This window comes from Paenibacillus sp. JT31N11, from assembly GCF_056269285.1.
Map to the genome: position 1 here is coordinate 287,927 of NZ_JBWDNQ010000008.1, position 115,343 is coordinate 403,269.

Here is a 115,343-nt window from a genome sequence, read left to right on the forward strand (position 1 = left end):
GCCGGCCTCCCCAATCTCGAGCTTATACAGCGGCTTCAGTGTATTCGCATCGAATGCCATCCGCGCGTTGGTACAGCCTTGCGTACGGGCGGCAAAACGCTTGATTTCATTAAAATGCGTCGTTGCGGCAACCAGCGAATGCTTGGCCAGAAATTCCTCCAATACGGCAATGGATAACGCGATCCCCTCATCCGGGTTAGTGCCGGCAGCCAGCTCATCGAGGAGGATCAGTGTACGCCCGTTTGCGGTCATCAGCATTTCGCGCAGGCTTTCCATGTGGGCGGAGAAGGTGCTGAGCGACTGCTCTATACTTTGTCCATCGCCCACATCGGCCATGATATGAGCAAAGACGCCAAATTCGCAGCCCTTCCCGGCCGGAATCATTAACCCTGCCTGGACCATCAGTGTGAGCAGCCCGATCGTCTTAAGCGTAACCGTCTTGCCTCCTGTATTCGGCCCAGTGATGATGAGTTGTCTGAAATCCCTGCCAATCTCCACGTTCAGCGGAATGCAATCCGTTCCGAGCAGAGGATGTCTGGCATCTGTCAGCTTGACGAAAGGCCGATCCGTGAGCGCCGGTGCAACGCCTTCATAAGACCGCGACAGCTTTGCCCTGGCGAAAATAAAATCAAGCGACGCCATGGCCTCGACATTCCACCGCAGGCGGTCCGTCTCCTGTTCGGCCAGCTCCGATAGTCCGGATAATATCACTGTCCGCTCGCGCTCCTCCGCACTCTTCCACATTTGCCACTCCGCCTGCAGATCCGCCACGTCAACCGGTTCGACAAAAAGTGTCTGACCGCTTGCTGATTCATCCCACACCGTTCCAGGTACCTGCTTGCGCAAATCCCGCTTGACCGCAATGACATAATGGCCGTTGCGCTTGCTCACGATCTGCTCCTGCAGAGCGTTCTTATATTTGCCCAGGGAATGGTCCAGCTTGCGGCGGGTCCGCTCTTCCGCAGCCTCCAGATGCCGGCGGATATCGGCAAGTCCCGGACTTGCCTGATCTGTCAGCAATCCATGCCTGATGCATCGCTCCAGCTCCTTGCGAAGCTCAGGACAGTCATGCATGGAGTCGGCATAACCGCTAATAGTGGGGGCGGCATCACGCTTGGCATCCATGTACCTTTTCATCTGGGAGACTGCTGTAAGCCACAGCGCCAGCTGCCCCAGCTCAAGCTCGGAGTAGATCTTGCCTTTGCCCAGCAAAGCCATAAACGGTACCATCCCCTCCATGGCTGAGAGTGGAACGCTCGCTCCAGCAGCTAGTAGTCCTGCTGCTTCCTCCGTCTCGCGGAGCCACGACCGGACCTGAGCAGGATTTGTGCTAGGGATATGACGCTGTGCAAGCTCCCTCCCCGAATCGGATACCGTGTAGTGGATCAATTTGTCTTTCATTTTGTTGAATTCCAGTTTGTTCATACTCGTCTCGTTCATCATTGCAGGATACCTCCTATTGGGTAGTGTGAAAATGTGAATAAAAAAAACAGGAACAGAACGCATCCGCGTTCCATTCCTGTTTGTGGTGAACGGCTGTACGAATAAAGCTAGCCCTTCTGGCTTCCTGCTGCATCACTGGAAACAGGAGTATTGGCTTAAGCTTATCGTGACAATGAAAAAGCGTGCTCATAAAGAGCACGCTGATTCGCCGTTTAAGCAGGCGGAAATCGTCATGTTCTTAACTCATGGCGATACCCCACTAAACAAGCATTCAAGAACGAACAAACCTGCCTTTTGATCGGGCACGCCCATTCATGCTCAAAGCTTACTAACTGATAACTGAGCAATTCCATCTGTTATTGCTAACAGTTACAGTTGCTGCTAACCAAGCAATCGAAACACGATTGCTAACGGTTACAGTTACTGCAGCCGAGTCATCGAATACTCGATTCCTAAAGGTTGCAGTGTGAGGTATCAATATCCAATTACGAGTTAAGAATCCCGACCGTCATTAAAATTTCCCCCTGCTATTTGAGATTAGCTTTATCATAACTTCCAGAAATGTGTCCGTCAAGCGCATAAGCCTATCCCTGAAGCGTCAATTTGAGCCCGGTAGTGGCATAGGAAACATGATCAGGCAGGCCATAGTCACGCCTTAAATCGATATCGTGTGACATATGGGTGAAAATCGCCTGCTTCGCTTTCCAATTCCTTACAAGCTCAAGCGCTTCCGTCACATCATAGACCGACCTCGAATCAAACGGAAAAGGCTCATGATAAAAGCTTGTTCCCAGGACCAGCAGATCCAGATTTTGCAGCGGTATGACCTGTTCATCTGTAAGAGCGATGGCATCTGAGCAATACGCCCAGGACGTTCCGCTTCTTCCATGCGTGAACCGGAAGGCATAGGCGTAGCCGTTTTTGCCATGATTGATTTTCCAGCAGTCCACATCCCAGGAGCCGAATTGGAGCCGTGCCGTAATCGGCCGGAAATCTATATTACGATGAATCCAGGGGAAACGCTGATTGATCTCGGCAATCACATCCGGCATTGCATAAGCTTCACCGCGATAGTTTAACCATCGGCACATGTCCGCCCATTCCGCTAAACCGCCGATATGGTCGAAATGAGCATGCGTAATCAGAATGCGGTCTATGCGCTTCAAACCGGCTGATTCCATCTGGGCCCGCCAATCCGGTCCGCAGTCAATCAGCATCGTGCCGTATTCAGAGTCATCCAGATGGACAAGAGAACGATATCTGCGATTTAGTCCGCCCTCCCGGCGGGCTTCGTCGCACACCTCACAGCTGCAATACACGCGAGGGACACCCATGGAATCCCCCGTCCCCCAGAAAGTAATGGTTGTAGACAACGATCGTTTCCTCCTTAGTCACTGCTGGAACGTTAGCTTACTTAAGACCGACGGTTCGTTGGGATCAGAATACTTTCAGAGCAATGGTTTCATGCTTCTTAAGGCCTTCGATCATTTCATGCCAAGAGTCCGGTTTATCCGGAAGCGCGGAATAATAAGTGGTGAGAAAATCAGCGACCAACGAAGAAGGCAGAACACTCAAATCCTCGTCTTTTGGCAAAAAACAAAGATCCAATCCGCCAACCGCTTCCCCGTTCTCCTGCCAGGAAGGATGGAGATAAGAAAAATCAAGCCTCTTGTAACCGACATGTGAGAGTACTTCGCGGCGAATATGCGGATTCATCGGCGCTACGCCGCCAAAATGATAGTCTACAGTCTGCGGATTGTAAATTTCGGCGAACATCCCGATCGGCTCTGTGCCGCTCTCCCTAGCAAGCTGGGCAATATGCTTCTCCCGGCTGCGCAGCAGAAAACGACCAATCCCCAGATTCTCCCGACCAATGATCGTAAAGTCCGTCATCGCAACGCGCATATCGGGATAATAACGGTACTCGGTAGCTCCTACCACATCTTCACCGTCAACGGCGACATACACGTGAATGCCGCCATCCTGAAGCGGTCCCTCCCATTTTTCAAAAGCGTAAACCTCTTCCGGCGGGAACACCACCTGCATGAGCTGATGCATCTTAACAAATAACGGATCTTTGATTGATTGCACGCGAACATAGTCCATCTACGATCACTCCATTCTTCAAGATTTATGGGACATGAACGGATTACGCCACTCCATAAGCGCCGCATAATGGCAGGATTCCTCATCCTCGAGGTAATTCTCCATGATGCCCACAGGAAGACGCCCACAGCGCAGCAGGAAGGAAATCACAGGATCACTGCGAACGCCCGCTGCCACATCTGTCAAATATTGTTCAGCGGACTTCTCAGCGGACACCACATGATAGCCAGGCATGCGGCCGCCGCCAAGCAGCCTTTTCAACTGCAAATGAACAACAACCTCATAAAGAGACTGCATCAGCCATTTTCCTATCCCTGTTTTTCTAAAAATAGGGATAACTCCCAGATCAACCACATACAGGGTATCACCAGAAGAGTCATGGTTGCGAATGTAGCCGCTGTCCGTGATGGACTCCCAGCTGTGTCTGCCTGACAAGGATGCGTCCTGAAGCAGCAGCGAGGTCATTGAACCGATTAATTGGCCGTCCGCCTCCGCACATATCGCTCCTTCGGGAAAACGAGTTACATGCTCTCTAAGCTGCTCTTCATTCCACCACAGGTCCGAAGGAAACGGAGGAGGAAAACAAGCCTTCTGGATAGCGATCATGCCGTCTGTGTCATCCAGCGTATAATTGCGGATCACGACTTTTACCGGACGCCCCGAAGCAAATACGATCAATTCTTTATACATGGCCTCTCCCCCATATATATTAAGGAATTCTAATGATTTTTTAATAAATTCACTGCAACCTTTGGTAACTCTATCCTTTTTCTCTCAATGGTAAAAATTGAGATGTTTTTCATCTGCTATAGTAAGCAAGTGACTTTCAACCAGAGAGATTCGAGAGGTGCAACCAACAAAATGATAAAAGCTATTCTGTTTCGCAAATTGGCTGTCGTAGGTATCAGTGCAGTTATAGGTATTTCTTCTCTGGCAGCGGGTCATGTCCCCAAAGCAGAGGCGGCAACGGCTTCCACCGGAAGCAAAGTAATCAAATTGGGCGACAATTACTTGGGCGTCAAATATAAACTTGGCGCTGCCAGCGGAATCAGCACTGCATTCGATTGTTCATCCTTCACCCAATATGTATTCAAGAAAGTCGGCATTACACTGCCCCGCACTTCATCGGCCCAATCCAAAAAAGGAACGTATGTTGCGCGCAAGAACTTGAAAGTTGGCGATCTTGTTTTCTTCTCCACTCCCAGCTCCGGTAAAAAAGTGGGACATGCGGCTATATACGCCGGCAACAACAAAGTACTTCATACATACGGCACTGGAGGCGTGAAATTTACAAGTCTCAGCAATTCCTACTGGAACTCCCATTATGTAACCGCTAGACGCGTTCTTTAGCCCTCCTGTATTACGTACAAGTGAAAAATAATGCCGGTCAAAACGGGAACGGCTTCGCATTCAGCACATTGAACCTGCGAAGCGGTTGTCGCTTAAAGACCGGCTTATTTTTTTTGCGGTAAAATAATGGTAATCGTGGTCCCCTGCTCATGCTTGCTGGAGACATCGATTTGACCGTCGTGCAGCTCTACAATCCGCTTGGCAATGGATAGTCCGAGTCCGACTCCACCGGTGGAACGGCTTCTTGCTCCATCCACCCGGAAGAAGCGTTCAAATAAATATGGCATTTCTTCCTCGGGTATACCGATCCCTTTGTCGGAAACCGCGATGCGGACGGAGGATTTGGTTAACGTGAAGGTTATGTCTATCGGCTCTTTGCTGTATTTGATGGCATTGTCCAGCAGGATGACCATCAGCTGACGGACTTTCTCCTTATCCGCTGTAATCCTAAGCTCCGGCTTGGGCGAATGCACGCGTATCAGGCGCTGGAAGGTCATATACAGCATATCGGCCGTTTCATCGGCCAGCTGGACCACATTGAAGGTCTCCATGTTCAGCCAGGCCTCCTGCTCCGCCTGTGCCAGCATTAGCATGGATTTTGTCAGGTTTTGCAGCCGCTGGGATTCTTTGCTGATCGCTTCAATCGCTTCGTCGCGGATTTTCTCGTCGTCCCTTCCCCACCGCTTCAGCATGTTTGCATAGCTGCTGATCACCGTAATCGGGGTTTTCAATTCATGGGAGGCATCCGCCACAAACTGCTTCTGATGCTCGAAGGTCCGGTCCAGCCGGTTAATCATCTGGTTAAAGGCTCTGGCAAGCTGCAGCAGCTCCGCCGATTGATCCTTCTGATTCAGTTCAATCAGACGAAGCTTGCCGCTGCGGTCGATCTCCCGCATCGTCTGGACCATATGCTGGATCGGCGAAGTCAGCCTGGAGGTAAACCAGTAGGTCCCCAATATAGCAAACAAAACCGCACCGATGCTGGTAATCGAAAGTGCGATAACCAGAACCTGCAGGTAGCTGTCCAACAATGTAAGCTTGCGGTAAAGCTCGAGTGTCCCGATCACCTGAGACTCCTGGTAAAGCGGAACCTTCATATACAGCGCTCTGCGCCCATCGATAAAAATCATGCCGGTGTCATGCTGTGTGGTAAACACCGGCTTCAAATCCAAAAGCTGCGGGTCGGAGCCCTGTACATTAATGACCTTGCCCTGCGGGTCGACAATGCGGATCAATTCGCTCACATTGTAATAGTCCCGCAGAAGATCATATTCCTTCAGTCTCAGCGGGTCGTTGATCCGCTTGTCCTCCAGCAGAATATTCACTTTGTTCGTCAGCAGCTGATCTTCACTGCGCATCGATATCTTGATCACAAACAGATAGACGAAAATGTTAAACAAAATCAGGATGAAGATTAACCAGAAAATCGTAAAAAATGTGAACCTTCTCCGTAAGGTCATGAGTCCGGCTCCTTAAGCATATAACCTACCCCGCGGACGGTATGAATCAGCTTATGCCGGTAGCCTTTATCGATTTTCTGGCGCAGATATCGGATATACACGTCGACAAGGTTGGTCTCTCCGATAAAATCATATCCCCAAACCTCGGACAGGATGTCCTCCCGCGATTTCTCTTCATTCTTATGCTCGGCCAAATAAACCAGCAGCTCGAACTCCCGCGGCGTCAGTTCAATCGGGATATCTTTGCGGAAGACCTTCCTGGAGCGCAGTTCAATGGAAAGATCCGCAGTCTTGAGAATATCCGGACTTTCCGTCTCCTTCGGCTGCTGTTGAAATATGCGAAGCAAATTACGAACCCGCGCAAGCAATTCCTCCATTGCAAACGGCTTCGTAATATAGTCATTGGCGCCATGCTCGAAGCCGCTGACCTTATCCGGTATCGTGTCCCGTGCGGTCAGCAGGATGATCGGTATCGGATTGCCCGCGTTTCGCAGACGGCGCAATACCTCAATGCCGTTCAGCTCCGGCAGCATGACATCCAGCAGGACCAGGTCCCACTCATTCGATTCCGCTTGTGTTATTCCGCTCCTGCCGTCTGCGGCACGGCCTACGGAATAGCCTTCGTGCTCAAGCTCAAGCTGCAGAATGCGGGCGATGCCATCTTCATCTTCTATAACAAGGATGCGTTCGTTCATCTGGTTGTCCTCCTACTTCTTTGCGATCAATTAGAGGCCATTATTTCCCCTATCATAATGAAGCAAAGCGTTGAATGCAAGTGGGAGTCCATGGTGACCGCAAGCAGCAGTTTACTTGTATATGCAGCGAACAGCATCGCCGGCCGGAGAGCTTCCTGGAATGGAAGGTCCCCAGAATTGATTTATCATCATCAAATTGTGGATATTAGTAAATTATCGTTGACTGCTGCTCTGCATGGACCATGCCTCGACATCCCACACCTTTGTGACCCAATCCTCATAGAATTCCGGTTCATGAGAGACCAGGATGATCGTGCCTTTGAATGCTTTAAGGGCCCGTTTGAGCTCTTCTTTGGCTACTACGTCCAAATGGTTGGTCGGCTCATCAAATGCGATCCAGTTGCTCTCGCGCATCATCAGCTTGCACAGGCGGACTTTCGCCTGCTCGCCGCCGCTAAGATGACTCAGCGCCCGTGTAATATGCTCATTCTTCAGTCCGCATCGGGCCAGCGCGCCCCGTACTTCGCTCTGGGTCATATGGGAAAACTCGTTCCAGACATCATCCAGCGGAGTCAGGCTAGGCGCTTTGGCCTCCTGTTCAAAATAAGCGGGAAACAGGAAATCCCCGCGGTAGGTCTTCCCGTCAAGCGGTGGAATGACCCCAAGTATCGTCTTGAGAAGCGTGGATTTGCCGACGCCGTTGCAGCCGACAATCGCAATCTTGTCTCCTCGCTCAATCAGCATGTTCATCTCCGGCAGCAGCGGCTTGGAGTATCCGATGGCAAGTCCTGTCGCCTCAAATACGGTTTTGCCGCTTGAACGGGATTCCTTGAAGCTGAAGGTCGGCTTCATGGCTTCATCAGGACGGTCAATCCGGTCTATGCGGTCAAGCTGCTTCTCGCGGCTTTTGGCCCGTCCGCTTGTGGAAGCTCGCGCTTTATTGCGTTGAATGAAATCTTCCTGCTTCTTGATGTATTCCTGCTGCTTCTCATAAGCATCTATATGCTGCGCTTTATTCAGATCCGCCATCTGCAGAAACTTCTCGTAGTTCGCCGTGTAGCGGGTGAGCTTGGCAAACTCAAGATGGTAAATGATATTGACGACTTCATTCATAAAGCCCGTTTCGTGGGATATGAGCACAAAGGCGTACGGGTAGTTCTTCAAATAATTTGTCAACCAGGTAATATGCTCTTCGTCCAAATAGTTCGTAGGCTCATCCAATAATAAGACCGTCGGTTTCTCCAGCAGCAGCTTGGCAAGAAGCACCTTCGTTCGCTGGCCCCCGCTTAATGAGGAAACGTCGCGGTCCAGACCTATGGCATTCAGCCCCAGACCGTTTGCCATCTCCTCCACCTTGACATCCAGTAGGTAGAAATCGCCGATTTCCAGCTCCTCCTGAATCTCGCCCATCCGGACAAGCAGCTCTTCCAATTTGTCCGCGTCCGCGTCCGCCATTTGAGCGGCGATTTCATTGAGCTCCTTCTCGAGCTCCAGCAGCGGGAGATATGCGTCCTTCAGCACATCGCGAATGGTTTTGCCCGGCGTCAGCTGGGTGTGCTGATCCAGGTAGCCGTAACGCACCCGCGGCGTCCATTCCACTTTGCCGCTATCCTTCAGCAGCTTGCCTGTCAAAATATTCATCATGGTTGATTTGCCGGTACCATTGGCGCCGACAAGTCCGACATGCTCTCCTGCGAGCAAACGGAAGGAAACGTTTCTAAATAAGGTGCGGTCACCAAAATTATGGGATAAATCTTCAACTGTCAGTAAACTCATGTTCATGTGCTCCGTTTCTGTATGGTCGTTTAACGATCGGCATGCTTCCCGCATCCGTAGAAATAAGCACTGAGCCAAATTGCGGCATTAGTGCATTAACCGGCAGAATATCCATACCGCTCGCGTACCATTGTATCACAGGAGCTTGTCAATTGTGTCAACTTCAAGCAAAAAGGTTGCTTATAAAGGGCTGAAAGGCCTTCTCAAGCGCTTTCATCCAAGACTTGCGGGCGGTTGCCCACCCACCGCTCCACATCAGCTCTGCCCATGCTTCAGCCGGCAGCAGCGGGATGGATATTGCAGGCTTGCCTGGAATCATCGACAGCCACTCTGTGCGGTAATTGAATTTCATATCCTTGTTGGCGATCCACTTCGTCGCAAGACCCAGCTTATCGCGCTCGAAGCATAGGACTTGCGCCGCCTTAATCCGCGAAGGCGTCCATTTGAAGGGAAGAGGGTCCACCACGAACAATAATATATCGGCGCTCAGAAGCTGCTCCTCCGCTTCCCGCTCAGTCCATTTGCTGGATACATCGGTTATGACCACTGACTGGTTGAGAGATTCCATCATCAATCTGTATTTCAGCGCATGATCCGCACTCTCCCGGGGAAGCTCAGGAAGAAGCGTGTGCCAAACGATATGATTCTCGCTGCTTGTTCGCGTCCGCGTAAAGCGTGAATCCAGCGGCCTGTCCGAATCGGGGATGGATGAGGCTGCCTCCAAATTCAACAAGGCATGCCATTCAGGCTCAAGCAGCGGATGCTCCACAGCCGCACAGTCTATACCATGCTGCTGCATCAAACGGGCAAGCGTGATGGACGTGAAGGTGGATCCGGCACCGGGTGACAACGAGGCAACGGTAATATGCAGGACAGCTTTGTCTGCTTTAAGACTATACCGCTGTCCAGCGCGAGCAGACGGTCCGTGAATACTTATGGCCTGCGCGCCGGCCCTGCCGTTCAGGCAGTCTTCCAGTGCGCTCCTAGCTTCGAGCATGGAGGGATAACGGCAGTTGGGTCGCGGATCGACCATCTGACCGATCACACCCCGGACCGAAGCTGAGATATGGGCAAGCATACCGCTTCCCGTCATTCCACTGCTTTGCAGTTTTGTCCCTCCGCTGAGGAGATAGAACAGCAGCGCTCCAAGCCCGAACACATCCGTTCGCGCATCGCTTTGCCTCTCCCCTTCCTGCTCCGGAGCTGCGAAGCCAGGCGTTCCCAGCTTGACTGTGTCGTGCTCCTGACCGGATTTATACCTTCTGGCGATTCCGAAATCAATCAGACGCACGTATCCGCTATGGTCAAGCATCACATTGGTCGGCTTGAGGTCGCGGTGAATAATAGGCGGATTTTGCATATGCAGATAATGAAGGGCGTCACTAAGCTGAATGCCTGTCTCGAGCGCATCTTCTTCAGACATAATCCTCGTTCTGCTGCTTCTTAAACGCGATTGCAGCGTATCGCCGTCAATATAATCCATGACCAGTATTTCCCTCCCCTCACCATCAGGAGGGTAATAATCGACGATCAGCGGAAGTCGCGGATGATTGAGCCTCATCAATAAGGCAGCCTCTTCAGCGCTGTACAAACCATCCGCAGTAGGAGGCTTATTCACTTTCAGGGCGCGCAGCTTTCCCTGCAGCCGGAGATCCTCTGCCGCATATACCTCCCCCATCCCGCCCTGGCCAATCAATCCTACAATCCGATACCGCTCCCCGATCACAGCTCCAATTTCATACCCGTAATTCCCTTCCATGTCCATCTTCCGGTCCTCCCGTTCCTGTCATTTATACAACCCCACCTAACTAAAAAACAAGAAACAAGAAGCAACAGCTGCCTCCATTCCCTGGCGGCAAAAGCAAAGCTTCTCCCCTTGGACCTTATAGACATCTACAGGAGCAAACTTTATTGATATAAGATCAAAAAAAGCACCCCGAAAATACAGACTCTTGGTCTGTACGATCGGGATGCTTTCCCAAAACTTATAGGTTTGTTTACCGTTTAATCAAGTATAACGTAATTTCATCACGGTTGTGAAACAATTGTTTTGCTTTGATCAGCACGAATGCGGACTCCAGCTTGGCAATAACGTCACGGATCGTTTGAAGCGGTTTTTTGTGCATCAGCTTGAGGGTAATGATCGCTGTTGCACCAGGTGAAAGGGCATCGATCTGCTCCAGCACCAGCTTCGCCATTTGCATGGGGCTCCAGCTCATGTCGCAGACCAGCAAATCAAATGTTTCCGGGTTGAACTTTACATCCGAAGCATTTTTCTTCAAATAGGTCAGCCGGTGATAGCTGGCCAGTGAAGGATGCAGATCGGCGGGATCGACAGAAGTGACACGAAGACCGCGGTCAAGCAGCAAGTGGGTCCACCCTCCGGGGGCCGCACCGATGTCGAGAGCTTCGCCATATTCGGCAAAATCAAGCTTGAAGGTACGCTCCGCTTCCAGCAGCTTGAACTTTGCCCTGGAGATCTGGCCATCTTCACGCTGAAATCGGACCGCTCCGCCCGGCCAGTCCGACAGCTGCTCCTCGGGTGTGCCCCATCCGACATAGAACTCCTCCGGACCCGCATAAATGGAAAGAATCAAATCCGGCGACTGCATTGCCGGCTCGCTGCCAAGCTCAGTCAGCACAGCATCCAGCACAGCCTTCGTATCGGCTGCCGAATAAATAAAAGGCGTACGCTCGGCACGCCGCAGATGCACGGCAGCCGAGCGGCCTTCACAGCGAATGCGCGCACTGCGCACCAGATCGGACAGAGCCTCCAGATCATCGGCATTCCCATGAATGGGAAGCGCACGATCGATCGGCTGGATATGGCGCAGAAAAATCGGCTCCTTGGCTTGCAATACGGCCAATACCTCTTCACGGCTTTGCGGGAGCTCCATGCGAAAAATCTCCCCGGCAGCCAGCTGGGTAAATTTAATCCCATCAAATAAACGCCGCAGCTCTTCCATTGCATAACTGGCAAAGCCATGATTAGCCGTTCCGATCCACTGCGTCAACGCTCCATTCCTCCCTGCCTTGCGACAGCCCGAATCCACGGCCTGCCATCTACCCACTCCACTTCAACCGGCCAGTCATAAGCCTGACTAAGCGCCTCCGCGCCCAACACCTGTTCTTTGGGACCCGCTGCCGTCAGCCGTCCTTCATGCAGAAGGGCAACATGGGTGAACAACGGGATAATCTCCTCCAGATGATGGGTCACATAAACCACCATCAAGCCCCGGTCGCTCAATCTGCCCAGATCAACCAGAAGCTTCTCCCGTTCATGCAGATCAAGACCCGCACATGGCTCGTCCATAATGAGAAGCTTGGGATTCGACATCAGAGACCGCGCAAGGAGTATTTTTTTGCGTTCCCCTTGGGATAGCGTTCCAAGCGGCTGATAGGCCATATGCCCAAGTCCTACTTCTTCAACGAGGCGTATCGCCTTCAGGCGGACTTCCTCATCAATAGCCTGATAGAAACGCAAAAATGCGTATTCTCCTGTTGCAACAATTTCCCAAACCGGATCGGTTAGTGAAAGCTTCTCGATAACGGATTGGCTGATATATCCGATTTCCTTGCGCACCTCGCGCACGTCGCAAGCGCCGTAACGGTTGCCCAGCACATCGACCGTACCGGAGGATGGAAACATATAACCGGTCATCATTTCCATCAGCGTCGTTTTGCCCGAGCCATTGCGCCCCAGAATAACCCAGTGCTGACCTTTCTCCATATGTAAATTAACACCGGTCAAGATATCACGCTCTTCACGGCGCAGTGTTATTTCATTCAAATGAATCATTCGTATTCCCCCTGTTATTACACCAGCATTGGTCCATTATGAATTACAATATGGGATGGCGCATGCTGAAGCAGTAATTCCATCATCTGCGCTCGGCCTGCGGGACTGGATGTATGAAAATAAATCGCAAGCGGGTATCGGCCGCTCTCCACGATGTACCTGGCTACTTCAAGGCCTGTGGGCTGACCCCATCCAAGATCGTAGTCAAGCGATAGAATATTCACTTCTTCATGCCCCAGAAGCTGCTTGCAATCCTCGGCATTTTTGACAAGTGTGAAGCCCGCCGGACAAGCCCGGTAATCATCGAGATACACATTAATCATCGGCTTCCTCCCATACTCCGAACAAGCTTGAGCTGTTCCATGTGTGTACCGTCCGCGCCAGACGGCGTCTCCAAAATAAAGGGGATCTGTGCAAGTGCAGGGTGGTTGAGCAGCCATCTGAAGCCTGCTTCGGCGATGTACCCTTCGCCGATAACGGCATGGCGATCACGCTTCTCGCCGGAAGGGTATACCGAATCATTCAAATGGATGGCAATCAGATGCGGGAGAACGCCAAGCTGCCCCGCCTTCTCCATCCATGACGCATCTGGGCTTCCATTCCACATTCCGCTCGCAAACAAATGACAGGTATCGAGGCAAAAGCCGATTTTCTCCTTGTCGGCACATAAGCTTCGCACCTGGGCAAGCTCCTCAATCGTTGTTCCCATAAACGTATGGTCGCCCGCCTGATTCTCGATGAGCAGCTTGGCGCGGCCGCTCCATTGCGTCGTTACGCTGCTTAATGTATGAACGGCATTGCGGTAACCTTCCAGAGGCTCCTTGCCCTTATATACGCCAAAATGAACCACCACGCCAAGCGATCCGCACGCCTCCGCAATGTCCAGGTCATTCAGCAGCGACAGGACCGTACGCTTACGCTGGTCCTCGCTCTCCGCTGCCACATTCGTGGGGTAAGGAGTATGGCCAATGGAGACGATCCCCTGCTTCCGGCAAAATTCCGCACAGCGGGCGCCATCGCTGGCATCAAATGCCTTGATGCTCAAGCTTCTCGGGTTTTTCGGAAAATATTGAAAGGCATTGGCTCCCAGCGCTGCCGCGCGCTTGGCCGCTTCAAGGTAACCGCCTCTTGTCGACACATGAGAACCGGCGAGCATAGGCTTATCGGTCCTTTTGGCAGGATGGGCAATAAAACATTTTGCGGGAGTTGATCTCCCCCTGCTCAATCGTCCCATCGCACCGAACGCACGGCTCCCCGCCACGATCATACACAAGGCAGTGGTCGTTGTAGCCGCCGGTCAATGTATCGTCAGCCGTCAATGGCATTTCCATATATCCGCCGAGGGAGGCGGCATTCAGCAGCACTTTATGCATGGAATGGTACAGATTCTCCCAGGTTGCCGGCTCCAGATCGGATATGTGGGCGTCTGGACGGACAGCGGCGTCGAATACGATTTCGTCGGCATAGCAATTGCCAATACCGGAGACGACCTGCTGATTCACAAGTGCGGTCTTCAGCGATCCTCTTTTTCCGGCAAAACGTTTCTTGAACTGCTCGAGCGTCAATCGTTTATCCAGCGGGTCCGGTCCTAATTTGGCCAGATGAGCTTCCACTTCCTTGACCTTGTATAGGTGGATATAACCGAGCCGGAGACCGATAAAACATAATTCTCCATTCGGGAATTCAAGCGCCACCTGGACACTGCGGTCCGGACGCTCTGCCGGCGGTCCAAAATGAATCAGGCCTCCCAGCATCAAATGAAGCAGCAGCCGCTTGCCGTTGTCCAGATGAAAGAGCAGCATTTTGCCCCTTCGCTCGACAAACAGCACCGTTGCGCCAACCAGCTCCTGGGTAAAAACCTCAACGGGCACATTGATTGATTTCTCGCGGGTGACTTCAACTTTCGTAATCGGCTGCCCCGAAATGCGCTCAGCCAGCATTTTGCGATAAGTTTCCATTTCCGGCCATTCAGGCATCGGGTTCTCTTCCTTTCTCATATGCGGTGCTTTAGGATTCTAGTTTGTCAGAAATGTAAGCCATTAGGGTATGTAAGTCTTCAATTACAGCGCCAGCTTCACAGCCGGCTGCTTGCAGAAGCGCAGCGTAATTCTCCTGAGTGGCAAGTCCTGTGAGTACCAGAATGGTCGGGCAGCCGGCAGCATGACCAGCCGCGATATCCGTTGCCGGGTTATCTCCAATCACCCAGGTCTCTTCGGCTGAAAGCGCCAATCGCTCCAACGCCACATTCATTAATACATCGGACGGCTTGCCGATAAGCACTGGCTCAATTCCTGTCGCAGTTCTCAGCATGGCTGCGATCGTGCCGGCACCCGGCAGCAGCTCGCCATCAGAAGGAAGCAGCACATCCGGATTAGTCAGAACGTAGCCGGCTCCACTCCGGATATGACGGACTGCCGCAGACAGTCGGGCATAAGTAAGCTTGCGGTCGATTCCCTGAACCACAAAATCCGGATTCTCCTCCACAACCTGCAGACCTGCCTCGGCAGCAGCCGACTGAAGACCCTCTTCTCCAAGCACAAATACACGCGCGCCCTGCCTCCGCTCCGCAATATAAGATGCAGCTGCCTGGGCAGATGTGCATACCTCGGAGGATTCTGCAGGAATTCCCATGCCGGTCAGACGGCTGGCAACCACATCAGGTGCTGCTGTTGAATTGTTGGTCACAAAAAGATAAGGAACCTGATTTTCACGAAGCATGCGAATGAAAGCATCAGCGCCTTCAATCATCTTCTGGCCATTATAGAGAGTTCCATCCAGATCAATCAGAAAACCCCGCATGGAGCTTACCGCGCCGGGCATTCAGGTCAACCCCTTATTCTCGGCAAGTACCCGATCTATCCAGTATTCCGCACGCACGCCATCCTCAATCGTCGGAGCCAGACCATTCCAGTTATCTTCTCCGGCATAACGCCGGATAAAGTGATGAAGCGCGGCAAAATGGGTATCAACAGAGATGCCCATGGTCGCTTTTTCATCCGGAAGCAGACTTAAGGAATCAGGTGCAGGCAAAGCGGAACGGCTGCCGCTGAGCAAATGAACGACGGGGACGGAATCGCGCTCCAGATCGCAGGTGATGGAGCCCTTCGTGCCGACGATCTGAATATCATAGGCATCGGATCCAAGAGCAATGCGCGATACCTCCGCCGTTCCGCTTACCCCCGAGGCTGTCGAATACGTCATCATGGCCCAGTCATCCACATCCACGGTCACAATTTCGCCGGTATCCGCGCTTGGACGCTTCTGGACATAAGTATTCGTTCGGCCGCTTACATCCGTAAGCTCGCCAAACCAGTGATGCAGCAGATCTATCACATGCACGCCAAGATCGCTGATGGCGCCGCCGCCGGACATCCCGCTCTGCAGACGCCAGCTTACAGGGCGCTCCGGATTCAGGTAGCCCGAGCGGCGGTAGGATATTTTGCATTGCAGCACATTGCCGATAATCTCCTCCGACAGCCAGTGTTTGATCCGCATGACGGCAGGATGATAACGAAACGTAAAGGCGAGCTGCTGCCTGAGAATCGGCTTCCCTTTCACTTCAGTGAGCAGAGCCCGGGACCGGCTGTAGGATTCTGTTACCGGTTTCTCGCAGTAGATGGATTTGCCGCCCTTGAGGGCAGTCAAAACATCGTCGTAATGGTTCGCATTAGGCGTACAAATATCAAAGATATCCACTCTATCGTCAGCCGCCGCTTCGGCAGAGGATGCAGTCACATGGCGGAACCCAATGGCTTGCGCCTGGGCAAGGTGGAGATCAGGACGTCTGGTTACCAGCGTATCGAGCACCGGTATCAGCGGCGGGTTCTTGATTATAGGCATCGCACGAAGTGCGGTCATATGCGTTTTTGCGATATTTCCAAAGCCAAGCATGGCAAATCGCAGTTCTTTCATCCGTAAAGCCTCCCTGTCTTATTCCTGAGCCGTTCAATACGTTTGCGGATATTGTCGATCTCGGCGCGGCGTTTCGCGTCCAACCGCAGTCCCGAATACCGGTGCTGAACCAGCGATAAAGCCTCTTCGGCCAGAAACAACGCTTCATCAAGCTGCCTGGTCTTATGCTCAAAGTACATGGCAAGCTCGATATGGGCATTCCAATCCGGCCAATCGGAGCGCCGAGCCCCTTGTACAGCCTTCTGCCACAATAACACAGCACGCGGCCAATTTCCACATTTCTTGTCACGCTCTGCCAGCATGCACAGACAGGATGCGGGAGTATGCGATTCCTCTGAAAGCCGGACATACAGCTCTTCGGCATGCTGCAAAGCTCCCATTTTCTCAAGCCATAAGCCCGTTCGGAGAATCTCCTCCGGCTCGGTTGGATGTACAACGTATGTTCCGATCCGCCCTTCCAGGAGATGGCCGAAGCGGATAGCAAGACAAGTCAGGGAAAGCATATCCGATTCATTATGAAGAAACACGCCAAGCAGAGGCTGCGGATCTGCATCAGCGAGGAATTGAAAATAAATGGCCGGGGCCAGGGAACCTGGAACATCGTCCGTCCTCTGTATGCCGAGCCGCTCTTCTTCGACATGGCTTAGCTTGCAGGATACCAGGGTGTTTCGCCAGATGCTTCTCGATGGATGAAGCAAGTCGATATGCACAGGCTCCCATTTGAAGTGCCGGTAACCGTTCAGGATAAATCTGTTCTGCAGAACAGGCCAGTCGAACGTCCGCCCGTTGTAGGTGACCAGATGGGTGAAGCGCGGCAGCAGCTCCTGCAAATAAGCCAGCATCGCCCGTTCTTCAGCAGGATGGCGAATCAGCATTTGTTCAACGACATAAGCTCCCGCTTCCATGTAACCGAGTCCGACCATAAAAGGCACATTTCCTGCTCCGACTCCAAGACCTGTTGTCTCCAGATCGAGAAACAGGAGCCTTTCCGGATCTACAAAGGACGGCTCTGCGCCGCCAAGCGGTATCGTCCCTGGCTTGCCGGCCTTCGCTGCAGCCCTTGATTCCCGCTTGACTTTCACACTGTCAGCCAGCCGTTCAAAAGCGCTCAGACCTGCAGCCGTGTCCTGCAGCTCCGATAAATGGTGTAAACCATGACGATGAGATAAGGGGTAACGGACCTTGCGGATCAGGAAGAAACCCTCTGATGACTCCTGAAGCACGACACCCATGTCATCCCAATCGCCCGAGAGCGAATCGGTATCGAGGGAATCGTCTTCAGACGCAGAAGACTGCTCGTCTAATTCTCCTTGATGGATGGTAGTCGAATCCGGCTGCGCCGTGTGTGCTGGTTCCCCTAATTCAGCCGCTATTTCCCGCTTATTTTCTTCAGATGAGACGGCGCCCGTTTCATCGCCGCCGGCAATCGAAGCTCCGGCTGCAGCGGTGCCTCTAAGCCGCATGATCCGATCCCGTAGTCCGCTCATGAGCGGACTCCCGTTTCTTCAATCAAATCCAGCGCCAGCGATTTGCCGAGCAAGCCGACCTCCTCGATCGGTCCGACGCAGGCTGGACAGCCGCTAATACAGGTACAGGAGCGGATAAGCGACTTGGCATGCTGGAGCAGTTCGTCATGAACCTCATACAATCGCTCGCTCAGCCCGATACCGCCGGGATAGCGGTCATAAAAATAGATGGTGGGCCTTTTGGTATGTACGGCCTTGACCTGCGGCACGACGCGAATATCGAGCGGGTCGCACATCAGATATAGCGGAGCCAAATGGACCAGCACATTGGCAAGGCCCAGCAGCGCCTGCTGCATGTCATTGCTGCTCTTGCGCGCAGCCGCTTCTTCACTGAAGGAGAACCAGTATCCGCTCGTATGAAGCTCCTCCTCTGGCAGATGGATCGGTCCTGAGCCGATGTTCTCATGGGTACGCAGACGGATTTTTTTGAATATGGTCGCTTTGGCGTTGATCGTAACCTCCCCGTACTGGCGCAGCAGCTCTCCGCTTTGGCGCTCTTTGTCAACATGGAGCACCTTCAGCTCCACCGCCATATTGGCGTCGGTATAATAGTCGACATCAATTTCGCGTACAAAAGCCTTCTTCTCCGGATAATCGAGCTTCTCTACCTGGTACTGGACACCCTCATGAATGTATATGGCTTCCTCATGAATAAGCGTAGGCGCACTGAAACGATCCACCTCGCCAAGCACGCGGCTGCCATTGGTCATATCGATAATGATAAAATTCTCCTGCGCCGCTGACCGGAGCGATATGCCATGTGCCGGGAACGACTGCTCCATCCAGTACCACCGGTCCTTCACCCGGTGCAGCACCTTCTCCTCCGTCAGAAATTCAAGCATATGCTCGAGCGGCTCTTCCCCGAATTTCTCGCCGGCTTCGAACGGCAGCTCATAGGCAGCGCATTTGACATGATCAATCAATATCAACAAATTATCGGGATGAATGAGTGCCCGCTCCGGCGGCCGGTTGAAGAAAAAATCCGGATTCTGAATCATATATTGATCCAACGGATTGCTGCTTGCCACGAGGAAGGTTACCGACGTGCCCTGCCGTCTGCCTGCGCGTCCGGATTGCTGCCAGGTACTGGCGATCGTCCCGGGATAGCCGTTCATGACACAGGCCTGCAGCTGCCCGATGTCGATGCCAAGCTCCAGCGCGTTGGTGCTGACAACGCCGCGGATCTCGCCGCTGCGCAGCCCGTGCTCGATCTCTCTCCTGAGCTTGGGCAAATAGCCTCCGCGATATCCTCTGATGGTCTTGGGGCCGAGCTCATCCTTTACGAGTTCCTGCAAATATGTCAGCAGAAGCTCGACTCTTACCCGGCTGCGCGCAAACACGATGGTCTGCACACCCTGACGCAGCAATGAGGCGGCCAGCTTGCGCGATTCCAGGACGCTGCTGCGGCGGATGCCAAGCTGTTTATTCACGATAGGCGGATTGTAGCAGATAAAATGCTTCTCCCCCATCGGCGCACCGTTGTTGTTAACCAGCCGCACACGCTCCCCGATCAGACGCTCGGCATGCTCACCAGGGTTATCGATCGTCGCCGAGGCGCAGATAAACTGCGGATTTGAGCCATAAAACCGGCATATCCGCTTCAAGCGCCGGATCACATTCGATACATGGCTCCCGAATACACCGCGGTAGGAATGCAGCTCATCAATTACAATATATTTGACATTTTCAAACAACTTCACCCATTTGGTATGATGTGGCAGTATGGCCGAATGAAGCATATCCGGATTCGTGACCACGATATGTCCGGCATTGCGAATGACCTGTCTGACAGTCGGCGGCGTATCGCCATCATAGGTGTGTGTCTTCAAATCCACATCCATCGCCGCTGCCAGCTCCTGAAGCTCAGCCACCTGATCCTGCGCCAAGGCCTTTGTTGGAAACAGGTACAGCGCTCTGCCGCTGTCATTCTCAAGCAGCGACTGCAGCACCGGCAGGTTATAGCATAAGGTCTTGCCGGATGCCGTCGGCGTGACCGTAACGACGTTCTGACCATCGCGCACCGCATGGTACGCCTCGGCCTGATGAACAAACAGCTGGCTGATCCCCCGCCCACCCAGCGCTTCCGCAAGCTTGGGATGAATATCCGCCGGCATGGCAGTCGACCGCGCTTCCTTGGGCGGTATGGTATGCCAATGCGTCACATTATCCATGATTTCCGGTTGCTGCGTGAGCAGCTGCAGCCATTCGTCCAAGCTTGAAGCCTTCCCCGTCCACCGGTTCATGTGGAGTTCCCCCTTTGTGTTTCTTAAATATGAATCTATGAAAATGTAAAATTACACAGACATTCCTTATTAGTATGATAAAGATTTAATCGGTCTTGGCAGAACGTAAATTCATGCCATCACTTATATTGTACAGAATGCATGTTCGGTCCGCAATCGCAAATGACAAAGAACCGCCCTATCCCCGAGCGGGTTGAAGGGCGGCTCTATGGAATGCCGGAACCAGGAAATTTTTATGCTAGCCGGCCATTCGTATCAGGTCTTGGCACAAGAATTTCCAGATAGTCGTAAGCGGCAGCGGAGGCTGGAAATATCGACTGCGCGTCGGCAATCAGCCCTTCGACAGCCTCGTCGTCGAAGCGGGAGCTGAAATGAGTCAGCACCAGCTTCCTGGCCCCTGCCCGGGAAGCGATCTGTGCGGCCTGAACCACTGTAGAGTGTCCATAAGCCGCAGCTTTCTCTTCCATTCCAGCTGCGAATGTGGCTTCATGCACGAGCAGGTCAGCTCCCTCTGCCAGATGTACCGCATTCTCGCAAGGCCTCGTGTCCCCAAGTATCGTGATGATTCTTCCAGGGAGGCTCGCGCCGACCACATCCGAGGAGCGGATCACTTCTCCGTTCTCAAGCGTAATATCCTCACCATTCTTGAGTCTTCCGTACAGGGGACCGGGAGGAACGCCCAATTGAGTCAATTTCGCGATATCCAGATGCCCCTGCTGTGCCAGCTCCGTTATACGGTAACCGTAAGAAGGGAGACGATGCTCCAGCTCTTCCGTTTCGACCGAGAACCTTTCATCCTCCGCTACCAGCCCTGCCTCAGCTATCTCAATGATGTCAAGCTCATATTCAAGATGAACACCGCTATGCTCGAAGACACTCTCCAGATATGCGCGCAGTCCGCTCGGCCCATAGATTTGCAACGGCCCCGCCCCATCAAAATAGGAGCGGCTGGTAAGAAGTCCGGGCAGCCCGTAGATATGATCTCCATGCAGATGGGTAATCAGAATACGCTCCAGTCGGTTGAGCTTGAGCTTGCTCCCAAGCAAACGGTGCTGGGTGCCTTCTCCGCAATCAATGAGCCAAAACCCGTTTGAAGGTTCAGGCAGCTTGAGCGCTATCGATGTGACATTGCGTGCCTTGGTCGGTCTTCCTGCGCTTGTTCCCAGAAATACGATCTGCATAGCTGCTTTCCTCCTAGTCCTCTGGCAAGAAGAAACTGCCCCCGTCCATTTCACGGCTCAAGCAAGTTCCTTCCCAATTGAACTTATAGAAAAATTTATTTGGTTCGTGAAGATATAAATCCTATAAGTTTAACAATACCCTTAGCAGGACCGGTATAATACCGTTCTGCCAAGGGTATTTCTTGGGAAGCCGGGGATACTGCTCTGACCAGCTGCGACTCATTCGCATTTCGCTTCGTAATGAGACTTTCGGCAGAGCAGTATCCATTCATATCCAGCCTTCATCCATTACGATTTACAGCTTTTCGACGTTAAAATACTGCGCTTCCGGATGGGCGAATACCATAGCGGAAACGGACGCCTCCGGCTCCATCATAAAGCCTTCCGTCAACTCGACCCCTATATCCTGCGGTTTCATCAGGTCGAATAGCGGCTCCTGGTCCTCCAGGTTCGGGCATGCCGGGTAGCCGAACGAAACACGAATCCCTTGATAACGCGCCCCATGGCGCTGCTTCATCGTGAAATCATGCGGATCCGGGAAGCCCCATGTATCGCGCATCATATGATGTACGCGCTCGGCAAGCCCTTCCGCCACTTCAAGCGCAACGGATTGGTAAGCATGGGAACGCAGATAATCGCCGTTGTCCTTGAGCTGACCGGCCAATTCGCGCACCCCTTCACCGGCGGTCACGACGAGAAAGCCGACATAATCCATAATACCGCTGTCCACCGATTTCAGGAAATCCGCCAGACAGAGAAACGGCGCCACCTGCTGGCGCGGGAACGAGAAGCGTTTGATTTCACGGCCAGGCTCCGCAGGGTCATAGATAATAATATCGTTGCCGGACGACTGTGCCGGGAAGAACCGGTACATGCCATGGGCATGAAGAGTCCCTTTTGCGGCGGCTTCCATCAGAATGGAATCGACCGTTTCCTTCAGCTGGACCGCTTTGCTGTTCTTCTCCGCCAGCAGCTGCTCTACACTGCCCTTGAGGCCCAAATGATGGCCCAGCAGCATCTGCATGTTCACATAAGGAACAATCTGCGGAATCGGGACATTACGCAGCACATGACGATCCAGATCCGGCGGAATGAAAACCGGTTTATCTGTCGACACGTTGGAGCGGGTTGCCCGCGTAAGCTCCGGCAGCGGCTTCTTGACTTCTTCCTCGACGCTTCCGGCTGCCTTGAATGCGGCGAGATCGTCCTCATAAGCCTGCCTGAATTCCGGATTCATCAATTTATTGGCGATGTCCAGACCATCCATGGCATCCTTCGCATACAGCACGAGTCCGTCATATTCCGGGCTGATCCGCGTTCTAGTGAACTTGCGGGTCAATGCCGCGCCTCCGACAAGGATCGGGGCATCAATACCGGCATTTCGCATATCCTGAGCGGTAATCACCATCTGCTGGGCGGATTTGACAAGCAGGCCGGATAATCCGATGGCATCCGCTTTTTCATTGCGGTAAGCTTCGATCAGCTTCTCCGGCGGCACCTTGATGCCGAGGTTTATGATTTTGTACCCATTATTGGACAAAATGATCTCAACCAGATTCTTCCCGATATCGTGGACGTCGCCTTTAACGGTAGCCAAAATGATCTTGCCCTTGACTGCCGTTTCATTCTTCTCCATATGCGGCTCCAGATGGGCAACCGAGGCTTTCATCACTTCGGCGCTTTGCAGCACCTCGGCCACGATGAGCTCATTGTTGTTGAACAGCCGCCCAACCTCTTCCATCCCTTTCATCAAAGGACCGTTGATCACTTCCAGCGGCGAATATTTGCTCAGTGCCTCATCCAGATCAGGAATCAGCCCTTCCTTCGTTCCCTCCACCACATACGAGCCCAGTCGCTCCTCAAGCGGCAAGCTTGACAATTTTTCTTTCTTTTCCACCTTCTTGTTGCGGAAAGCGGCCACGAATTCGGCTAATGTATCATCGTTCGTATTATAAATTAATTCCTCCGCCAATCGGCGCTCTTCTTCCGGAATGGACGCGTAGCGCTCCAGCTTTTCTGTGTTCACAATGGCGTAGTCCAGGCCCGCTTTGGTGGAATGATACAGATAAACAGAGTTGAGCACCTCGCGGCCCGCATCGGGAAGACCAAAGGAAATATTGCTCAAGCCCAGAATAGTCTTGGCTTTGGGGAATTTCTCCTTGATCATTTTGATCCCTTCAAGCGTCTCCACAGCGGAACCGATATACTGCGGATCACCGGAACCAACAGGGAACATATTCGGATCAAAAATAATATCCTCAGGGTTCATCCCGTATTTATTGACCAGCAGGTCGTAGGAGCGTGCCGCCACCTCCATCTTGGCTTCGCGGGATACGGCTTGTCCGCGCTCATCTATTAATATACAGACGACCGATGCGCCGTAACGGTGAATCAGCGGCAGGATTTTTTCAAACTTGGTTTCGCCGTCCTCCAGGTTAATGGAGTTAATGATCGCTTTACCCTGGGAATACTTGAGCCCAAGCTCGATAATATGATCATAGGTGGAGTCAAGCATAAGCGGAACCTTGACTTTCTTGACTACCTCCGGCAGGAACATGTTGACCGCGTAGGCCTCATCGATATCCGTATCCTGGAGATTGATATCAATGACATGCGCTCCGCCTTTCACCTGAGCCCGTGCAACCTCCGACGCTTCTTCAAACTTAGCTTCCTTGATCAGCCGTTTGAATTTGCGCGAGCCGGAAATGTTCGTCCGCTCGCCGATCATAATCGGTCGGTTGTCTTCTTCAACAAAGACCGTCTCAATGCCAGACAAGGCAGCAGGATGATTGCCCATCTGCTGGCGCGGCGTATAATTGGTAAGCGTCTCCGCCATCGCTTTGATGTGGGCAGGCGTGGTTCCACAGCAGCCGCCAGCGATATTAAGCCACCCCTGCTCGGCAAAAGCAGCGATCTTCCCTGCCAGCGAGGTTGGCGATTCGTGATACAGACCGTTCTCATCAGGCAGTCCCGCATTGGGGTAACAGCTTACCGCAGAGCGTGAGATCTCCGACAGCGAACGGATATGATCGCGCATAAACTCCGGACCTGTCGCGCAGTTCAGACCGATCGAAATCGGATTCAAATGCTCCAGAGATATATAGAAGGATTCAATATTTTGTCCAGCAAGCGTCGTCCCCATGGGCTCAATCGTCCCGGAAATCATAATCGGCAGCGTGATGCCTGTGGTTTCAAATGCCTTGCTGATGCCGATTGTTCCCGCCTTTACGTTCAATGTATCCTGTGAGGTTTCAAGCAGAAGAGCGTCTACTTTACCTTCAATAAGGGCTACCGCCTGCTCGTAATAAGTGTCCACCAGACCATCGAAAGTCACCCCGCCTGTGACAGAAAGCGTCTTCGTCGTTGGCCCCATGGCCCCGGCAACAAAACGAGGCCTTTCCGGCGTGGAAAACTTGTCGGCCGCTTGACGCGCTATGGCTGCAGCAGCGAGATTGATTTCCCGCGATTTCTCCGGAATATCATATTCGGCCAGAACCACTCCCGTTGCGCCGAAAGTATTCGTCTCCAGAATGTCGGCGCCTGCTTCCAGATAAGACTCATGTATGGAAAGGATTACATCCGGACGAGTCAGAACGAGCATTTCATTACAGCCGTCCAGCTCTTCGCCACCGAAATCCTCTGGACCCAGATCCTCCTGCTGAATCATCGTTCCCATTGCACCGTCGAGAATGAGAATGCGTTTTTGCAGCATTTGTTGTATAGTTGGTTTTGTCATCGATGCACTTCCCTTCCGCAACTGCAGACCTTCCCAAGCAATAGCAAAGCGAAGGCGCAGCGAAAAATCATTAACTTTTAGTTTATCAGATTCACAACCTGCTGAAAAGGTGTTGTCGACAGTCTTGGCGTTTTGTTTTATAATTAATCTTATCGGAATTAACATCTATAGGAAAGAGGGATTACAACATGGCTGAAATTCGTATCCGCAACACAGAAGAGCGTATTTCGGGCGAAGCAAACGTCCGTGAATTTTTGGAAAAACAAGAAGTCTTGTATGAACACTGGAATCCGGAGAAACTGCCTGCAGAGATACATCAGAAATTCATCCTGACGGATGAGGAGAAACAGCAGATTCTATCCACTTTCGATGCAGAAATCAACGACCTGGCTGCCCGCCGCGGCTACCGGACCTGGGACATTATCGCGCTCTCGGATGCGACACCCAACCTCGACGAACTGCTGAAGAAATTCGAGCAGGTTCACACCCATACGGAAGATGAAGTACGGGCTATCACGGCTGGGCGCGGCATCTTCATCATCAAGGGCAGCGACGATGTGGGCTATTTCGATGTTGAACTCGAAGCGGGAGACGTTATTTCCGTTCCCGAGCATAAACCGCATTTTTTCACCTTGATGGATAACCGCCAGATCGTTGCCGTGCGCCTCTTTATCGAGACCGAGGGCTGGATTGCTCATCCGTTCGCCGATGAATCCTTCCAGAAGGCTTAATGCCCTGACCATTCATAGTCATATAAATAGACCCGCTTCCTGTGATACACGCTTGAATGTGTATCACAGGAAAGCGGGTCTTTATGATTCCAATATCCTTATACAAGCAGAGGCAGCAGTTCCTCCAGATGTTTGATCTCATGTGAAGGGATAATGTCGTCGCTGCGTTTCACGCCATGGCGGTTGATCCAAACCGAGGTCATGCCAACCGTATTTGCACCGAGTATGTCCGTGGTCAGCTTGTCGCCCACCATGATTCCATCCGCCGGTTCGATCCCCAACGATTCAAGTGCATGCTGAAAAATCGGCGCAGCCGGCTTCCCCTGACCAAATTCTCCGGAAATGATGATATGATCAAAATAAGGCGCAAGCTCCGGTACGCCTGCCAGCTTCTCCCGCTGCAAATCAGGAGAGCCATTGGTGAGCAGCAGCAGCTTGTATTGGCCTTTGAGCTTATCCAGCACGCGGAAGGTTTCTTCATAGATCAGCGGGCGCTTGCGGCGCTCTGCGGGAAACATCTCCGCAAGCTCAGCTCCCAGCTGCTCATCAAGGATTCCCAGAGCCTTCAGCCCTCGAGTCCACGCTTCACGCCGGTAAGCGGGAGCCAGCTGCTGCAGCTTTCTGAACTCCTCCTGCTCGCCTTCAAGAAAATTCGCCCACAATCCCTCAAAGGGATTGATCCCGATCATTTTTGTAAAGGCATAGGTGTCATAGGATTCGTACAAAGCCCGGGCTTCGCGCCGGACAGCTTCCTCCAAATCCTGTAGATTGACGCCAGTCTTATCCGCCGCCGCCTGACAAGTAGCTGCGAAAGCTTCGCTTACACTCCGGTCATCCCATAACAGCGTATCATCCAAATCAAATAGTACCGCTTTTTTGCCCATGACGAATTTCCCCACTCCAGTTCTTTATTTCTCCGCAAACGGAATATTGTTGGCTGCTGCAAAGGTCCGGAGCCGTTCGGTCATTTCATCCGTCGGATAACGGTTAAATAATCGCGAGAATACCCAGCTTCCGCCTTTGGGCTGCTCGATAATAACAGAGCCCTTCTGTACGCTGATTCCTTTGATTGAGCTTAAGTAAAGCGTGCGGTCACCGGTAAAGCGCCGCGATCGAACATAGTCTTTTCCGATTGCCAAATAAGGACGCCTCAATATAAACAGCAGCGCCAGAAAGATATAACAGCCGATCGTGATCCAGAACATGTTTCCGGAATCCTTGTAAGTGCCCTGTGCAATGCTGATCGAGGCGTAGACTGCCGTGAAGACCAGAAGAAAGGCAGGCATTAGAAGACTGCGCCCTTTATATGTATCAATCGGACTGCTCGCTGTCTTGCTTGCCATCAGAGGCGCCATGCCCTGCTTCTTGCGCTGTTTGTTAAGTTGACTCTGGTTCTTCTGAACCTTTCGTTCCCAGGATCTTGACAATTACGTTCCTCCTAAAAGTTTTGCGAAGCAAAACTTGCATCGTAAGCAATTTCTTGAATTTTACACCCGTCTGCTGCGTGTATTTGTGCCATTCCTGTTCCATCCATTCGCCTGAATGAATGACATGCATCAAATTAAATATGAGCAAGAATGTTAACAAGTTGGCCGAACGGATCGCGGACATAGAAACGACGTACGCCCCAAGGCTCATCAGTCGGACCATACTCGATCGTAAATCCGGCTCTGTTCATGCGTTCGAATGCAGCATCGACATCATCGACCTCAATGGACAAATTAGGCGTAGGCGTGTTGGAACCCCCGTGCTCGGCGAAACTAATTTGAATGCCCATTTGCTCATCAGAACCATAGGTTCCAATCCATCCATGATCCATCAACAAATCGAGGCCGAGAACATCCTGGTAAAAGCTTTTGGCAGCTGCAATATTCCGGGTATCTATATTGGCGACAATTCGTTTAACCTTCATTGCGCCCCCCAATCACAAGACTTTGTGCAAAACATTCTCATTCTCTTGAAAAAGAATTAAAAAGGCCGGGCGAATTTGGCGATGAAACGATTCGGATACTCGGAAGGAAGCGAGCTAACTTCATCCAGCCGATTCCATATTTCACTTGGCATCGTCCAGCCCACAGTCCCCATATTTTCCGAGAACTGTTCCAATGTGCTGGCTCCGAATATCGGCGATGTGATACCTTTTCTTTGCAGCAGCCAGGCGAGAGCGATTTGTGCAGGTGTCTTGTTCAGTTCATGAGCGGCTGCCTGGACGGCATCCAGGATGGCAAAGTTACGTTCCGTTGCGCGCAGACCCCATGAACTTTCTCCAACCTTTGACGTCAATCTTCCCGATGTGGGCTCTTCCCTGGAATAACGTCCCGTCAGAAATCCTCCACCAAGCGGAGCCCAGGGAATAACGCCGACGTTCTCCTCCAGACAAAGCGACATCATTTCCCGATCCATCTCACGGCTGACCAGACTATACTGCGGTTGAATGGAAATAAACCGGACATAGCGGTTGGCATCGCTAACAGCAAGGGATTTCATCAGCTGCCAGGCAAAAAAATTGGAGCATCCGATATAACGGACCTTGCCCGAAGTGACCAGATCGTCGAGAGCGCGAAGTGTCTCATCTATAGGAGTCAGATGATCCCATACATGAACCTGATACAAATCGATATAGTCAGTCTGCAGACGCTGCAGGCTTTCTTCGACGCTTTGCATAATATGCTTGCGCGAGACGCCCGCCCCGTTGGGATGGTCAGCGGTATTCATCCGCACTTTCGTTGCCAGCACAACCTCTGAGCGAAAATCCTTGATCGCTTCGCCTACGATCTCCTCCGATCGGCCGGAAACATAGACATTCGCCGTATCCAGAAAATTGCCGCCCTGCTCCATAAACTGATGGATCATGCGAATGGAATCGCCTTGACTTGTTGTATTTCCAAAACTCATCGTCCCTAAACAAAGCTCCGAAACGGCAAGTCCACTGCGTCCAAGCAGCTTGATTTGCATCGTTATAACCCCACCCTGCTTATTATTTGGTGAAACCTGGCTTGCCGCAAGCAGTTTTAATGCTTGCCGCCGCTTTCTTCCTCATCTTCCACAAATTTAATCGTTTCGATTTGGTTCTTGAAATTTTGCTTGAAGTTCTCCAGATATTTCTGACGCAGAGCATCGCGCTCGATTGTTTCCTCCGGAGTTAATCCGACAGCTTTATTTTTTCGTGACAACTCATTAATCCTTGCAATAAGCTCTTCCAAACCGATACGCTCCTCTCATGATGCTGTAAACATTCACCCTTTACTTTGACATTTTTAATCCTCTATTGTCAAGAAAATACGACCTTTGTCCTGTAGATGGAAATAAAAAAAGCGGACTGCATCAGTCCGCTGGTATAATCAATGTTTGTCCGGCCATAAGTGTGCTGGAAGTCAGGTTGTTCCGTTCCTTCAAGTCATAAATGATTCGCCGGATATCTTCGCCTTCCTTACGCAAGTCCCCTGCTATTTCCCAAAGTGTCTGGCCCTCACTGATCGAGATGACTTTCTCGCCCGCAGCGGGCTCCGCAGGATGCTCGCTCGTTGCACTTCCATGCATTATAGAAAAACCAACGAATAAGAGGGAGAAAAACAATATTGCCGCTATCATCCGCATCACCAGCTTCTTTGGCCTGCTTTTATCTGATGCAGATTTCACGTAACCTTTATCAGCTTTATTCTCTGAATTCATAGAAGAGTAAGAAGATATTGTTATCATCATTTCTCAGCACCCCAAACGTTTGTTCTGTTTTCGATAAACCGATATTAACACGAACACCCGTTTGTAGTCAACTGTTTTCGGAACATTTGTTCCCCATAAAATACGAACTCTTGTTTCTCGAACTTATGTTTGTACGAACTCCGGTTCTGTGTTATAATTTGACACAAATGAACCTTTGGAGTGATTCTGGTGTCGAAACTATCGAACCGCCAACAGGCGATTCTGGAATTCATCAAGACGGAGGTGCGGGAGAAGGGATATCCCCCATCCGTCCGGGAAATCGGTGAAGCTGTAGGACTTGCTTCAAGTTCAACCGTTCACGGACATTTGGACCGTCTGGAGAAGAAAGGCTTAATCCGCCGTGACCCGACGAAACCGAGAGCGATTGAGATATTGGATCAAGCGGACAATGAGATTCCTTTTCCAATCGCAATCACCAAAGTTCCCATTGTGGGCAAGGTTACTGCAGGGGTGCCAATTACAGCTACCGAGAACATTGAGGATTACTATCCTCTCCCTTCAAGCAAAGTCGGCGATCATAATGTCTTCATACTTAACGTAATGGGAGAGAGCATGATTGACGCAGGCATTCAGGACGGCGATTATGTCATTGTGCGGCAGCAGCAATCCGCTATCAACGGCGACATCGTGGTTGCGATGACGGAAGATGACGAAGCGACGGTGAAAACCTTTTATCGTGAACGCGATCATATCCGGCTGCAGCCGGAGAATCCGACAATGGAGCCGATACGGCTTCGCAATGTAACGATTTTAGGTAAAGTTATCGGACTTTTCCGCGATATTCACTAAGCGAGTTCTCATGAAGCAGAGACTGGCGTTGCCTTTAGGGCTTCGCCAGTCTCTTTTTGTTTTACATATTGGCTAGCTTCAGGTTTACCTCAAAGTACTCAAAAATACATTTAGACCGTCGTTGGCATGACCATTGTCTTTATTGGATGGAGTTTTCCCTTATAGACAAAGGACGCATCCCCGCTTTCTTCCGATACAACCAGTACAAGCGCATCTGTTATTTCGGTCAGTCCGATCGCTGCGCGATGCCGCATTCCAAATTTCTTGTCCACATCCGATGCATTGGATACAGGCAGGACATTAGCGGCGGAAATAATTTGATCGGACTTGATGAGAACAGCCCCGTCATGCAGCGGATTTCCCGGATAAAAGATCGCCTCCAGCAGGGAATAGCTCAATTTGGCCACAAGCGCAACCCCGGAATGGATGATGGCATCCAGGTTATCATTTCTCTCGATAACAATCAAAGCCCCGTGCCGGCGCTCCATAAGGTTCTGAATGCATATGGAAAGATCCAAATAGTTGGATGTAAATGAGGATAGATAACATTGCAGATAGAATGAAGCGGCCAGGGATTCAACTTCTTTAAAAGTTCTGCCAATATTATCAAAGTCACTCAGAAGACAGTGATTTTCAGCATCAATTTGATCCAAAATACGCTGTGATTCATTGACAATAAGGTGGATATGCTGTTTCAGCCGTTCTTTTAAAGGAGTCTCATCGCAATTGCCCTGCCCCATTTCATACACCCCGCACACTTTAATTTTTTACCGCCCAAACCCGTCCATGGTACTTTAGTATTGACGAGAAGCTTCAATTTAATTATGACATTCAACGAACAAATACCCGCCAGCCGAAGCTCGCGGGGAATGAATACCAGTCAAGGAGCAAGCTATAACGCACCGCTGCTTTGGACTATTTTCAACGCTTTGTCATAATCCTTCTCCTCAATGACAACAGTCAATAAAATATCATACCCCGTCACTCTGTTCTCCGGTCCTCCAGAACTGTAACCGCTCGCGCTGACACTTGCTGCAGCCAGAATGCCTGCATCCGGCTCTCCAACATCCTTTCCAAGAGTCAAATAGCCAAGTCCCGGAATACTGCTGGTAACCGGGTTTCCAGAGCGGTTAATCCCATCTCCGGGATATCCATCGATCCGTTCAATCGAACCATCTGCAATCGAAAGAGCCTGAAGCTGCTTCAAAGCTTTTTCCGCTTGCTCCGGACTCTTGAAATAGGCAAGGATGCTTTTTTCTGCCACATTGATAACTCCTTTTCGTCCTGCTGAAATTGTTCATATTCTCATGCTGAAGGCACTTCTTTGAGTTATTAGTCTTAACCAGACAAGCGGCATATTATTACGCCTCGTTCCAAGGAAAGGTGAACAGGATTTGTTCGAGTATTAAACGATCAAGAGGCATTTTGGGGGCACTATGGGGGATGCTATCCTGAGTGAGCTGTCATTTATCTATATACCCCCAAAGAAAAAAATCCCTCAACGCTAATAGCGCCAAGGGATTTCCGGTTTTAGTACAGAGTCAAATATTGATCGCGTTCCCACTGATGAACCTGTGTGCGGTACATGTCCCACTCAATTTCTTTCAGTTCAAAGAAATGAGCAAGTGCATGATCGCCAAGCGCGTCACAGATAATGTCATCGCGCAGCATTTCATCGAGCGCTTCCTTGAGACTCTCAGGCAAGCTTTGAATACCTTCGTCGATACGCTCTTCCTCCGTCATAATATAGACATTACGATCGGTTGGAGCCGGCAGCGGAAGTTTGCTTTTGATACCATCCAGACCGGCTCTGAGCATAACCGCCAGCGCCAGATAAGGGTTGGCAGCGGGATCCGGATTTCTCACTTCAATACGGGTGCTGAGGCCGCGCGACGCCGGAATACGAATCATCGGACTGCGGTTGCTTGCGGACCAAGCTACATAATTTGGCGCCTCGTAACCTGGAACCAGCCGTTTGTAGGAATTGACAGTCGGGTTCGTGATAGCTGCGAATGCGCGGGCATGACGGAGAACACCAGCCATGTAATAACGCGCATCCTGACTTAACCCGACTCTGTCGTTCTCGTCGTAGAACGCATTTTCCTTGCCTTTGAACAGGGATTGGTGGCAGTGCATTCCCGAACCATTTACGCCAAACAGCGGTTTAGGCATAAAGGAAGCATGCAATCCATGCTGACGGGCGATGGTCTTAACAACGAGTTTGAACGTTTGGATCTGGTCAGCCGCTTTAATGGCATTAGCATATTTGAAATCAATCTCATGCTGCCCCGGTGCGACTTCGTGATGGGAAGCTTCAATTTCAAAGCCCATTTCTTCAAGCGTAAGTACGATCTCGCGGCGGCAGTTCTCGCCCAGATCCATCGGCGCAAGGTCGAAATATCCGCCCTGGTCGTTTAATTCGGTGGTGGGTTCACCTTTGTCGTCGGTTTTGAACAGGAAGAACTCCGGCTCTGGCCCAACGTTCATTGCGGAATAGCCCAATTCTGCAGCCTCTTTCAGCGCCCGTTTCAGGATGCCGCGGGGATCTCCGGCGAAAGGTGTTCCGTCAGGCATATAAATGTCGCAGATTAATCGGGCAATCCGATCTTCAGCAACCCAGGGAAAAATCACCCAAGTATCCAGATCGGGGTATAAGTACATATCGGATTCCTCAATACGGACATAACCTTCAATGGAGGAACCGTCAAACATCATTTTATTATCAAGGGCTTTTTCCAGTTGGCTTACAGGAATTTCCACGTTCTTGATCGTTCCCAGAAGATCGGTAAATTGCAGTCGGATAAATCGAACATTCTCTTCTTTGGTCGCACGCAGGATGTCCTCTCTGGTGTAGCTCACTCAATCATCTCCTCTTCGAATAGTAGTGCGTATTTTACTTTTTGTTATAGAATCGAGACAGTTGGCCTTGAATCATGGAGGCTTTGCCCGGTCTCTTCTCCAGCAGCTGCTGCTTCAGCAGACGATGCAGCTGTGCGTCTGACAATTCACGACGCTTCACCTCAGATTGCTCACTCAGGACGGTCGCTTCCTCCGATTCCTTGGAAACGGGATTCATGACCTGCTTGATACCGGCAATATTGACGCCCTTCTCAATGAGTGATTTGATTTCCAGCAGCCTTTCCACATCATTGAACGAAAATAACCGCTGGTTGCCCCCCGTACGTGCGGGAATAATCAGCTCATGCTGCTCGTAATAACGAATTTGCCGAGCAGTCAGATCGGTTAGTTTCATGACGATTCCGATTGGAAAAAGCGCCATATTTCTACGTATATCGTCAGCCATGTCACATCAACCTTCCAGTATCCGAGATATGCCCCTATTGTACCCCTCTCCCAAAAATCTGTCAAGATGTGTGAGGTTTAATTACAATTAACTCTCGTTCTGCAAGAGTCGACAAGGCCTTCAGAACACCGTATTTGACATGGGCATATGTAAGCCCGCCCTGCATATAAGCAATGAATGGCTCACGAATCGGAGCATCTGCCGACAGCTCCAAGCTCCCCCCCTGCATGAACGTTCCCGCTGCCATAATGACGGGATATTCGTAGCCCGGCATGTCCCATGGCTCGGGAACTACATGGGAATCTACCGCAGCAGCGCGCTGAATCCCCTGGACGAATGCGATGAGCTGTTCCGTATTTGTAAAACGCACCGCCTGAATGAGATCAGTACGTCTGGCGTCCCACGATGGATGGGTCTCAAAGCCGATACGCTCGAACATGGCAGCCGCAAACGCGCTGCCTCTCAATGCTTGTCCAACCAGATGCGGCGCCAGAAACAATCCCTGGAACATGGCGCGCAGCGTACCGAGCGTAGCGCCGACTTCCCCGCCGATTCCCGGCGCTGTCAACCGGTAAGCCGTTTTGTCGACCGCATCCTTCGTTCCGGCCACATAACCGCCTGTAGGAGCCAATCCGCCTCCCGGATTCTTGATCAGCGAGCCTGCAAGCAAATCCACTCCAACTTCCGTCGGCTCCAGTTCTTCCGTAAATTCTCCATAGCAGTTATCGACAAAGACAAGAAGCTCCGGCTTAATTGCCTTTACCCGTTTCACCATCTCGGCTATTTCAGCCACCGTGAAGGAGGAACGCCATTCGTATCCGCGGGAGCGTTGAATCCCGATTACTTTGGTTTTCCCGGAAATGCTAGCGGTGACCCGGTCCCAATCAATGGAGCCATCTGCGGTCAAATCCACCTCCGCATACCGAATACCAAAATCCTGAAGAGAACCCGTCCCGTCATCCGGTTTGCCGATCACCTTATGCAGCGTGTCATACGGTCTTCCCGTTATGTACAGCAGCTCGTCACCCGGCCGCAGAAGCCCGAACAAGGCGCAGCTGATCGTATGCGTGCCTGAGACAAAATGCGGACGCACCAGCGCCGCCTCTGCCCCGAAAACATCGGCATACACCAGATCAAGCACTTCACGTCCGTGGTCATTATAGCCATACCCTGTAGATCCATTGAAATGAAAGTCGCTGACGCGGTGTTTTTGAAAGGCCTTAATGACCTTCCATTGATTCCGCTCGGCAATTTTGTCCATCCTGCGAAACACGGGAGCAGCTTGGTCCTCGGCGGCATCCGCCCACTGCTCAAGTGTTCTCCAGTCCTTATTCTCCTGCTCAACCAATTGTTTTGTCGCTCCCCTGATCATATCCGTGCTGTCAGGCTCTTGAAGAACCTCTACTGTTCGGAATAGGCTTCCAGCTTGTACCCATGCACTTCATAATCCTGTTTATTTAATTCAACAGTCAGTCTGAGCAAATCGCCGTCCACTTCCTGCTTCGTAACTTCTCCGGTCCGGTAAGCTAAAGCGATCAGATCGCCGCGTTCCGCCGGAAGCACAAATGTCCGCGTGTCTCCCGTCATATTCTCCTGGATGGCTTCTCGCAAACGAAGCAGATCATCGGCAGAGAATGCGCTGATTTCCAGAGCATCCAGCCCCTTGGTGGGCAGCATCCCCAATTCATCGCGGTTGTATTTGTCAATTTTGTTGAAAATCGTCAGCTGCGGCTTTCCTGCTGCACCCAGGTCCGTAAGGATCTTGTCCACCACAGCCATCTGTTCGTCCCGCATGGGGGATGAGCTGTCGACGACATGCAGCACAAGATCCGCCTCGAGCACCTCTTCAAGCGTGGCCCGGAAGGCCGCGATCAGGTCATGGGGCAGATTCTGAATAAAGCCGACAGTGTCGGTCAGCACTACTTCTTTGCCGCTTGGCAGCTCCAAGCTGCGCGAGGTCGGATCAAGCGTGGCAAACAACTGATCCTCCACATACACATCCGCCTTGGTCAATTCGCGAAGCAGCGTGGACTTTCCCGCATTGGTGTAGCCCACCAAGGCAACCTGCTGGACACCTGACTTGCGGCGGCGTTCCCGGTGCAGGTTGCGATGACGGACAAGCTCATCCAGCACAGACTTCAAATCGTTGATTCGATCGCGTATATGCCGGCGGTCCGTTTCCAGCTTTGTTTCACCGGGACCTCTCGTGCCAATCCCCCCGCCCAGACGCGACAGATTCTTGCCTTGCCCGGACAAACGCGGCAGCAAATAGCTTAGCTGAGCAAGCTCCACCTGGATAATTCCCTCGCGGGTTTTGGCGCGCTGGGCGAAGATATCCAGAATCAGCTGAGTACGGTCAATGATTTTCAGATCAAGCGCCGCTTCCAGGTTTCTCACCTGCGCCCCGGACAGCTCCTGGTCAAAAATCACTGTAGTCGCGCCAAGCTCCTCTGCTACAGCCCTGAGCTCCTCCACTTTCCCTTTGCCGATAAACCACTTCGGGTCTCTTGTTTCCTTGTTCTGCGTCATGGTGGAGAGCACGTCACTTCCAGCCGTCTCCGCCAGGCTCACAAGCTCCTGAAGGGACAGCTCGGGATCGGCGTCCCCTCTCTTTACCTCGGAAGTAACCAGACTGACAAGTATGACGCGGTCGCGCAGCTCATTGTCTGTATCATATGTTGTTTGTCTCATATCAAGCGCCTACCCTTTCCGGCCTTTATTTCTGTTCCCATTTCAAGTCCTCGGGCCTGATAGCCATTAATTCCATTTTACTTGGAGAACCGCTCTGATACTGATTCAACAATCTCACCGCTTGATAACGAAAAGCCTTCTCGATCGAATTGCGGACATAACGGGCATTGCTGAACGAATACAGGGAAGCCGTCTTCTCCTGCATAAGATGCTGCCGAAGCTTGAAGAGCGATTGTGGCATTAAGGTATAGTCCCGCTGGGCGGCCATCAGCTCAGCGATTTGGATCAGCTGATCGATGGAATAATCGGGAAAATCAATTTGGATCGGAAAACGTGACGGCAGGCCTGGATTGGTCATCAGAAAATCCTCAATTTCCAGAGGGTAACCGGCCAGAATCAGCACAAACTGATTGCGGTGATCCTCCATGGCTTTGACAAGTGTATCGATGGCTTCCTTGCCAAAATCCTTTTCTCCGCCCCGGGCCAGACTGTACGCCTCGTCTACAAAAAGCACGCCGCCCAGAGCCTTCCGCACGAGATCACGCGTTTTTTGTGCCGTGTGGCCAATATATTCGCCAACCAGATCAGCCCGCTCCACTTCAATCAAATGTCCTTTTGTAAGAACGCCCATTTTGTTCATTAGTTTGGCTATGATGCGGGCAATGGTCGTTTTTCCCGTTCCGGGATTGCCTTTGAATATCATATGATAAACATGCGATCCCCCGGACAAGCCTACATCGGAGCGCATTCTGCTGATTTGAAGCAGCGCAAAAATTTCATAAACCAGCAGCTTGACATTCTCAAGTCCCACCATAGGATCGAGCTCGCGTTGAATCTCGGCGTACGGGTCGTTGGCAGGAATAGCTTTAAGGGCAGATGCGGCAGGTTCCGTCTCCAGCGTCTGGGCGGAGCTTGCAGCCGCATTAGGCTCCTGGCCGCGCAGCACGACATTGATTTGTCTTGAGGGCCTGGAAGTACCGGACTGCCCTGAAGATACGACACGTTCGTTCATCTATACGATCACCCATCCTTCGCATCCACATAATCGGTCATCATGCGTGCGAGAGGATACAAGGACCGCTTAAAGCTCGCATGCGCCGCTTGATCCATTGTATTCTAGCGAAACCAGCCATATTAACAGTTTCCAAAGACAAGGTCGGGAATGATGTTTAAATGGTGTTTAGAAGGGTGTATCCGGAGACTGAAGACCGAAGCGCAGCAGCAGAGAATCCAGCTTCCACTTGGTGAATGCCAACAATTCACGCGACTGGTTCTTCGCGACGGAAAGCACCTGCGATTTGAAGCCCACTACCACTGCATCAGAATAGCCAACATATTTGGCAATGTCAGCTGCCCTCGCAGAATGATAATCATGCGTAACGATGAGCAGGCTGTCCCAGCCCTTCCCTTCGGCAAGCGGTTTGCTGAACAGTAAATTCTCATAGGTGCTTCTTGCATCCTTTTCAAGGATCAACTGGCCAGCCGGGACTCCTTTTGCGACCAGGTAGTTTTTCATACCTTCCGCTTCTGTAATTGTCGATCCGTTATGGTCATGTCCGCCGGTTAATATAAATTGCTTCGTTATGCCCTGCTTGTACAAGGTTAGCGCATAATCAAGCCGCTCCTTTAGTCCAGGGCTCGGAACATTATCCCACAACGCCGCTCCAAGCACGATCGCAGCATCGGCTTTGGGAATCGGCTTTGGCATTTCATAGCTGTTGATGAGCCAGAACAAGTAACCGAACCAGAACGCAGCAAATGCCGCCACCCAAACAGCGATTCGCAAAATAATTCTGATCATGCGGAATTTTTTGCGGGATCGCTTTTTGGCGCGCGGCTTTGACTTCACAACTTGGGCACTCAAGACTCGCTCACTTCGCCGCTCTGCATGACGAGGGCTTTGCGGTGCTTCAGACTGAGTGTGAAATATCGGAATCGTCCGCTCCGGATGGTGGACAGTACCTTCCCGGCAGTTTTGCGGGCGAGAGCGGCATCCTTATTCGTCACCACTCCCTGCTGCAAAGCCTCTTCAAGTTCGTCCTCGTCGAGCAGAAAAACTTCTCCGCTGGGCAGAACGACAACATCCAGATACAAATCATCGAACCAGGGAACCTGCTGGTCCGTCAGTCCCTGTGTTTTGCAGATATCGATATACCATTGAACGACACGGTTCTTGTCATCAAACATCGTGGTGACGACGAAATGCTCGCCGCGGGGAAAATGCTGCATCCATAGATACCCGCGGTCTGCCAAACAAAGTTTTCGTCCGTTATATTCTTTCCACAGCGGCTCACGCAATTCGTGAATGCGGTATAACGTCACCATTCCTTTAAACTCATCGCCGTCCATATTCATGCTGGTATAGCTTCTGCGGAGAATGCGGCGCCAGTTGGCTCGGTCAGAAAATTTTCGTTTCATACGGAACGACCTTTCCGTTAGGATCACTTAAAGAATTAGGCATCTGCAAAAGAATAGACAGCTCTGAGAAGAAACAAACACCCGCTCCTTGCAGCGGTATGCCGGTCAATTCCCAACTGAAGTATCATAAAAGGTCAAGTGTAAATTCCAACCATTTATAATATTTCAAAAAAAGCTTACCATAACTTCTCAACCATCTCCAGCAGACTTGATAAATAACTCATTTTTGGTTTAAGCAAGGCAGCCGCATATGCAAGGGACTTTCCTGCCCTTATTATATGGCGGGAGGTAACATCTGTTGCTCAACAATAGGTTCTATATAGAACTATTGTGCCTCAATGCGGTGTTACTAAACCAGAAATGTAAATTATTCAGCAGTGTTTGGATCGGTGACGTCCTCTCCTCCATCAGGAGGAATAATACTGTCCGTCCCTTCAACTGCGCCCTGATTCCCGTTTCCCCCGAGATTTAAGCCGTCAAATGTTTGCTGCCCCTCCGTTCCGCTGCCGTCGTCCGGCACATTGCTGTCAGGCGGGTTTCCGTTACCTGGATTCATCGTTCCATTATCCGGATTCTGTCCGGCATTGCCTGGGATTTCCGGATTACCGCTGCCTGGATTGCCGTTGCCGGGTCCGTTATTCCCTGGACCGCCATCGTTGCCCGGATTGCCGGTGCCGTTGCCAGGTCCGCCATTGTCGTTGTTGCCGGTGCCATCATCCGGGATGCCGATACCGCCATTGCCGGGTCCGCCATTACCGTTGTTGCCGGTGCCATCTTCCGGGATGCCGATACCGCCATTGCCATTACCTCCATTACCCGGATTGCCATTGCCCGGATTGGATGGATCTATGGGATCGGTTGGCGCATTGGGATCAAGGGGAGGAACCGGTTCATCCGTGCCCGGGGGATTCAGCTCCTCCGGCGGTATCTCCACCTTCACTGTTGCTGATGGGGCGCTCTCCAGCTCTTCCTTGGCATTATAAGCCGTCACATAATACTCATAGGAAAGTCCAGGGGCAACGCTCATATCATTATTTCCGGCCGCTTCCATCGTGTCCATCAAGCGTGTGAACTGCGGCTCATTGGCTTCTTTGCGATAGATACGGTACGTATTATCCGCGCCATCCAGCGTATCCCAGGATAAGGTGACCGTTACGCTTGCCGGATCGTATACCGCATTCAGGTTCTGAACGGTTGTCGGCGGTTTCGGCTCATCCACCTGAATATCCGGCGGTTTCTTAAAGTCGTTTACCGGCATCCCTTTCATTGCCGGCTCCATGACTTTTGCGAATAAAGCGGCTGATTGGCCGCTGCTTTGCTTCAGCAAATGCTCTTTGTCTGTTTTGTCATAGCCCATCCATACAACGGCCGTCCATTCCGCAGTAAAACCGGAGAACCAGGCATCGCGGTTATAACCGGAGCTGTAATTGGGAATGCCATGCTGTGTTGTACCGGTTTTGCCCGCTACAGGACGGTCAATTCTGGCTCCTGTTCCCGTTCCGCCTTTCTCCAGGACGCCCTGCATAATATCCGTCATGTAATAAGCGGTTTCCTTCTTCATTACCTGCTTCGCTGCCGGCGGATCATACTCATAAACGGTTTCGTCATTCGTATCTACAATCTTCTGCACCGTATGGGGATCAACGGATTTGCCGTCATTGGCAAAGGCGCTGTATGCCGCCGCCATCTGAAGCGGCGTCACGCCATTCGTGAGCCCGCCAAGTCCAATCGCCAGATTGCGGTCTTTCTCCTCATCGAGATGAAAGCCCAGCTTGTCGGCAAAATCAAGCCCTGTCTTCACGCCAATCTCATTGAGCAGCCATACCGCAGACGCGTTGCGGGATTCCTTGATGGACTGCCGGATGGTGATCGGTCCGATATATTTGTTCCCATTGGAGTCGCTTGGGCAGTAATCGCCGTAGCATTTTTTCTCATCCAGTACAGTCGACCACGGGAACCAGTCCCCAGAATCGATTGCCGGCCCATAGACGGTAATCGGCTTGAAGCCCGACCCCGGCTGACGCGGCACATTAACACGGTTCAAGCCTTTCTTCTCGTAATCGCGGCCTCCGACGAGACCCTGAATGTTCCCGTTGCGGTGATCGACAATAACCATCGCACCCTGCACCTGCTGATCATCCACGCTTTTCTCAAAATTATCCGGATCTGCGAATTCTTTTTCCATAATGGATTGCGCAGTCGTGTTGAGCGTCGTGTAGATTTTATAACCGCCCTGGCGCAGCTCATCTTCAGTCAAACCTGATTTATCCTCTGCCTCACTGACCACAAAATCAATAAAAGCGGGATATTTCTGGCTGTTGGCCGTCGCGGTGTTCGGGTTATATACTTTCGCATTTGCCTCATCCATTTGTTCCTTGGTGATATAGTGTTGATCATACATCAACTGGAGCACGACGGACCGCCGCTCCTTGGAACGCTCGGGATCGCTGATTGGATTATAATTGCTCGGCGCTTTCGGAATGCCGGCCAAGGTCGCAATCTCCCACAGCTCCAGCTTGTCTAGCGGCTTGTTGAAATAAACCTTCGCAGCCGCCTTGACGCCGTAAGCGGTTTTGCCAAAAAAGATACGGTTCAAATACATCGTTAATATTTCATCTTTCGTTTTCTTATGCTCAAGTGCAACGGCAATGGAAGCCTCCGTCGCTTTCCGGAAGAACGTTTTATCCTGCGTTAAAAACAGGTTTTTGGCCAATTGCTGCGTAATCGTGCTTCCGCCCTCGGCCGCGCTGCGTGATACAACGTCCTTTACCAGCGCCCGGCCGATTGACCATAAATCGATACCGGAATGTTCTTCGAAACGCCGGTCCTCAGTTGCAATGAACGCATCTCTCATCATTTCGGGAATTTCGGCAAATTCCACATTTTCGCGATTTTCCCTGTACAGCTTGGTCACTCCCTGGCCGTTCGCATCATAAATGATCGAAGCCTCGGGCATCTCGAATTTATCCTGGTTGTCCGCGAGAATCCGTTCTCCGTTCAAAATAACTAACAAGTATGCAATAATCCCGCAAATAATGGCGACTGCGCCGGTAAAAAACAACCAGACTGCTGCCTTCTTGCCCGAAAATTTTTTCTTTGCTTTTTTCTTTACCGGTTTCTTCTTGGTGCGTGGTGCATCAGCCATAGCCCGGTTCCCCTCCTGCTCGCAGCGAGTGATCTCTCGCTTTATGTGTATACGTCTATAGTGCTTAACTACTGCAAAAGCAATCCATCCTGGAGCAGATTTACCCAAGCTGCAGCAAGCGTACTCATCGGCGGCCGCAAATAAACGAATATTGGGCCATAAACGAAAAGAACAACCCTGCACGTTGGCGGGTTGCTCTGTCGTGCCGCTATCCAATTAAACGAAACCCGTTTAGAAAAAGTTTCAAAACGGGTTGGTTGAAGGCTTATGCCTCGTTGTTCGTGTCCTGCTGTGCCAATGATACATTGCGCTGTGGGGTAAACGTGGAAATCGCATGCTTGTACACCATCTGCTGGCGTCCTTCACTATCAATGACGATGGTGAAATTGTCGAATGCTTTGATGACTCCGCGAATCTGGAACCCATTGGTCAAATATACCGTAACCGGGACGCTGTCTTTACGCAATTGGTTCAGAAACGTATCCTGAATGTTGATTGATTTGTTCATTATCCGTTACCCCCATCATTAAAAAGATTGGTTAGAAGTATATTCAAGCTCGCCCCTAAACTTTCCTGCTATTATATCATGAATTGCAAGCAAATTCTTGTGAAAATTTTCAGATGAATCGATCCAGTGGATATCCTTCATTCTTCGAAACCAGGAGAGTTGGCGTTTGGCGTACCGGCGCGTATCCCTCTTGAGCAGAACGATTGCTTCCTCTAGCGACAAATGGCCTTCAAGGTAGAGGGCGATTTCCTTGTAGCCCAATCCCTGCATGGAGACTGCGCCGGGCTTGACGCCCTGCTGCAGAAGGCCTCTCATTTCGTCGACCAGCCCATCGGCAATCATCGCGTCCACTCTTTCGTTGATGCGGGCGTAGAGCATTGCACGGTCCATGGTAAGCCCGAGAAAGCACAATTCGTAAGGCGAGATCCTCTTCTGACCCTCCAGCTGTGCGGAAAGAGTGATTCCCGTCAGATGAAGGACCTCCAGGGCGCGTATGATGCGGCGCTGATCATGGGGATGCAGCCGTTCGGCGGACTCGGGATCGACAGCCCGGAGCCGCGCATGAAGCGCCTCGGCGCCATGGCTCAAGGCATAATCCGCCTGCTCCTCCCGGAAAGCTTCATCCGACCCGCTGTCGGCAAATTCATAGCCGTATGCGACGGATTCCACATATAGGCCAGTTCCCCCGACGATAAACGGAAGCTTCCCGCGGCTCGTAATATCCCTGATCAGATCCGCGCAGCGATCCTGAAACTCAGCCACGGAGAACGGATAATCGGGATCGCAAATATCAATCAAGTGATGAGGTATGCCTTCACATTCTTCTTCCTTGATTTTGGCCGTCCCAATATCCATCCCTCGGTATACCTGCATAGAGTCTCCGGATATAATCTCGGCATTCCACGACTTGGCAATTTCCAGGCTCATACGTGTTTTGCCTGAAGCCGTGGGACCGATAAGCACAAGCAGCCGCGGCTTCGTATTGAGGTTGTTGTCGGCGCTCATCGCGTATTGATCACTCCATAAGCAATTTTGTTTGCATGTTCTCTGGTAAAGCCCAGGCGCTCGAATTCGCGGCTGTCCTTATGTTCTTTCATCACGACTGATTTGCGGGCAATCCGGACGGCGTGTGAGACTGATTCAGGATCGAGCGGATGCGGATTGGCAAGTCCGCGCAGCGGTACAATCGAAGATGAATCGTGAAGCGGCCTTCGGAACATGGGATCAAAATAGACAATATCGACACTCTTGTCAGGCTGTTCCGCCAGCCAAGTCTTGTGATCGATGCAGCGCATTTCGATCCGGCGAAGCGCCTCATTCACATCAGAGTGGCTGGTTTGATAGCTCTGCAGGCCCTCTCTGACAACAGCGAACAGCACCTGCTCGCTTTCCAGCGCGGTAACCCTGCCTTCCTGGCCCACGGCGTACGAGAATACGATGGCATCCGAGGCGAGGCCAGCCGTGCAATCCACCACATGATCGCCCGGGCGGCAGCCGGTCAACTGAATCAATGGATCTGTCTCGCCCTTGCGCATCCGCTTGACTCTGACATAAGCCATGCTGGGATGGAAATACAGCGGATTGTCCGATTCCTCATAATAACGCAGTCCGCGGTCATCTGCAACAAGGAGGCGGTTATCCCCATAGCGCAGCCGCAGCCGCGTCAGGGATTCCTGCTTGCGCGCGACAAAACGGGCGCCCAGCTCGCTTGCCAATGAAGCGGCATAATCCTCAAGCGCGGAGGATGGCTTATGCGGGGTGGTGATGATCATGACATCACCCGCTTGAACATTTTCTCCAGCTGATAGGTCGACATATGCACAACAATCGGTCTCCCGTGAGGACAGGTATAAGGCTGCCGGCAGCTGGCAAGCCGCCGGATCAGACCTTCCCCCTGCTCGCGGGTCAGGCGGTCATTGGCCTTGATCGAAGCTTTGCAGGAGCACATGATGGCCGATTTCTCGCGCAGCTTCCCGATGTCTACACCCGCTTTTTCACTCAGCAACCACTCTATCATTTCCTCAATGACCGACTGCTCGTCCCCTACCGGGAGCCACTGCGGGTATGCACGAACAAGAAAAGCATGACTGCCAAAAGGCTCCAGCTCAACTCCAGCCTTCTCCATAACCGGCAAACGGTCTCGCAGCGCCGCCGCTTCGGTGGGCGTGAATTCCAGCGTAATCGGCACCAGCAACTGGGTGCTGGCCTGCTCGGGATGGCTGAACTTCTCGAAATAATATTCATAATGAATGCGCTCGTGGGCCGCATGCTGATCAATCAGGAACAGCCCGTCCTCATTTTGCGCAACAAGATATGTGCCATGAAGCTGCCCGACCCAGTAAAGCTCGGGAAACAGCCCGTTGCCTGATGGCGACTCGGACATGCTGCCGGCTGAGCCGGCGACGCCGGAGGCATCACCTGATTCAGGAGGAAGAAAGGAATGTTCCGGCCTGTCCGTCTCCGAAAACGACGTTTCTTCGCCGCTCCCGGAATCTCCGAATATATGGGGAGTAGGCTCGCTGCCTGTCATACCGGTCAATCCTCCGGCAACCGTTGCGCCTGGTTTTCGCTCTACCAGCGCACCTGCGGCCGTTTCCCGGATTACATTGTCGCTGCGCGCCGCAGGCGGCGCATAAAGCCTCTCCGTCGCATCTCTGGGAATAACCGTGCGTCCGCTCTGCCAATCAAGCGAGCCGCGTCCGGCAGCGGCTCGTGACGGCTGCGCACTGCCGCCCGGTATACCGGGAGCATTCCCCCTCTGCGGTTCATCGCGGATATCCCCGGCCGAGCTTATTCTGACATCCGGTGAGGCGGACGGCTCCGGCTGGTGGAACGATATCCGATCCTGAACAAATGCGGGCTTCGAACGCTCGTTCGTGGACGGGCCGGGAATATGGCGCTGCTTGCCGAGCGCCTCGACGATGATTTGTTCAATAAATTGGCGGAGCTCAGGCTCCTTGCTGAAGCGCACTTCCATTTTGGAGGGATGCACATTGACATCCAGCAGGCTTGGATGCATCCCCAGCTCCAGCACGGCAAACGGATAACGGTTAATGGGCAAAAGCGTATGGTAAGCCTGCATAATTGCCTGATTGATGATATAGCTTCTGATATAACGGCCATTGACGACAATGGTAATCCCGTTGCGGTTGGCCCTGGTTTGCTCCGGCTTGGATATGATACCGCGCAGGTCATAATCGGGATGCTCTCCTTCAATGGCCAGCATGGCTTTGGCTGTTGTCGTCCCGTATATCGCGGCAAACGTCTGGAGGCGGTCACCGCTGCCCAGTGTGCGCAGCAGGAGTCCGCCATTATGCTTGAGCGTAATCGCGATACCGGGATGCGCGAGCGCCAGCCGGTTCACATAATCGGCGATGTGACCGATCTCGGTCTGGATGGTCTTCATATACTTCAGACGGGCCGGTGTATTGTAGAATAAGTCCCGAACGGAAATATCCGTCCCTTGCGGAGCATTATGCTCCTCATTCTGGACAATGCTGCCTCCCTCAATAACAAGTCTCCTACCAAGTCCGGTTGCATCCGGTGATGAAATACATTCGACCTTGGCAACGGCAGCGATACTTGGCAGGGCTTCGCCGCGAAAGCCCAGGCTTGAAATCCGGAACAGATCCTTGCCGGAGGAGATTTTGCTCGTTGCATGGCGGTAGAACGCCATGGAAATATCCTCCGGATCGATCCCGGAGCCGTTATCCGTGACGCGGACCAGCGTCAGGCCCCCCTCCTCAATCACGATGTCTATCGTCGTGCTGCCTGCGTCAATCGCATTCTCGACCAGTTCCTTCACTACCGAAGAAGGCCGCTCCACGACCTCTCCCGCCGCAATCTGATTCGCCAACTGCTCATCCAGCACATGGATTTTAGCCACAAGGGCCACCTCCCTTTAACTCTCGATCTTCCTTACAGGTGTTCACTTCTCTGCAGCAAGCTTCATCTTCATTTCATTAAGCAGCTGCATGGCCTGCAAGGGAGTAATATTGAATAAATCAAGCTTTCGCAGCTGCTCGGCAACCTGCTCGGCTTTGGGACTCGTCTTCCGGGTCCGTGTCTGCAGGGCAGCAGAATTCTCAAAGATCGACAGCTGAACCACCTCTGAAGCCATATCCGGCGTCAAGGTGCTGCCGCTCTGCGAATCAGATTGATGATCGTCGGTTGATTGCTGGGCTTTCTCCGATTCCTCCACGCTCCGGTTAGCTCCTGCGCTGACGGAAGACATGTCAGACCCGGCTGCCCCGGCAGGTGCGTCGACCGCCGGTGCATAAGAGGAGGCAGTCTCCCGCACAGCATCAATCACCGCTGCCCTGCCGGGCGGATCCACAAGAGCTTCCAAGACCGGCAGCCTGATCGCCTCGTCAGCGTGAGAGGCAAGCAGCGTATACGCGCGGGAGATGATCCGCTCCGGCAGTCCGGCCAGCTGCGCGCAGTAGATCCCGTAGCTGCTGCTGGCAGCGCCGGGGACCAGCTTGCGCAGGAACGTGACATTATCGCCGGTTTCCTGGACAGCCATGCACACGTTCCGCAGCAGCGGAAGCGTCTCTTCCAAATGGGCCAGCTCGTGAAAATGGGTGGATACCAGCGCTTTGCAGCCAATCTCGTGATGCACATATTCGATAACAGCCTGCGCGATGGACATTCCTTCTCCGGTCGAGGTGCCGCGGCCCAGCTCATCGATGATAACAAGGCTTTGCCTGGTCGCCTTATCCGTCATGGCCTGAATATCCTTCATCTCAACCATGAAGGTGCTCTGTCCGCCGATCAGATCATCAGCCGCGCCGATACGGGTGAAGATCCGGTCGATCAGCGGGATTACGCCGCGCTTGGCCGGAATAAAACAGCCAATCTGCGCCATGATGCAGATCAATGCGACCTGGCGCATATAGGTGCTTTTACCCGCCATATTCGGTCCGGTAATCAGCAGCATCGAAGCCCCGCCGCCTTCCAGCGAAGTGCCGTTCGCAATGAACGGGGAACCTTCGATAACCGCTTCTACGACAGGGTGACGGCCATCTTCCACGACTAGATCGAAGGCATCGGTGACCGCTGGTCTGACATAACGCTGCTCTGCGCTCACCGTCGCATGCGACTGGAACACATCCAGCATGGCCACTGTTTCAGCCAGCTTCTGGAGCCGGTTCAAATGGACGGTAAGATGGTCGCGGAGCTCGACGAATTTGCTGTACTCCAGATCGATCATCTTCTCTTCCGCTTCTAGGATGAGCCGCTCTTTCTCTTTCAGCTCGGGGGTCACGTACCGCTCCGCATTGGTTAAGGTTTGTTTGCGCTCATAACGCCCCTCGGGCAGCATGGAGATATTGGCCTTGGACACTTCAAGATAGTAGCCGAAGACACGGTTGTAGCCGATCTTCAGCGATTTGATTCCGGTTGCCTCCCGCTCCTTGCGTTCCAGCTCAGCCAGCCATTTCTTCCCGTTCACGCTCGCTTCCCGGAGTTCGTCCAGATAAGGATCATAACCCGAGCGAATAAGACCGCCCTCCCGGACCGAAATCGGCGGATCATCCACGATAACCGTCTCAATCATATCGGCAAGATCGGTGCAGAGGTCAATCTCCTCCACCAGTCTGCGCAGCGTGGACGATTCGGAATCCGCACATAAGGCGGTTAATGCAGGTACGTGCCGCAGCGACGACTTGAGCGCATTCATATCCCGGCCATTCGCGCTCCCGAACGCCACGCGGCCAACCAGCCGCTCCAGATCGTAGATCTCGCTCAGCTCGCGGCGCATTTCATCCCTCAGCATAAAATCGCGATGGAGCAGATCCACCGCTTCCAGGCGTTCATCGATCATTTTGACCGAGAGCAGCGGCTTGTCAATCCATCTTCGCAGCAACCGCGAGCCCATCGACGTCCGCGTGCGGTCCAGCAGCCAGAGCAGCGAGCCCTTCTTGCTGCGGCTCTGCACAGTCTCCACCAGCTCCAGATTGCGGCGTGTAAACGGGTCCAGAATCATAAACTGATTGGGCTCATACGCTCTGATCTGTCTGACATGGCCGAGCGAGCGCTTTTGCGTCTCTTCGAGATAACCCGTAAGAAGGCTGATCGCCCGATACCGCGCCGGTGCGAGTTGGTGCAGGTCATCTCCATCGAATTGTCCGCTCAGCTTCTGCTCGTCCATTACCTCGCGGGCCGTAAACAAAACAGGTCTGTTCCAAGCGGCAGCCTGCGGCTTCAACAGTTCAATCAATACTGCATCGCCGACAATTTCTACAGGGTGATAAACATTGATTTCGTCGGTCAAAAGCTCAAGTCTTGCAGCGAAGGACGTAACGTACAGCTCGCCTGTCGTCAGATCGCAGGCTGCAATTCCGTATGAATCGCCCTGGACTGAAACGCCAACGATAAAATTATTAGCCTTGTCGGTGATGGATTTGGTCTCCATAACGGTGCCCGGAGTAATAACGCGGACGATTTCGCGCCGAACCACTCCCTTGGCTGCAGCCGGGTCTTCCACCTGCTCGCAAATCGCCACCTTGTAGCCTTTTTCTATCAATCTTGCTATGTATCCTTCAGCGGAATGATAAGGCACGCCGCACATCGGTATCCGTGTCTCGCCGCCGCCGCCGCGCGCTGTCAATGTAATTTCAAGCTCACGGGACGCCGCGATGGCATCGTCAAAGAACATCTCATAGAAATCGCCAAGCCGAAAGAACAGAAACGCGTCCTTCGCCTGCTCTTTTACCGCCAGATATTGCTGGATCATCGGGGTATGTACTGTCACTTCTCGCCCCTCCTAGGTAGGGAATATTCAATTGGGAACATCAGACCTTCAGTATAACAGAAAAGCCCGCACGGGTGGAATGCGCGGCTGACGCAGATACAGGCAGCAGGCTTCCATTATTGAAAAGGGGCAATCCGCCATTTTTGCCGGATGTCCATCGATACATCCCAAATGCTCCCCCGCCGCGCCGCTTCAAGCAGCGGCTCGATATAAACCTTGAGTTCTCTGTATGCGGGCGTACCCGCCATCGCCTTCGCCAGCGGCTCCAGACAACGGGTGCGCAGCAGCTCCCTGTCGCCCTTATAATAGGCAGCGGCAATTTCCGCCTCCTCCGAGGGGCGGTAGCTGAGCCTGGCGCTCTCCCGGGCGCACAGCAGCGATAAGGCAAACACAGCCTTGGCGGCGGCGGGAGAATGCAGCCAGCTCGGCAGCGTACGGTATTCAAAGCCTCCGTGCGGCTGCATGCGAAAATCGCCCAGAAAGCCGTAACGCGGGCGCCTGGCATGCTCGGCGGGCGATTCCACCATCGCAAGCGGCAGCGCCACATAGCTGTCCAGCTGACGCAGCAGCCTGCCGGTCATCCGCACGCCGCTCAAATGAATATGGCCGCCCAGCGCAAAGCCCCGCACGGGCATGCCTCCCGCGCTCCACCGCAGCGTCGGGTCCGTGATGCGCGCTGCAGCCTGCCCCAGCAGCCGGCGGATGTTCCCCGCCAGCCCCATTACCGTCGAGGCGGGCTCCGGTCGCAGCTCCGCCACGGGGTACCTTACGCGGCCGCCGATGAGCACGGCGTCGCAGCCGGCTCCCTGGCCGCCTTCCAAATAACGGGCGGCCGATATAACCCTGCCGCCAGAGCCAAGCAGCAGGAATTCAGGATCCGCCCCCAGCATAATCCCGGCCCCCTGAGCCTCGCTGCCTGCTGCAGCACCCCCGGCTATATCTGCGGCGAAGTCAGCCGCGGCAGTCTTCCATACGGTCTGCTCCATATCCTCAGCGCTTGGCAAGCGCGCCTCGACGACCGCATATCGCCCTTGTTCATTGGCCTGGAGAGTTATGAGTCCCATATCCAATCCAAGAGCGTACAACGCTTTGACGGCTATCCGCGTGAGTGGGCGATAAAGGCTGCTTGACGGCTCAAGCAAGCGTGAAGCCTGCTCCCCCCTCCAGCCTTTCAGACCGCCCTCAGACAAATCTCTGCTAACCGAGATCGGCTGCAAATTGAATAGCGCTACCGTGAACAAGCGCAGATACTGACCGTCGTAGCGGCGCGTCTGATCCTCTTGCATAAGAGGAGCGGTGGCCACACCAGCCTGCTCAAGTCTGCGCTGCGTCTCCTCTGCATCCCGCAGCGCGAAGGCGGCTGCGCCCCCGTTCAGCATCAGAGGCTCCCCTTCCCGCCGCCAATCCGCTGGCAACGCGGATTCACCGCATACAATAACGGCATCGCCGGCAAGCGGGATTCCGTCACTCCACGCCTGCGGCATGCTCCATACTGCTCCGCCGCCACCCCAATACCACACCCTGCCGCCCATGATTCTCGCTCCGATCCAGCAATTTGCATATACAGCCGCTCCTTTACGGAGCAGCCGGCAAAATTAAACCTTAGAAAGGTAAAAAAAAGAGGGCTCTCGCCCTCGAATCTGTTGCCTCTGCCGCATAGGATACTTTATCCCGCTGTAACCCGCTAAAATTACAGCTCGTCGTCCAGCAGCTCCGGATCCAGATCTTCATATTCGCCGTCCTCGTCACCGTACTCAAGACCTTTGCCGTCATGATCGCAGCCGCCCTGGCAAACCGCGACGCATACTTTCGTTTCCGCGATCATCTCTACCACAAATTCCCGTTCGACACGAATAACGACGCTCGAGCCGCTCGCCGATATATTCGCCTCCACACAATTAGGTTCTTGTGTCGATTCAGCCGTTACTTCTTCTGTAGAAGCGCGGTGCTTCGGATCGAGGTAGGAGAGCGGCACATGCTCAACATAAGACAGGGTCTCTTTGGCTACGTCCGTTTCCGAATTTTTGTTGTAAGAATACCAGATGTTGATATCGTAAGTACCGATGACCTCAATACCATCGCCCGAACGTACCGCTTCATACTGGTGATTGATGACCCAGGCTCCCAATATGCTTGTGGGATGATGAGGCGGCGTAACGGTATGGGTCACTGTTGAAAACTTACGACCTTTGCCGCAGACAGCTTTCGTTATAATTTCTCTGCACTGAAGCTGTTTATCTGCTATTGCCATGTATTTAACCTCCTCCATACAATCATTCAATAAAGTGTATGCAGGACATAGGCATTTGTTGATTAAACTTAAGAGGAACAAAAATATATTGTTCTAAACTCTGTATAAAACCAAAGGTTTTCCCTCACGGGAAATTAATGCGGATCGAGAATTGCTGCTCCAAATACGCCGCTGAATCCAACCTATTAATGAAGTATCCCGCACAGCTTTAGTAAGTGGCAGGGGGTTATTGACAAGGACAAACCTATTATAATTCTTTGATCTGAAAATACTTTGCCGTGCTATTGATATGAGGGAAATTGGGAAATAGGATCAAGAAGAAGCAGCCTTCTGGCCCCTTTTCTGTTTCTTCCAGCGCTTGGCGATGCTCAAATACCGCTCCAGCTCATGCATCAGCTGCAAAATCGCTGCACGGATCTCGAATTCCTCCCGGCTCACAGGCAGAGCCATGGCGCGGAACCGTCCCTCAAGCACGGACAGCTTGCGCTCGATCGATCCCTCGTAGACATCCGACTTCACATCATCCGGCAAACTTTCGAACAGCTCGGCCACCAGCTCCCCCTGCGGAAGCTTCTCATAGACAAAAGCCAGCAGGACAAGCATCTGCTGAATGGACTCCAGCTGCTGCCGGCGCATTTCAAAGTAGGTCGGCCAGTATTTCCACGAATCGTCAGACTGGCCCCACAGGCGGTTTTCCTTTCTCATATCCGCTCGCCTGATCCCTTCATCGATTACTTGTCCGGATTTAAGAAGCTCTTCCCCGTTCCAGACCAGGGAAGGACTCCGCAGCGTCTGGCCCATATAATGAAAAATATCGCTGAACAGCCGCTCCGTCTCATGCCGCAATGACGTCAGCCGCTTCTCGTCCTTGGGCATATAAATCAGATTGATGATCGTCGCCCAGCCCAGGCCTGTCAGCAGCAGCAATACTTCATTAACTATCAGCGCACCCGTTACTTCTTCTCGTGCATATATATGAAAAACGATAACAGCGCTTGTTGCGATGCCGTCCTTCAAATGCAATCTCGAAAGGATCGGGAAAGCCAGCAGCACAAAAATCGAAATCGTCCATAAATGAAAGCCAAGCACGATAAACAGGAAGGAGGCAAAAATAAGTCCAAGCACAGAGGCCATAAAGCGCACAAAAGCGCTTTTCAGCCCTTTCATGCGCGTTACTTCGACACCGAGTATGGCAAGCAAGCCCGCCGAAAGCGCCGGATCCAGACCAAAATAATGGGCGGTATACAATGCTGCCAACGCGGCTATAGCGGTTTTGATGACGCGGATTCCCATAATAACCCTCTTCAGGCAGATGCCAACGATGTTAGAAACGCAAGAATATCAGCTTACCCCAATATCTGCTTGCATGTCTTCAGTTTCATCCTAACGCCCCGTCCGGCCCCGCGTCAACCACTGCTCCAGCGCGACGACCAGACGGTACATCACAGTCGCGACAACGGCTATTACCACCAAGCTCGAGAGCACCAGAGTGAAATTAAATACCTGGAAGCCGTATACGATCAAATAGCCAAGACCTGAACGCGACGTGAGAAACTCGCCTACGATAACGCCTACCCAGGCAAGCCCTACATTCACCTTCAACGTGGATATAATGGTCGCAAACGAGTCCGGCATAATAATTTGAGTGAATATCTGGCGCCTCGTACCGCCGAACAAACGAACCACCTTGATCAGTCCCGCATCCACCTCACAGAAGCGGCTGTAAATGCTCAGCGTCGTGATAATCACCGTTACCGAGAGGGTAGTGGCCACGATAGCAGTGAAGCCCGCCCCGAACGCAATGATGAATAAGGGCCCAAGCGCGACCTTCGGCATACTGTTCAGCACGACCAGGTAAGGGTCCAGCACACGCGAGACAAAAGGAAACCACCAGAGCATGGCGGCAAGCGCCGTCCCGAGGATGGTGCCCAATACAAAACCGACAATCGTTTCGGCCGAGGTTATCCCGATATGCGGGATCAGACTCCCATCAAGAATTGTCGTCCATAACTGATTGAACAGCTTGCTGGGATAGCTGAACAGCAGCACATCGATCCAGTCCCGGCGGCCGGCTGTTTCCCACAGTCCGATAAACAGCACAAGGAGCAGCAGTTGTACCGAGAGGATCTTCCATTTGATACGCCTCATCCCGCTCAGATAGGTGCGGTGCAGATTGCTCAGACGGGCAGCCGTGTAGGTCCCATCTGGCTCGGCAGAGCTGTCCCTGCCTTCAGCATGATCGTCAATGGCTTCATTGGCGTAAGACTTTCCGTCCTCTTCTTCACCGTGGTTCATCAAGTTTCCCCTCCCTTCCCGCTTGCCTGCTCCAGTGCCTGCCAAATCTCCTCGAACCGGTCCTGAAACTCCGGCAGCTTCCGCGCCTCAGTCGGCAGCAAGCCGCTGATGCTTTCCGGCATATCGAATACGGCGCTGACATGTCCCGGATTCGCGCCAAGCACAAATACCCTGTCGCTCATGGCTGCCGCCTCGCCAAGATCGTGGGTGACCAGCACAGCGGTTTTGGAGAGTCTCCGCAGGGTCGTCTGCACCAGGTCTTCAAGCTGCAGCTTGATCTGCAGGTCAAGCGCCGAGAAGGGCTCATCAAGCAGCAGAACATCGGGCCTTGTGGCAAGCGTCCGGACAAGCGCGGCGCGCTGCCTCATCCCCCCTGACAGCTCATGCGGCATCCGTCTTTCCATCCCGCCGAGGCCAAGCTGCTCCAGAAGCGACCGGGCATAATCAACAGCTTCAGGCGTCTGGCTGCCGCTGATCTCAAGGCCCAGCAGCACATTGCTCAGAATGGTGCGCCACGGCAGCAGATAATCCTGCTGCAGCATGTATCCGATCTTCGGAGATGGCTTCAAAATTTTCTCACCGCCCACCGAAACAATTCCTTCTGTAGGAAGGATCAGCCCGGCAAGCAGGCTGAGCACGGTGGTTTTCCCGCAGCCGCTTGGCCCGACGAGACTGACGAATTCTCCCTTGGCAACGGCCAGATTGAGCCTTTCGACAGCAAGCGTCGTTCCGCCTGCGTTCACGTAGACATGCGTGACATCTTGAAGCTTCAGAACGTTCTCCATGGATTCATCTCCTTCTCCCGCGGGCTGCTTAAGCGGCATTACTTCATGGCTTGCTCGGCGAACGTATTGTTAACCAGCGCCGTATGATCCGTCCTCGCCGCAAGCTCGCCTGCTTCTGTCATGACATCCTGCAGGTTATCCCATTCCTGTTCATCCACAACAGGATCGGTTGCAAAAGAACCCTGCTGCTTGTAGCGGTCAATAACACGGATGACAATGTCCCGCTCCGTATCCGGAAAATACGGCAGAACAACATCGGCAATCTCCTCGGCGCTGTGCGAATTCACCCACTGCTGCCCCTTATAGACGGCATTGGTGAACTTTTGCACCGTATCCTCGTTTTTGTCGATATAGCTCTGCTTCGTCATAAACACGGTATATGGCAGATGGCCGCTCTCAACGCCAAAGGAAGCGATGACATGTCCTTTGCCCTCTTTCTCCATAATCGATGCCTGAGGCTCGAAGAGCTGCACATAATCCCCTGTACCGGATATAAAAGCCGCCGGGATGTTGGCAAAATCGACATTTTGAATCAGCGTCAAATCCTTCTGCGGGTCAATTCCCTTCTTCTTGAGCGTAAATTCTCCGGCCATTTGCGGCATACCGCCCTTGCGCTGCCCCAGGAATTCACTCCCTTTCAGCTGATTCCAGTCGAAGTTCTCCACAGGCTCGCGCGATACGAGAAATGTGCCGTCCGTCTGGGTCACCTGCGCAAAATTGATCACGGGATCCTTGCTGTCCTGCTGGTAGACGTAAATCGAGGTTTCCGAGCCCACCAGCGCCACGTCAATCGCATCTGTGAGCAGAGCCGTCATCGTCTTGTCGCCCCCCGGCGTTGTCTGCAGATCAATCTCCAGGCCCTCATCCTTGAAAAAGCCTTCCTCCACCGCCACATACTGCGGCGCATAGAATAAAGACCTGGTAACCTCGCCGATCCGCACCTTGACTGGCCCGTCAGCATTCTGGCCGCATCCGGCCATTACCGCCGCCAACAGGAGCAGAGCCAGCAGTAATGGCAGCCTTTTTGAAATCCGCATATGAAAATCCCTCCCCTGAAAAGCAAACTATTCTGTAGAACAGCCTATGCAGAGGGAACCCTTGTGGTGAAACAAACATCAAGACTTGTGAAAAAAAATGGAGATTACCTGACATCATAGACCATAGGGAGGCCTTCGCAAAAACAACGCACAATTGTCCTGGCAGCAAAGCAGCCAGGCAAGATAAGAAGAAACGGCTGCGCCGTCCTTGGCGGCAAAGTTAGTTTCTTCCCTCAAGCCTTATAGACATGTATAGAAGTGAAACTTATACATGATATAAGCTCAAAAAAAGGCCAACCAGATTGATTCTGGCTGACCTCTTCGCTCAATAACGGCAGATCCCAACGACGGTTCAATTATAATTTGTAAATATCGCTGTATTTCTTTTCCAGGTAAGCGACCAAATAATCGGGATCAAGCGGCTTGCCGGTAATGGCATTAATGAGCTCCGAAGGCGTCCGCAGCTTGCCGTATTGATAAACCTTGTCCGTTAGCCATGCTTTAATGGGAAGAAGCTCGCCGCGCTCGACCAGACCCCAAAAGCCCGGAATCTCCTGCTCCATGGTGACGGTTATTTGAGCGGCATACATGTTGCCCAGCGAATAGGAAGGGAAGTAGCCGAATGCCCCGCCGGACCAGTGGACATCCTGCAGCACGCCTTCCCCGTCGTTTTGCGGTACAACTCCCAGATATTCGCGGTACTTCTCGTTCCACAGCGCAGGGAGCTCGGAGGCTTTGACCCCTTCGTTGAAAATAAGCTTCTCCATCTCGTAGCGGATAATAATATGGAGATTATAGGTCAGTTCATCCGCTTCAATACGGATAAGCGAAGGCTTCACCACATTGGTGGCGCGGTAGAAATCCTCAACACCCACATCCAGCTGACCGGGAAAATGCCGCTGCAAATCTCCGAAATAACGGCCCCAGAACGGCTTACTGCGTCCGATTACATTTTCCCAGAAACGGGATTGCGATTCGTGAATCCCCATAGAAGTACCGGTGCAGAGCGTCGTTCCAATCAGTTCTTTCATGATGTTCTGCTCATAGAGCGCATGACCGCCCTCATGGATCGTTCCGAACAGCGCGCTTGTCACATCATCCGTCAAATAACGGGTCGTAATCCGCACATCCCCCGGGTTCAGGCCGGTTGCGAACGGATGCACGCTCTCATCAAGCCGTCCACCCGTGAAATCAAAGCCCATCTGCTCCAGAATGAACAGACTGAATTTCTTCTGGGCTTCCTTGGCGAAGGTTTGTCTCAGAAATCCGCGTTCGGGCTGATGGGGCGATGCGGCAATAGCCGCAGCAAGCGGAACGAGCTTCTCACGGAGTCCTCCGAATACCTGATCCAGCTCAGAGGTAGTCATACCCGGCTCATAAGCATCAAGCAGCGTATCATAGCGGGTAGCTCCAGGGCCCCACAGATCGATGAACTGATTATTATATGTAATGATTTTATCCAGATAGGGCTCAAACGACGCATAGTCGCTTTTTGCCTTGGCCTCTTCCCACATGGATTCGGCTTGCGAGGTCAGCACCACATATTCCTGATAAAGCTTGGGCGGGATTTTTACGCTGCGGTCGTAATCCTTGCGCGTTTCCTTGACCAGCCTGCGGTCTATCTCGCTTAAGCCCGATTGGTTTCCTTCCTGCTCCAGCTCCATCAGCCACTCGCCAAGCTCCGGCGCGGTGGAGAGCTTGAACATTTGACCGGACAGCATGCCGATCGCTTCGCTTCTTGCCTCCATTCCCTTGCGGGGAGCGCCGGTGCGCAAATCCCAATACAGCACGCCCAATGCTTCCTCATAGCTCTTGATTTGGGCAATCCGCTCGCGAAACGAGCTCAATGCCTGCTCAACGCTTGTCGTCATACAGATTCCACCTTTCGGAAATGATAATCGTATTTCTGCAAAAAAACCGCCGTCTTCACGGCCATGGCCTTATCCAAATAAAGCCTCTACTTGATCATACTTTTCTCAAAACGTATAATCAACTTTAATCCATGTTTACTTAAATAGATCCCATCATTCGAGAGGAGCTTCATTCCATGCATTTTACCTTTACCCCCTCAGCCGTGGAGCAATTGTCCGAACAGATAAAAGATGATGATCGAAGCCTGCGGCTAATGTATGATACCGAGGGCTGCGGCTGCGCCGTTAACGGCGTCCCCACCCTGCAGCTTATCAAGGCTCCTGCGGCTGACAACAAGCTTGGCGAAGGAGATCCCTTCTCCGTCTGGTACGATCCGAATTACGAGGTTTTCTTTGAGCCAAACCTGCGCATCGATTTTGACAAGTCGCGGCATGCCTTCAGCCTGAAAAGTGACAACCAGATCTACACCACAAATCTGAGATTGCTGAAAGAAGATATTCAAAACGTTCAATTTTGATCATGAGGTGAACGGTTTGAATTTGAATTGAATCACAACCGGATTACATAACTAAAGAGATTAGGATTGGTGAGTAAACGTGAGAAACATCGAGAATATTTTATCCTTTAATGATCATTTTGTTGAAAATCGCGAGTACGAGCAGTATCTGACCGACCGTTTTCCCGACAAGAAGATGGTTATTGTCACTTGTATGGACACCCGCTTGACCGAGCTGCTGCCAAAAGCGCTGAACCTGCGCAACGGCGATGCCAAAATCATCAAAAACGCCGGCGGCATCATCACCCAGCCCTTCGGCAATATTATGCGCAGCGTGCTGATCGCGGTTTATGAGCTGGGCGCTGACGAGGTGCTCGTCATCGGCCATCATGAATGCGGAATGACCGGACTCGATCCGGAAAACGTCATCCAGCATATGACGGAGAACGGGATCAAGGACGAAACCATCAACACGCTGCTGCATTCCGGAATGGATCTCAAGCGCTGGCTTACCGGGTTCGACGATGTCCATGACAGCGTGCTGAAGAGCGTCAGCATTATCCGCAATCATCCGCTGCTGCCGCCCAATACGCCGGTTCATGGCCTGATTATCCACCCCGGCACCGGAAAGCTGGATCTGCTGACCAAAGGTTACGATATTGTGGAGAGCAAGCAGAACTAGGATGTTTTTTTAGAGCGCGCCGCTGCCTCCCTGTTTAATGGGTTCTCATTTGCAAACAAAAAGTGTGCAGCCTTCCTGTCTGGGACAGGAGCTGCACACTTTTTTTGTTTCGGCTTGTTATTTTACGAGCCTTTTGAGCGTATCGTCCATAATTTGCCCGCCTGCTTCATAACCGCTGTATAGCCAGCTGCTGGTTGAAGGCATATCATAAACATGGCCAGCCTTAACGGCAGGGAGATTCTTCCAGATTGCACTGTCCAGTGTTTCCGTCGTTTTGTCGCTGTTCACCAGGAAGATATGATCCGCATTAAGTCCAGCCAGCTTCTCCAGCGATACGGGACTCCAGGTAGCTTTCTGGTCAGCCGTAATATCGGACACCAGATTCGGAGGCGTCATGCCAAGATCGCCATACAGAACGGCGCCGCTGGAACGGGTTTCGTCCACGATATAGAACTGCTTCTGCACCAGCCACAGGATCGCCGCGGATTGTGTGCCGATGGCTTGCTGAAGCTTCGCCTTGGTATCGGCCACCTTCTGGTCATAATCCTTCAGCGCCTGTTCGGCCTCCTCCGTCTTGCCAAGCAGCTCGCCTATCTTGAGCAACGTCTTGCGCCAGTCTTTATTGATTTCATCGCCAATTACGTAGGTCGGCGCTATTTTGGCATATTGCTCATAAAGACCTTTTTGAACCTGCGACTCGGAGCCAATCAGGATCAGATCAGGCGAGAAGCTTGCCACCGCCTCGAGCGGCAGATCGTAGCTGATAATCGGAATGCCCTTCAAATCCCCCTGCAAATAATCCTGGACACTTTCCGGCCCAATCGACCATTGGGCTACGGGCTTGATGCCCAGTGCGACCAGATGATCCTCAAGATAAGAAGCAAGAATCCGCTGTGGATCAGCCGGAATCGTCACTTCATGACCCATCGCATCCGTCACGATTTTCTCAGTTTGCGCTTCGTTGGGCATGTCTGTGCCGCTGCCTTCCGGAGCTGCCGGATCTCCTGTCGGGCTGGTGGCGGAATTGCCTGCTGACGGTGTACCGGCGCCGCTGTTATTATCAGCCTTGCCTGCCCCGCCGCATGCCGCCAGAAATACGGTCATCACCAGCAAGACGCTCAATACCAAGGTGAATTTTAAAGAACGTTCTTTACGCGAATGATTCATGAGTTCCTCCTGCTTTTCTCTGTAAGTTATAGAGCGTCCATTATGTAAGATGATGCGTTCATCGCCCTCAAACTATGATAATGATAATCAATATCATTGTCAATGAGAAAATTGGCCCCCATTCCTCCTCCCGTCAAGATTCCTCTTCCGTCCTTACTTGTCCGTTTGACGTCTTCTTAAGTTTCTTGGCCGCCGCGGCTGCCGCTCTTGCTGCGATGACATCGCTCCGATCCCGCAGCGTATGACGGTGCAATAGTTCTTGATCCTCCGGGCTCTTTGCGCCCCATACAAGATTCCGGGAGCTGCAAATCTCTTCACATTCGAGCCTCAGCGCTTCATCCGCAAGCGGCAGGTTCATATCACGGAACGGCCCCCCCACTTCCAATCCGGCAAGGCGCTTTCTCACTATACGAATCAGTTGATGTCCGTCCAGGCCGAGCCCTTCCAGATGTTGAGGCACCAGCCGGTCCAGCGATTGCCGGAGCATCTTGGCCGCGCCGCGAAGATTGCCACGGCGGTGATGATAGGAGCCAACCGCAATTTGTATCAGACCGACCCAGGTATCTGCATACGCATCACCAGGATGTTCTTTCCAATACTCCTCCAGCAGCTCATGACATTCAAAGTAATCCCGCGTTCCATGAAATTCCACTAAATATAAAATATAGGCCTTTGGGTAGTTGACATCTCCCATTGCTATCCTCCTGAATTTCGACGTGATACGCATTAAAAGTGAAACCTTTGATCATATTAGACGTAATTGAAGGGAAAGGCAATGATCCTTTCATCGCCTAAATACCAGAAGGAGAATGACAGATGAAAAAAGGTTTAATGTTGTTCATGGCGTTCACACTCTTCTTTGCTGTCAGTGTGGGATCGGTAGATGCCAAAAGAGGCGGAGGCTTCAAGTCTCCCAGACAAGGCTTTACCCAACACCCCACAAAGAATCCCGATAGCGGAATAAATAAATCGACAGGCGGGACAAGCGGTGCCGTAAAATCAGGTACGGCTGCAACAACGAAACGCGGGTTTTTCAGCGGCGGCAGCTTAATGCGAGGTTTGATGATTGGCGGCCTTGCCGGCCTGCTGTTCGGCGGAATATTCGGAGGAATGGGATTCCTGGGCAATTTTCTGGGATTGATCATCAACGTGCTCGCTATCTACATTCTGATTGCGGCCATACGGGGTATCATCCACTACTTCCGTAATCGGCGCAGGCCATCCAATCCGAACAACCGGGGTTCCTATTAATAATGAGGATTTATACGGATGAGATCATCAATGCGATTTGCCTGAATATAGCGGATCGCAAAGGCCTTCCTCCTACCGCGGTAGAAGCGCAATTGTCATGGGACGAGCAGTATGGCTATACCGCCGAAGTTTGGGTGCAGGGCCGCAGCCAGTATCTGGTCGAAGCCAACCTGCTGGAAGCGATCGAGCAGTATATGCTCAAGCAATACCAAAGACGCGTATTCCGCTCCCAGATCAAATTGGATGTGGACGAAGAGTTTTGGGCAGATATTGAGGATTAATTCTGGTTAAACGTATTGTTTATTACAAGAAGATCGGACATGGAGGAACAAGAGCCTTCATGCCGGTCTTTTTTTATGGACTTGACAAAAAGGTTGCAGCTGTCAGCGATGTAAATAATGGAAGACCGGCATTCTGCCGAAACCTCCTCTCTATTCAGGCGTTTAATCTACTAGACTAGTAGAGGAGGAGCTGAATCAATCTTATGCGTCAACGATGGAAGCTGATCATTGCGATCGCGATGATTCTGCAAGCTGCATACGGAGCAGCCGCTTCTTCTGTAAGCGCCTCCGATCTTACGACCCATTACCGCGTCTATCAGAATGATCAGGCGGTTAAGGAATTTTCGACCGAAGCGGGAGCAATCGCTTTTGCGAAAAATTTGACGTACAGCCATGTTGAGCTCATAACCGGTCGAGTATGGGTATGGGATAATTTTCCCAAATACAAGGTATATGAGAATGGGTATTCCACTGGCAACCGGGAATTCAGGACGCTTGCCGAAGCGAAGACCTTCGCGGGGAAGCTTCATTTTCCGCAAATCCGCGACCTGGAGCAGCCAGGATGGATATCCGGCACCTACCCCCGCTTTCAAATGTTCCAGGGCGACAAGTCGCTGCCGGGATGGAGCTATGCCTCTCTGGATGAAGCCAAGCAGGCCGCAAAGGCTTACAGCAATATACACATTGTCGAGCTTGCGACCAATCAATGGATTTGGGATAACTTAAGCGCTGCGCTAAAGCAGGCCCAACGTGCGGCGGCAGCGGTTTACGATATCCGGCAGAATGGCGCATCGACCGGAAGCATGCGCTACTCCTTCCTCCTCGATGCCATGCGAGCCGCTGCCAGGCAGCCAGGAAGCGTTGTGGTAAACACCGCAACCGGACTTGTTCCGTATACAACAATAAAGCCGTTCACTGTCACGCAAAATGGCCGGCCGGTTCAATCCTTCAGCGGGCTGGGCGGCGCGCTGGTTTATGCCAAAACGCTGTCTGGTGCGGCAATCGAAAAAGACGGTCAGGAATGGTGGACCAATATTCCTTATTTGAGCGTTAGACAAGGGGAGCGTGTTGTGTCCTATTTTCATACGAGACAAAGCGCAGTTGCCTTCGCCAAGGGTTACAAGAATGCTTCGGTCGCTGCGGCAGACGGCCGTATTATTTGGAGCGATACAAGAGAGCTTGCTTATTTGGCCTGGAATGGCACATCCAGCACGGATACCATACTAGCACAGGTCCAAAATACACAGGGGCTGGATATCGACTCCCCTTCCTGGTTCGAGCTTGCCGGGTCAGACGGAACGCTGACCGATTATTCCGATCCTGCTCTTGCGGCATCGATGGAGAAAGAGGACTTAAAGCTGACGCCGCTTGTTCATAATCAGTTTGATACGAAGATGACCAGCGTTTTCCTCCGCAATCCGGCTGCAAAAGCCAAATTCATCAACTCCCTGGTGGAGCGTCTCGCAGCGCTTAAGGTTGAAGGTGTGAATCTTGATTTTGAGGGGCTGGACGGGGGCGACCGCGCCCTCTACACTTCCTTCGTTGCCAGTCTTGCTGAGGCTGCGCACCAACGCGGCCTGACGGTATCCATCGATTTGCCGCGCGGCGATGTGGCGTGGGATGCCCAGACCGCCTATGATCATAAGGCTTTGGCGAATATTGCCGATATGATCATGATCATGGCTTATGACCAGTATTGGGAGGGCAGCCAGCAAGCCGGCTCCGTCTCCGAGCTTCGCTGGGCTGAAGAGGGAATCAAGCAGTTCCTCGCCTACGGGATTCCCCGCGGCAAGCTGATGCTGGGCATTCCCTTCTATGTCCGCGAATGGCGGCTCGACTCAGCAGGAAAGCTGGTCGACAGCAAGGCTGTCTTTATGAAGGACGTCGCGGAAACGATTCAACAGCAAGATGCTGTCGGCACGTATGATCCCGGAGCAGGCCAAACGAAATATACGTATAAAAAAGACGGGTATACGTATGTATTCTGGGCGGAAACAGCGGATACCGTGAAGGCGCGGGTTGACCTCGCCAGAAAATATGGCCTGGCAGGCGTTGCGGCCTGGCGTCTGGGCTATGAAAGCTCCGCTCTTTGGACGATGCTATTACAGCAGAAGTAAAGATTTGTCCGCCACTTCATTAGTGCTTCCTCCTTCCGATATGGTATGATAATAGGGAACGGTTGAGAAACTATTAGCCAGCTTAAGGAGGAGATCAGGATATGTCGCAATATAAAGAAATTCAATCTCTTGAAGAATGGAACTCCGCTCTGGAAGGTTCTGCAGATCGTCCGCTTGTTGTGTTCAAGCACAGCACGACCTGTCCGGTAAGCGCGAATGCGTATGAGGAGTTTACAAAATATCTGGAGCATGACTCCGGCTCCGATACGGATTATGTCCTGGTAAAGGTGATCGAATCCCGTCCGGTTTCCAACCAGATTGCGGAAGATGTAGCCGTCAAGCATGAGTCTCCTCAAATAATTATGATCAAGAACAAAGAAAAATACTGGAGCGCTACACACTGGGCGATTACAGAAGCCCATATGCGCGCGGTAATGCAATAGTACCGATCCGCTTGAAACCCAAACAGCCAGCCTCTGAACGTCTGATGACGTCTTGGCTGGCTGTTTTATTTTATTAAGCTAGCTGTTCTTGTTCAACTGCTTCAGCAGCGCTTCAGCCGAGCCGACCGGTGCTTCGCAAGCGAAATTCCGGCACACGTAGGCGGCAGCCTGGCCTACTAGGGAGCGTTTATCGGCCAGATGCTGCGGGTGCTGGTAGCTCCCGTCATTGCTGCCATTATGCTCCGCAATGAAACGCAGGCTGCCATAGGGTATGTAAGCTTTTCCTCCTTCATGTGGTTTTGTTTATCGCGCCTCGGACAATCATTAGGTCAATGCCATTCCGTAACATTCATCCAAACATGCCGAAGCCTGTATGCATAAATTACAATGTACCAAAAATTCAAGGAGGTGCTTTGAATGTCTGATGTAGTTGGCGGTGTTGGCTCAAGTTTCGCATTTATACTCGTTCTCTTTATCTTGCTGGTCATTATCGCTTGCAGTTGCGGTAAATTCGGTTATTAATTACCCCGGAACCTGACCCCCTTTCATGTTCCGGATTTGCAAAAATCCAAAAAAAGGGACCCGCTTCTGCGGGTCTTTTGCTATTTTCTCTATAATAATATATTTCCGTTGCTCCATACGAACCCCATTTGCGGCGCCATGTCGCTTCACAGATAAACATCGGAATTTGTTAGTTAAACGATGACAGAGGAATCCCATTAATCACGATAAACAATATTGTTCCAATGAGAAATATAACGTAGGCCAGCAGCGGCCTGTAATAATGGAGCACCACAATCGGCAGCATTACAAAATCAAAAAGCATGGATTTCAGCAGGTTCCATCCGTGATCGTAGTGATAATCTCCAAACACATACAGAATTCCTTCTATTAACGTTAATAACAGCGCCCATACAGATATGTAAATCCCTTTTTTAATAATTCCTTTATTGTCTGGATAGTTGGTCAGGAAAATTAATGTCTTGGGTGGATAGAAGAAAATACATATTAATAAATCATTAATTAAATCTCCTCCCAACGCAGAACTTTGATCCCACAACGTATATCTATAGGTTATTAGATCAATTATTAAATCTCCAGCAATTAAGAACAGAATAGTGGATTGGTAACTTTTCCAATTCCTCCAATCACTTTTGTAGTAAGCAACGATCCAAACTAAAAGAAAAATCGCTATACGCATCATAATAATCACCTCAGTATCAAACATTCCCATTTCGTTTATTTTTACTCGTCAACTGAGGGATGCAAAAAAGCCACCCGCAGTGGAATGGCTGATATTATAGGAATAAAATACGCATGAACACTCATTCCCGTTCTTTTTTGACGTTATTTATTTACAACTTCTCATCATTCATCCAGAATACATATTTTCCATTTTGTCCCATGAATCAGGATAGTCCTTCCCTCCGTTCCGCAAAAGCCAGCGGATATGTATATACATCCAAGTGATAATTCTCCTGGGATAACTTCCCGATCTCTTTGCGTTGATTCAAGTCAATAAAAGAGGCATATTGATAGAAAATCGCGGAATACAAAAAATAGGGCGACGTGCTTGGACTTCGCACGTCCCCTATCCTCAAGAAATAGCGGAGTTTGGAGTATTAACCCTCCATAGACGATACAGAAATTACGGAGTGCCTCGTATAGCTGGCCACTACCGCATGAACTTGCCCCGGCATAGCCAAAGGCTCCCTTGCAGTCTTGCTGATCAGATTTGCACTATAGACATTGACGAAGCTGGGGTTAGGATAAAAAGTCAATGAATAGGCGTATTTACTATCCGCTGTAATTGTCATTCCTCCGGAGCTGGCAAGGGGAATAAAGGCGCTTGGAGGCGTTGAGATACCGGCGGGAACGACCGGAATGACTTGCAGCCCTGACTGCTGTTGATTTATTGAACTTCTAATTAGGACACAGATCCGCTTTCGATCGGGGGTCAAGGCAATTTCTCTTTGGTCCGTATAGCTGTCGATCGACTCAATGACGGTATTTCCGTTCATTCGAATTATTTTATCAACATCCGATTGGATGATATACCTTGAATTATTGGGTAATCCGGTCATGCTGAGCGGACTTTGCAATAGTGGATGGGTGATGCGCTGATTATTGAACAGATCGTTTACAGGAGCCGAGAAGATATCACCAGGGCTGTGATCTTGAGTTTGGACATTCAAAGCCTGAATTTGATATGCTCCCTGGTACCCGACAACCGCAAAAGGAATGACTTGCTCCATATAGGCGGGTGATCCGTATTGGCTTGCAAGACTTGCAAAAATATCATGCGTAACCGACTGTGTTCCTACAGGAATTGCGTCCACGATGCCTCTCGCCGAAGGAGTGCACGCCATATTATTGATAGCCACAAATACAGTGCTGCTGTCGGGTGATACGGTCAGCGATACATTTTCACCTGATGAGGTGTGAAGATCGTACAGAAATTGTTTATTGACTGCATCAAAGACTTTTACAATACCGGAGTGCAGATCGGCTACGTAAAGATAGTTATTATCCGGGGTCACCAGCATGGCATTCGTATACCAGGATTGTTCAAATGTATATATTTTGACCGCTTCTCTGGTCAATAAGTGGACTGCATAAAGCGAGCTGTCTACTAAATTGGCTACATACAGCTGTGTCTCGTCCGGGCTTATCGCCAGGTTCAGCAGGTTGGCCGGTACTCCTCCGGTAGCCACACCAACAGGAACTGACGCACCGGTAATGGTATTGGTCACGGGATCCACATAAGAGATCAATGCAGTGGATTCATCGGGGGATAAATGCGCGACATAAACGTAATTGGGAGAAGTGGACGTTTGGAATACGGACGCATTGAAATCGCGTTCGCTCACGGTTGGATTATAACCGCCAATCTGGCTTTCTACCCGCGCGCGCAGCGTGTAGGTATAGGAGCCAGCAGACGGCGGCTCGTCAACGAATGTCAGGGAGACGGGTCCCTTGAAGTTAATGGAGCTGCCGGTTCTGGTATGATCATAGATAACCGCGTTGGAATAGACGGGGTCACCATTTCGAAGAATTTGATACGTAATGTTCAGTACACGGGGCAAACCTGGCGGGCTGCTAAAGGCAAGCTGAAAAGCGGCATCCAGCTTAACGACCAGCTGATCCGTCGATACAAGCAAATTATGAATCGTATTCAAGGTTACCCACGAACCGGGCGTTCCTGAAGGAAATACGACCGGTGACATTGAGCGGTTATAGCCCATGACCGGGATTATTCCCGGACCATACCCCATCGGCCCTATGGGGCCAGCCGGTCCTGGCGCTCCCGCAGATGAATTGCCGGCAGCTCCCTGGGCTCCAGCCGGTCCAACAACTCCAGCACCGGTTCCCGAAACGGGATACCCCATCATGCCTGCAGGTCCTGCCCCTTTCGGACCTTGAAGATCAGAATCTCCCTTCGGCCCCGTCGGACCTAATGGTTCTATAATCATACGATGCACTCCCTCTCTGAAATCGTGAGCAGTCCCACAAAATTCCTAACTGAAATTCCGTTATGGATTGTCTGGCTGCTGTCTCTCTATCATCTTTACAATATATGAAGTTTACAAGATTATGTCTTGGCATTTGCCTCAATTTTCTAAATCAGGGCAGCTGTAGACCCAAATAATAGATGCCAGTCTGGTATAGAAATTAAGCTTGTATTTCTGCTGACAGCTAATGCAATAGAATGGGACCTTGAGAGGAATCTCTCAAAGCCCCGACTTCATTCAGATCGTGATACGGCTATCATAACGGTATCGGGGTTTGGCCCCGGCAGCATCCACCTCCCGGGGCAAAAGAAATCCAGCAGCCCTGCGGATTATGTAGCGCAGCTCATTCTTGTGCCAAAAAGAGACGACATCAAATTCGTTATTGAGCGAAAGCTTCAGGCCGGCAAACTTTCTTTGTCCAGTGGGGTCAAGAGCATCCCCCGGCTTCAGCCACAAGAGATACGGCTCCGATGCGGCTTTATGTATAAATTGACATGCCAGACGATAGTCGACCTTTCCAGTGAAGGTATAAACATGCCTGGTGAAGCGTTTTGCGATTTCCACCGTATGGTCCGTGGATCCCCGATCCAGCACAACAATTTCATCAACAAGTCCGGCTGTCGACGAAAGCGAGGCTTCCAGCCGCTTCGCGTCATTATTTGATATCATGCATAAACTGAGCCGGATGGGATCCTTCTCGATTAGTTCTCGAATGGGAGCCCCCCACTTGCTCTCCGCCTTCTTTTTGTTTTCTATAAGCAGATTCTGTAAATTCATTGCCGGCAGCTGATTGCTGCTCGCATGTCCGATATGGTGGATGAAGGAATCCTGTACAATCAGCAATTTGTAGCCATTGCGGATCGCTCTCAAGGATAAATCGTCGTCTTCATAATTGCCTAAACCATATTGTTCGTCGAAGTGTCCGATATCTTCAAGAACACTGCGTTTGGCAAGCAGGCAAAAGCCAATGAGACGGCGTACCTCCAGGACCCTTCCTCTACGTTGTTCACAGTAGCTTTTCGCAAAGCTCTCCATATCTTCAATAGCCTTGTAGTCCACCGCGATTTGTTGATTACCGCTGGCATAGTTCGTTACCGGACCTACCATTCCGACCAGGTCGCTGCTATACAGAGCTTCGATTAAAGGCATTAACCAGCCTGTGGGGACAATGGTATCGTTATTGAGAAATAGAATGTTGTCCCCTGCTGACACCTCAAGACCTTGATTGCAGCCTTTGGCAAAGCCGAGATTATGCTTGTTGGCAATCAGGACGATGTTATCAAGACGTTTAAGAAAGTCAACCGTGCCGTCCGTGGAACCATTGTCAACAACGATGAGCTCGTAATCTTCTGATGTGCATCGTCTAATACTGTCCAGACAATCCGCCGTCACCGCAAGCTGATTATAAGTGAGAATAACAATACTCGTCTTCATATCCCCACCCCTTTACTTGTTCTCACCTCCTGGCCATGTAAGCTCCACATAGCCGGCACCCAGCAATTCTTTGTAATAATTTCTGTTGTAAATCATGCTTGGATGTGACGGATAGTAATGCAAGGCCACTTCATTATGGTAGTTGGCTTTGTGCGAATCCCCCAATCGGTCATAACACAAACACAGCTGCAGATGGGGCAGCCAGGTGGAAGAAACCGTGTCCTTCATTCCCATCGACTCCTCACGATCCGGCAGAGCTATGGCTTGCTCGTACCAGTAAATGGCCTGGATATAACGGTTATCCGCGAAGAAATACGATCCAAGCCTACAGCAGAACTCGGACCGCGGAATATCATACTGGAGAGTTCTGCAGAGGGCTGCAAATTGCATCTGTTTATCCCCCAGCCGTTCCCGGCATTCGGCCAGTTTCAGGCAAGCCTGAAAATTATCTTCAATCCACCCCAGTCCGGTTGCCAGAAAACGCTCGTAATAATCGCAAGCTTCCTCATTGAAAGCATGTTCACGAAGCTCATTCGCGTAATAATATAAATCCCGTGGGGAGAACGCTTCTCCCTGTTCGGCACGCTTGCGGTATATCCGTAAATTCCGGTCGGTGTGCGGCTTATCCTTCTGATGGGTGATGCATACTTCGCTGGCAAGCGAACTGCCGAATACCGCCAGATATTCATGCACTGGCCCCAACCACAGAAAATGGCAATCGCGTCTTACCAGACGGTTGCGTCTCAAGCTGGAGGTTACCTTCCCCTCACTGTCAAAGGCAAGATTGTATGCCATGCTTACCGATTGGATATCGGGTTTGAGCGATGCCTTCAATTCCTTGAGAAGCGTCCGGTCCTTCTCCTCAATGTAATCATCGGCGTCCAGCCACAGAATGTATTCGCATGCCGCTTTGCTGAAGGAATAATTTCTCGCTGCCGCAAAATCGTCGATCCATTCGAAATCGTAGACCTTCGCTCCCCATGCGGCGGCGATTTCCTTGGTTTTATCCGTTGATCCCGTATCTACAATGATTATTTCATCAGCAATATCCTTGACACCGGACAGGCAGCGCTCCAGAATTTTCTCCTCATTGCGGACAATCATGCATAGACTGATCGTAATCATGGGCTTCCTCCCAATTCTCATCATCTATATTTATATAAAATATATAGAAATAACATCGGATGTAGACCATCTCAGGCGGCGAGCCGGGCACTACCGTAAAAACTGAAAAAGACACCGACGGTTTGTCAGTGTCTTTATTTCATGCCTTATAGCCATCGATTTCAAAGAAACGTCACCAACTTTTATCCTGCTACCTTGCAATCCATAAATCAAACCCGGGATATGGTTAACTTCAAACAGAAGGCATAACTCAATCCTCAGCAGGTAATTATAAAGAGGATCATGCCTCTTCTCCGGCATGATCCTCTTGATGGTTTCCCCCATGATACCGTGACACTTAAATGTGCCTACTTCCCAATATATTGTTCTGGATACATAATAGCATCACTGGCAGGCGGACTATCTAAGAGTCACATCATACTTGAACTGAAAGCAGGTGCAGTAGTGGAAAATCATCAAACGAATGCAGAAATCAAAGCACCCATTTTTGAAATCGGCCTATATACTTTCGGGGATCTGGTTCCCAATCCGGACGGCGGGGGAATCATCCCTGCACGGCAGCGCATCCGGGAAATCGTGGACGCCGCTGTGCTTGCCGATGAGGCGGGACTCGATATCTTTGGCGTAGGCGAGCATCATACGCTGGAATTTGCCGTATCCTCCACCTCGGTCGTACTGGCCGCAATCGCACAGGTCACGAAGCGAATCCGGCTGACCAGCGCGACCACAGTACTGAGTACCATTGATCCGGTCCGGTTGTTCGAGGATTTCGCCACCGTAGATTTGCTGTCGGACGGACGCGCTGAAATTATTGCGGGGCGTGGAGCGTTCGTGGACTCCTTCCCGCTGTTCGGCTACGATCTTGACGATTATCACAATCTATTTGCCGAGAAAATCAGCCTGCTTATGAAGCTCGGCGAGCAAGAGCGGATCACCTGGAGCGGACGTTACCGCAGCGCTCTGAACGATCTGGAGATTGCTCCGCGTCCGAAGCAGCCTGAATTGCCCATATGGATAGGTGTTGGAGGAACACCGGAGAGCGCCGTGAATGCGGGCCGGCTTGGACTTGGCATGGCGCTTGCGCTGCTCGGCGGACCTCCCGAGCGGGCAAAGCCCCTTGTTGATATGTACCGGCAGGCAGGACAATTAGCGGGTCATCATCCATCGAAGCTGAAGGTCGCAGTCTCCAGCCACGGTTATGTGGCCGAAACCTCCCAGCTTGCGAGGGATGAATTTTTTCCGTATTACAGCAGCTATTTCGAGCAATTTCTGGGTAAGCGGACCGGAAGGGGAAGAATGTCCCGTACCGAGTTCGAGCAGTCAGCCAGACCCGGCACCGCGCTTGCTGTCGGCAGCCCACAGGAGCTGATCGAGACCATTCTGCACCAGCATGAGCTTTTCGGCCACAGCCGGTATATGGCCCAGCTCGATATTGGAGGGATGCCTTACTCCAAGGTAGCGAAGGCGATTGAATTGCTGGCTGCTAAAGTCGCACCCGTAGTAAGGCGCGAGCTGGCACGCTGACAGCATCGGAATTCCAAGTGTAGGACACCTTATTTTATTTTCCAGCGGTTCTTTATTTATGATGCCCATCATTTCATGATCTTCGATGAGACTTGCAGATATTAAGTCAGTGAAAAGAGCAGAAGAGCAGAACCTCGGTTTGGAGGCTCTGCTCTTTTGCTGCTCTGCTGCTCTTTTTTTATGATTTGTCTTCAACCAGCGCCAGACTGACACCGGACGGGATTTGTACGTTTTGCAAGCCGCGCCTGCCAATCTGTCCGAAAACGATGTGGTCTAAAAGGCCTTGATTAATTTGGGCTCTGCGCCTTCAAGCTTCCCATCCAGATATTGATCCACAATATCATTATTAAATGTGTTATAGATCATTCTTAGATGCTGGGGCATCCAGTCGGCCGAAGTAAATAATTTCCCATTCGATTTTTGCGGAACGGCATGGATCGGCAGGCCTTCGCTAACAAGCTGCAGGAGCTTAATTAAATCCTCCGACGCTTGTATGACCGCCTTGCAGGCGACATCATGTATGCCGTCTCCGCGTTCCAGAACAGGAACGGAATGATGGATAATGCCGCCTCCATCCAGCTTGGAGGTAAGCTTGTGGATGGTCATGCCTGTCCAGCTCGGCTTCAGGAAATAAAAAGGCCAGAATAACGTGGTATTTCCCCTGTACCAGGGAGACAGCCCTCCATGAATATTCCAGGCATAAGCGGGAAGGCTGGCCAGCATATCTTCATTGAGCTTATGGATGCCGTAGCTGACAGCAATATCGGGCTGAAGATTTTGTATCCACTGCCTTGTTTGCTCATCATTAAGATTTTCTTTCGTTGCAGGATAAACCGGGATGCCGCTAAAATAGGAGGAATCCAACGATCCGAAGAATTGCTCCTCACTTGTTTGCCGGTCCAGGAAATGCCGCTCAAAATTTTGTCTGTCTATCAGGGATAACTGATCATCGGGAACGGGCATAAATTCCTCACGGACCTCGATTAATAATCCCGAAAGTAAATGTTCATCGTATAATTTTTGACTGCATATAAATGGCGGGGATGAGACCCTGTAAGAAATATCATTTTCACCCTAGCACTCTTCCTTTCTCATGGAACGGTCCTTTCAACAATCCCTTCTCCACCAGCTTCTGCACGTACGGCATAAGGCCGTCAATATTGCATTTGCTCCGTTCTGCTATATCCAGTAACGTGTGTTTGCCGTCTGAATAATTCAGCAGCATTAAAATGCGATTAAGCTGCGTACGGCTATCAACGATTTCATTGGAAGATAAAAATCTGGTTGCAGGAGCGTTCATGTCAGGATACAGATCATGTTTGTCCAGCTTCACTTCCCCATATGGGAATTGATTGATATAGCAGCCTTCCGCTTCATTCATCTGTAAAAGAGATTCCAGCTCATCAATACTTTGTTGAATCGCCTCTATCGTCATGGATTCTTTGGTATCCAGCGAATTATGATACCCCTGGTAATGGCCATAAACCGTCCGGGCCGAATTCCGGAGTAAACGGTCTTGTACCCCCCTCATATTGACCATGGGCAATCATTTGCTGCCATATTTGATCAAGCGGATTTTTGCCGGAACGTGATAATTTATAGCTTAATTTCTTTTGTCCGCCCAAACAGGTCAGGACGAGTCCCGCATGGGTACGCTCTTTCATTTGTTTGCCGAACCGATGCAGGTAGGCAATACTGCCAATGGTCTCCGGCACAAACACGAAACGGTACGTATAGCGGCGATTTGACCAATTTGCAATTCTGTTGTACAAAAAAGCAGCAGCCAAGGGTCCGCTTAATTCGTTATTAGCCATCGAAGGATGACAAATGTACGTGCTGATTAAGATTTCTCGCTTACTTTCTCCAAGCAAGAACGCATGGGCATAATTTAATATGCAGCTAACAACAGTAGTATCGGAGATCGGCAATCATACCGACTTTAAGCAAAATGGATCGTCAGACTATTTCAACTCTTCCAATTTCCTGGTCAGCTCCATCCACCGCTCCGGCACATCCTCCACTTGATCCACATAAACCGCCTTCAAATACTCCGAGACGTTCATCACCCTGTCTTCAACCAGCACCTCCCGTATTTCAGACGGCTTCCCTGGCACCAGGTTATTCAATACCGATTGGAAGCGGTCCAGGGGCAGAAACATGGCCGGACTTTTTCTATAGGAGCAGAGATTGGGATAACGCGGCGAGCTCCCCGAGTCATACTTGGAGAGCCTCACTGCGGAATAATGCCCCGCCATCAAAGCATATGCATCAAATTCCAGCACGGCGAACCGTTCATCCGGTTCTCTTCGCGCATAGGTGTCCATCATTTTCTGACAATCCTTTAAAGTTGGCCAGAAAAACACATGCCGGTCCAGACAAGCCCGGAATTGTTCCAGAGTTGTTGCAGGATCAATCATACTGCCTGGAATCCTGAGATGTGTATTCACGATGATGGATTGACCATTATAATTCACGTTTACGGGCTTTAGCCGGCGCTCGCCGGAAATGTCGCGGCTTGCTTGACTGCTGGACAATAGAGCGTCGAAATGGGCGATAGCCGGCAGATTGCCCGCCCTTGTAAAATGAAACAAGGACTGCCTGTTTTTTGCTTTTGTTATGGCGGTTACAATCGTATCGTTCATGGCTTCAGCTCCTCCGCTCAATCGGGTCTATCCCCAGCTTATCATTATTCCCTTGTACGATGCACAAGCATTCCCTCCAGCGCAAAATAGTCTGCAATCACGCTCCCGGAGCCGATGGTCTTCCAGTAAAAAACACTCCTCGATTAAGCATGTGAGAAGTGTTCAATGATTCTGTTGTGTATGCGAGTCAACTTATTAAAGAGGACCGTTCCGGTGCACGTACACCGCCGCCTGGGTGCGGTCGTCCACCTCAAGCTTTGCGAATATATTCGTAATATGCGTCTTGACGGTCTTGACGGCGATCGCCAGCTCTGCTGCGATCTCGTGATTGGTTTTTCCCTCCGCAATCAGGCGCAGCACCTCAATTTCCCGCGCCGTCAGCGCATCATGGGGCAGCTTCTGCGGCGCGCGGCGCATCTTGGATAGCACTTTGCCGGTCACTTCCGCTTCCAATACCGAATCTCCTCTGCCCGCGGCGCGGATCGCAGCGGCAATTTCACGGGCTTTTGTAGTCTTAAGCAAATAACTGAGTGCTCCCGCTTCAATAACCGGATACACCATATCGTCATCCATGAAGCTGGTAAGAACAATCACCTGCGGCGCATCCGCCAGCTGGCATATTTGCCTGGTCGCTTCCACGCCGCCCATTCCCTTCATGACCAGGTCCATAATAACCACATCCGGCTTCAATTCCTTGACGAGCTTGACGCCCTCTTCTCCGCTGGCTGCTTCACCGACAACCTCAATATCGGTCTGTATGTCCAGGTAACTGGATAAACCCATCCGCACCATTTCATGGTCGTCAACCAACACTACTTTTATGCTCATGGCTGCTTATCTCCTTCGTTCCCGATAATCGGCACCTTCACATCCACTTGTGTCCCTTTGCCCGGGGATGAAACTACAGTCGCCACGCCTCCAATTTCATTGGCCCGCTCCTGCACGGTTTTTAATCCATACGAGGAGGACTTGGCCGCATCCCGATCAAAACCAATGCCGTTATCCGTTATCCGCAAATGCACCTGATGGTTGTACAAGCCAAGCCTCACGGTTGCGGAAGTGGCTTCCGAGTGCCGGAGAATATTGGACAATCCTTCCTGGGTGATGCGGAACAGATGATCCTCGACGCCTTTTGGGAGTCCCTCCACGAGTTCAATCTCGGACCGTATCGTGAGTGATTGCTTGTCCGCCATCTCCTCCAGAAGCTCCTCGAGACCTCCCTTCAGCGATTTCCCCTCCAGTGTCGCCGGACGAAGCTGCCTGAGCAGCGCCCGCATTTCATTTTGCGCATTTCCTGCCATTTTCTCAACCATCTCGATTTGCTTCCTTGGTTTCTCCGCATTCAAATCCGCGCTTTCCACGAGCGCCGAGGTCATCAGCGAAATCGCAAACAACTGCTGGCTGACCGCATCATGAAGCTCGCGCGCCAGCCTCTGCCTTTCTTCGACGATTGCCGATTTCTTCAGCTGCTCACCCATCTCCGCTTTCTCTGTCGACAGCTTCTGCAGGGAAGCAACCTGCCGTTCAATATGGCCGGCCATTTCGTTAAGACGCTGGGCCATCAAGCCAACCTCATCGTCCTCGCCTTCCCGCATCTGCAGACGATGGGAGAAATTCCCTCTCTCGAACAGGGTGATGGATTCCAGGAGCCGCCCCATTCTTTTCTTCAGCGTATTGCCGTAGGCCCATCCCGTAATCGCCCCAAACAGGGCGACAGCAGCGCCCAGGATGACGACGACCGGAATGTTTTTCTTCTCGATCCACCATAACAGGCGAAAATCCAATTTATAGAAGATGATGATTCCGCATAAAGCAGCGGCGAACATAAGCAGCGAGAAACCGATTGCATATAGGGTAAGCTTCCATCTGATGCTGATCAGCCGGTTCATTTTCATGTTATAAATACCTCACAACCATATCCCCGATCATTGAGCTCATGACAAGATTTATTTTCCTGCCGGCTTGCGGATAATTCGCCGTTTCCATCCGGAATCGGGGATTCACTCCCTCACGATTGCGGCCCAGAACATCCAGCGACCCATAATATACCGTAATATCCACATGGACTGCCAGATCATAGGGGAGATATACGGTCACATTGCCGAGCAAACGGTCCACGGTAATAACCTGCTCCCCTTCCGCCGCGATGGCTTGAGACAGATCGATATGCACATCGCCAATCCCTCTCGGAACGGACAGATCCGTTAATACCACCGGACGGATATATACATCTCCGAATCGCTCGCGCAGCGGGACCCGGCTGGCAGCGCCGCGATTCCGGTTTCCGGCTTCCGGTTTATTTTGCAGAAACGACCGTTTATTCAGCAGCAGAATATAACCCGCATAGATCAGGGCCGCACCGGCAAGCACACCTGGCAGATCCAGATCCAGTCCTTGCGACAGCAAAACCAGCGTGATTGTCCACGGGATAATGGCTGCCCACCTAATACGGGAGCGGAAAGTGGACAACAGCGAGCCCAGACTGAACCAGATTATGGGATCGTAATATCCGTAGCCTGTTCCCGCAATGATCCAATAGATACCGGCGCAGACGGCGATATATCCGATGAACGGATGAATGAGCAGTCGTTTAAGCATCTTGTTTCCTTCTTTCTTCAGGAATCAGGCCCAATATTCACATCGCCGGCTTGCACATGTATGTCAATCGGGACCTTGCCCGTTCCGCTGGAAGCATGCAGTTGCCTGTCGCCCTGATTGATAATCTTGTCGAACGGATAATCAGCGTTTACGCTTCCGCCTTGGGCTGCCGCATCCAGTTCAATGTCCGCTTGCTCAGGCAGAGACAGAGTGGCATCGCCTTCGAGAATATTGATAGCAATGGATCCTTCCGGCTTGTCCAGCCGCGCATTCACGTCGCCATCAGTGACTTCGGCATGCAATCCCCCCGAATAGCGGTCCAGATTGATTTTGCCTGCCGTCAGATTCACTTTTCCGACGCCGCCGGCAATGTTCGATGCATTCATCTTGCCCGTCACGATAGCAGCGGTATAATCGCCTGAATAGTGATCAAGATTGATTTTACCCGTTACGATATCGAATGAGGCATGGCCTGCGTGCAGCCGTTCTCCCGAAAATTTGGATGTATACGCTTTGAAATCGAGCCGCTCCGCATTCACATCGCTCACATTCACATCACCTGACTGTATCGTTATCGCAAGCTTATTCAGGACCATCCGGGCATCTTCCGATTGTCCGTACACATGGATATCCCCATCGCTGACTTCCGCAATCAAGCTATTCTTATAGAAGCTTGGAATATGAATGTCGAGGGTGGAGCCGGTCGGCAGGAGGCCCTTGGCCTTATCCTCCACAAGGACGTCGATTGAAATCCCCTCTTGCTTGAAGCTTAACGTGCCGCTGCCATGGAGTGCTGCTTCCATTTCTTGCGAATCGTCATCCGCAACAATGCGGATGTCTGCATTTGAAGACTTGATCGAAATCTGTTCAATCGTCACCGGGACGGCAATCCGCGTCACCTGACTTCTCCACGTCAAGCCTTCTCCGGGGAAGGAAGCTCCTATCATAATGAGGCCGCCCAGCAGGAGCAGAGCGCCGATTAGCTTCTTCAACCGCAACAACCTCCTGTAAGACGATGCCTAACCATCCCATTTTATCATCAGACGGCGCTTTTTCCATACGTACCTGGATCTGATCTTGTATAAGACCACGGTCTTAGAGAGTCTGAAGCGTCAACTGCCTTCCGGTCTTAGATGAATTACAACCTGAGGACGTTACGCAAGCCATTCTTCATGGTTTATTCTGTATACACCTGCAAGAGTACGGCAGCACCGCACCAGGCAGGCTGGAAAATTCGAAACGGAGTGACTGCTTATGTATAAGAAATGGAACCTGTTAAAAAATCACCTGCTGGCGCTCAGCCTGCTGCTGTCCATCCCCCTGCTCAGCATCGCTTATATTTATCTGAATCACAGCAGAGGCGAGCATACGTTCAGCCTTGTAACCGATCTGGATCAGCAAATTCCGTTCTTGAAAATATTCATATTGCCGTACTTGGCCTGGTTCGTCTTTATTTTAGCCTGCTTTGTCTATCTTGCCTTGCAGAATCGACATCTGTATATGCACACACTGCTGCGCTTCAATATCGGGCTCGTCGTCTGCTATCTGGTCTATGCCGTATACCAGACCCATGTGCCGCGCCCGGAATTGGTCGTCAACGACTGGCTGGACCGGCTCGTTCAATATGTCTACAGCATGGATGAACCCTTCAACTGCTTCCCGAGCACGCATGTGCTGACCTCTTACTGCATGATGAAAGCCTTTATCTCGTCACCCGGAATCAACCGGTATATCCGCTTTGCGGTATCAGGCATGTCCATCCTTATTATCGCCTCGACCTTATTTGTCAAACAGCATGTGCTGATGGACATGGCAGGTGCGATTGCGGTTGTGGAAGTGATTTATTTTGTCGGTGCCCGAACCCGGGCACGAACCCGTGCAGGTGAAAAGCGAAGCAGCGTTCCTGTCCTTCCGTAATTGGGGTTGACACTTTGCTCCGGGCCCCGAAGATACCATCCGTCCCGGTTCTCTCCTCGCTGTCCTCCATTTCCGGAATGCGAAGTATGTCTTGTTAGGCCAAGCCGAATGCATGCACAAGCAGGAAGCCGAGGACCGATAGCAGCACCGAGCCTATCCCTCCTGCGGCAAAGGGTTTCATACCCAGTCGGCGGAAGGTACCGATGTTCACTCCAAGACCAAGGCCTGCCATCGCCATTGCCAGCAGCAGATAAGCTGCGATAATCATCTGTGCGCTAATCGCCGCAGGAATGATACCTAATGTATTCACCCCGCACATGAGCAGGAAGCCGGGAATAAACCACGGGAACGGGATCTCCCTCCAGCTTGTGCGGCCTTCGGCTCCGCTTGCATAACGGCGCTGCTTGTGCGCGGCCCAGATTCCGATAACCATTGCCACCGGCACCAGCATGACCACGCGTGTCAGCTTCACAATCACCGCAAGATCAACCGCTTCCTGCCCACCTGGTGCGGCAGCGGCAATGGCATGAGCGACCTCATGAAGCGTAGCTCCCGTGAAAATACCGTAGCCTGAAGGACTTAAATCCAAAATGGGATATACGAAGGTATAGATTAAGGTGAAAATCGTACCGAGAATCGCAACCGTCGCAGCGGCAACAGCCGTTTCCTCCTCATTTGCCTTCATTTGCGGCGAGATTGCCACCACTGCGGCGGCTCCGCAAATTGCAGTCCCGCATGCCGTTAACAGGCCAAGCCTCTTATCAACGTTTAGCCACCTCGTCAGACCGTACACAACCAGAATTGTAAAAAACACATCAATAACCGCAATGGCCAATACTTTGGGTCCAGCATGAACAATATCGGACAAGTTAAGTCTCATGCCTAATAAAATAATGCCGTACCGCAGAAGCTTCCTGCTAGAGAAGGAAATTCCGCCAACTGCAGATTCCGGCATCCTGAATATAGCTTTGCAGACGACGCCAAGCAAAATCGCGATCACAAGCTGACCCATAATGCTTAGAAACGGCAGCATCGCCAAAAATTTTGCAGCCGCGGCAAGCAGCAAGGTGATTGCCAGCCCCTGTGTGAATCCCATACCATTATGCAGCCTGATGCTGCTTGTATTTGCTAGTGTCATTGTATCTCTCCCCAGGCGGATGACTTGATTTCATTATGGTTTATAGGGTTAACTATATAGCTCCGGGAATTCCGATCTGTTATCCAAATCATCATTAATCCTTATGATTGCTTGATTGGCTTTTAGCCAATATAAAAACAAGCGCTGCCCTGTCATGCAGGGGAGCGCTTGTTGTGCAGCTGCTTTTATCCAGATAGAGCGAAAATTACGTATTCTGCGTATACGAGCCTATGCGTGCCTGCAGGGGACGGGGACTGTCTGCCGCGCGCATGCTGTCGTAAGCTTGAACTGCGGCAGTGGCAACCTCTATATCCTGATCGCTTGTTCCGCCGCTCACCCCGACTCCTCCGTATATCCGGCCATCTTTGATGAGAGGAATCCCTCCCCCCAGGATGACAATCCGCCCGTTATTCGTTGTATTAATGCCGAAGGAAGGTCCGCCGGGAAGTGCCGCCTGGGACAGATTGACTGTCGGCATTTTCATCGCCACACTGGTCCATGCCTTGTTCAGGGCGATATCGATCCCGGCAATACGGGCATAATCCATGCGGTGAAAAGCAATCAGATTGCCTCCTTCATCAACAATCGCGATGTCCTCAGATACCCCGATCTCCCGGGCCTTCTTCTCCGCTGCCAACAGCAATGCTTTAGCCGTATCCAGCATAATCCGCATAGACGCATACACCCCTTATGACCATATATTAAGTAGTGTATGGTCATTTTCCCAGTGAAATGATCTAATATCTAAATTCTCCATGGCACCATTTAACACACTATTTAGTCGTAAAGTATGTTTTAATAAAAGAGAGCCAATATAAAATCTACAGCAAAGGAGCTCAGGCCATATGCAAATCTCTTCATTCCTGTTTCCCAAAGACAAGGTTGCTTTCATCACTTCTTCCATGTCCATGAAGGAAGCGATGGATCAGCTGGAGCATCATCATTACTCGGCAATTCCCATTATTGACGACGACGGCAAATATATCGGCACCCTCTCGGAGGGCGATCTGTTGTGGAAGCTGAAGAATACCCCGGGTCTTACCTTTGATAATATGCAGCAGGTGCCCGTAACCGAAATAAAGAAACGCATCCATAATGAATGCGTCTCGATTAATGCGCAGATGGAGGATATGCTGGCCCTGGCGGCTGATCAGAATTTCGTGCCTGTCGTGAACAATGACCGTGTATTCATCGGAATTATCCGCCGTAAAGATATTATTGCCTATTACACTAAGAATATTACCGATTGACTGTTGCTCTGGACCAGCATGGCATAAACACATTTTCCGGAAGAGAAACTCTGCAATCCTGCTGTCCTCCCGCAATTATGGGGGATAAGCAGGCAGCCTCTTCCTGCTATGATTGATGTACGACGGGCGCCGAATCCCCGCGGCCCGGCAGTACGGATTTTTCATACGATTTGACCTCGGCCAGCCATTCCTCGCGAACCGGAACCCCGCTTTGCTCGCAGTAGTAATCCCATACCGCTCCAAATGGATAGGATTTGAACTCTTCAGCCAATGCCAGACGTGTCGTATAATCCCCTTCGAGCTCCGCCTGCTTCAGCGCTTCAGCCGGCTCCAGCATGGCCCGCAGCAAGGCTTTAATTGTATTGCGCGTCCCGATCACCCATGCCGCCACACGGTTGATGCTGGCATCGAAGAAATCCAGTCCGATATGTGTGGTATCCAGCAGCTCATTGCGCACAAGCTCCCGGCCGATGTCCAGCAGCTCGTCGTCAAGCACAACGACATGGTCGCTGTCCCAACGGACCGGACGGCTGACATGCAGCAGAATGCCGCTGGTGAACAGCGATAGTGAGGAAAGCTTGTTGGAAATCACTTCTGTCGGATGAAAATGTCCTGCGTCCAGACAGATCAGCTTATCATTCTTGATGCCATAGCCCATATAAAATTCATGGGAACCCACCGTATAAGCTTCCGCACCGAGACCGAACAGCTTGCTCTCCACCGCATCAAGGTTATGCTTCGGATCAAGCTCCTCCGCAAACACTTCATCGAGCGCTTCCATAAGGCGGCGGCGCGGCGCGAGCCGGTCGGCGGGAATATCCTTGTAGCCGTCCGGGACCCAAACATTGGTCACACAGGTCTGACCCAGCTGCTCGCCAAAATAAGCGCCGATTTTGCGCGAGGCTTTGCAATGATCGATCCAGAACCTCCGGATTTCCTCATCCGGATGGCTCAATGTAAAACCGTCCGCGGATTTCTCATGGGAGAAGCAGGTCGGATTGAAATCCAGCCCCAGCCCCTGTGTCTTCGCCCAATCGACCCAGGATTGAAAATGGCGGGGCTCCAGCTGGTCCAGATCCACCTTTTCGTTCGTATCGGCGTAGATTGCGTGCAAATTGACTTTATGCTTGCCAGGAATTAATGAGAACGCTTTCTCCAAGTCCGAACGTAATTCCTGAGGCGTGCGCGCAGCCCCCGGGTAATTACCCGTTACCGAAATTCCTCCGGTCAATTCCTGATCCTGAAACAGGAAGCCCCGGACATCGTCGCCCTGCCAGCAGTGGACGGAAATCTTGATCTGGGCAAGCTTGCGCAGAACCTCGTCCACATCGATTCCATGCTTTGCATACAGCTTTCGGGCGTCTTCGTAACTTGATTCAATTGACATGGTCGAACCTCCTTAAGCGATATGGTGTTACAGCATACTGTCCCGTACAAGAAGAAACGGCTGAAGCCATCCATTCTGTAGCTATGTCAAAGTTTCTTCTCTCAGAAATATAAGCAAAGTATGATACTTTGTTATATTTCAAGTTAAGCCTTCCCTTGATCATCTCACGTAACAGTATGCCATAATCATCTGCTCAATTCCACGTCAATCGGGACAATTTCAGTCAGAAAATGAACCTTAACGGCTATCCTGCCGAGTACTCCAGCGTTCCGGAAGAGGTCATCAGAACCGTCCTGATCTGAAGATCGAATAGAGCAGCCACATAAACAGAAACCCCGCGATGACAAAACCGATCTCGATCGCAGGGATGTTCCACAGCATGCTGTTTTGGTGACTGATGGAAGAACCGATGATCAGACCCAGCATGATGATGCTGAAGGACAGCAGCACAAGGCTGATTGACAGCCGGTTGCTGATCCGGTCCAGCTTCTTCAGGATGCCGTCAATACCCGATACGCTGATCTCCAGCTTCAAATTGCCGTTATTCACGACGTTCAGCAGCCCTTTGATCTGTTTCGGAAAATCGACCAGAATCTCGCGGTAATCGGATACGTCCTTCCACAGCCGTTCTCCGATATTTTTCGGGTTGAAGCGCTCCTTAATCAGTCGTTTGCCAATGGGCTCCGCTATCTGAATGATGCTGATCTCCGGGTCCAGCTTCTCGACAACGCCTTCCATCGTCAGCAGCGTCTTGCCAAGAAGAATTAAATCGGCGGGGATGCGGATTTGATGGCGGTAGGCCAGATCGAACAGGTCCTGCACCGATTCGCCGAGACTGACCTCGCTGAGAGCGACTCCATAATATTTATCGCGCATTTGATTGACATCTTTTCGAAGCTCATCCTTATCGACATGCTCGGTAATTACCCCCATATCGAATAGGGACTTTATAATGGCGTCGGTCTTCTTGCGCATTAGCCCAATAATCAAGTTGGAAAAATGAAGCTTCATCTCCGGCGTAAGCCGTCCGACCATCCCAAAATCGATAAAAGCGACAACCTCGCCGGGCAGCACCAGCAGATTGCCGGGATGCGGATCCGCATGGAAGAATCCTTCAATAAAAATTTGATGCAGAACCGCTTGTATGAGGCGTTCAGCGATAATTTTATTATTATAATTCTTGCTCATCAGCTGCTCGTTGTCGCTGACCTTAATGCCCTCGACAAACTCCATCACCAGCACCTTGCCTGAAGAATACGCCCAGTACACTTCGGGAATATAAATATTGACGTCCTTCTCGAACTGAGCGGCTATGAGCTCCGTGTTCTTTCCTTCGATCTTGTAATCCAGCTCATCAATCAGCGATTTGCCGAATTCTTCAATCATTTTTTGAATTTGATATTTTTTGGCCCAATCGAACCGGTTCTCCATAATGGCAGCCAGATTGCGGAGTATCTCCAGGTCGGTTTTGACCGTTTCGGCGATGCCTGGGCGCTGAATCTTGACCGCTACCCGTTCTCCGCTGGTCAACCTGCCTTCATGAACCTGGCCAATGGAGGCGGCAGCCGTAGGCACTTGATGAAAATCAGCAAAAATCTCCTCCATACGCATACCGGATTCCGCTTCGATGATGGCCTGTACATCGGAAAAAGGAAAAGCTTCAACCTGATCCTGAAGCTTTTCCAGCTGCTTGATCATCTCTTCCGGTAGCACATCCGAACGCGTGCTTCCGATCTGTCCGAGCTTGACGAAGGTCGGACCCAAATCCTGAATGACATTCCCGATCCGCTCCCATAGCGATAATTTGGGCGTTTTCTCGGATTGCTTCATGATCCTTGCGGGAAGGGAAAGCATATGGAAAATATCAATTTCCTCCACGATAAAACCAAAACCGTTGCGAATCAAAGCTATTGCGATATCCCGATACCGGTTTATGTGACGCACTCGTTTACCGAACATAGGGCTGGTTTCCTTTCAGTTGGCCTTGACGCCTACGCCTGATCCTCTTGCTGCTTCCCGGACTGTCCCTCTGTCTGAACTTCGCTCACATCTGCTTTCTCAACCTTCAGATCCTTGATCTGGGATTCCAGGCGCAGAATATCATCCTTGGTAGCGACATTCAATTCAACCAGCAGCAGCTTCAGCTGCTCCCGCACGATCCGTTTGAGCTCATTTTGCTCGTCCTCGCCCTTTTGTATCAGGCGGTTCAGCAGCTCCTTGGAGTCGCCAGGGGCGATCTCCCCTTTTTTCACCAGCTCTTCGACCGCCTTCTCGACCTTTTCCTTGCTTGTAATCGTAATGCCTACGCCGAGCGCCAATGCTTTTTTGATCAATTCATTCATCGTTACAGCCTCCCGTTCATCATTTATATTTACTAGCATGAATCCTGGCTTTAGTACAGCTTCCCCTGAATATACAGATTGGTCGACAGCTTCATGACCGCGTGGGTATAGCAGATTTGACGCAGCGAGCGGCTGTTCCCGAAGTAACCGGGGTAAATCGCGTTCATGGTCGATTTCATCTTGTCATGAAGCAGCTCAAATACCTGCGCTTCACTGTAAAATTGCGTCTCGCGGCCCTGCAGCCACTCAAAATACGAGACGATGACGCCGCCTGCATTCGCCAGAATATCCGGTATGACGATACAGCCTTTATCCAGCAATATCTGATCCGCATCACCCGTAACCGGAGCATTCGCTCCCTCTACAATGAAGCTGGCTTTGATGCGCTCCACATTATCAGCGCGTATCTGATCCTCCAGCGCCGCGAGTACCAGAACCTCGACATCCAGATAGAGAATATCCTCTCTGCCCCGGATTTCCGCTTTGACATTCGCTTCGGCAAGCCCTTCCGGCGTATACGGCAGATCGCCATGATGCGTCTGTGCATAGCCGATAAGAGCAGGAATGTCCAGGCCTTCGGCATTGTATAAAGTGCTGTTGCGGTCGCTGACCGCCACAATTTTATTCTGCAGCTTCGTGCACTGGTAGGCTTCCAGGGCCACGACGGAACCGACATTGCCGAACCCTTGAACGGCCAGCTTCAGCGGTCGGCCGGCATGAGCCATAACGGTCTGGGCGAAGGAGTTGCTGCTGCCTGCAAACCCCTGCTGTCCCTGAAGAAAATCATGGAGCAAATAGCGGAAGGTGAAATAAACGCCCTTGCCGGTCGCTTCCCTTCTTCCCAGGGAGCCTCCGTTAATGACGCTTTTGCCCGTGAAGCTGCCGCGATAGGGCTTTCCGGGATTAATGCTTTTATATTCAGCCATCATCCAGTCCATTTCGCGTTCGCCCGTGCCAACGTCAGGCGCTGGAATATCCTTGTCGGGTCCCAAAATATCGCTGAAATACTGGACATATTTTTTGCAGATGAGGTACAGCTCGCGTGCGGAATAGTTTCGCGGATTAATCGCAACCCCGCCTTTTCCGCCGCCAAACGGGACCTCATGGAGCGCGTTTTTAAGCGTCATTAACGCAGCCAAATTAATAACTTCATCCTCGTTCACCGATTCATGGAAGCGTATGCCCCCTTTATAGGGCCCCAGCGTATCGTTATGCTGAGTCCGAAAAGCGGGAATCCTCGTCACCTCGCCATTGTCCAGCGGAACGCGCAGAAAGGATTTGTGCATGCGATTGGGAGTAGATAGTATGGAGGCCAGAGATTTGAAGGCTTTCGCTCTGATTTCGTCCTGTAAAACCGGCAAATAAGCGGCGTCTTCCAACAGATTTTGTAAGGAACGCTCAATGACTGCGCTTGTCTTGCTTGTCATATGTATGGATCACCTCATATTTTGGATTGTCGTACGTTGCCTCCTCCAATTACAGTATAACCAACCGCGGGCCTTTGACCAAATTTTTACTTGAGACAGCCGTATCCTTGGCAGCAGACTGCGGCGAAACAACAATAAGGCGGCCTCTTCCTGGTCTCAGACCGGGAAGAGGCCGCCTTATCCATAAAACCCTGTGACAAGCATGGCTGCTCAGATGGAAGCCGCGTTCATACTCTAACACTTCATCAGGCGGCTTCCGCAGGCTCCGCCAGCTAATCACCGGTTATCTATATAAACGCCATCAGGCTCCTACAGCGTGAGCCATCCTGACGGATTTTCGAATCCGCACGGCCATCACGGCCGCAAACAAGCAGACAAATCCGGCCATCACGAACGGAACGGTATAGCTGCCGAGCCAGTCGCGCAGCACCCCTGCCCCATAAGCGGCAGTGGAAGCCCCTACCTGATGAGCAACGACGATCCAGCCAAATACCATTCCCGCCTTTTCTTTTCCGAATACATCGGAGGTGATCTTGACCGTCGGCGGAACAGTGGCAATCCAGTCCAATCCGTAGAATACCGCGAAGATCAGCAGCTGGGTGTAGCCCATACTGAGAGCGGTGGGCAGGAAGATCAGGGAAAGACCGCGCAGTCCGTAATACCAGAACAGCAGCCATCTGCTGTCGAACCGGTCGGACAGCCAGCCGGAGAGCGTCGTGCCTACAAGATCGAATACTCCCATCAACGCCAGCAGCCCTGCCGCTATGACAATGGGAATATCAAAATCGCCGCAGGCTGGAATCAGATGGGTGCCGATCAGCCCGTTGGTGGAAAACCCGCAGAAGAAGAAGGTCCCGGCGAGCAGCCAGAAGGTTCCGCTCCGGGAAGCGGAAGCAAGCGTCTGCAGCGGCGCAAGAAATAAATTTCCTCTGAATGGAGCCGGTCGTGTAACCTCGACCTCGCCTAGAGGAGCCGCTCCGACATCATACGGGTGATTTCTCATCCATATGGCAACCACAGGGATGAGCAGCACAAGAACCGCTACGGTCGTATAAATGGAAGCTCTCCAGCCAATCGCCGTCGTAATTTGCGCCAGTAAAGGGAGAAACAGCAGCTGCCCCGTGGCGGCGCTTGCCGTAAGCAGCCCCACAACCAAGCCTTTATGCTTGACGAACCAGCGGTTTGCTACAGTTACGCCAAGGACATTGGCCATCATGCCGGTGCCCAGCCCGACCATAACTCCCCAGAGCAGAAAAAACTGCCAGAGCGATGTCATCAAGGGTGTCAGCGAGAGACTGCCTGCCAGCAGAATCATGGCGATGACCATCATCCGGCGAATGCCGAAACGCGCCATAAGCGCGGCTGAGAATGGCCCCATAAGCCCATACAGCAGGATCTTGATGGATAAAGCGCCCGAGACGGATGCCCGGTCCCAGCCGAATTCCTTCTCGAACGAGAGCATTAGCACACTCGGAATCGAATTGATTCCCGCGGAGACGAGCAAAGCCAAGAAGGCAATCAGCACGACGATCCATCCATAGTAAAGCTTTGTTGCTTTTGCAGCCTCTGTCATCATTTGTTCCCCCTGAATGGATAATAACTTCTTTACTGTAATATTAAATATTACAGTAAAGAACAAAAAAAATTAAAGCCTGGATTGCAGCTCCACGCGCTTAAGAATATCGGCAATGGTATAGTTGTGCAGATAGCTGCCCACCTGATCCTCCAATGAAATAAAAATACCATCCATGGCACTTTCAATATTAGCCCCAATATGGCATTGCGTATTGGGATTCGGGAATTTAGGCTTCAACGATCCTTCCGAGGTAAGCAGATACAGTTCATCCAGCGTGACCTCTTCCGGCCTGCAGTTGAGCTCGAACCCGCCGCCGGCACCCTCTTTGGATTTAATATACCCTTTCTTGCACAGCATGCTGAGTACCTTGCGCACCCTTACGGGATGGACGGATACGCTTCTGGCAATGCGGTCGCTTGGCGCTATATGTAAAGGCAAATGAGCCAAATAGGATAGACTGTGCACGGCTATTGTGAAATCGCTGTTCATATGCTGCCTCATCTCCCATTGGTTGAATAACTATAATAATATTTGTTACAGTTACTTCCGTCAAGATTTTTTTTCGGTGGCACGCAGATTGTATCACTGGAGCTTTTCCGGTTTAGGATTTGATCTGTTTATGGTACGATAATAGTTCATGATTGCTCCCTGATAGTAACATGAAGAGCAACGAGATGATTGTTGAAGGAGGTCCGCTTATGGGCCATACAGGACCTGAGCTTTCCGCAAGCTATGCTTTGGATGAATACACGAACCGCTTCCTTACCGAATATCCCGTGAACTGCCAGCTCCGGACAGCTCCTCTTGGCCAACGGATGCTCCATGCCCACAATGGCTTCGAATTTTATTTTTGTCTGGACGGCTCCGGCTCCTATATCGTCGGGGATCGGTTATATCCGCTGAAAGCCGGTTCGTTGACCATTATCCGCCCTCAAGTCGTTCACAGGCCCTTCACCGGCAAGCCTGACCCTCTGCACCGATTCGTTGTTTCGATAGACGAGGCTTATATCGATATCATCAACGCAGCCTGCTTCGGCTCTGCTCTAGCCGTTGCTTCCATCTTCATGGAAGGCGACTCGCAATCAAGCCATTATTTTCTTTCCTCGCTGCAGCAATCCAGACTTGCCAGCCTGCTCTCGAAGCTTGAAACTCAGCTACAGAACAAGACCCCCTACGGCGAATTGGCTGTGCTCAAATCCATTGCCGAGCTGCTGATGCTCATCATTGAGCTGCAAAAAACCGGGCCAGCCGGCATGAACCCGGCAGAATCGGAGGATGAGCGGATTGTAGGCGGGATGTTATCCTATTTAACAGCGCATTATCAGGAAAAGCTCCAGGTGGAGGATCTGCTGCGGCTGTATCCGGTTTCCAGATCGCGGTTATTTTACATTTTCAAGGAAGCTACCGGAAATACCATCAAGCAGTTTCTGACGGATTACCGTCTGAATCAGGCCAAGCGGCTGCTGGTGGAATCCGCAATCCCGGTTTCAGAGATAGCCCTGCTTACAGGCTTCGGGGATATGTCGCATTTCTTTCATGTATTCAAAAGAGGAACCGGGCTATCGCCAAAAAAATACCGCAGCGAAGCCGCCGGAAGCGTAAAAAGGCAATCCGGTACAACCCGGATCACCTGAATGTATGGTGAAAATATCATGCCGCGCATGTGGAAACGTCGTCTTTCGATATTTCACAAGCGTTTACAAGTGAGTCAGCTGCCTGTCAATTGTCGATGCAGCTGTTGTTCGCCTGAATTTTTGGTTTTTCGGCTAACTTTCCGTACGGATCCAGCGGGAGCACACGATCTTCGGGATGAGCGCCCAGCCAGGCGCCTTTTCTGACCGTCTCACTCATCCCTTCCCGCGTATGGCTTGAACGAGCAGCAGGAGAACCAGGCCTTGTCCATAGAGAGCCGGATAAATGGGAACCTCGTTATAAGCCGCGATGCTGGCCAATACAGGCGTTCCGCCGGAAACGCCTCCGACTTCCCCTTCCTCCGAGATATAAGGAATCACCGCCTGTAAGACCCGCTCTACGACTGCAATCAACTGTTCATCGGGTTCGATCAGACCTGTTTCAAGCGCTTTCGAGATGCCCGCGCCAATCCCTGCGCTTCCGGAAATCTCACGATAATAATCAGGCTCATCCATCACCGTGCTCCATAAACCATCCGCCTGCTGATAACCCGCCAGACCCTTGATCAGCCTGCCGTATCTTTCGATGACCTCATCGGGAACCTCAATGTGAGGAGCAATCTCCTCCAGGATCATGGGAACGCCCAGCGTTACCCATGCGTTCGCTCTCGTCCATCGTGCTGCGGACATATGGCTGCCGGTATCGCAATTCCAGCCATGGAACAGCACCTGGGTCTGCGTATCCTGAAGCAGCCTCAGGTGAATCAGAACCTGATTCAGCGCTTCTTCCGCATAACGCTTATTGTCAAGCATGGAGGCGGTGCGCGCCAGAAAAAGGACAGCCATAAAAATCGTATCCGCCCATACCTGCTCCGAGAAGCTGGCATTCTCGGTGACCGTATGCTCGAAGGCTTGTTCCCGGGTACGGGGAGCTTCGGAGATCAGCCACCGGGCCACCCTTTCCGCTTCCTCCGCATACCAGTCGTCGCCTGTCAGATGATGCAAAACCGGAAATACCGCGTAGGGAGCGATGCTGTTTATCACTCTTGTTTCGTCCGCCTTGTCCTTGTTATTCGCCACCCAATTAATCAGATAAGCCAATATTTCGGGATCCTGTACAGCTTCGTAATATTCCATCAAAGCAATGATGCCCACTCCGGGCACCCAATCCCATTGCTGAATATCCATTCCCCATTCACCGGAGTGATCCTTTTTCATCTGTTTCCAAATCAGGTCTCCATACCGCCGCATCGTCAAGCGCCTCCTCAAAGGTTTCCTGCCGGACTCTATAGCCGGCAACGCCACTATAACACGTTCCGGCACGCAAGCACTTGGGCGATCGTCCTGAAAATATGGGCAAACGTCCACAGGTGACCGATTCCGGCAATCACGGGAGTTACTGCGCTTGATTCCTAAGCAGCAGGTCCGTCAACGTATCAATCTGTCCGAATGTCGAGACAGGATCAAAATAAAAATAGGTTTTATAATCGAGGCTGATCACATGTCCCTCTTTGACAGCCTTCAAGCTTTTCCACACGGAGCTTTTCATTAGTGTGTTCAATGCTTCATCCGTTCCGTCAGGGTAAGAGCTCAAGAAAATATAATCCGCATTCAAATACTCGGGGAGTACTTCAAGCGAGACAGTCTTATATTGCTCGCCGCTGTCGATCACATCTTTTTGCACAAGCGGGGGAGCCTTGAAGCCGAATACATGATAAATGACCTCTCCCCCGCGGCCGTAATTATCGCCGAGCATGGCAATGGTTTTGCCGTCCGTTTCGAGAAGTGACGCGGTCATTCCCGGCTTCACGATCCCTTTCAGCTTCTCTTTGGCCTGCTTTGCCTTATCCTCGTAATCAGCATGCCACTTCGAGGCTTCCTCCTGCTTGTTCAGCAGATCGCCGAACATGGTAATTTCCTGGCGGATATTTTTGATGGAATCGTATGGAATAAGCAGCGTTGGCGCGATTTTGGACAAGGCGTCATAGCTGTCAAACAGCGTATCATTGATCACAATCAGATCCGGTTCGAGAGCAAGCACCTTTTCCAGAGATGCGGGTGACCCGATATCCTCAATAGTCTGCTCCTCGCTGGTCAAAAACGGACTTCCCATCCACCACTCCTTGCTTCCGCCAATCGGATGAATCCCCAGGGACAGCAGCGTTCCATGGTAATAGCCGGCGACGATCCGCTTCGGATTGGCGGGAATTTCAATATCTCCCTTAACTGTTTTGACGATTCGGGTGTCAGATCCACTCTGGGTTTCTTCTTCCTTCTCCCCTTCAGCAGCGGCTGTATCAGACTCGCTGGCATTCGTACCTGCGGCGTTTTGTAGTCCATTTGCTGGTGCTGGTTCCGAATTCCCCCCGCAGGCGCTTACGATAACTGCGAATACGATGAGAATACCCAATATTCCTGTTCTACGTGAAACGTGAAGCATACTTATCCCCCTTCTTAATTGTTAATGATTATCATTATCATTGGTAATGATAACAAACATCCTGGGAATCATCCATCCAAAATCTGACGAATATTGGTGGCAATTGTGCAATCTTTGCCGCATCACTTCTTCGGGCTGAGGTTCCCGGGAAAAGGTATTATAGCCATAAAACTTAGTAACGGTATCTGTTAAGCCGTAGATCCTTTCCAAATTGAAGCACAAATAGGCCAACCAGTAAATTCTGGCAGACCTAACAATACGAAAAAAGCCCTGTCGGTCAGAAACCGGCAGAGCTGCTTCTCAATCACTTATGAATGACAACAAGAATGAGTTTAATTTAATTTTTTTATGATAACGGAAGCATTTACGTTTGTTTGTGTCCCACCGGCTAAAGTTTGAAGAGTAACCGCGGAAGCGGAACTATAATTCTGCAGGGTGAGAACGTCACCCGCCGCAACAGTTATTATTGCTTGCCCATTGTTTTGCTGTGTGCCCGCACCTGAACCATAGAGGGTTCCAGCAGCGGGGGCGCCATTTACAAAGAGTGCGAATTGATTGGGTTCTACACCCGACACGGAAAAAGCAACCTCATACGTACCTGCAACGCTAACTGTAATCCCAGCGTTTCCTGGTGCATGCACAATCCCAGGTGTAAGTACACCATTTGAATCAAAACTAATATTAGCATTTATTGCAACCACTTGAGCAGATACGTTGTAAATGTATCCATACTGGGATAACCCGCCTGCTGGCCCTGTATCACCCTTTGCACCTGTTGGACCAGCAGCACCCGTTGTTCCCGTTGCGCCTGTTGTACCTATTGGTCCTGCGGGGCCCGCAGCACCATTTACACCTGCATTACCTGCTGGGCCTATGTCTCCATCATCACCCTTAGCTCCTGGAGCACCCGCCGGACCTGCAGCGCCATCTGCGCCTTTGGCTCCCGCCGGACCTGCCGGGCCTACAGCGCCGTCTGAGCCCTTGGCTCCCGCCTGGCCAGCAGCGCCATCTGCGCCTTTAGCTCCCGCCGGACCTGCCGGACCTACAGCGCCATCATCACCCTTAGCTCCCGCTGGGCCTGCTGGACCGGTTGGGCCAGACGGACCTTGCGATCCTGAAGAGCCAGTCGCTCCATTTGCCCCAGTGTCTCCCCTGTCTCCTTTTTCGCCTTTGTCACCTTTATCACCTTTATCACCCTTTTGAACAGGCAAAGTCGGTGTGACTTCATTGCTTTCTGTTGTAATCTGAAGCGTCTCGGTGTCTTGATTCCACTCAACCTTTGCGCCGAATAGTGTTGCCAGAAAGCGTACCGGAACCATTACCCTGTTATCAATTAGCTGTCCGGGTTGGTCAAGCGTGACTTGCTTTACATTGTTGCCGTTTTTAACGGTTGCGACCGATTTCCCCAAAACAAGCGTACCCGCAGTATCACCCTTCACCGCTGTCAAAGTCTCGGTGGCATTGTCCCAATTCATCGATGCTCCAACTGTATCTCCTACCAGCCGCATAGGCACAAGTATCGTTCCGTTTACCTTTATGAGCTCAACTTCATTCTGAACGGTATTCCCGTTAATCTTCAGCGTAATGCCTGCCGCCTGTATTACTGGGACTGAAAACAAAGTCATGCCAAGCATAAAAACAGTTGCAATCTTCATCCATTTTTTCTTATACACGTTGCTGCCTCCTTGGGTAAATTAAATTGCAAGTGATCATTCCACAGCGCGAGTCTATACAGCATGACCATCAATGCGAACACGCCAGAAAGATTGTATACGATCGCGCCGGACCGGAATCCGTTAGCCCCCTTCTGTTAGGTTGAAAACCAGCATAAAAAATATCTTTTTACTTAGAATTGCCAGTCTATTACAACATACTATTTTTGTCGAAAAATGTATATAAAGACCTGTATATCGTTATAACTTGCAAATTATATTAGCTTTCGAATACTTATTCGACATTCTTCGACCAGGCGAATCCAACCTTCCTGCAAGGAGAAAAGAACAAAAAACACGCAAGCTTTGCCGTCGGCATCAGCACTGCGTGTGTTCGATCCGCAAATGTTTGAAATTGCACACACTTGATCGTGTTCTTTATCCTATAGAACCGTTCTTGTCTCCAGACATTTCTCAATGATGGCCATACGGATAAACAGGCCGTTCTGGGCTTGCCGGAAATAGCCTGCCCGGGGGTCGGCATCGACCTCTGCTTCGATTTCTCCCGCACGGGGAAGCGGATGCAAAATGAGGGAATCACTTCGCATAAGCTCCAGTAAATGACGGTCAATGATATACTTGCCTGCGGCCAGCTGATACTGCTCTATGGACGGGAAGCGTTCCTTCTGAACGCGTGTCTGGTAGAACACATCGGCCGATCCCGCCACCTTCATCAGATCGCCGGTTTCCTCATAAACAACCCCCTTTTCGTCCAGATACCGTTTGACCGATTCCGGAATTTTGGCATTATCAGGGGCGATAAAGGTAATCTTGATGTCCTTGTAGTTCGACAATAAATAACTGAGCGAATGCACTGTTCGCCCATAGGTCAAATCGCCGATCATGGCGATATGCAGGCCGTCAATTCTCCCGAGCTCCTTCTGAATAGTATACAGGTCCAGCAGCGCCTGCGTCGGATGCTCTCCCGAGCCATCCCCCGCATTGACGACCGGCACTTTCTCCGAGACTGCCGCTGCACGATGCGCCGCTCCAACGTCCGTATGCCGGAGCACAATGACATCGCAATAACCCGAGACGACCCGCACCGTATCCTCCAGCGTTTCTCCCTTGATCGCCGACGAGAACTGCGCGGCGTTCTCCGTACCAATGACGCTGCCTCCCAAACGGTACATCGCCGATTCGAAGGAAAGCCGGGTCCTTGTGCTGGCTTCAAAAAACAGCGAGCACATAATTTTTCCAGCAAAACGGCTCGTCCCGCCTGCCGCTACAATCTGTTCCATCTGGGCAGCGGAGCGGAATAATTCGTCCAGCGCCGCCTTCTCAAATTGCTTTGAACCAATAACGTGAAATGAAGGATTCATAGGGATTCGTTCCTTTTCCGGCAGCGAATTCAAGCTTCGCGCCCTTAATAGTTGCGGTCGCCACTAACCAATATGTAAAGCGGATCTGTCCTGATCGGCAGGCATGCCAAAAACTCCCGACCTTTAGAATTATAACGCAATTCCGGGCCGGGAGGTAACCTTCTTTATTCAGGTTTGCTTGACAGTGCGGCTATCCTTTTTTTGCGATAATTTCCGTATTTTTGATCCGCTGCGGTTGAACAGGAGAAGGTGAGCGAATTCGTCAGATCGACAAGCGTCAGGCGGCAGCCGTGCTTCGCTCCGGTATCAATCCCAAGCTTCCGGTTCGCCTGCCACAGCTCTCCCCGCTCCGCCCCGAGTCGATGTGTTGGCGTATGGCCGAACACCACCGTCCGGCGGTCCGAATGGGGATACCGGTGAAAAGGCTCCCTGATTTCCGTCAAATCCAGGATCGTCTGCTGCTCCAATGAAACCCCAGGCCTGATCCCGGCATGCACGAACAGATAGGAATCATGCCCGGCATGCAGCGGAAGCGACAGGATATACTCGCACCAATCCTTGCGGCGGGCCACCTCCGCCTTCTTCAGGCCTTGAAACTCCTTGTTACCCGCAAGCGCAACAGCACCTTCTCTTGTCAATGCCTGAACATAGTCCAGCGTATGGAAGGAAGCGATGTCGTCATCAACATAATCGCCAAGCAGATAAAGACGATCGGAACGATAATCATAATCCGCTGCTTCAAGCAGCAGCTTCAAGCCTTCCGTATGTCCGTGAATATCCGAAATAACCAATAAACGAGACAAGGTATTTTAACTCTCCTTCGTATCAAGGGCATAAACAAACGTCAATGCGACCGGTATTTCAACATGAAGCTCCGCTCCAATCGAAACACGGCTGCTGTGGAGCACGGATAAACGCTGCCCGTCTTCCGTTTTGACCAGAAGCCGCCACTGATTTCCCTCAAAAGCGCAGTGAATAACCGAAAGAGTCAGCCGGTTGGAGCTTGATGACCCAGATGTCTGAAGCCCTTCGGTCAACGTAATATCTTCCGGACGGATCATGACTTCCACCTCGGCACTTTCATGAAGCGGTGCCGTTTCATTGGCGAATGCATATTGAAAAGTCACGCTGCCTATCCGCACACGGGGTTCACTATCGACATAGGTGATCATCCCCTGCAGCACATTGGTCGCACCCAGCAGCGAGGCTGCCCAGCGCGAAGCCGGCTTGCGGTAGCACGCCTCCGGCTCATCAAGCTGATCCACCTGGCCGCTTCGCATAATCATCAGACGATCCGCCAGTGAAAAAGCCTCGCTGGGATCATGTGTCACATGAAGTACGGAAATACCCAGCTGGCGGAACAAATAAGACATCTCCGTGCGCATATCAATGCGCAGCCGCATGTCAAGGTTGGATAAAGGCTCATCCATCAGGAGCAGCGAAGGGCGGGTTGCGAGCGCCCGGGCAATAGCCACGCGCTGCTGCTGGCCTCCCGACAGCTGCGGAGGAAATCGTCCCTCCAGCCCTTGCAGCTGGAGCAGATCCAGCAACTCCCCTATTTCCTTGCGCTGTTCCTGTGCGCTCATCCGTTTGCGCCTCAGTCCATAGGCGATATTATCGTAGACCGTCATATGCGGCCACAAGGCATAATCCTGAAATACCATATTGATGCCGCGCTTCTCCGGTGCGACAAAACGGCCCGGAGCCGCGACTGTCTGGCCGCGCAGCCGGATTTCTCCGTCATTCGGGGCGTCCAGTCCGGCAACCAGCTGCAGAAGTGTGGATTTTCCGCAGCCGGAAGGCCCCAGTATACTAATAATTTGCCCTTCCTCCAGCTTGAAGGAAACGCCCTTCAGCGCTGTGAATGAGCCATGCTTCTTCACCACGGAGTTTACTTCCAGAACATCAGTCATGCAGTTGTTTCTCCTTTCTGCGGAACGCCAGCTCAAGCAGCAAAATAATCAGAATGACGAGTCCGCCGCCAAGCATCGTTGCCGCAGTGGCATAGCCGAATTTTAAATCTTCAAATCCTTTGTTGATCGCCACCGGCAGCGTCATGAAATTAGGTGGGTACAGGATGGTCGACACCGCAAGGTCGAATACACTGGAGCCGAAGGCGGCAAGCCCTGCGGATAACAGCGCCCCGCGGACAAGCGGCAGCAGAATTTCATGGCTGCGCCTGATGAAGCCAACGCCCTGAAGCTCAGCGGCATGTATCAGCTGGATCGGAATTTTCGTCAAGGAGCCGACAATGATACGCGTAATGATAGGAATAGCGCCGGCAACGCTGGCTAATACCAGAATCCAGGGCGTTCCGTATAACAGCAGTCCGATGTTCTCCAGCCATGCTTGATTCCAGACGAAAATATATCCGATGCCCAGCACGACACCCGGAACTGCCAACGTAACCAATGAAAAAATATCGATCAGCCGCTTCCAGCGAAAACGTGAATAAATCAGCACATAAGCGACCAGGAATCCAATAATAAGACTGATAATCGCGGTGGAGCCGGCAATCATCAGAGAATGATACAAGCCCTGGAACAAGGCCTGCTTGTTGACGAACAGCTCCCGGTAATAATGGAGCGTCCAATTGCTCCAGACAAAGCCTTTGGAAATATTATTCATAAAGGACACAGCCACATTGGTTCCCATAGGGATTCCTATTACAAGGATGAGAAACAGGACATTCCCTGCTGTGAGCAGCAGACCTTTGCGCCCCATCTTCTTGGGTACAGCTGCTGTTGCTCGGGAAGAGAGAAAATCAAATCTGGCTTTGCGCAGCGCATAGAACTGCACGAACATGGCGATCGCAATGAACAGAACCAGATAAAAAGACAATACGCCCGCCATATCAAACCGGATTGGCGACGTATAAATGGCCGAATAAATAGAGTAAGGCAGCGTCGGAAACCGGTACACCGCCGCAAGGGCAGATGGCAGCCCGAAATCGCCGATCGTATCCATAAACACAAGCGCGGCCCCGGCCAGAAATGCCGGCAGCAGAAGCGGCACCCAGACGGTCCGCCACACGGTAAAGGGACTGGCTCCGCACAGCTCGGCTGCGCCTCCCAGCTGATCCACCTTCCATTCCATGGCCGTGTATACACTCAGGTAGGCAAAAGGAAACTTACTCAGCACCATAATGGCGACAAGCCCGGCGGGTTGGAATACGAGCGAGGTCACCCAGTCCCAGCCAAATATTTTATGTGCAAAGCCATTGGAGGAAGCGAACAGAACCCAACCTTGGGCAAGTATAAAAGAAGGGGTAATCAATAACACCCAGACGGACAGATCAAGCCATCTTGCCGTAGGGAATGACCAGCTTGAACGCAGCATGGCAAGGCCCCCGCCAAGTAAAGTCGCAAATACGGTCGTGCCGCCAGCCAGCAGCAGGGAATTCAGCATGGACTGACGCCACAGCGGCCGGCTGAATACATCAAGCAGCAAGGAAAGGTTGCCGGGATTCCAGTCGCCGAAGAAAACGCCGGGGAAAACAACCTGGATCATTACGGCTGCCAGCGGATAGAGAATAAGCAAAGCCAATATTGCAGATACGAGCCAGCCCAGAAAGTTGGGAGACAGGGACGGCCTCAGCCGCCCCTGCCCTATGTTCCGATTATTTGCTTTTATCATGCAGCAGCCTACTTAACCGATTGGTCAGCGAACCATTGCTTGATTTCGGCTTCATGTTCAGCTGCCCATGGCGCTTGCGCATAGACAAGCTTCGTATCCTTGGCGCGGTCATCCTTGGCATTAACGCCGACAGCGGAAGGCTCAAAGTAGCTTTCTGCTCCCTGATCGATCAGGTACTGCTGCGTTTTGGGATCCAGCAGGAATTCAATGAATGCTTTGGCAGCCTTCATATGCGTGCTTTCCTTCTGAATGGCTGCGACACGAACGGATGCCGGAGCGCCTTCTTCAGGCCAGACGATTTCGATCGGCTCTCCGTCCTTCTTGAGCGTATAAGCATTGCTTTCCTGGATGGCGGCCACCTGAATCTCTCCGCCGGCTACGGCAGTAGCGACATTCGGGTTTTTCGGATAGACATGCATGCCGTTGTCCAACATTCCTTTGAAGAACGTTTTCCCTTCATCCATTCCCTTGTTCTCGAAGAACCAGGATACGAAAGGATAGGCAGGAGCCGCTACGGCCGGATCGGCCATGCCGACGAGTCCTTTATATTCCGGCTTGGCGAGATCCGCCCAGCTTTTTGGCGCTTTATCGGCCGTTATCAGTTTCGTATTGTAAATAATGACGCCCGCAGCATGTACGCCGGTTGGGAAATAAGCATTATTGGCAGGTACGATCGGTTTTGTAAAGTCAGTCAGGTTCTTGAGGTTCTCCGGCTGCCAGCCTTCCAGCAGCTGGCCTTGCTCTCCCAGTGAATGAATGGAAGGCAGAGCATCCATCCATACAACATCCCAATGCGGATTTCCTTTTTCCGCTTCGATACGGGACATCGTTTCAGCGCCATTGCCGACTACAAGATTCACTTTGTAACCCGTCGCTTTTTCAAATTCCGGTCCGATAATTTCATCAAAGTCATTCAGATAAACAGTCAGCGGCTCATCATCGGACTTGTCATTCGGATCCTCAGCAGGAGCATTTGCTGCCGCATTCCCAGCTGCATTCTCCGCAGTGTTTCCTGCGGTATTGTCTGCTGTGTTTCCTGCAGCCGTTCCAGTTTCATTGCCCGACGCGTTAGCATTTCCTGCCGCCGCATTCGCGTTTGTGTTTGTGTTGCCGGCCCCATTGTTGCTCCCGCATCCTGCCACTGCCAGCACCAGCGCCAGCATGAACAGGATAGTCCCCACCTTTTTACTCCACATTTTACGCATTTCTTTAAATCCTCCCTAAATCTTTTTCGTTTTACTAGACTTAGAATAGTTGAGTTTTGTTTACTTGAAATTAACGCCGTATATTGATTTTGTTAACGTTATCTTATTTTATTGATAGATACATAGATACCATCTATAATAGGGCCAAAAGGAGGCATCACGATGAACATACAACAGCTAAAGGTCTTTGTAGCCGCCGTAAACTATAAGAATCTGACCGAGGTGGCCAACCAATTGGGACTGAAGCAGCCCACCGTCAGCTTTCACATCAAGAAGCTGGAGCAGGACACCGGGGTAGAGCTGTTCATCAAATACCACCGGCAATTTCGCCTTACGAATGCCGGCGAAGCGCTGCTGCCCTATGCCGAGCGGATCGTGACTCTGTTCGAACGCGCCGGTCAAACGCTGGCCGAATACCGGTCACACCGTAAAGGCCATATCCGCATCGGCTCCAGCTACACGCCGGCCACTTACCTGCTTCCTCCGCTACTGTCGAGCTTCAGCCAGAACTATCCCGATGTCTCGCTGCAGCTGACCGTCAAGAAAGCCGATCTCATTGTGGATCTGGTCAAGAACTTCGAGCTGGATCTCGGTATTGTTTCTCATACTCCGATGGAGGACGATCAGATCGAGCTGCGGCCGTTGATGGCCGATATGCTCAAGCTGATTCTTCACCCTCAGCATGCCTTGGCGGCCAAGGAAGAGATAACGATTCATGATTTGCACGGGCTTCCCTTTCTGGTTCATGAACCGGGCTCCACCTCGCGCAGGCTTGCAGATGAATGGGCAGCCGAGAATGGGATGAAGCTTGCCGTCAGCATGGAGCTTGGCGCGATTGAGCCTATCAAGGAAGGCGTGCGCTGCGGGATTGGAATCGGCATTCTGCCGCAAAGAAGTGTGTTGAAAGAGGTCGAACGGGGAGAACTGGTGATGAAGGGTCTGCCGAATTATATCAATCACCGGTTTATTTGTCTTGCTATCCGCAAGGAAATGGAGCTTCCCGCTGTCGTCAGCAGACTTGTCGATCACTTTTCTGATATAATGTAATAAATACCAATTTGATAGGCAGGTGCTGCTTTTAGCATGGCTAAAATATTCGCGGTATGTATGAACAAAGGCGGTGTGGGCAAAACAAGTCTTGTGACTCATTTGGCCGCAGCGGCTTCCTCCCTGTTCCCGGACAAAAAGACGCTGATTATAGATACCGATGCCCAGGGCAATGCAGCCGTTGTTTTTGGCAGCGATCCCGATAAGTCCGAACTTACCATGTATGATGTATTCACTGGCGCCAAATCAATCAAGGATATCCTTATATCCATTAAACCCAATCTTGATTTGGCTCCGGCATCCGACAAGTTCAACATGCTGGAATTTCATATTTTATCCCAACTGGAATCGTACCCCTCTCCTTTTCTGCTGCTAAAGAAAGAGGTTGATCAGATCAAGTCGGATTATGATTACATATTCATTGATTGCCCGCCTTCACTTGGCTTGATAGCCGGCAATGCGTTGAAAGCCGCTACCGACGTGCTGATTCCATTTGTTCCGGAAGCCTTCTCCGTCAAGGGTCTCCAGCGCGTAATCCAGACTATCGAAGCATTCGGCTCCAAGGAGGAACCTTCGCCGCGGATTACCGGCATCATTGCGATGATGGTCGATGGCCGGTCCAAATTGCATCAGGAATTGGTGGGCCATGCCCGTGATTTCTGCAGCAAGAAGGATATCCGGCTGTTTGAAACCGTGATTCCGCGGTCGATCAGCTTTGCCAACGCCGCAGCCTATGAGGGCTCGCCGCTTGTATGGACTGACCGCTCCAATCCCGCTGCGGAAGCCTATTATACTTTGGCCAAGGAGGTGTTCGAATATGCCACCAAGAAAAAAAGAACTGCTCGTAAACTTTGAAGAGCCTGCGGACAAGCCGTCCTCCGCTGCACCGGAATCCATGGTAGACAAAGCCGAAAAAACGCTGCGCACCAGAAAGAAGCCGGCTGCAGCCAAGCAAGCCCGGAAATCGCCATCCGATCCTCCCGGTCAGGAAGCTCCGCCAACTCCAGCTGTTAAAGTGGAGGAACTGGTGCCGCTGGTCAAGCTGGATAAGAAGCTGCGCAAGGAAACCCACTCCAAAGCCGAATTTTATATCCGTAAGGATCTGCTGGAACGGGTCAAAACGATATCGCAAGATAAAGGCAAAGGCTTCAAAACCAACCTTATCAATTATGCGCTGGAGCAGGCATTGGATGGGCTTGACAGATCGGGCCATTCCCCTTCGGCGGATTAGCAGTGCATCATCCATCATAGATGTGTTTATGACAAAACAGGCAGCCAGCGGGTATTCCGCCGGCTGCCTGTTTTGTTGTTGTTTGCCCTTTTACACTTGGCCGTGTTCCCCGATTACAGCGATTATTTCATCAGACCTTGAGCCAAAGAGACAAAGAGACAATCTTATTGAATTTCAATGTGTTTTTTAACGGATTGCGCTTTTTCCTTCTTGGGTATTTCAAGTTTCAGAATACCGTTCTCGAAGCTCGCCGATATTTGGTCATCCTTAATATTTTCTACATAGAACCGGCGGACAAATTCGCCATAATAACGTTCACGCCGGATAATCTGATGATCTTCCCCATCCACATTCTGTTCCTTGTTGCGCGAAGCCTTAATCGTCAAATAATGATTGCTGTAGCTGATACCGATATCAGCTTTACTGAACCCGGGAAGCTCGGACTCAATCAGAAAAGCATCCTCCCGTTCGTGAATATCCGTGCGGAATGGATGGGTGTTGCTTCTCATCGGCGCAAAGAAATCTTCATTGAAGATATCATGGAATGATTTCATCAAGCTGCGGCTGACATTTTCATTTCTTTTCCGAAACGGAACTAAATCCAACATGTACATCTCCTCCAATTTCTTATAATGTGATGTTTACACTTTTTATTATAAGGATGCCGCCTGCTCTCCTCAAACCCGATAAAACAACAATAAAAATCATATTCCGTGAATTTAAGGAAATCCGGCGGTCCCCTCGTTATTTTTCTCAGTCTTTCTTTGACTTTCTCTGACTTTGACCTTTTTTGACTTTATGCTGCTGCTCGCGTTCTGTCCAGTATAGCCATGAGGACGTTACACACCACATGTTGTTCAGATTTTGTACAGTTCCCATCTGTTATAATGACCTTACAGGAGGGCCTGCCAACATGAAGAAACTGCTTTCTTTTTTGCTGATCATCACGGGAATTGTACTGATTGCGCTGCCTTTTGCAAAAGAATGGCATTATGATCAGAAGCAGCGGCGTCTGCTTGATCGCATGGATCATAATACCTTCGCCTCCGCGGCTGAGAAATCCGATCGCCTGCTTGCAGAGAGTTACCAGCGATTATCCGACCTGTTCTCTAATGAAGCAGACGCTGCCGTACCTGAGACTGTCAGTGACGATCAGAGCAAGGGAGATCCTCAAGGAATCGCTGTTATTGAAATCGGCAGCATCGATGTGAAGCTTCCTGTGCTGGAAGGTGCCACAACGCAAAACATGAAGTACGCCGCTGTCCATCTGACAGAAACAGCCGCACTTGGAGATATTGGCAGTGCTGCCCTGGCTGCACACCGGGCTCATACGAAAGGCCGATTGTTCAATAGGCTGGGGGAAGTTAAGATGGGCGACAAAATTACGATACGGGTCAAAGACAAGGTTATGGAATATACCGTATTCAAAATATCGGTCGTTAAGCCAACTGACCTGTCCGTATTGAATGGCAATGACAGCGACAGGGTGCTCACGCTTATCACATGCGATCCGCTTATTAATCCGACCCATCGTCTGATTGTTCAGGCAAAACTGTAATCTATTATCACTTAAAAATAGTTGTACATTCTATCAAATATTGGTATAGTTATTGTCAAGATAAGTCACGATAACGGCAAACCTGTCGAAAGGCAGCGACGCAAAGCTAGAGGGCCTTCCCATTATTTGGATGGCAGCCAGCTGCCGAAAGTTTGTCTTTTTTTGTTTTCTAAAAACAATAAACACTCAACGATAAACGGCAAACTTGTCGAAAGACAGGGACGCAAAGCTAAAGGGCCTTCCCGCTTGGATGGCAGCCAGCTACCGAAAGGAGTCTTATTTCATGAAATCTTATTTTCTTGTTCTCGTGACCGTATTCATTTTGTCCCTTCCCCTCTCCACAACTGTAGCAGCATCCGGTACGGACTCCCCGACTTGGCTCGATACGAAGCAATTGGATAATGGAATTATCGGAGCTGCATTTAAACCTGCCGCAAAAACGCCTATTGTGCTGTTAATAACCAAAAACGGAGTCACTTATACATACAAATTGCCTGCCACAGGCACGATGGAATACTTCCCCCTGCAGCTTGGTGACGGTGCTTATACTATCTCTCTTATGCAAAATGTTACCGGCACTAAATACAAAAAAATCGGTACGGAATCAGTTAACCTGAACTTGAGCGATGACAGCAGCGTATTTCTCGGTTCCGTGCAAAATGTCGATTGGAAAAGCTCTCCGACTGCTGTTGCCAAAGCCAAGGAATTGACGAAAAACAAAACGAAAGTTGAAGACAAAGTCAAAGCGATTCACGATTATATCGTTAAAACCATCAAATATGATACCAAATTGAGCACATCTGTAACAACGGACTATATTCCCGATGCGAACAGAACGTTGAAATCGGGCAAAGGCATCTGCTATGATTACTCCTCCCTGTTTGCGGTCATGGCTCGGAGCGCCGGCATCCCGACCAAGCTGGTTATGGGAACAACCGATTATGTGAAAGGCTACCATGCCTGGAACCAGGTACTGATTAATGGGAAATGGAGCAATATTGATACAACGGTTGATTCCGGTTTGGGCAAAACCAGCACAAGCAGCAGTTCAATGTTCAAAGAAGCCGGCAAATACGCAGCAGCTAAATTCTATTAAGCTTAATCTGATCGCTTGATAGCATCTGTCATTAAGCAAAAGCAGCTTAAGACAGCAAATAGCGCAAAAAAGAGACTATTACAGGATCCCCCCTCCTGTAAAGTCTCTTTTTTGCATTTTGACGGGTAGTTCGGTATTATTCTGCCTGGATATGCAATCCTTTATTTCATGACATATGCCTCTCCCATCGTGCATCTCACCATTATCATCTTAGAAAAAAGGAGCTGCGCCTCGTCATATGATAATGACGGAGGAACAGCTCCTGATGGATTTTTACTAAAAATGATCTTATTTCTGGATATGCTTCCGGCGCAATCTCAGCAAAACAATTCCGAAAATGACCAGGCACAGTCCTGCAAGTTGAAGCGGCAAAGAGCTGCTTTCCCCTGTTTTGGGGAGCGTCTTGCCAGTTGTGCTGCTGTCTGGATCGTCATTACCGGGTTCTATACCGCCCAAAGGAATCTCATCCACATTTACATCGAACAGGACTTCTTCTTCGTTACCGTCCTTGTCGGTTACGATGATAGAGAAATGATCCTCGCCGGTATAGCCTGGTTCAGGTGTATACATCCATTTACCATCCGGATCGACCGTCAATGTACCGTGTTCCGGTTGGGTACCGATTGCAACATTGCCGCCCTCCGGTACTTTAACCGTCCCTTGAATCGGTTTGTCCTGTACGGTTGTTTCCTGCTGCGGCACTTTTGTATCGCTGCCAGGTTCTACGCCTGGATCAGTCGGCTCACCTGTATTCGATGGTGTACCAGGGTTACCCGGATTGACCGGCGAACCTGGCTCGCCCGGTGCTCCCGGATCAACCGGCGGCGTTCCCGGATTCGCCGGATCCTCCGGATCGTCAGGTGTTGTCGGATCCTCCGGATCGACTGGAGGGAAGTACGGATAATAAGGATACATTAAACCCAAATCGATCGTAAGATCTTCCCATCCCTGCGGAGCATCTTCTCCAATTGCGATGACTGCAGTAGTACCGTCAGTCAGCTTATTGGAGTCTTTATCAGCCGCAATTCCCGTTGCTTCCGGAGTTGTCAGTTCATAGCCCTCAGGAGCTTCGAATTGAACAAAATATTGGCCTCCGACCAGATTATCAAACCGATAATAGCCTGGTTTCCCTGCAGCATCATCAGCAGTCAAAGTCTCTGCAAGCAATTGCATGTCTTTGTTATAAAGCTTGACCTTCACATTGTTTATACCGTCGTCATCAGCTTCATCCTGCATGCCGTTCCTGCTGCTGTCCAGCCATACGTAGTTGCCGATGACGCCTTTGGCAACAAGACCCAAGTCAATGCTGAGATCCTCCCAGCCGGGATTTTCGCCGATTTGAATTTTAGCTGTAAATCCATTCTCATCGGTTGCATTGGAATCCTCCTTGACGTCGGCTCCTTGTTCTTGAACGGTCCTCGTATAGTCGTCAGGCACAATGAACTTGACAAAATAGTCGTCTGGCAGCAATCCGTCGAACAGATAATAACCCGGTCTGCCTGTCGGATCCGCTGCAGTTGTTGTCGTAGCGACAGGGGTTCCTGTCACATCATCTTTGAACAACCGGACTTCGATTCCGTTGATTCCCTGAAGCTCATTCTCGTCTTGTATACCGTTCCGGTTGCGGTCCAGCCATACATAGTTCCCAATCACGCCCCGTGGAACCAATCCCAGATCGATGGTCGGATCCACCCAATTGGAAGGTCCGATTACAATCTCATCGGTAAACCCGTTGCCGTCCGTGCTGTTGGAATCCGCCTCGGGCGATCCAACCCCCGGTTTGGTTGTTTCATACTGTCCACTATAGAAGAATTTAACGTAGTACTTGCCTTCTTTCAGGCTGCTGAACAGGTAGTAGCCTGGCTGGTTGCCATTATCCTTCGTTACCGCTGTGGCGATTTCCGTCCCATTCCGGTCATCGTACAACTTCACGGTTACTCCGTTGACGCCAGATTCATCATCGTTTTGTATGCCGTCCTGATTCTTGTCCAGCCATACATAATCGCCGATAGCGCCTTTCATTGCAATCAGGCCCAGATCAATGCTGTGATCCACCCAACCCGGAATTTCGCCGATTTCAATAACAGTTGTAATTCCGTTTATGTCCGTAGCGTTGGAATCCAGCTCCGGTTCCGCTCCTTGTCCCGCAGCGGTCTTCACATAATCTGTTGGAACAATGAACTGCACAAAATAATTGCCTTGCAGCAGATTATCGAACAGATAATAGCCTTGCTTACCTGTGGAATCGTTAGCCGTGGTTGTTACGGCAACAGGAGCTCCAGCGGGAGAGTCCTTATAAAGCTGAACTTCGATTCCGTTGTTTCCTTGAAGCTCGTCTTCATTTTGTATGCCGTCGCGGTTGCGGTCATCCCATACATAATTTCCGATTTCACCTCGCGGCACCAATCCCAAATCGATGGTCGGATCATCCCACTTAGAAGGTCCGATTACGATTTCATCCGTAAATCCGCTCACATCCGTGCTGTTCGAGTCTTCAGCAGGCACTGCCGCTTCAGGAGAAGTCATTCCATACTGTCCTTCGTAAATGAACTGGACATAGTAGGTATCCTCCGGAAGTCCGGTAAACAGATAGTAGCCGTCTTTGCCGGCATTCTCATGGGTCACCGTCTCGGCAATTGAAGTTCCGGTAATATCCTTGTATAGCTTCACGATAACGCCGTTAAGTCCGGACTCGCTGTCGTTCTGAGCGCCGTCTTCATTATCGTCCAGCCAAACATAGTCTCCGATCGTGCCTCTCGGGTCCGTAGTAACAGGTACATCAAGCGTTACTTCAACCATAGGAGTTTCATCAGGCTTTGCAGAAGCTGTATTCGTTACCTTGGGCTGCCCCATATCGGAGTTTGTAACCGTATAGGTATACTTGATCTGCTTGGACTCCCCTGGCTGCAGCACCGGAATGGCCGGAATACCGGATACCAAGGAATCATTAATCACCACATTGTGCAGAACAGAACTGCCCGTATTCACGATCGTAACCGTGTATTCAATTTGCGTTCCCTCTTCGGTTACGGACAGCACATTGGCAGTCTTGTCGATTTTGAGTCCCGCCGTCGGAATCTTCGCATCATCCGTGATCGGATCAGGAGATTCGTTATAATGCACGGTTGCCGTATTATCCAAATCGGTGCCGTCGATATCGTCGGCCGTGATGGTATACGTACCTTCCAGCGACAACGATTTGCCTGCTGCCAAATCCTTAATGACAACATAAGGCTCCGAGCCCGTACCCGGGTTGTCGACGCGGGTAATAATATCCGGACGGCTGTGAGTATTTCCATTGATTGCAATTGGATCGCCATCGTACGTAAGCTTATCGAATTGGAATCCGGACTGTCCTCTGTCCAGTGCATCCGAAACCTTGATATTATGCATGGTGACGGATGAAGTATTCGTCAAATCAATTTTGTAATGAACCTTGTTGCCTTTCACTACATAATCCTGCGAAGCGACGCCTGCTGTCCCCGGTTCCACGTTTGTGATGGTTTTATCCATATCAGCCGAAGGATAATCGTTATCATCAGGAGGACTGGTTTCAATCAGACCCAGATCGATCGTACGATTCTTTTCGGCCGTGCCAAGCGTGATTATATCGGTTTTGTACGTTTTGTAGCCGCTTGCACCGCTTACGGGTGCAACAAAATTGGAATCCTCAGCGATTGCATGATTCGGATCGGTTCCCTTCTTGTTGGCATCAGTAGTTGTGTATTTGTCGGGAACGACGAATTCGACATTGTAGTCGCCAGCTTCAAGTCCCTGGAACAAGTAATAACCCGGTCTGCCATTAAAATCATATCCGGTCTTGCTCGACTTGAATGGAGTCGTTTCCCCTGCTTTGTACAGATTAACCGTAACGCCGTTAATTCCCGCTCCTTGTCCACTGTCTCCTGAGAACTCCTCGTTCTGCGTTCCGTCGCGGTCACTGTCGAACCAGACAAAATCGCCAAGCTCGCCAAGCGGAAGATGTTCGTTGTCAGGATGGACAAGGAATCCGACCTTGTTCGGAGCGGTCGGAAGCATTTTGCTGCCTTCACCGCTGCCGCTGCTTCCATTCTCCGTCGCCTGAATGGCGAATGAGTTCCAGGCGACGGAGTCCGTTGGAGCACCTACCGGCGCATCCATTTTCCAGTCCAGCACGATGTAATCTCCTGGAGCAAGTCCTGCCAGATTGTCGCTTCCGCTTATACCGGACAATTCAAAATACAGCGACCGGATATCCGTCAAATCATCCCTGTTGAAAGACGCCTGAGCCGTCCAGCCGGTCTTTCCGCCGGTCACGTTATCGAAGTTGACCACGTTATCCTGGTTGGTCGATTTGCTGTAATAGGTTTTCAGCGTATAATCGACTTCCTTCGGAGCTCCGGCATTCTGCGGTGTCCAGGCAAATGTCTTCGCTCCGGATTCCAGCACTTCCGCCAGATTCGGCTGCCACTCGGAATGACGTTCTTCAGCCGGTCCAGAACTCACTTTCACGGCCGTATCCCCAACAAATGGAAGGATATCAATGACATCGATTTTACCCAGTCGGGTGTTTCCGCTGTTGAAGATGACCAGCTTGTAGTCCGCCGTTCCACCCTCGTAGGTGACGCTGTAATACGGGAACTCCGTATACTGCGGCGTATCGGCAAAATCGAAAGGCATATCCGGGATTGCAGGCTGGCCCTCATACTCCGGATTTTCTGCCGCTCTGAAAATTGGCGCCAGATCACCTCTGTTCCATTTGGTCGATTCGACCTGGGAAGACTTCTTCACTTCAACCGGTATGGATGCATGAACAAAATATTCATCAACTCCCGGTGTCGGATCAATCGTATCCTTGATGGAACTGTTGCGCGATTGCCATGCACCCTGACTATCAGGCACATCCTGCGACTGATCTCCCGTATACCAGAAAGGTGTCCCCGCTACATCCGTTGTAAGATACAGATCGTTGGTATACGTATGACTGCCATCAGTCATCGGCGTTCCAGCCTCGACCTGGCCCTTGTAATCGATCCGGAAGCTTTGTCCGGGTTCAAGCGATACCGGAGTGGCCCAAGACCATACGATAAGCGATCTTCCATCTTTGAAGTTGTCTATAATGTGAACGCTCGGCTCTGTCAGAGCTGGAGTATCACCAAGTGGGACAATTTCAAAGGATTGCTGCAGCGCTTCATTCTCGTCAGCAATCAGAGGATTGGAGTAGTAACCAAAGCTGACAGGCAGCAAATCATATACGGCTGAGGTTACATAGTTTCCTGTGGCGCGTTTATCATTTTCCACCGTCAGTTTGAAAGGCACTGTGCTCATGGGACGATAATTGCCGGTCGTTACTTCTTTTGTGGCATTTATCCAAGGCTTCTCATTGTTGATCTGGAAGTCAGCAGCAGCGTTTTTGGACTTGTCATCCAGTTGATTCGGAATAACAGCGTTTAACTCCTTATAGTCCAGCAGGACCGAATTAAGCACCGTATCTCCGTGTACAACAGGATCAGCTGTGATTCCGTTGACACCTGTTCCGTTCGTCACACTTCTTACAATACCCTTAATGGTAATATCAGAAAGTGAGCCATTCACGGGCAGTTTATCATTGTAGCTCCATTCGAGCTGCTTCAGATAGTCATCCGAATCCAGAATGATATCTTTATTGGCGTTAAGTCCATCTGTGCTGTCGCCAATTCGGATAAGATTACCCGGTTGGCTTACTACATGCCAGACATTGTCATTCGTCAAGTAACGGAACTGGTCCCACTGAAAATTCGCTGTCGAAATGGAGGTGTAGTCCATTTCCGGCGGCAGCGTATCAACGAGCACCAGATCGGATAACGGCGAATTCACGCCTGTACCCGAATTATTGATTCCGCCAATCGTAAATGACTGCTCCTGACCGGGAAAACGGTATTGAAACTCCCGGTTTTTGAACAATCCTGGCGTTCCGGATTTCGGAGGTCCGAACTCCGTTGTTACTTCCGCATAATCACTTGTTACAGTTCCAGTCCCCGTCAGTGAATAGGTCGCAAAGGTGACCGAGTTCTTCTGATTCTGCGGATTGTTGGAAGCATAACCGTAATTATCCGGATACGTGACGGTTACTTCTGCCTCAAATCTCCCGCCGGAAGGCACCACAATATTACTCCACGTGATGGTCCCCGAGCTATAAATACCGGAAGGATTCGAGCTTACATAAGTCGCCTCTGGCGGAAGTGTGTCTGTAAATGCCGGTACGGTCAAAGTTCCGGTATCCGTATTTCCGGCAGTTCCCTTGATGCCGACCTTATACTTCACCTGGCCGCCGACGATCTTGACACCATTGCCCAAGCCGGTATCCTGAGTCTTGTAGGTCGACCACTTATCATAGGTCACATCCGGAACCGTAGGCGGATCCGGGTCGTCTCCCCCATCGGGATCGGGGTTGATCGCCACATCGACGGCTGCCGGAACCTCGGTTGTACCGCCCGGATCCGTTACCTTCGCAATCGGCGTATTGATCGTCGGTACGGAGGAATCGGAACCAGTAGGCTTTACTTTGACCGTAATTCTGAGGTTCCCTGAAGTTCCCGCTTTCAGCACCCCGTCAGGAGGAGGACTGAACGTTACGGTTTGCCCCGCTTGCGAATCCCACATTTCAGAATTCACAATTTCAAACTTATCGGGGACCGTGTCCTCAATGACCAGGCTTTTCCCAACCTGAGTCGCATCGCTCACCTGATACTTGATCAAATAATCAAACGTTTCTCCTACATCCACTTCTGAAACCGGCGTCTCGAGTCCGGTCACAACCGCCTGGGCGGTAAAAGAGAATCCCGGGAGTGAAACGGGAGCGGCCGAAGACGTAATATGAAGCATAGGCTGCAATAGCACCTGCAGCACCAAAGCCCAAATCAGCGTCAAAGCCAGCTTTCTCTTGCCGTCTTTCTTGAAATACGAACGCATAACTCTACCTCTCTCCACTTTGAACATTCTTACATTCCTGACTCATCAAAACGCGCCGACATTTCAACTCTACAGCCATGGATCAATTCGCTTGCCAAGCACTCCTCCTCCCCCCTCACTCCTATCTCTCCTTGTCTTGTCGGTGCGCTGTCGAAAATTGGAGAGTTACAGCTGACTATACCTATATCATCTGAACAAAAACTGAACAAAAATTTGTGGAATAACTGAACATATTCCCGGTTTCGCATCCACCAGAAGAAGGGAAACGGGACATTTGCCCCAATCCCTTTCCATACCCATTTCAAAAGTCCCTGATTTCCCATTCGGGCCTGTTGTTTCACCAGACACCATTTCCCATAGATACAGACCAAATGACCTATCCATCAATCCTGCCGACAACAAAAACAGGCCGCCCGGCAGATATCTCCGCGCGACGGCTGAACATTCATAATTCACTTCAAAAGAAACCCCCGCGTTCTCCAGTATTCACGCGTCAAGACCCTTCACGGTTATGAAAATCACTCCGGCAGGCATACATATTATCCTTGGCTCTTTCATATCGGCCAAAGGGGAGGGGGATACCATGCTTCAAAATATCAAATCCGGGATCAGTCTGCTCTCCATCCGATTAATCAATCATCAATCGCCGGACGGAAGTTGGCGGTATGGCTTTATAGAGAGCGGGCAGACGCTTGATGCCGCAGCAATCATCCTGATGCGCATTGTAGAAGAGAAGCAGCCAGGCGATCCACTTGTTCAGGCCTTGGCTGAACGCATCATCGCAAACCAAGGCGATGACGGCGCCTGGCGCGTCTATCCCGATGAGCCTGCCGGCAATTTATCCGCTACAGCGGAAAACTACTGCGCCCTGCTCTATGCCGGCTTCGATGCCGAAGCACCCTTCATGACGAGGGCTTATGAAACGATCCGCAAGTTGGGCGGCTCATCCGGCGTTGGCCTGATGACCAAGTTCCTGCTTGCCGTTATCGGGCAATATCCCTGGCCCAGATGGTTCCCGCTCCCCCTTTCCATCATGCTTCTGCCCTCTTATTCCCCCGTTCATTTTCAACAATTTTCCGGTTATGCCCGCGTCCATATGGCTCCGATGCTGCTTCTCGGGTACCGCAAGCCGAACTTTGGCCTTGCCTCCATCCCCCGGTTGGATTTGCATAGATCCTCAACGAATCCGGAAGATCCGTACGGGGAGAATGAGGATGCCAGCTCCTTATGGATGCGGCATTTTGACCGCAGCAAGCTGTCCCTCCTGCAGGATTGGCTGCTGGCCTTGAAGAAGCTTCCGCTGACCGGCGGATTCAGCTCCTTCCTTTCACAGAAGAATGCGGCAGCCCGCGCGGAGCAGTTCATGCTTGAACGGATTGAATCGAACGGCCTGCTTTACAGCTATGCAACCTCGACAATCCTCATGATTTATGCCCTGCTTGCCACAGGATATGAGCGCACTCACCCGGTTATCAGAATGGCGATGAAGGGACTTCAAAGCCAGATTTTCCAAAGAGACGGCCAACGGATGCTCCAAAATACCAATTCAACCGTGTGGGATACGGCATTAATCAGCTACGCGCTTCAAGAGGCCGGAACGCCTGCCGACTCGCCTGCTGCCCGAAATGCCGGGGCATATCTGCTTTCCAGGCAGCATACGAAGCTTGGCGATTGGAAGCTTGGCGTCCAGCATCCATTGGCAGGCGGCTGGGGATTCTCGGATATCAATACGATCAATCCCGATATGGATGATACTACAGCAGCGCTCAGGGCTATATCAGACATGAAGGACCCCCGTTATGAAGCAGCAAGCTCCCGCGGACTGCAGTGGCTTTTATCGATGCAAAATAATGATGGAGGCTTTGCCGCATTCGAGCGCAATATCGATAATCCGTTTCTGCTGTGGCTGCCAATTGAAGGAGGCAAGGATGCAGCCACTGATCCGTCCACGGCAGACTTGACGGGCCGAACGCTGCATTACCTGGGGCACACACTCGGACTTACTGCCAGACACCGTTTCGTCGAACATTCAGCAGAATGGCTGTATCATAATCAGGAGAACGACGGGTCCTGGTATGGGCGCTGGGGGGTTTGTTATATTTACGGAACCTGGGCGGCACTAACCGGCCTGATGGCTGCCGGCGAACCGCCAGAGCATCCAGGAATCCGCAAGGCTGCCGGGTGGCTGCAATCCATTCAGCATGCGGATGGAGGCTTCGGTGAGTCATGCCTCAGCAACCGGGTGAAGCGGTATATGCCGCTTGCAGCCTCCGTACTCTCCCAGACCGCATGGGCGCTGGATGCCTTGATTGCAGTCAGAGATGAGCCGGATGAGCCCATCCAGCGCGCCGCGGGTTTTATTCTTCAAAATCTGGACAGTAAAAGCATCGTCTCCAGTTACCCGACAGGTGCCGGACTTCCGGGGCATTTCTATAACCGATATGAGAGCTATTCGCTGGTTTGGCCGCTGCTTGCGCTTTCCCATTATGAGCAAAAGTATGGCACATCTCCCAAATAGCAGTGCGCTCTTCGAAATTGATGATGGCATGCAAAAAAAAGCGCCCCTTCCAAGGGACGCTTGTCAATTAACAGCCAGTGCGAATTGCAATTGAAATACGATATTGCTGAAGAAAAATTAACGGAGCTTCCAATACAAATCACTCATGCGCAGCTCGTTGCGGAGGGCACGCGTGCTGGTCGAATTATCGATGATGACATATTCGATGCCGGCCATCTCCGCCCAATCCACCAGCTGCTCCACCGTAACCTCATAGGAGAAAACGGTGTGGTGGGCGCCTCCAGCATGAATCCATGCTTCTGCCGACTCGCTAAGGGAGGGCTGCGGCTTCCATAATACGCGCGCCACAGGCAGCTTAGGCATGTCGTGATCGGGCTGGACCGCATCCACGACATTGATGATCAGGCGGAACCGGTTGCCGAGATCGATAATGGAGGCATTCAATGCCTGCCCGCTGCGGCCATCGAATACCATCCGGGCCGGATCGGCTTTGCCGCCGATACCGAGCGGATGTACTTCAAGGCGCGGCTTGCCTGTGGAAATGGTCGGGCAAACCTCAAGCATATGCGCACCCAGCACCATTTCATTCCCCGGTTCAAAATGATAGGTGTAATCCTCCATAAACGAGGTGCCTTTGTTGTCCGCAATCATCTTCATCATGCGGGTCAGGGCAGCCGTCTTCCAGTCGCCTTCTCCGCCAAATCCATAGCCCGCCTCCATCAGACGCTGTACCGCCAGACCCGGCAGCTGTTTGAGGCCGTGCAGATCCTCGAACGAGGTGGTGAAAGCCGTGAACCCTCCTTCCTCCAGGAAGGATTTCATCCCGAGCTCGATGCGTGCCTGCTCGCGTATGGCCTCCCATTTCTCGGGGGAATTTCTGGTTTCAGCTGCAATCACATACAGCGTTTCATATTCATCCGTCAGAGCGTTGACCTGCTCCTCGGAAATTTGCGCTATACGCGCGGCAAGATCGCCGACGCCATAGCCGTTGATGGACCAGCCGAATTTGATTTGAGCTTCCACCTTATCCCCTTCTGTAACCGCAACTTCCCTCATATTGTCCCCGAAGCGGGCCACCTTGAGGCTGCGACCTTCTGTGAAAGCAACCGCAGTACGCATCCATCCGGCAATGCGTCCGCGGGCCTGCGGGTCTTCCCAGTGTCCAACAACGACTTTGC

Annotated in this window: 100 protein-coding genes and 2 riboswitches (2 of these 102 running past the window's edge); of the genes, 20 read left to right on the top strand and 80 right to left on the bottom strand. The window is 51.4% G+C overall.

The features are described from left to right. The 4 genes from AC0YNV_RS25680 to AC0YNV_RS25695 all read right to left on the bottom strand — a co-directional run. Nucleotides 1-1,443: the 5' portion of an endonuclease MutS2 gene (locus AC0YNV_RS25680; protein ID WP_475770569.1), read on the bottom strand. 522 nt of this gene lie to the left of the window's left edge; only the first 1,443 of its 1,965 coding nucleotides appear in the window; its start codon is at nt 1,441-1,443; its stop codon lies beyond the left edge, outside the window. 584 nt (nt 1,444-2,027) lie between these two features. Then, nucleotides 2,028-2,816 carry an MBL fold metallo-hydrolase gene (locus AC0YNV_RS25685; RefSeq protein WP_475770570.1) on the bottom strand — a complete coding sequence of 263 codons (789 nt, stop codon included), beginning with the start codon at nt 2,814-2,816 and terminating at the stop codon, nt 2,028-2,030. A gap of 64 nt (nt 2,817-2,880) precedes the next feature. Beyond that, a complete protein-coding gene (locus AC0YNV_RS25690; protein WP_475770571.1) occupies nt 2,881-3,549 on the bottom strand; it encodes a GNAT family N-acetyltransferase in 669 nt (222 codons plus the stop codon). Between the two features lie 18 nt (nt 3,550-3,567). Then, complete coding sequence (locus tag AC0YNV_RS25695) at nt 3,568-4,239, bottom strand: GNAT family N-acetyltransferase (protein ID WP_475770572.1); 672 nt, start codon at nt 4,237-4,239, stop codon at nt 3,568-3,570. 171 nt (nt 4,240-4,410) lie between these two features. Between AC0YNV_RS25695 and AC0YNV_RS25700 the strand changes: the two genes are divergently transcribed. Further along, on the top strand, nt 4,411-4,899 hold the full coding sequence (locus tag AC0YNV_RS25700) for a C40 family peptidase (protein WP_210040581.1): 489 nt from the start codon (nt 4,411-4,413) through the stop codon (nt 4,897-4,899). A gap of 104 nt (nt 4,900-5,003) precedes the next feature. Here AC0YNV_RS25700 and AC0YNV_RS25705 read toward each other — a convergent pair whose 3' ends face one another. The 15 genes from AC0YNV_RS25705 to metH form a co-directional block, all read right to left on the bottom strand. Next, nucleotides 5,004-6,359: a HAMP domain-containing sensor histidine kinase gene (locus AC0YNV_RS25705; protein WP_475770573.1), complete on the bottom strand. Its 1,356-nt coding sequence runs from the start codon at nt 6,357-6,359 to the stop codon at nt 5,004-5,006. Continuing rightward, complete coding sequence (locus tag AC0YNV_RS25710; RefSeq protein WP_475770574.1) at nt 6,356-7,054, bottom strand: response regulator transcription factor; 699 nt, start codon at nt 7,052-7,054, stop codon at nt 6,356-6,358. The genes AC0YNV_RS25705 and AC0YNV_RS25710 overlap by 4 nt, the downstream gene beginning before the upstream one ends. A 213-nt stretch (nt 7,055-7,267) precedes the next feature. Then, nucleotides 7,268-8,830 (bottom strand): ABC-F family ATP-binding cassette domain-containing protein, encoded by a 1,563-nt coding sequence (locus AC0YNV_RS25715; RefSeq protein ID WP_210040575.1) that lies wholly within the window; start codon nt 8,828-8,830, stop codon nt 7,268-7,270. 163 nt (nt 8,831-8,993) lie between these two features. Beyond that, a complete protein-coding gene (locus AC0YNV_RS25720; RefSeq protein WP_475770575.1) occupies nt 8,994-10,595 on the bottom strand; it encodes a serine/threonine protein kinase in 1,602 nt (533 codons plus the stop codon). 232 nt (nt 10,596-10,827) lie between these two features. Then, nucleotides 10,828-11,844 carry an SAM-dependent methyltransferase gene (locus AC0YNV_RS25725; protein WP_475770576.1) on the bottom strand — a complete coding sequence of 339 codons (1,017 nt, stop codon included), beginning with the start codon at nt 11,842-11,844 and terminating at the stop codon, nt 10,828-10,830. After that, entirely contained in the window at nt 11,841-12,629 is a 789-nt protein-coding gene (locus AC0YNV_RS25730; RefSeq protein WP_475770577.1) for an ABC transporter ATP-binding protein, read from the bottom strand. Before AC0YNV_RS25730 ends, AC0YNV_RS25725 begins: the two co-directional genes overlap by 4 nt. Nucleotides 12,630-12,646: 17 nt before the next feature. Next, the gene (locus tag AC0YNV_RS25735) at nt 12,647-12,952 is read right to left on the bottom strand and encodes a cyclic-phosphate processing receiver domain-containing protein (protein WP_210040569.1); all 306 of its coding nucleotides are present in this window, start codon (nt 12,950-12,952) and stop codon (nt 12,647-12,649) included. Then, on the bottom strand, nt 12,949-13,785 hold the full coding sequence (locus AC0YNV_RS25740) for a deoxyribonuclease IV (protein WP_475770578.1): 837 nt from the start codon (nt 13,783-13,785) through the stop codon (nt 12,949-12,951). The genes AC0YNV_RS25735 and AC0YNV_RS25740 overlap by 4 nt, the downstream gene beginning before the upstream one ends. Nucleotides 13,786-13,789: 4 nt before the next feature. Beyond that, the gene (locus AC0YNV_RS25745; protein ID WP_475770579.1) at nt 13,790-14,605 is read right to left on the bottom strand and encodes an Fpg/Nei family DNA glycosylase; all 816 of its coding nucleotides are present in this window, start codon (nt 14,603-14,605) and stop codon (nt 13,790-13,792) included. A gap of 31 nt (nt 14,606-14,636) precedes the next feature. Next, nucleotides 14,637-15,449: a TIGR01457 family HAD-type hydrolase gene (locus tag AC0YNV_RS25750; RefSeq protein ID WP_475770580.1), complete on the bottom strand. Its 813-nt coding sequence runs from the start codon at nt 15,447-15,449 to the stop codon at nt 14,637-14,639. Further along, the gene (locus AC0YNV_RS25755; RefSeq protein ID WP_475770581.1) at nt 15,450-16,541 is read right to left on the bottom strand and encodes a Gfo/Idh/MocA family protein; all 1,092 of its coding nucleotides are present in this window, start codon (nt 16,539-16,541) and stop codon (nt 15,450-15,452) included. It abuts the gene before it with no gap. Next, nucleotides 16,538-18,028 (bottom strand): ribonuclease H-like domain-containing protein, encoded by a 1,491-nt coding sequence (locus AC0YNV_RS25760; protein ID WP_475770582.1) that lies wholly within the window; start codon nt 18,026-18,028, stop codon nt 16,538-16,540. Before AC0YNV_RS25760 ends, AC0YNV_RS25755 begins: the two co-directional genes overlap by 4 nt. Next, a complete protein-coding gene (locus tag AC0YNV_RS25765; protein ID WP_475770583.1) occupies nt 18,025-20,310 on the bottom strand; it encodes a DEAD/DEAH box helicase in 2,286 nt (761 codons plus the stop codon). Before AC0YNV_RS25765 ends, AC0YNV_RS25760 begins: the two co-directional genes overlap by 4 nt. Nucleotides 20,311-20,543: 233 nt before the next feature. After that, a complete protein-coding gene (rnz, locus tag AC0YNV_RS25770; protein ID WP_210040555.1) occupies nt 20,544-21,491 on the bottom strand; it encodes a ribonuclease Z in 948 nt (315 codons plus the stop codon). A gap of 295 nt (nt 21,492-21,786) precedes the next feature. Next, nucleotides 21,787-25,227: a methionine synthase gene (gene metH / locus AC0YNV_RS25775; protein WP_475770584.1), complete on the bottom strand. Its 3,441-nt coding sequence runs from the start codon at nt 25,225-25,227 to the stop codon at nt 21,787-21,789. 188 nt (nt 25,228-25,415) lie between these two features. On the opposite strand from metH, the gene AC0YNV_RS25780 reads away from it, so the two are divergent. Next, the gene (locus AC0YNV_RS25780; protein WP_475770585.1) at nt 25,416-25,958 is read left to right on the top strand and encodes a 1,2-dihydroxy-3-keto-5-methylthiopentene dioxygenase; all 543 of its coding nucleotides are present in this window, start codon (nt 25,416-25,418) and stop codon (nt 25,956-25,958) included. Nucleotides 25,959-26,056: 98 nt separating this feature from the next. Here the strand turns inward: AC0YNV_RS25780 and AC0YNV_RS25785 are convergent, their stop codons facing one another. The 6 genes from AC0YNV_RS25785 to AC0YNV_RS25810 all read right to left on the bottom strand — a co-directional run bounded on the left by AC0YNV_RS25785 (nt 26,057) and on the right by AC0YNV_RS25810 (nt 29,660). Continuing rightward, nucleotides 26,057-26,842: an HAD family hydrolase gene (locus AC0YNV_RS25785; protein ID WP_475770586.1), complete on the bottom strand. Its 786-nt coding sequence runs from the start codon at nt 26,840-26,842 to the stop codon at nt 26,057-26,059. 24 nt (nt 26,843-26,866) lie between these two features. Further along, a complete protein-coding gene (locus tag AC0YNV_RS25790; RefSeq protein WP_475770587.1) occupies nt 26,867-27,385 on the bottom strand; it encodes a hypothetical protein in 519 nt (172 codons plus the stop codon). 134 nt (nt 27,386-27,519) lie between these two features. Continuing rightward, nucleotides 27,520-27,870 (bottom strand): glyoxalase superfamily protein, encoded by a 351-nt coding sequence (locus tag AC0YNV_RS25795; protein WP_475770588.1) that lies wholly within the window; start codon nt 27,868-27,870, stop codon nt 27,520-27,522. 56 nt (nt 27,871-27,926) lie between these two features. Beyond that, the gene (locus AC0YNV_RS25800; protein WP_475770589.1) at nt 27,927-28,913 is read right to left on the bottom strand and encodes an aldo/keto reductase; all 987 of its coding nucleotides are present in this window, start codon (nt 28,911-28,913) and stop codon (nt 27,927-27,929) included. Nucleotides 28,914-28,969: 56 nt separating this feature from the next. Then, nucleotides 28,970-29,161, bottom strand: a complete 192-nt coding sequence (locus AC0YNV_RS25805) for a DUF896 domain-containing protein (protein WP_475770590.1) — start codon at nt 29,159-29,161, stop codon at nt 28,970-28,972. A gap of 121 nt (nt 29,162-29,282) precedes the next feature. Further along, on the bottom strand, nt 29,283-29,660 hold the full coding sequence (locus tag AC0YNV_RS25810; RefSeq protein ID WP_475770591.1) for a LysM peptidoglycan-binding domain-containing protein: 378 nt from the start codon (nt 29,658-29,660) through the stop codon (nt 29,283-29,285). A 189-nt stretch (nt 29,661-29,849) separates the two neighbouring features. On the opposite strand from AC0YNV_RS25810, the gene lexA reads away from it, so the two are divergent. Beyond that, the gene (gene lexA / locus AC0YNV_RS25815) at nt 29,850-30,470 is read left to right on the top strand and encodes a transcriptional repressor LexA (protein ID WP_210040539.1); all 621 of its coding nucleotides are present in this window, start codon (nt 29,850-29,852) and stop codon (nt 30,468-30,470) included. 110 nt (nt 30,471-30,580) lie between these two features. Here lexA and cdaS read toward each other — a convergent pair whose 3' ends face one another. The 22 genes from cdaS to AC0YNV_RS25925 all read right to left on the bottom strand — a co-directional run bounded on the left by cdaS (nt 30,581) and on the right by AC0YNV_RS25925 (nt 57,529). Continuing rightward, nucleotides 30,581-31,210, bottom strand: a complete 630-nt coding sequence (cdaS, locus tag AC0YNV_RS25820; protein WP_475770592.1) for a sporulation-specific diadenylate cyclase CdaS — start codon at nt 31,208-31,210, stop codon at nt 30,581-30,583. A 152-nt stretch (nt 31,211-31,362) separates the two neighbouring features. Beyond that, nucleotides 31,363-31,734, bottom strand: a complete 372-nt coding sequence (locus AC0YNV_RS25825; RefSeq protein WP_475770593.1) for a hypothetical protein — start codon at nt 31,732-31,734, stop codon at nt 31,363-31,365. A 266-nt stretch (nt 31,735-32,000) separates the two neighbouring features. Then, a complete protein-coding gene (glnA, locus tag AC0YNV_RS25830) occupies nt 32,001-33,329 on the bottom strand; it encodes a type I glutamate--ammonia ligase (RefSeq protein WP_210040533.1) in 1,329 nt (442 codons plus the stop codon). Nucleotides 33,330-33,363: 34 nt separating this feature from the next. Continuing rightward, nucleotides 33,364-33,774: a MerR family transcriptional regulator gene (locus AC0YNV_RS25835; RefSeq protein ID WP_210040531.1), complete on the bottom strand. Its 411-nt coding sequence runs from the start codon at nt 33,772-33,774 to the stop codon at nt 33,364-33,366. A 61-nt stretch (nt 33,775-33,835) separates the two neighbouring features. Continuing rightward, complete coding sequence (locus tag AC0YNV_RS25840; protein ID WP_475770594.1) at nt 33,836-35,146, bottom strand: methionine gamma-lyase family protein; 1,311 nt, start codon at nt 35,144-35,146, stop codon at nt 33,836-33,838. Between the two features lie 29 nt (nt 35,147-35,175). Continuing rightward, the gene (gene hflX, locus AC0YNV_RS25845; RefSeq protein ID WP_210040526.1) at nt 35,176-36,465 is read right to left on the bottom strand and encodes a GTPase HflX; all 1,290 of its coding nucleotides are present in this window, start codon (nt 36,463-36,465) and stop codon (nt 35,176-35,178) included. Nucleotides 36,466-36,490: 25 nt separating this feature from the next. Then, complete coding sequence (locus tag AC0YNV_RS25850) at nt 36,491-37,477, bottom strand: AAA family ATPase (protein WP_475770595.1); 987 nt, start codon at nt 37,475-37,477, stop codon at nt 36,491-36,493. A gap of 168 nt (nt 37,478-37,645) precedes the next feature. Continuing rightward, nucleotides 37,646-38,329: a YdcF family protein gene (locus AC0YNV_RS25855; RefSeq protein ID WP_475770596.1), complete on the bottom strand. Its 684-nt coding sequence runs from the start codon at nt 38,327-38,329 to the stop codon at nt 37,646-37,648. Next, nucleotides 38,326-38,883, bottom strand: a complete 558-nt coding sequence (locus tag AC0YNV_RS25860) for a ribonuclease FAU-1 family protein (protein ID WP_210040522.1) — start codon at nt 38,881-38,883, stop codon at nt 38,326-38,328. The genes AC0YNV_RS25855 and AC0YNV_RS25860 overlap by 4 nt, the downstream gene beginning before the upstream one ends. A 367-nt stretch (nt 38,884-39,250) precedes the next feature. Continuing rightward, nucleotides 39,251-42,028 (bottom strand): transglycosylase domain-containing protein, encoded by a 2,778-nt coding sequence (locus tag AC0YNV_RS25865; protein ID WP_475770597.1) that lies wholly within the window; start codon nt 42,026-42,028, stop codon nt 39,251-39,253. Nucleotides 42,029-42,293: 265 nt separating this feature from the next. Beyond that, entirely contained in the window at nt 42,294-42,536 is a 243-nt protein-coding gene (gene hfq / locus AC0YNV_RS25870; protein WP_475770598.1) for an RNA chaperone Hfq, read from the bottom strand. Between the two features lie 18 nt (nt 42,537-42,554). Then, the gene (gene miaA, locus AC0YNV_RS25875) at nt 42,555-43,541 is read right to left on the bottom strand and encodes a tRNA (adenosine(37)-N6)-dimethylallyltransferase MiaA (RefSeq protein ID WP_475770599.1); all 987 of its coding nucleotides are present in this window, start codon (nt 43,539-43,541) and stop codon (nt 42,555-42,557) included. Further along, a complete protein-coding gene (locus AC0YNV_RS25880; protein ID WP_475770600.1) occupies nt 43,538-44,308 on the bottom strand; it encodes a class I SAM-dependent methyltransferase in 771 nt (256 codons plus the stop codon). The genes miaA and AC0YNV_RS25880 overlap by 4 nt, the downstream gene beginning before the upstream one ends. Beyond that, on the bottom strand, nt 44,305-46,422 hold the full coding sequence (gene mutL, locus AC0YNV_RS25885) for a DNA mismatch repair endonuclease MutL (protein ID WP_475770601.1): 2,118 nt from the start codon (nt 46,420-46,422) through the stop codon (nt 44,305-44,307). Before mutL ends, AC0YNV_RS25880 begins: the two co-directional genes overlap by 4 nt. Nucleotides 46,423-46,464: 42 nt before the next feature. Next, the gene (gene mutS, locus AC0YNV_RS25890; RefSeq protein WP_475770602.1) at nt 46,465-49,290 is read right to left on the bottom strand and encodes a DNA mismatch repair protein MutS; all 2,826 of its coding nucleotides are present in this window, start codon (nt 49,288-49,290) and stop codon (nt 46,465-46,467) included. A gap of 116 nt (nt 49,291-49,406) precedes the next feature. Beyond that, nucleotides 49,407-50,822, bottom strand: coding sequence for a putative amidoligase domain-containing protein (locus AC0YNV_RS25895; protein WP_475770603.1), 1,416 nt, complete (start codon nt 50,820-50,822; stop codon nt 49,407-49,409). 158 nt (nt 50,823-50,980) lie between these two features. Continuing rightward, nucleotides 50,981-51,541, bottom strand: coding sequence for an outer spore coat protein CotE (locus AC0YNV_RS25900; RefSeq protein WP_210040506.1), 561 nt, complete (start codon nt 51,539-51,541; stop codon nt 50,981-50,983). 312 nt (nt 51,542-51,853) lie between these two features. After that, nucleotides 51,854-52,834 carry an aromatic acid exporter family protein gene (locus AC0YNV_RS25905; RefSeq protein ID WP_475770604.1) on the bottom strand — a complete coding sequence of 327 codons (981 nt, stop codon included), beginning with the start codon at nt 52,832-52,834 and terminating at the stop codon, nt 51,854-51,856. Nucleotides 52,835-52,924: 90 nt separating this feature from the next. Then, entirely contained in the window at nt 52,925-53,836 is a 912-nt protein-coding gene (locus AC0YNV_RS25910; protein WP_475770605.1) for an ABC transporter permease, read from the bottom strand. Next, on the bottom strand, nt 53,836-54,621 hold the full coding sequence (locus AC0YNV_RS25915; RefSeq protein ID WP_475770606.1) for an ABC transporter ATP-binding protein: 786 nt from the start codon (nt 54,619-54,621) through the stop codon (nt 53,836-53,838). The genes AC0YNV_RS25910 and AC0YNV_RS25915 overlap by 1 nt, the downstream gene beginning before the upstream one ends. Nucleotides 54,622-54,659: 38 nt before the next feature. Continuing rightward, nucleotides 54,660-55,658, bottom strand: coding sequence for an ABC transporter substrate-binding protein (locus AC0YNV_RS25920; RefSeq protein ID WP_475770607.1), 999 nt, complete (start codon nt 55,656-55,658; stop codon nt 54,660-54,662). Nucleotides 55,659-56,014: 356 nt separating this feature from the next. Continuing rightward, on the bottom strand, nt 56,015-57,529 hold the full coding sequence (locus AC0YNV_RS25925) for a carboxypeptidase M32 (protein ID WP_475770608.1): 1,515 nt from the start codon (nt 57,527-57,529) through the stop codon (nt 56,015-56,017). Between the two features lie 176 nt (nt 57,530-57,705). Here AC0YNV_RS25925 and AC0YNV_RS25930 point away from each other — a divergent pair, with 176 nt between their 5' ends. Together AC0YNV_RS25930 and AC0YNV_RS25935 are read left to right on the top strand one after the other, a co-directional pair. Further along, the gene (locus tag AC0YNV_RS25930; RefSeq protein WP_475770609.1) at nt 57,706-58,047 is read left to right on the top strand and encodes an iron-sulfur cluster biosynthesis family protein; all 342 of its coding nucleotides are present in this window, start codon (nt 57,706-57,708) and stop codon (nt 58,045-58,047) included. A 79-nt stretch (nt 58,048-58,126) separates the two neighbouring features. Next, complete coding sequence (locus AC0YNV_RS25935) at nt 58,127-58,708, top strand: beta-class carbonic anhydrase (RefSeq protein WP_475770610.1); 582 nt, start codon at nt 58,127-58,129, stop codon at nt 58,706-58,708. A 117-nt stretch (nt 58,709-58,825) separates the two neighbouring features. Here the strand turns inward: AC0YNV_RS25935 and AC0YNV_RS25940 are convergent, their stop codons facing one another. Beyond that, nucleotides 58,826-59,875 carry an iron-hydroxamate ABC transporter substrate-binding protein gene (locus tag AC0YNV_RS25940; protein WP_475770611.1) on the bottom strand — a complete coding sequence of 350 codons (1,050 nt, stop codon included), beginning with the start codon at nt 59,873-59,875 and terminating at the stop codon, nt 58,826-58,828. A 133-nt stretch (nt 59,876-60,008) separates the two neighbouring features. Next, on the bottom strand, nt 60,009-60,569 hold the full coding sequence (locus tag AC0YNV_RS25945; protein WP_475770612.1) for a DUF309 domain-containing protein: 561 nt from the start codon (nt 60,567-60,569) through the stop codon (nt 60,009-60,011). A gap of 122 nt (nt 60,570-60,691) precedes the next feature. Here AC0YNV_RS25945 and AC0YNV_RS25950 point away from each other — a divergent pair, with 122 nt between their 5' ends. The 5 genes from AC0YNV_RS25950 to AC0YNV_RS25970 all read left to right on the top strand — a co-directional run bounded on the left by AC0YNV_RS25950 (nt 60,692) and on the right by AC0YNV_RS25970 (nt 64,489). After that, nucleotides 60,692-61,126, top strand: coding sequence for a hypothetical protein (locus AC0YNV_RS25950; protein WP_475770613.1), 435 nt, complete (start codon nt 60,692-60,694; stop codon nt 61,124-61,126). Between the two features lie 2 nt (nt 61,127-61,128). Further along, nucleotides 61,129-61,407 carry a YxcD family protein gene (locus tag AC0YNV_RS25955; RefSeq protein WP_210040483.1) on the top strand — a complete coding sequence of 93 codons (279 nt, stop codon included), beginning with the start codon at nt 61,129-61,131 and terminating at the stop codon, nt 61,405-61,407. Between the two features lie 203 nt (nt 61,408-61,610). Continuing rightward, a complete protein-coding gene (locus AC0YNV_RS25960; protein WP_475770614.1) occupies nt 61,611-63,524 on the top strand; it encodes a glycosyl hydrolase family 18 protein in 1,914 nt (637 codons plus the stop codon). Between the two features lie 101 nt (nt 63,525-63,625). Next, on the top strand, nt 63,626-63,967 hold the full coding sequence (gene ytxJ / locus AC0YNV_RS25965) for a bacillithiol system redox-active protein YtxJ (RefSeq protein WP_210040481.1): 342 nt from the start codon (nt 63,626-63,628) through the stop codon (nt 63,965-63,967). Nucleotides 63,968-64,384: 417 nt separating this feature from the next. Then, nucleotides 64,385-64,489 carry a YjcZ family sporulation protein gene (locus AC0YNV_RS25970; RefSeq protein WP_210040480.1) on the top strand — a complete coding sequence of 35 codons (105 nt, stop codon included), beginning with the start codon at nt 64,385-64,387 and terminating at the stop codon, nt 64,487-64,489. A 169-nt stretch (nt 64,490-64,658) separates the two neighbouring features. On the opposite strand, the gene AC0YNV_RS25975 is transcribed toward AC0YNV_RS25970, so the two are convergent. From AC0YNV_RS25975 to AC0YNV_RS25990, 4 genes are all read right to left on the bottom strand, one after another. Next, entirely contained in the window at nt 64,659-65,201 is a 543-nt protein-coding gene (locus tag AC0YNV_RS25975; RefSeq protein WP_475770615.1) for a CBO0543 family protein, read from the bottom strand. 388 nt (nt 65,202-65,589) lie between these two features. Next, complete coding sequence (locus tag AC0YNV_RS25980; RefSeq protein ID WP_475770616.1) at nt 65,590-67,440, bottom strand: YncE family protein; 1,851 nt, start codon at nt 67,438-67,440, stop codon at nt 65,590-65,592. Nucleotides 67,441-67,716: 276 nt separating this feature from the next. Continuing rightward, nucleotides 67,717-68,913, bottom strand: coding sequence for a glycosyltransferase family 2 protein (locus AC0YNV_RS25985; protein WP_475770617.1), 1,197 nt, complete (start codon nt 68,911-68,913; stop codon nt 67,717-67,719). Between the two features lie 12 nt (nt 68,914-68,925). Then, a complete protein-coding gene (locus AC0YNV_RS25990; RefSeq protein ID WP_210040471.1) occupies nt 68,926-70,038 on the bottom strand; it encodes a glycosyltransferase in 1,113 nt (370 codons plus the stop codon). 444 nt (nt 70,039-70,482) lie between these two features. Between AC0YNV_RS25990 and AC0YNV_RS25995 the strand changes: the two genes are divergently transcribed. Then, nucleotides 70,483-71,562 (top strand): LLM class flavin-dependent oxidoreductase, encoded by a 1,080-nt coding sequence (locus AC0YNV_RS25995; protein ID WP_475770618.1) that lies wholly within the window; start codon nt 70,483-70,485, stop codon nt 71,560-71,562. A 273-nt stretch (nt 71,563-71,835) separates the two neighbouring features. Here AC0YNV_RS25995 and AC0YNV_RS26000 read toward each other — a convergent pair whose 3' ends face one another. The 8 genes from AC0YNV_RS26000 to AC0YNV_RS26035 form a co-directional block, all read right to left on the bottom strand. Continuing rightward, nucleotides 71,836-72,525, bottom strand: a complete 690-nt coding sequence (locus AC0YNV_RS26000) for a formyltransferase family protein (RefSeq protein WP_475770619.1) — start codon at nt 72,523-72,525, stop codon at nt 71,836-71,838. 106 nt (nt 72,526-72,631) lie between these two features. After that, on the bottom strand, nt 72,632-72,997 hold the full coding sequence (locus AC0YNV_RS26005; RefSeq protein ID WP_475770620.1) for a winged helix-turn-helix domain-containing protein: 366 nt from the start codon (nt 72,995-72,997) through the stop codon (nt 72,632-72,634). A 22-nt stretch (nt 72,998-73,019) separates the two neighbouring features. Further along, the gene (locus AC0YNV_RS26010; RefSeq protein ID WP_475770621.1) at nt 73,020-73,490 is read right to left on the bottom strand and encodes a DUF4910 domain-containing protein; all 471 of its coding nucleotides are present in this window, start codon (nt 73,488-73,490) and stop codon (nt 73,020-73,022) included. 33 nt (nt 73,491-73,523) lie between these two features. Further along, nucleotides 73,524-74,204 carry a DUF7002 family protein gene (locus AC0YNV_RS26015; RefSeq protein ID WP_475770622.1) on the bottom strand — a complete coding sequence of 227 codons (681 nt, stop codon included), beginning with the start codon at nt 74,202-74,204 and terminating at the stop codon, nt 73,524-73,526. Nucleotides 74,205-74,399: 195 nt separating this feature from the next. Continuing rightward, nucleotides 74,400-75,032, bottom strand: a complete 633-nt coding sequence (locus AC0YNV_RS26020; RefSeq protein ID WP_475770623.1) for a response regulator transcription factor — start codon at nt 75,030-75,032, stop codon at nt 74,400-74,402. Beyond that, nucleotides 75,029-76,099 carry a sensor histidine kinase gene (locus AC0YNV_RS26025; protein WP_475770624.1) on the bottom strand — a complete coding sequence of 357 codons (1,071 nt, stop codon included), beginning with the start codon at nt 76,097-76,099 and terminating at the stop codon, nt 75,029-75,031. Before AC0YNV_RS26025 ends, AC0YNV_RS26020 begins: the two co-directional genes overlap by 4 nt. Before the next feature lies 1 nt (nt 76,100). Continuing rightward, nucleotides 76,101-76,802, bottom strand: coding sequence for a cell wall-active antibiotics response protein LiaF (gene liaF, locus AC0YNV_RS26030; protein WP_475770625.1), 702 nt, complete (start codon nt 76,800-76,802; stop codon nt 76,101-76,103). A 17-nt stretch (nt 76,803-76,819) separates the two neighbouring features. Further along, complete coding sequence (locus tag AC0YNV_RS26035; protein ID WP_475770626.1) at nt 76,820-77,794, bottom strand: DUF4097 family beta strand repeat-containing protein; 975 nt, start codon at nt 77,792-77,794, stop codon at nt 76,820-76,822. Nucleotides 77,795-78,056: 262 nt separating this feature from the next. Here AC0YNV_RS26035 and AC0YNV_RS26040 point away from each other — a divergent pair, with 262 nt between their 5' ends. Then, the gene (locus AC0YNV_RS26040; RefSeq protein ID WP_475770627.1) at nt 78,057-78,719 is read left to right on the top strand and encodes a phosphatase PAP2 family protein; all 663 of its coding nucleotides are present in this window, start codon (nt 78,057-78,059) and stop codon (nt 78,717-78,719) included. Between the two features lie 94 nt (nt 78,720-78,813). Here AC0YNV_RS26040 and AC0YNV_RS26045 read toward each other — a convergent pair whose 3' ends face one another. Further along, the gene (locus AC0YNV_RS26045; protein WP_475770628.1) at nt 78,814-79,857 is read right to left on the bottom strand and encodes a YeiH family protein; all 1,044 of its coding nucleotides are present in this window, start codon (nt 79,855-79,857) and stop codon (nt 78,814-78,816) included. Nucleotides 79,858-80,062: 205 nt separating this feature from the next. Then, nucleotides 80,063-80,530 carry a GlcG/HbpS family heme-binding protein gene (locus AC0YNV_RS26050; protein ID WP_210040451.1) on the bottom strand — a complete coding sequence of 156 codons (468 nt, stop codon included), beginning with the start codon at nt 80,528-80,530 and terminating at the stop codon, nt 80,063-80,065. A gap of 172 nt (nt 80,531-80,702) precedes the next feature. Here AC0YNV_RS26050 and AC0YNV_RS26055 point away from each other — a divergent pair, with 172 nt between their 5' ends. Next, nucleotides 80,703-81,107 carry a CBS domain-containing protein gene (locus tag AC0YNV_RS26055; protein WP_210040449.1) on the top strand — a complete coding sequence of 135 codons (405 nt, stop codon included), beginning with the start codon at nt 80,703-80,705 and terminating at the stop codon, nt 81,105-81,107. A gap of 106 nt (nt 81,108-81,213) precedes the next feature. On the opposite strand, the gene rhaA is transcribed toward AC0YNV_RS26055, so the two are convergent. The 6 genes from rhaA to AC0YNV_RS26085 all read right to left on the bottom strand — a co-directional run bounded on the left by rhaA (nt 81,214) and on the right by AC0YNV_RS26085 (nt 88,328). Next, entirely contained in the window at nt 81,214-82,494 is a 1,281-nt protein-coding gene (gene rhaA / locus AC0YNV_RS26060) for an L-rhamnose isomerase (RefSeq protein WP_475770629.1), read from the bottom strand. Between the two features lie 282 nt (nt 82,495-82,776). Then, on the bottom strand, nt 82,777-84,453 hold the full coding sequence (locus AC0YNV_RS26065) for an ABC1 kinase family protein (RefSeq protein WP_475770630.1): 1,677 nt from the start codon (nt 84,451-84,453) through the stop codon (nt 82,777-82,779). Between the two features lie 32 nt (nt 84,454-84,485). Then, nucleotides 84,486-84,836, bottom strand: coding sequence for a phasin family protein (locus AC0YNV_RS26070; RefSeq protein WP_475770631.1), 351 nt, complete (start codon nt 84,834-84,836; stop codon nt 84,486-84,488). 50 nt (nt 84,837-84,886) lie between these two features. Continuing rightward, a complete protein-coding gene (locus tag AC0YNV_RS26075) occupies nt 84,887-86,263 on the bottom strand; it encodes a Glu/Leu/Phe/Val family dehydrogenase (protein WP_475770632.1) in 1,377 nt (458 codons plus the stop codon). Between the two features lie 301 nt (nt 86,264-86,564). Then, the gene (locus AC0YNV_RS26080; RefSeq protein WP_475770633.1) at nt 86,565-87,839 is read right to left on the bottom strand and encodes an MFS transporter; all 1,275 of its coding nucleotides are present in this window, start codon (nt 87,837-87,839) and stop codon (nt 86,565-86,567) included. Between the two features lie 69 nt (nt 87,840-87,908). Continuing rightward, entirely contained in the window at nt 87,909-88,328 is a 420-nt protein-coding gene (locus tag AC0YNV_RS26085; RefSeq protein WP_210040439.1) for an Rrf2 family transcriptional regulator, read from the bottom strand. Between the two features lie 209 nt (nt 88,329-88,537). On the opposite strand from AC0YNV_RS26085, the gene AC0YNV_RS26090 reads away from it, so the two are divergent. After that, complete coding sequence (locus AC0YNV_RS26090) at nt 88,538-89,473, top strand: AraC family transcriptional regulator (protein WP_475770634.1); 936 nt, start codon at nt 88,538-88,540, stop codon at nt 89,471-89,473. A gap of 213 nt (nt 89,474-89,686) precedes the next feature. Here AC0YNV_RS26090 and AC0YNV_RS26095 read toward each other — a convergent pair whose 3' ends face one another. The 8 genes from AC0YNV_RS26095 to AC0YNV_RS26130 form a co-directional block, all read right to left on the bottom strand. After that, nucleotides 89,687-90,721, bottom strand: a complete 1,035-nt coding sequence (locus tag AC0YNV_RS26095; RefSeq protein WP_475770635.1) for a glycoside hydrolase family 88 protein — start codon at nt 90,719-90,721, stop codon at nt 89,687-89,689. A gap of 145 nt (nt 90,722-90,866) precedes the next feature. Continuing rightward, the gene (locus AC0YNV_RS26100) at nt 90,867-91,910 is read right to left on the bottom strand and encodes an iron-hydroxamate ABC transporter substrate-binding protein (RefSeq protein WP_475770636.1); all 1,044 of its coding nucleotides are present in this window, start codon (nt 91,908-91,910) and stop codon (nt 90,867-90,869) included. A 332-nt stretch (nt 91,911-92,242) separates the two neighbouring features. After that, nucleotides 92,243-93,583 carry a stalk domain-containing protein gene (locus tag AC0YNV_RS26105; protein ID WP_475770637.1) on the bottom strand — a complete coding sequence of 447 codons (1,341 nt, stop codon included), beginning with the start codon at nt 93,581-93,583 and terminating at the stop codon, nt 92,243-92,245. A 422-nt stretch (nt 93,584-94,005) separates the two neighbouring features. After that, nucleotides 94,006-94,944: an aspartate carbamoyltransferase gene (gene pyrB, locus AC0YNV_RS26110; RefSeq protein ID WP_475770638.1), complete on the bottom strand. Its 939-nt coding sequence runs from the start codon at nt 94,942-94,944 to the stop codon at nt 94,006-94,008. Nucleotides 94,945-95,108: 164 nt separating this feature from the next. Next, a complete protein-coding gene (locus tag AC0YNV_RS26115) occupies nt 95,109-95,747 on the bottom strand; it encodes a metallophosphoesterase (protein WP_475770639.1) in 639 nt (212 codons plus the stop codon). Between the two features lie 6 nt (nt 95,748-95,753). Next, complete coding sequence (locus AC0YNV_RS26120; RefSeq protein WP_475770640.1) at nt 95,754-96,857, bottom strand: ABC transporter ATP-binding protein; 1,104 nt, start codon at nt 96,855-96,857, stop codon at nt 95,754-95,756. Beyond that, the gene (locus AC0YNV_RS26125; protein WP_475770641.1) at nt 96,850-98,580 is read right to left on the bottom strand and encodes an ABC transporter permease; all 1,731 of its coding nucleotides are present in this window, start codon (nt 98,578-98,580) and stop codon (nt 96,850-96,852) included. The genes AC0YNV_RS26120 and AC0YNV_RS26125 overlap by 8 nt, the downstream gene beginning before the upstream one ends. An 8-nt stretch (nt 98,581-98,588) precedes the next feature. Continuing rightward, entirely contained in the window at nt 98,589-99,785 is a 1,197-nt protein-coding gene (locus AC0YNV_RS26130) for an extracellular solute-binding protein (RefSeq protein ID WP_475770642.1), read from the bottom strand. Nucleotides 99,786-99,947: 162 nt separating this feature from the next. On the opposite strand from AC0YNV_RS26130, the gene AC0YNV_RS26135 reads away from it, so the two are divergent. From AC0YNV_RS26135 to AC0YNV_RS26145, 3 genes are read left to right on the top strand one after another with little or no spacing between them, the layout of a single operon-like run. Beyond that, on the top strand, nt 99,948-100,832 hold the full coding sequence (locus AC0YNV_RS26135; protein WP_475770643.1) for a LysR family transcriptional regulator: 885 nt from the start codon (nt 99,948-99,950) through the stop codon (nt 100,830-100,832). 36 nt (nt 100,833-100,868) lie between these two features. Beyond that, nucleotides 100,869-101,687: a ParA family protein gene (locus AC0YNV_RS26140; protein WP_475770644.1), complete on the top strand. Its 819-nt coding sequence runs from the start codon at nt 100,869-100,871 to the stop codon at nt 101,685-101,687. Beyond that, nucleotides 101,650-102,063 (top strand): hypothetical protein, encoded by a 414-nt coding sequence (locus tag AC0YNV_RS26145; protein WP_475770645.1) that lies wholly within the window; start codon nt 101,650-101,652, stop codon nt 102,061-102,063. The genes AC0YNV_RS26140 and AC0YNV_RS26145 overlap by 38 nt, the downstream gene beginning before the upstream one ends. A gap of 164 nt (nt 102,064-102,227) precedes the next feature. Here AC0YNV_RS26145 and AC0YNV_RS26150 read toward each other — a convergent pair whose 3' ends face one another. Next, entirely contained in the window at nt 102,228-102,671 is a 444-nt protein-coding gene (locus AC0YNV_RS26150) for an Hsp20/alpha crystallin family protein (RefSeq protein WP_475770646.1), read from the bottom strand. A 305-nt stretch (nt 102,672-102,976) separates the two neighbouring features. Here AC0YNV_RS26150 and AC0YNV_RS26155 point away from each other — a divergent pair, with 305 nt between their 5' ends. After that, nucleotides 102,977-103,621, top strand: a complete 645-nt coding sequence (locus tag AC0YNV_RS26155) for a class D sortase (protein ID WP_475770647.1) — start codon at nt 102,977-102,979, stop codon at nt 103,619-103,621. Between the two features lie 65 nt (nt 103,622-103,686). Beyond that, nucleotides 103,687-103,770: riboswitch (cyclic di-GMP riboswitch) on the top strand. A gap of 39 nt (nt 103,771-103,809) precedes the next feature. Then, a riboswitch (cyclic di-GMP riboswitch) is annotated at nt 103,810-103,890 on the top strand. A gap of 14 nt (nt 103,891-103,904) precedes the next feature. Then, nucleotides 103,905-104,717, top strand: coding sequence for a transglutaminase-like domain-containing protein (locus AC0YNV_RS26160; protein ID WP_475770648.1), 813 nt, complete (start codon nt 103,905-103,907; stop codon nt 104,715-104,717). 288 nt (nt 104,718-105,005) lie between these two features. Here the strand turns inward: AC0YNV_RS26160 and AC0YNV_RS26165 are convergent, their stop codons facing one another. Continuing rightward, nucleotides 105,006-111,647, bottom strand: coding sequence for an SdrD B-like domain-containing protein (locus AC0YNV_RS26165; RefSeq protein ID WP_475770649.1), 6,642 nt, complete (start codon nt 111,645-111,647; stop codon nt 105,006-105,008). A gap of 583 nt (nt 111,648-112,230) precedes the next feature. On the opposite strand from AC0YNV_RS26165, the gene AC0YNV_RS26170 reads away from it, so the two are divergent. Continuing rightward, nucleotides 112,231-114,165 carry a terpene cyclase/mutase family protein gene (locus tag AC0YNV_RS26170; RefSeq protein ID WP_475770650.1) on the top strand — a complete coding sequence of 645 codons (1,935 nt, stop codon included), beginning with the start codon at nt 112,231-112,233 and terminating at the stop codon, nt 114,163-114,165. Nucleotides 114,166-114,282: 117 nt separating this feature from the next. On the opposite strand, the gene araA is transcribed toward AC0YNV_RS26170, so the two are convergent. Continuing rightward, nucleotides 114,283-115,343, bottom strand: partial view of an L-arabinose isomerase gene (gene araA / locus AC0YNV_RS26175; RefSeq protein ID WP_210040411.1) — the 3' portion only. It continues 430 nt past the right edge of the window; 1,061 of the gene's 1,491 nt are visible here — the last part of the coding sequence; the start codon falls outside the window, past its right edge; its stop codon occupies nt 114,283-114,285.

Bases quoted from the DNA above. Each gene is read 5' to 3' on its own strand.
- AC0YNV_RS25695 (WP_475770572.1), bottom strand. From the start codon at position 4,239: ATGTATAAAGAATTGATCGTATTTGCTTCGGGGCGTCCGGTAAAAGTC.
- AC0YNV_RS25950 (WP_475770613.1), top strand. From the start codon at position 60,692: ATGAAAAAAGGTTTAATGTTGTTCATGGCGTTCACACTCTTCTTTGCT.
- AC0YNV_RS26120 (WP_475770640.1), bottom strand. From the start codon at position 96,857: ATGACTGATGTTCTGGAAGTAAACTCCGTGGTGAAGAAGCATGGCTCA.
- AC0YNV_RS25690 (WP_475770571.1), bottom strand. From the start codon at position 3,549: ATGGACTATGTTCGCGTGCAATCAATCAAAGATCCGTTATTTGTTAAG.
- AC0YNV_RS25705 (WP_475770573.1), bottom strand. From the start codon at position 6,359: ATGACCTTACGGAGAAGGTTCACATTTTTTACGATTTTCTGGTTAATC.
- AC0YNV_RS26145 (WP_475770645.1), top strand. From the start codon at position 101,650: ATGCCACCAAGAAAAAAAGAACTGCTCGTAAACTTTGAAGAGCCTGCG.
- AC0YNV_RS26140 (WP_475770644.1), top strand. From the start codon at position 100,869: ATGGCTAAAATATTCGCGGTATGTATGAACAAAGGCGGTGTGGGCAAA.
- AC0YNV_RS25810 (WP_475770591.1), bottom strand. From the start codon at position 29,660: ATGATGATAACAATATCTTCTTACTCTTCTATGAATTCAGAGAATAAA.
- AC0YNV_RS25970 (WP_210040480.1), top strand. From the start codon at position 64,385: ATGTCTGATGTAGTTGGCGGTGTTGGCTCAAGTTTCGCATTTATACTC.
- AC0YNV_RS26040 (WP_475770627.1), top strand. From the start codon at position 78,057: ATGTATAAGAAATGGAACCTGTTAAAAAATCACCTGCTGGCGCTCAGC.
- AC0YNV_RS26130 (WP_475770642.1), bottom strand. From the start codon at position 99,785: ATGCGTAAAATGTGGAGTAAAAAGGTGGGGACTATCCTGTTCATGCTG.
- AC0YNV_RS25895 (WP_475770603.1), bottom strand. From the start codon at position 50,822: ATGGGCGGCAGGGTGTGGTATTGGGGTGGCGGCGGAGCAGTATGGAGC.
- AC0YNV_RS26015 (WP_475770622.1), bottom strand. From the start codon at position 74,204: ATGAACGATACGATTGTAACCGCCATAACAAAAGCAAAAAACAGGCAG.
- AC0YNV_RS25750 (WP_475770580.1), bottom strand. From the start codon at position 15,449: ATGCCCGGCGCGGTAAGCTCCATGCGGGGTTTTCTGATTGATCTGGAT.
- AC0YNV_RS25780 (WP_475770585.1), top strand. From the start codon at position 25,416: ATGGCTGAAATTCGTATCCGCAACACAGAAGAGCGTATTTCGGGCGAA.
- AC0YNV_RS25880 (WP_475770600.1), bottom strand. From the start codon at position 44,308: ATGATCATCACCACCCCGCATAAGCCATCCTCCGCGCTTGAGGATTAT.
- AC0YNV_RS25785 (WP_475770586.1), bottom strand. From the start codon at position 26,842: ATGGGCAAAAAAGCGGTACTATTTGATTTGGATGATACGCTGTTATGG.
- AC0YNV_RS26095 (WP_475770635.1), bottom strand. From the start codon at position 90,721: ATGCGGCGGTATGGAGACCTGATTTGGAAACAGATGAAAAAGGATCAC.
- metH (WP_475770584.1), bottom strand. From the start codon at position 25,227: ATGACAAAACCAACTATACAACAAATGCTGCAAAAACGCATTCTCATT.
- AC0YNV_RS25860 (WP_210040522.1), bottom strand. From the start codon at position 38,883: ATGAAACGAAAATTTTCTGACCGAGCCAACTGGCGCCGCATTCTCCGC.
- AC0YNV_RS26090 (WP_475770634.1), top strand. From the start codon at position 88,538: ATGGGCCATACAGGACCTGAGCTTTCCGCAAGCTATGCTTTGGATGAA.
- AC0YNV_RS25765 (WP_475770583.1), bottom strand. From the start codon at position 20,310: ATGAACCGGTGGACGGGGAAGGCTTCAAGCTTGGACGAATGGCTGCAG.
- AC0YNV_RS25925 (WP_475770608.1), bottom strand. From the start codon at position 57,529: ATGACGACAAGCGTTGAGCAGGCATTGAGCTCGTTTCGCGAGCGGATT.
- AC0YNV_RS25715 (WP_210040575.1), bottom strand. From the start codon at position 8,830: ATGAGTTTACTGACAGTTGAAGATTTATCCCATAATTTTGGTGACCGC.
- AC0YNV_RS25850 (WP_475770595.1), bottom strand. From the start codon at position 37,477: ATGAACGAACGTGTCGTATCTTCAGGGCAGTCCGGTACTTCCAGGCCC.
- AC0YNV_RS25980 (WP_475770616.1), bottom strand. From the start codon at position 67,440: ATGATTATAGAACCATTAGGTCCGACGGGGCCGAAGGGAGATTCTGAT.
- AC0YNV_RS25990 (WP_210040471.1), bottom strand. From the start codon at position 70,038: ATGATTACGATCAGTCTATGCATGATTGTCCGCAATGAGGAGAAAATT.
- AC0YNV_RS26045 (WP_475770628.1), bottom strand. From the start codon at position 79,857: ATGACACTAGCAAATACAAGCAGCATCAGGCTGCATAATGGTATGGGA.
- AC0YNV_RS26135 (WP_475770643.1), top strand. From the start codon at position 99,948: ATGAACATACAACAGCTAAAGGTCTTTGTAGCCGCCGTAAACTATAAG.
- rnz (WP_210040555.1), bottom strand. From the start codon at position 21,491: ATGCAGATCGTATTTCTGGGAACAAGCGCAGGAAGACCGACCAAGGCA.
- AC0YNV_RS25720 (WP_475770575.1), bottom strand. From the start codon at position 10,595: ATGGACATGGAAGGGAATTACGGGTATGAAATTGGAGCTGTGATCGGG.
- AC0YNV_RS25795 (WP_475770588.1), bottom strand. From the start codon at position 27,870: ATGAAGGTTAAACGAATTGTCGCCAATATAGATACCCGGAATATTGCA.
- AC0YNV_RS26070 (WP_475770631.1), bottom strand. From the start codon at position 84,836: ATGAATGAATTGATCAAAAAAGCATTGGCGCTCGGCGTAGGCATTACG.
- AC0YNV_RS25930 (WP_475770609.1), top strand. From the start codon at position 57,706: ATGCATTTTACCTTTACCCCCTCAGCCGTGGAGCAATTGTCCGAACAG.
- AC0YNV_RS26150 (WP_475770646.1), bottom strand. From the start codon at position 102,671: ATGTTGGATTTAGTTCCGTTTCGGAAAAGAAATGAAAATGTCAGCCGC.
- AC0YNV_RS26055 (WP_210040449.1), top strand. From the start codon at position 80,703: ATGCAAATCTCTTCATTCCTGTTTCCCAAAGACAAGGTTGCTTTCATC.
- AC0YNV_RS25975 (WP_475770615.1), bottom strand. From the start codon at position 65,201: ATGGGAATGTTTGATACTGAGGTGATTATTATGATGCGTATAGCGATT.
- AC0YNV_RS25960 (WP_475770614.1), top strand. From the start codon at position 61,611: ATGCGTCAACGATGGAAGCTGATCATTGCGATCGCGATGATTCTGCAA.
- AC0YNV_RS26075 (WP_475770632.1), bottom strand. From the start codon at position 86,263: ATGACAAGCAAGACAAGCGCAGTCATTGAGCGTTCCTTACAAAATCTG.
- AC0YNV_RS25760 (WP_475770582.1), bottom strand. From the start codon at position 18,028: ATGAGCGGACTACGGGATCGGATCATGCGGCTTAGAGGCACCGCTGCA.
- AC0YNV_RS26050 (WP_210040451.1), bottom strand. From the start codon at position 80,530: ATGCGGATTATGCTGGATACGGCTAAAGCATTGCTGTTGGCAGCGGAG.
- AC0YNV_RS26160 (WP_475770648.1), top strand. From the start codon at position 103,905: ATGAAATCTTATTTTCTTGTTCTCGTGACCGTATTCATTTTGTCCCTT.
- ytxJ (WP_210040481.1), top strand. From the start codon at position 63,626: ATGTCGCAATATAAAGAAATTCAATCTCTTGAAGAATGGAACTCCGCT.
- AC0YNV_RS25940 (WP_475770611.1), bottom strand. From the start codon at position 59,875: ATGAATCATTCGCGTAAAGAACGTTCTTTAAAATTCACCTTGGTATTG.
- AC0YNV_RS25840 (WP_475770594.1), bottom strand. From the start codon at position 35,146: ATGATCAGGGGAGCGACAAAACAATTGGTTGAGCAGGAGAATAAGGAC.
- pyrB (WP_475770638.1), bottom strand. From the start codon at position 94,944: ATGAATCCTTCATTTCACGTTATTGGTTCAAAGCAATTTGAGAAGGCG.
- liaF (WP_475770625.1), bottom strand. From the start codon at position 76,802: ATGCTTAAACGACTGCTCATTCATCCGTTCATCGGATATATCGCCGTC.
- AC0YNV_RS25955 (WP_210040483.1), top strand. From the start codon at position 61,129: ATGAGGATTTATACGGATGAGATCATCAATGCGATTTGCCTGAATATA.
- AC0YNV_RS25755 (WP_475770581.1), bottom strand. From the start codon at position 16,541: ATGAAAGAACTGCGATTTGCCATGCTTGGCTTTGGAAATATCGCAAAA.
- AC0YNV_RS25730 (WP_475770577.1), bottom strand. From the start codon at position 12,629: ATGATTCATTTGAATGAAATAACACTGCGCCGTGAAGAGCGTGATATC.
- AC0YNV_RS26125 (WP_475770641.1), bottom strand. From the start codon at position 98,580: ATGATAAAAGCAAATAATCGGAACATAGGGCAGGGGCGGCTGAGGCCG.
- AC0YNV_RS25710 (WP_475770574.1), bottom strand. From the start codon at position 7,054: ATGAACGAACGCATCCTTGTTATAGAAGATGAAGATGGCATCGCCCGC.
- AC0YNV_RS25745 (WP_475770579.1), bottom strand. From the start codon at position 14,605: ATGCCTGAATGGCCGGAAATGGAAACTTATCGCAAAATGCTGGCTGAG.
- AC0YNV_RS26000 (WP_475770619.1), bottom strand. From the start codon at position 72,525: ATGCCCGTTCCCGATGATCAGTTATCCCTGATAGACAGACAAAATTTT.
- hflX (WP_210040526.1), bottom strand. From the start codon at position 36,465: ATGAGACAAACAACATATGATACAGACAATGAGCTGCGCGACCGCGTC.
- AC0YNV_RS25985 (WP_475770617.1), bottom strand. From the start codon at position 68,913: ATGAAGACGAGTATTGTTATTCTCACTTATAATCAGCTTGCGGTGACG.
- AC0YNV_RS26065 (WP_475770630.1), bottom strand. From the start codon at position 84,453: ATGTTCGGTAAACGAGTGCGTCACATAAACCGGTATCGGGATATCGCA.
- AC0YNV_RS26080 (WP_475770633.1), bottom strand. From the start codon at position 87,839: ATGATGACAGAGGCTGCAAAAGCAACAAAGCTTTACTATGGATGGATC.
- AC0YNV_RS25900 (WP_210040506.1), bottom strand. From the start codon at position 51,541: ATGGCAATAGCAGATAAACAGCTTCAGTGCAGAGAAATTATAACGAAA.
- AC0YNV_RS26020 (WP_475770623.1), bottom strand. From the start codon at position 75,032: ATGAGCATAAAAGTAGTGTTGGTTGACGACCATGAAATGGTGCGGATG.
- AC0YNV_RS25945 (WP_475770612.1), bottom strand. From the start codon at position 60,569: ATGGGAGATGTCAACTACCCAAAGGCCTATATTTTATATTTAGTGGAA.
- AC0YNV_RS26155 (WP_475770647.1), top strand. From the start codon at position 102,977: ATGAAGAAACTGCTTTCTTTTTTGCTGATCATCACGGGAATTGTACTG.
- hfq (WP_475770598.1), bottom strand. From the start codon at position 42,536: ATGAACAAATCAATCAACATTCAGGATACGTTTCTGAACCAATTGCGT.
- AC0YNV_RS25915 (WP_475770606.1), bottom strand. From the start codon at position 54,621: ATGGAGAACGTTCTGAAGCTTCAAGATGTCACGCATGTCTACGTGAAC.
- AC0YNV_RS25835 (WP_210040531.1), bottom strand. From the start codon at position 33,774: ATGGCTGACGATATACGTAGAAATATGGCGCTTTTTCCAATCGGAATC.
- AC0YNV_RS25905 (WP_475770604.1), bottom strand. From the start codon at position 52,834: ATGGGAATCCGCGTCATCAAAACCGCTATAGCCGCGTTGGCAGCATTG.
- AC0YNV_RS25865 (WP_475770597.1), bottom strand. From the start codon at position 42,028: ATGGCTGATGCACCACGCACCAAGAAGAAACCGGTAAAGAAAAAAGCA.
- AC0YNV_RS25800 (WP_475770589.1), bottom strand. From the start codon at position 28,913: ATGCAAATCAAGCTGCTTGGACGCAGTGGACTTGCCGTTTCGGAGCTT.
- AC0YNV_RS26170 (WP_475770650.1), top strand. From the start codon at position 112,231: ATGCTTCAAAATATCAAATCCGGGATCAGTCTGCTCTCCATCCGATTA.
- AC0YNV_RS25920 (WP_475770607.1), bottom strand. From the start codon at position 55,658: ATGCGGATTTCAAAAAGGCTGCCATTACTGCTGGCTCTGCTCCTGTTG.
- AC0YNV_RS25740 (WP_475770578.1), bottom strand. From the start codon at position 13,785: ATGCTCGCCGGTTCTCATGTGTCGACAAGAGGCGGTTACCTTGAAGCG.
- AC0YNV_RS25735 (WP_210040569.1), bottom strand. From the start codon at position 12,952: ATGATTAATGTGTATCTCGATGATTACCGGGCTTGTCCGGCGGGCTTC.
- AC0YNV_RS26025 (WP_475770624.1), bottom strand. From the start codon at position 76,099: ATGAAAATGAACCGGCTGATCAGCATCAGATGGAAGCTTACCCTATAT.
- AC0YNV_RS25910 (WP_475770605.1), bottom strand. From the start codon at position 53,836: ATGAACCACGGTGAAGAAGAGGACGGAAAGTCTTACGCCAATGAAGCC.
- AC0YNV_RS26100 (WP_475770636.1), bottom strand. From the start codon at position 91,910: ATGCTTCACGTTTCACGTAGAACAGGAATATTGGGTATTCTCATCGTA.
- miaA (WP_475770599.1), bottom strand. From the start codon at position 43,541: ATGAGCGCCGACAACAACCTCAATACGAAGCCGCGGCTGCTTGTGCTT.
- AC0YNV_RS26165 (WP_475770649.1), bottom strand. From the start codon at position 111,647: ATGCGTTCGTATTTCAAGAAAGACGGCAAGAGAAAGCTGGCTTTGACG.
- cdaS (WP_475770592.1), bottom strand. From the start codon at position 31,210: ATGGGGCAGGGCAATTGCGATGAGACTCCTTTAAAAGAACGGCTGAAA.
- AC0YNV_RS25700 (WP_210040581.1), top strand. From the start codon at position 4,411: ATGATAAAAGCTATTCTGTTTCGCAAATTGGCTGTCGTAGGTATCAGT.
- AC0YNV_RS26005 (WP_475770620.1), bottom strand. From the start codon at position 72,997: ATGACGATAGAGGCGATTCAACAAAGTATTGATGAGCTGGAATCTCTT.
- rhaA (WP_475770629.1), bottom strand. From the start codon at position 82,494: ATGTCAATTGAATCAAGTTACGAAGACGCCCGAAAGCTGTATGCAAAG.
- AC0YNV_RS26085 (WP_210040439.1), bottom strand. From the start codon at position 88,328: ATGAACAGCGATTTCACAATAGCCGTGCACAGTCTATCCTATTTGGCT.